Annotated in this window: 102 protein-coding genes, 1 other RNA gene and 1 pseudogene; 58 read left to right on the forward strand and 46 right to left on the reverse strand. The window is 62.6% G+C overall.

The annotated features are described in order from the left end of the window. Positions 1-35 precede the first annotated feature (35 nt). Positions 36-1,552, forward strand: a protein-coding gene (locus FLM52_00005; GenBank protein ID NVN54205.1) for an IS3 family transposase whose coding sequence is annotated in 2 segments (ribosomal slippage) — positions 36-462 and positions 462-1,552 — 1,518 coding nt in all. Because the reading frame shifts where the segments join, the coding sequence is not laid out codon by codon here. Between the two features lie 265 nt (positions 1,553-1,817). On the opposite strand, the gene FLM52_00010 is transcribed toward FLM52_00005, so the two are convergent. From FLM52_00010 to FLM52_00035, 6 genes are all read right to left on the reverse strand, one after another. After that, positions 1,818-2,306, reverse strand: coding sequence for a hypothetical protein (locus tag FLM52_00010; GenBank protein NVN54206.1), 489 nt, complete (start codon positions 2,304-2,306; stop codon positions 1,818-1,820). A gap of 356 nt (positions 2,307-2,662) precedes the next feature. Beyond that, on the reverse strand, positions 2,663-3,496 hold the full coding sequence (locus tag FLM52_00015; GenBank protein NVN54207.1) for a curli production assembly/transport protein CsgG: 834 nt from the start codon (positions 3,494-3,496) through the stop codon (positions 2,663-2,665). A gap of 27 nt (positions 3,497-3,523) precedes the next feature. Next, complete coding sequence (locus FLM52_00020) at positions 3,524-3,937, reverse strand: curli production assembly/transport protein CsgF (protein NVN54208.1); 414 nt, start codon at positions 3,935-3,937, stop codon at positions 3,524-3,526. A 76-nt stretch (positions 3,938-4,013) separates the two neighbouring features. Next, positions 4,014-4,517: a hypothetical protein gene (locus FLM52_00025; GenBank protein NVN54209.1), complete on the reverse strand. Its 504-nt coding sequence runs from the start codon at positions 4,515-4,517 to the stop codon at positions 4,014-4,016. 11 nt (positions 4,518-4,528) lie between these two features. Beyond that, the gene (locus FLM52_00030; GenBank protein ID NVN54210.1) at positions 4,529-5,212 is read right to left on the reverse strand and encodes a DNA-binding response regulator; all 684 of its coding nucleotides are present in this window, start codon (positions 5,210-5,212) and stop codon (positions 4,529-4,531) included. 582 nt (positions 5,213-5,794) lie between these two features. After that, positions 5,795-6,493 carry a DNA-binding response regulator gene (locus FLM52_00035; protein ID NVN54211.1) on the reverse strand — a complete coding sequence of 233 codons (699 nt, stop codon included), beginning with the start codon at positions 6,491-6,493 and terminating at the stop codon, positions 5,795-5,797. A 421-nt stretch (positions 6,494-6,914) separates the two neighbouring features. Between FLM52_00035 and rdgB the strand changes: the two genes are divergently transcribed. From rdgB to rlmJ, 4 genes are all read left to right on the forward strand, one after another. Further along, on the forward strand, positions 6,915-7,535 hold the full coding sequence (gene rdgB / locus FLM52_00040; GenBank protein ID NVN54212.1) for an RdgB/HAM1 family non-canonical purine NTP pyrophosphatase: 621 nt from the start codon (positions 6,915-6,917) through the stop codon (positions 7,533-7,535). Then, a complete protein-coding gene (gene hemW / locus FLM52_00045; GenBank protein NVN54213.1) occupies positions 7,535-8,734 on the forward strand; it encodes a radical SAM family heme chaperone HemW in 1,200 nt (399 codons plus the stop codon). The genes rdgB and hemW overlap by 1 nt, the downstream gene beginning before the upstream one ends. Positions 8,735-8,819: 85 nt before the next feature. Beyond that, a complete protein-coding gene (locus FLM52_00050) occupies positions 8,820-9,482 on the forward strand; it encodes an OmpA family protein (GenBank protein ID NVN54214.1) in 663 nt (220 codons plus the stop codon). 228 nt (positions 9,483-9,710) lie between these two features. Beyond that, a complete protein-coding gene (gene rlmJ / locus FLM52_00055) occupies positions 9,711-11,405 on the forward strand; it encodes a 23S rRNA (adenine(2030)-N(6))-methyltransferase RlmJ (protein NVN54215.1) in 1,695 nt (564 codons plus the stop codon). A gap of 114 nt (positions 11,406-11,519) precedes the next feature. On the opposite strand, the gene FLM52_00060 is transcribed toward rlmJ, so the two are convergent. From FLM52_00060 to rpmH, 6 genes are all read right to left on the reverse strand, one after another. Next, positions 11,520-13,289 (reverse strand): ATP-binding cassette domain-containing protein, encoded by a 1,770-nt coding sequence (locus FLM52_00060; GenBank protein NVN54216.1) that lies wholly within the window; start codon positions 13,287-13,289, stop codon positions 11,520-11,522. A 44-nt stretch (positions 13,290-13,333) separates the two neighbouring features. Continuing rightward, positions 13,334-15,229 carry an ATP-binding cassette domain-containing protein gene (locus FLM52_00065; GenBank protein NVN54217.1) on the reverse strand — a complete coding sequence of 632 codons (1,896 nt, stop codon included), beginning with the start codon at positions 15,227-15,229 and terminating at the stop codon, positions 13,334-13,336. A 137-nt stretch (positions 15,230-15,366) separates the two neighbouring features. Further along, complete coding sequence (gene mnmE / locus FLM52_00070) at positions 15,367-16,785, reverse strand: tRNA uridine-5-carboxymethylaminomethyl(34) synthesis GTPase MnmE (GenBank protein NVN54218.1); 1,419 nt, start codon at positions 16,783-16,785, stop codon at positions 15,367-15,369. Positions 16,786-16,995: 210 nt separating this feature from the next. Continuing rightward, complete coding sequence (gene yidC / locus FLM52_00075) at positions 16,996-18,660, reverse strand: membrane protein insertase YidC (protein NVN54219.1); 1,665 nt, start codon at positions 18,658-18,660, stop codon at positions 16,996-16,998. A gap of 119 nt (positions 18,661-18,779) precedes the next feature. Beyond that, positions 18,780-19,169: a ribonuclease P protein component gene (locus tag FLM52_00080; GenBank protein ID NVN54220.1), complete on the reverse strand. Its 390-nt coding sequence runs from the start codon at positions 19,167-19,169 to the stop codon at positions 18,780-18,782. An 11-nt stretch (positions 19,170-19,180) separates the two neighbouring features. Continuing rightward, positions 19,181-19,315, reverse strand: a complete 135-nt coding sequence (gene rpmH, locus FLM52_00085; protein ID NVN54221.1) for a 50S ribosomal protein L34 — start codon at positions 19,313-19,315, stop codon at positions 19,181-19,183. Between the two features lie 840 nt (positions 19,316-20,155). Between rpmH and dnaA the strand changes: the two genes are divergently transcribed. From dnaA to gyrB, 4 genes are all read left to right on the forward strand, one after another. Next, positions 20,156-21,643 (forward strand): chromosomal replication initiator protein DnaA, encoded by a 1,488-nt coding sequence (gene dnaA / locus FLM52_00090; protein NVN54222.1) that lies wholly within the window; start codon positions 20,156-20,158, stop codon positions 21,641-21,643. A gap of 145 nt (positions 21,644-21,788) precedes the next feature. Next, the gene (gene dnaN / locus FLM52_00095; GenBank protein ID NVN54223.1) at positions 21,789-22,892 is read left to right on the forward strand and encodes a DNA polymerase III subunit beta; all 1,104 of its coding nucleotides are present in this window, start codon (positions 21,789-21,791) and stop codon (positions 22,890-22,892) included. A 175-nt stretch (positions 22,893-23,067) separates the two neighbouring features. Beyond that, on the forward strand, positions 23,068-24,153 hold the full coding sequence (gene recF / locus FLM52_00100; GenBank protein NVN54224.1) for a DNA replication/repair protein RecF: 1,086 nt from the start codon (positions 23,068-23,070) through the stop codon (positions 24,151-24,153). A 19-nt stretch (positions 24,154-24,172) separates the two neighbouring features. Then, the gene (gene gyrB / locus FLM52_00105) at positions 24,173-26,590 is read left to right on the forward strand and encodes a DNA topoisomerase (ATP-hydrolyzing) subunit B (GenBank protein ID NVN54225.1); all 2,418 of its coding nucleotides are present in this window, start codon (positions 24,173-24,175) and stop codon (positions 26,588-26,590) included. A 146-nt stretch (positions 26,591-26,736) separates the two neighbouring features. On the opposite strand, the gene FLM52_00110 is transcribed toward gyrB, so the two are convergent. The 5 genes from FLM52_00110 to glyQ all read right to left on the reverse strand — a co-directional run bounded on the left by FLM52_00110 (position 26,737) and on the right by glyQ (position 32,476). Then, the gene (locus tag FLM52_00110; GenBank protein ID NVN54226.1) at positions 26,737-27,666 is read right to left on the reverse strand and encodes a lysophospholipase; all 930 of its coding nucleotides are present in this window, start codon (positions 27,664-27,666) and stop codon (positions 26,737-26,739) included. Between the two features lie 125 nt (positions 27,667-27,791). Continuing rightward, positions 27,792-28,304 carry an S-ribosylhomocysteine lyase gene (luxS, locus tag FLM52_00115; protein NVN54227.1) on the reverse strand — a complete coding sequence of 171 codons (513 nt, stop codon included), beginning with the start codon at positions 28,302-28,304 and terminating at the stop codon, positions 27,792-27,794. A 137-nt stretch (positions 28,305-28,441) separates the two neighbouring features. Next, positions 28,442-29,071 (reverse strand): D-glycero-beta-D-manno-heptose 1,7-bisphosphate 7-phosphatase, encoded by a 630-nt coding sequence (gene gmhB / locus FLM52_00120; protein NVN54228.1) that lies wholly within the window; start codon positions 29,069-29,071, stop codon positions 28,442-28,444. Between the two features lie 376 nt (positions 29,072-29,447). Continuing rightward, on the reverse strand, positions 29,448-31,517 hold the full coding sequence (locus tag FLM52_00125; protein ID NVN54229.1) for a glycine--tRNA ligase subunit beta: 2,070 nt from the start codon (positions 31,515-31,517) through the stop codon (positions 29,448-29,450). 2 nt (positions 31,518-31,519) lie between these two features. Next, positions 31,520-32,476, reverse strand: a complete 957-nt coding sequence (gene glyQ / locus FLM52_00130; GenBank protein ID NVN54230.1) for a glycine--tRNA ligase subunit alpha — start codon at positions 32,474-32,476, stop codon at positions 31,520-31,522. A gap of 169 nt (positions 32,477-32,645) precedes the next feature. Here glyQ and rfaD point away from each other — a divergent pair, with 169 nt between their 5' ends. From rfaD to FLM52_00145, 3 genes and pseudogenes are all read left to right on the forward strand, one after another. After that, the gene (gene rfaD, locus FLM52_00135) at positions 32,646-33,602 is read left to right on the forward strand and encodes an ADP-glyceromanno-heptose 6-epimerase (protein ID NVN54231.1); all 957 of its coding nucleotides are present in this window, start codon (positions 32,646-32,648) and stop codon (positions 33,600-33,602) included. Between the two features lie 103 nt (positions 33,603-33,705). Then, positions 33,706-34,725: a lipopolysaccharide heptosyltransferase II gene (gene waaF, locus FLM52_00140; protein NVN54232.1), complete on the forward strand. Its 1,020-nt coding sequence runs from the start codon at positions 33,706-33,708 to the stop codon at positions 34,723-34,725. A 29-nt stretch (positions 34,726-34,754) separates the two neighbouring features. Next, positions 34,755-35,561, forward strand: a pseudogene (locus FLM52_00145) (hypothetical protein). A gap of 235 nt (positions 35,562-35,796) precedes the next feature. On the opposite strand, the gene FLM52_00150 reads toward FLM52_00145, so the two are convergent. The 3 genes from FLM52_00150 to FLM52_00160 all read right to left on the reverse strand — a co-directional run bounded on the left by FLM52_00150 (position 35,797) and on the right by FLM52_00160 (position 38,726). Then, positions 35,797-36,894, reverse strand: a complete 1,098-nt coding sequence (locus FLM52_00150; GenBank protein NVN54233.1) for a glycosyltransferase family 4 protein — start codon at positions 36,892-36,894, stop codon at positions 35,797-35,799. Positions 36,895-36,932: 38 nt separating this feature from the next. After that, on the reverse strand, positions 36,933-37,778 hold the full coding sequence (locus FLM52_00155; protein ID NVN54234.1) for a glycosyltransferase family 2 protein: 846 nt from the start codon (positions 37,776-37,778) through the stop codon (positions 36,933-36,935). A 159-nt stretch (positions 37,779-37,937) separates the two neighbouring features. Beyond that, positions 37,938-38,726, reverse strand: coding sequence for a 3-deoxy-D-manno-octulosonic acid kinase (locus FLM52_00160; protein ID NVN54235.1), 789 nt, complete (start codon positions 38,724-38,726; stop codon positions 37,938-37,940). Between FLM52_00160 and FLM52_00165 the strand changes: the two genes are divergently transcribed. Genes FLM52_00165 through FLM52_00175 form a run of 3 tightly spaced genes read left to right on the forward strand, consistent with a single transcriptional unit; the run spans position 38,725 to position 42,643 of the window. After that, entirely contained in the window at positions 38,725-39,888 is a 1,164-nt protein-coding gene (locus tag FLM52_00165; protein ID NVN54236.1) for a glycosyltransferase family 9 protein, read from the forward strand. The genes FLM52_00160 and FLM52_00165 overlap by 2 nt on opposite strands. Next, entirely contained in the window at positions 39,888-41,318 is a 1,431-nt protein-coding gene (gene hldE, locus FLM52_00170; protein NVN54237.1) for a bifunctional D-glycero-beta-D-manno-heptose-7-phosphate kinase/D-glycero-beta-D-manno-heptose 1-phosphate adenylyltransferase HldE, read from the forward strand. The genes FLM52_00165 and hldE overlap by 1 nt, the downstream gene beginning before the upstream one ends. Before the next feature lie 2 nt (positions 41,319-41,320). Further along, the gene (locus FLM52_00175; protein ID NVN54238.1) at positions 41,321-42,643 is read left to right on the forward strand and encodes a 3-deoxy-D-manno-octulosonic acid transferase; all 1,323 of its coding nucleotides are present in this window, start codon (positions 41,321-41,323) and stop codon (positions 42,641-42,643) included. 149 nt (positions 42,644-42,792) lie between these two features. On the opposite strand, the gene FLM52_00180 is transcribed toward FLM52_00175, so the two are convergent. After that, positions 42,793-43,569, reverse strand: coding sequence for a DeoR/GlpR transcriptional regulator (locus FLM52_00180; GenBank protein ID NVN54239.1), 777 nt, complete (start codon positions 43,567-43,569; stop codon positions 42,793-42,795). A 318-nt stretch (positions 43,570-43,887) separates the two neighbouring features. Here FLM52_00180 and FLM52_00185 point away from each other — a divergent pair, with 318 nt between their 5' ends. Next, positions 43,888-45,156: a NupC/NupG family nucleoside CNT transporter gene (locus FLM52_00185; protein ID NVN54240.1), complete on the forward strand. Its 1,269-nt coding sequence runs from the start codon at positions 43,888-43,890 to the stop codon at positions 45,154-45,156. A gap of 348 nt (positions 45,157-45,504) precedes the next feature. Then, positions 45,505-46,359 carry a hypothetical protein gene (locus FLM52_00190; protein NVN54241.1) on the forward strand — a complete coding sequence of 285 codons (855 nt, stop codon included), beginning with the start codon at positions 45,505-45,507 and terminating at the stop codon, positions 46,357-46,359. A gap of 118 nt (positions 46,360-46,477) precedes the next feature. Here FLM52_00190 and FLM52_00195 read toward each other — a convergent pair whose 3' ends face one another. Next, entirely contained in the window at positions 46,478-47,203 is a 726-nt protein-coding gene (locus tag FLM52_00195) for a DUF3157 family protein (protein ID NVN54242.1), read from the reverse strand. Positions 47,204-47,212: 9 nt separating this feature from the next. Next, complete coding sequence (gene rpiA, locus FLM52_00200) at positions 47,213-47,884, reverse strand: ribose-5-phosphate isomerase RpiA (protein NVN54243.1); 672 nt, start codon at positions 47,882-47,884, stop codon at positions 47,213-47,215. 222 nt (positions 47,885-48,106) lie between these two features. Here rpiA and ilvA point away from each other — a divergent pair, with 222 nt between their 5' ends. Then, a complete protein-coding gene (gene ilvA / locus FLM52_00205; GenBank protein ID NVN54244.1) occupies positions 48,107-49,645 on the forward strand; it encodes a threonine ammonia-lyase, biosynthetic in 1,539 nt (512 codons plus the stop codon). Between the two features lie 768 nt (positions 49,646-50,413). On the opposite strand, the gene FLM52_00210 is transcribed toward ilvA, so the two are convergent. The 3 genes from FLM52_00210 to FLM52_00220 all read right to left on the reverse strand — a co-directional run bounded on the left by FLM52_00210 (position 50,414) and on the right by FLM52_00220 (position 51,786). Continuing rightward, complete coding sequence (locus FLM52_00210) at positions 50,414-51,130, reverse strand: 5-formyltetrahydrofolate cyclo-ligase (GenBank protein ID NVN54245.1); 717 nt, start codon at positions 51,128-51,130, stop codon at positions 50,414-50,416. A 22-nt stretch (positions 51,131-51,152) separates the two neighbouring features. After that, positions 51,153-51,335: non-coding RNA, 6S RNA (ssrS, locus tag FLM52_00215), on the reverse strand. Between the two features lie 73 nt (positions 51,336-51,408). Then, positions 51,409-51,786, reverse strand: a complete 378-nt coding sequence (locus FLM52_00220) for a cell division protein ZapA (GenBank protein ID NVN54246.1) — start codon at positions 51,784-51,786, stop codon at positions 51,409-51,411. A 259-nt stretch (positions 51,787-52,045) separates the two neighbouring features. Between FLM52_00220 and FLM52_00225 the strand changes: the two genes are divergently transcribed. The 4 genes from FLM52_00225 (at position 52,046) to FLM52_00240 (ending at position 56,935) form a co-directional block, all read left to right on the forward strand. Then, positions 52,046-52,687, forward strand: a complete 642-nt coding sequence (locus FLM52_00225) for a UPF0149 family protein (protein NVN54247.1) — start codon at positions 52,046-52,048, stop codon at positions 52,685-52,687. A 133-nt stretch (positions 52,688-52,820) separates the two neighbouring features. Then, positions 52,821-54,164, forward strand: a complete 1,344-nt coding sequence (pepP, locus tag FLM52_00230; GenBank protein ID NVN54248.1) for a Xaa-Pro aminopeptidase — start codon at positions 52,821-52,823, stop codon at positions 54,162-54,164. Between the two features lie 4 nt (positions 54,165-54,168). Beyond that, positions 54,169-55,431: a 2-octaprenyl-6-methoxyphenyl hydroxylase gene (ubiH, locus tag FLM52_00235; protein NVN54249.1), complete on the forward strand. Its 1,263-nt coding sequence runs from the start codon at positions 54,169-54,171 to the stop codon at positions 55,429-55,431. A gap of 178 nt (positions 55,432-55,609) precedes the next feature. Further along, entirely contained in the window at positions 55,610-56,935 is a 1,326-nt protein-coding gene (locus FLM52_00240) for a 2-octaprenyl-3-methyl-6-methoxy-1,4-benzoquinol hydroxylase (GenBank protein ID NVN54250.1), read from the forward strand. Positions 56,936-57,154: 219 nt separating this feature from the next. Here the strand turns inward: FLM52_00240 and FLM52_00245 are convergent, their stop codons facing one another. The 3 genes from FLM52_00245 to FLM52_00255 all read right to left on the reverse strand — a co-directional run bounded on the left by FLM52_00245 (position 57,155) and on the right by FLM52_00255 (position 61,638). Beyond that, the gene (locus FLM52_00245; GenBank protein ID NVN54251.1) at positions 57,155-58,537 is read right to left on the reverse strand and encodes a S41 family peptidase; all 1,383 of its coding nucleotides are present in this window, start codon (positions 58,535-58,537) and stop codon (positions 57,155-57,157) included. 250 nt (positions 58,538-58,787) lie between these two features. Then, entirely contained in the window at positions 58,788-60,110 is a 1,323-nt protein-coding gene (locus tag FLM52_00250) for a peptidoglycan DD-metalloendopeptidase family protein (GenBank protein NVN54252.1), read from the reverse strand. Then, positions 60,076-61,638, reverse strand: a complete 1,563-nt coding sequence (locus FLM52_00255) for a 2,3-bisphosphoglycerate-independent phosphoglycerate mutase (GenBank protein ID NVN54253.1) — start codon at positions 61,636-61,638, stop codon at positions 60,076-60,078. The genes FLM52_00250 and FLM52_00255 overlap by 35 nt, the downstream gene beginning before the upstream one ends. Before the next feature lie 437 nt (positions 61,639-62,075). On the opposite strand from FLM52_00255, the gene FLM52_00260 reads away from it, so the two are divergent. The 11 genes from FLM52_00260 (at position 62,076) to FLM52_00310 (ending at position 70,701) form a co-directional block, all read left to right on the forward strand. Next, positions 62,076-62,495, forward strand: coding sequence for a rhodanese-like domain-containing protein (locus FLM52_00260; GenBank protein ID NVN54254.1), 420 nt, complete (start codon positions 62,076-62,078; stop codon positions 62,493-62,495). Positions 62,496-62,621: 126 nt separating this feature from the next. Then, complete coding sequence (gene secB, locus FLM52_00265) at positions 62,622-63,125, forward strand: protein-export chaperone SecB (GenBank protein NVN54255.1); 504 nt, start codon at positions 62,622-62,624, stop codon at positions 63,123-63,125. Positions 63,126-63,290: 165 nt separating this feature from the next. Continuing rightward, positions 63,291-64,037, forward strand: a complete 747-nt coding sequence (locus FLM52_00270; protein ID NVN54256.1) for a 16S rRNA (uracil(1498)-N(3))-methyltransferase — start codon at positions 63,291-63,293, stop codon at positions 64,035-64,037. 212 nt (positions 64,038-64,249) lie between these two features. Beyond that, positions 64,250-65,221, forward strand: coding sequence for a glutathione synthase (gene gshB / locus FLM52_00275; GenBank protein NVN54257.1), 972 nt, complete (start codon positions 64,250-64,252; stop codon positions 65,219-65,221). Between the two features lie 107 nt (positions 65,222-65,328). Continuing rightward, positions 65,329-66,243, forward strand: coding sequence for an energy transducer TonB (locus tag FLM52_00280; protein NVN54258.1), 915 nt, complete (start codon positions 65,329-65,331; stop codon positions 66,241-66,243). A 15-nt stretch (positions 66,244-66,258) separates the two neighbouring features. Beyond that, positions 66,259-66,816, forward strand: a complete 558-nt coding sequence (locus FLM52_00285; protein NVN54259.1) for a YqgE/AlgH family protein — start codon at positions 66,259-66,261, stop codon at positions 66,814-66,816. Then, entirely contained in the window at positions 66,809-67,264 is a 456-nt protein-coding gene (gene ruvX / locus FLM52_00290) for a Holliday junction resolvase RuvX (GenBank protein NVN54260.1), read from the forward strand. The genes FLM52_00285 and ruvX overlap by 8 nt, the downstream gene beginning before the upstream one ends. 98 nt (positions 67,265-67,362) lie before the next feature. Then, positions 67,363-67,896, forward strand: coding sequence for a bifunctional pyr operon transcriptional regulator/uracil phosphoribosyltransferase PyrR (gene pyrR / locus FLM52_00295; protein ID NVN54261.1), 534 nt, complete (start codon positions 67,363-67,365; stop codon positions 67,894-67,896). Beyond that, positions 67,893-68,945: an aspartate carbamoyltransferase catalytic subunit gene (locus FLM52_00300; protein NVN54262.1), complete on the forward strand. Its 1,053-nt coding sequence runs from the start codon at positions 67,893-67,895 to the stop codon at positions 68,943-68,945. The genes pyrR and FLM52_00300 overlap by 4 nt, the downstream gene beginning before the upstream one ends. Further along, entirely contained in the window at positions 68,942-70,207 is a 1,266-nt protein-coding gene (locus FLM52_00305) for a dihydroorotase (GenBank protein NVN54263.1), read from the forward strand. Before FLM52_00300 ends, FLM52_00305 begins: the two co-directional genes overlap by 4 nt. 308 nt (positions 70,208-70,515) lie before the next feature. Further along, positions 70,516-70,701 carry a 4-oxalocrotonate tautomerase gene (locus tag FLM52_00310; GenBank protein NVN54264.1) on the forward strand — a complete coding sequence of 62 codons (186 nt, stop codon included), beginning with the start codon at positions 70,516-70,518 and terminating at the stop codon, positions 70,699-70,701. A gap of 290 nt (positions 70,702-70,991) precedes the next feature. Here the strand turns inward: FLM52_00310 and serA are convergent, their stop codons facing one another. Beyond that, positions 70,992-72,242 (reverse strand): phosphoglycerate dehydrogenase, encoded by a 1,251-nt coding sequence (gene serA / locus FLM52_00315; GenBank protein ID NVN54265.1) that lies wholly within the window; start codon positions 72,240-72,242, stop codon positions 70,992-70,994. Between the two features lie 321 nt (positions 72,243-72,563). On the opposite strand from serA, the gene xseB reads away from it, so the two are divergent. The 5 genes from xseB to FLM52_00340 all read left to right on the forward strand — a co-directional run bounded on the left by xseB (position 72,564) and on the right by FLM52_00340 (position 78,615). Beyond that, positions 72,564-72,848, forward strand: coding sequence for an exodeoxyribonuclease VII small subunit (gene xseB / locus FLM52_00320; GenBank protein NVN54266.1), 285 nt, complete (start codon positions 72,564-72,566; stop codon positions 72,846-72,848). Beyond that, positions 72,848-73,780: a geranyl transferase gene (locus FLM52_00325; GenBank protein NVN54267.1), complete on the forward strand. Its 933-nt coding sequence runs from the start codon at positions 72,848-72,850 to the stop codon at positions 73,778-73,780. The genes xseB and FLM52_00325 overlap by 1 nt, the downstream gene beginning before the upstream one ends. Before the next feature lie 12 nt (positions 73,781-73,792). After that, positions 73,793-75,715: a 1-deoxy-D-xylulose-5-phosphate synthase gene (locus tag FLM52_00330; GenBank protein ID NVN54268.1), complete on the forward strand. Its 1,923-nt coding sequence runs from the start codon at positions 73,793-73,795 to the stop codon at positions 75,713-75,715. A 238-nt stretch (positions 75,716-75,953) separates the two neighbouring features. Beyond that, a complete protein-coding gene (locus FLM52_00335; GenBank protein NVN54269.1) occupies positions 75,954-76,583 on the forward strand; it encodes a glutathione S-transferase family protein in 630 nt (209 codons plus the stop codon). Positions 76,584-77,313: 730 nt separating this feature from the next. Further along, positions 77,314-78,615 (forward strand): DUF4172 domain-containing protein, encoded by a 1,302-nt coding sequence (locus tag FLM52_00340; protein ID NVN54270.1) that lies wholly within the window; start codon positions 77,314-77,316, stop codon positions 78,613-78,615. Positions 78,616-78,788: 173 nt separating this feature from the next. Here FLM52_00340 and FLM52_00345 read toward each other — a convergent pair whose 3' ends face one another. Beyond that, positions 78,789-79,598 (reverse strand): hemolysin III family protein, encoded by an 810-nt coding sequence (locus FLM52_00345; protein NVN54271.1) that lies wholly within the window; start codon positions 79,596-79,598, stop codon positions 78,789-78,791. 134 nt (positions 79,599-79,732) lie between these two features. Next, entirely contained in the window at positions 79,733-80,368 is a 636-nt protein-coding gene (gene ribA, locus FLM52_00350; GenBank protein ID NVN54272.1) for a GTP cyclohydrolase II, read from the reverse strand. A 324-nt stretch (positions 80,369-80,692) separates the two neighbouring features. Here ribA and hemE point away from each other — a divergent pair, with 324 nt between their 5' ends. The 7 genes from hemE to FLM52_00385 all read left to right on the forward strand — a co-directional run bounded on the left by hemE (position 80,693) and on the right by FLM52_00385 (position 88,279). Further along, positions 80,693-81,790 carry a uroporphyrinogen decarboxylase gene (gene hemE, locus FLM52_00355; protein NVN54273.1) on the forward strand — a complete coding sequence of 366 codons (1,098 nt, stop codon included), beginning with the start codon at positions 80,693-80,695 and terminating at the stop codon, positions 81,788-81,790. A 79-nt stretch (positions 81,791-81,869) separates the two neighbouring features. Further along, entirely contained in the window at positions 81,870-82,256 is a 387-nt protein-coding gene (locus tag FLM52_00360; protein ID NVN54274.1) for a VanZ family protein, read from the forward strand. Between the two features lie 287 nt (positions 82,257-82,543). Continuing rightward, entirely contained in the window at positions 82,544-83,407 is an 864-nt protein-coding gene (gene speE, locus FLM52_00365; GenBank protein NVN54275.1) for a polyamine aminopropyltransferase, read from the forward strand. Between the two features lie 430 nt (positions 83,408-83,837). Continuing rightward, positions 83,838-84,863, forward strand: a complete 1,026-nt coding sequence (locus FLM52_00370) for an amino acid ABC transporter substrate-binding protein (GenBank protein ID NVN54276.1) — start codon at positions 83,838-83,840, stop codon at positions 84,861-84,863. 268 nt (positions 84,864-85,131) lie between these two features. Beyond that, positions 85,132-86,322: an amino acid ABC transporter permease gene (locus FLM52_00375; GenBank protein NVN54277.1), complete on the forward strand. Its 1,191-nt coding sequence runs from the start codon at positions 85,132-85,134 to the stop codon at positions 86,320-86,322. 10 nt (positions 86,323-86,332) lie between these two features. Continuing rightward, positions 86,333-87,472, forward strand: coding sequence for an amino acid ABC transporter permease (locus tag FLM52_00380; protein NVN54278.1), 1,140 nt, complete (start codon positions 86,333-86,335; stop codon positions 87,470-87,472). Positions 87,473-87,550: 78 nt separating this feature from the next. After that, on the forward strand, positions 87,551-88,279 hold the full coding sequence (locus FLM52_00385) for an amino acid ABC transporter ATP-binding protein (protein ID NVN54279.1): 729 nt from the start codon (positions 87,551-87,553) through the stop codon (positions 88,277-88,279). A gap of 144 nt (positions 88,280-88,423) precedes the next feature. Here FLM52_00385 and FLM52_00390 read toward each other — a convergent pair whose 3' ends face one another. After that, entirely contained in the window at positions 88,424-88,972 is a 549-nt protein-coding gene (locus FLM52_00390; GenBank protein ID NVN54280.1) for a hypothetical protein, read from the reverse strand. Then, on the reverse strand, positions 88,954-89,280 hold the full coding sequence (locus tag FLM52_00395; GenBank protein NVN54281.1) for a hypothetical protein: 327 nt from the start codon (positions 89,278-89,280) through the stop codon (positions 88,954-88,956). The genes FLM52_00390 and FLM52_00395 overlap by 19 nt, the downstream gene beginning before the upstream one ends. Before the next feature lie 31 nt (positions 89,281-89,311). Here FLM52_00395 and FLM52_00400 point away from each other — a divergent pair, with 31 nt between their 5' ends. Further along, complete coding sequence (locus FLM52_00400) at positions 89,312-89,740, forward strand: host attachment protein (GenBank protein ID NVN54282.1); 429 nt, start codon at positions 89,312-89,314, stop codon at positions 89,738-89,740. 176 nt (positions 89,741-89,916) lie between these two features. On the opposite strand, the gene FLM52_00405 is transcribed toward FLM52_00400, so the two are convergent. Next, positions 89,917-90,864 (reverse strand): LysR family transcriptional regulator, encoded by a 948-nt coding sequence (locus FLM52_00405; protein ID NVN54283.1) that lies wholly within the window; start codon positions 90,862-90,864, stop codon positions 89,917-89,919. 286 nt (positions 90,865-91,150) lie between these two features. Between FLM52_00405 and FLM52_00410 the strand changes: the two genes are divergently transcribed. Next, entirely contained in the window at positions 91,151-91,927 is a 777-nt protein-coding gene (locus FLM52_00410; protein ID NVN54284.1) for a ferredoxin--NADP reductase, read from the forward strand. Between the two features lie 145 nt (positions 91,928-92,072). Here FLM52_00410 and glnK read toward each other — a convergent pair whose 3' ends face one another. From glnK to FLM52_00425, 3 genes are all read right to left on the reverse strand, one after another. Continuing rightward, positions 92,073-92,411 carry a P-II family nitrogen regulator gene (gene glnK, locus FLM52_00415; protein NVN54285.1) on the reverse strand — a complete coding sequence of 113 codons (339 nt, stop codon included), beginning with the start codon at positions 92,409-92,411 and terminating at the stop codon, positions 92,073-92,075. Positions 92,412-92,560: 149 nt separating this feature from the next. Next, entirely contained in the window at positions 92,561-93,808 is a 1,248-nt protein-coding gene (locus FLM52_00420) for an ammonium transporter (protein ID NVN54286.1), read from the reverse strand. Positions 93,809-93,839: 31 nt separating this feature from the next. Next, positions 93,840-94,178 carry a P-II family nitrogen regulator gene (locus FLM52_00425; protein ID NVN54287.1) on the reverse strand — a complete coding sequence of 113 codons (339 nt, stop codon included), beginning with the start codon at positions 94,176-94,178 and terminating at the stop codon, positions 93,840-93,842. 437 nt (positions 94,179-94,615) lie between these two features. Between FLM52_00425 and FLM52_00430 the strand changes: the two genes are divergently transcribed. Next, the gene (locus FLM52_00430; GenBank protein NVN54288.1) at positions 94,616-94,990 is read left to right on the forward strand and encodes an accessory factor UbiK family protein; all 375 of its coding nucleotides are present in this window, start codon (positions 94,616-94,618) and stop codon (positions 94,988-94,990) included. A gap of 94 nt (positions 94,991-95,084) precedes the next feature. On the opposite strand, the gene FLM52_00435 is transcribed toward FLM52_00430, so the two are convergent. Continuing rightward, positions 95,085-95,354: a hypothetical protein gene (locus FLM52_00435; protein NVN54289.1), complete on the reverse strand. Its 270-nt coding sequence runs from the start codon at positions 95,352-95,354 to the stop codon at positions 95,085-95,087. Between the two features lie 1,183 nt (positions 95,355-96,537). Between FLM52_00435 and FLM52_00440 the strand changes: the two genes are divergently transcribed. After that, a complete protein-coding gene (locus FLM52_00440) occupies positions 96,538-97,224 on the forward strand; it encodes an ATP-binding protein (protein ID NVN54290.1) in 687 nt (228 codons plus the stop codon). Here FLM52_00440 and FLM52_00445 read toward each other — a convergent pair. Continuing rightward, entirely contained in the window at positions 97,205-97,960 is a 756-nt protein-coding gene (locus tag FLM52_00445) for a hypothetical protein (GenBank protein NVN54291.1), read from the reverse strand. The two genes, FLM52_00440 and FLM52_00445, sit on opposite strands and share 20 nt — an antisense overlap. Positions 97,961-99,327: 1,367 nt before the next feature. Between FLM52_00445 and FLM52_00450 the strand changes: the two genes are divergently transcribed. Further along, the gene (locus FLM52_00450) at positions 99,328-99,894 is read left to right on the forward strand and encodes a recombinase family protein (protein NVN54292.1); all 567 of its coding nucleotides are present in this window, start codon (positions 99,328-99,330) and stop codon (positions 99,892-99,894) included. Between the two features lie 227 nt (positions 99,895-100,121). Here the strand turns inward: FLM52_00450 and FLM52_00455 are convergent, their stop codons facing one another. Continuing rightward, positions 100,122-101,732, reverse strand: coding sequence for a recombinase family protein (locus FLM52_00455; protein ID NVN54293.1), 1,611 nt, complete (start codon positions 101,730-101,732; stop codon positions 100,122-100,124). A 27-nt stretch (positions 101,733-101,759) separates the two neighbouring features. On the opposite strand from FLM52_00455, the gene FLM52_00460 reads away from it, so the two are divergent. Next, positions 101,760-102,704, forward strand: coding sequence for a YifB family Mg chelatase-like AAA ATPase (locus FLM52_00460; protein NVN54294.1), 945 nt, complete (start codon positions 101,760-101,762; stop codon positions 102,702-102,704). Between the two features lie 34 nt (positions 102,705-102,738). Here FLM52_00460 and FLM52_00465 read toward each other — a convergent pair whose 3' ends face one another. Next, a complete protein-coding gene (locus FLM52_00465; protein NVN54295.1) occupies positions 102,739-103,797 on the reverse strand; it encodes a DUF4105 domain-containing protein in 1,059 nt (352 codons plus the stop codon). A gap of 24 nt (positions 103,798-103,821) precedes the next feature. Then, the gene (locus FLM52_00470; protein ID NVN54296.1) at positions 103,822-104,973 is read right to left on the reverse strand and encodes an aminotransferase class I/II-fold pyridoxal phosphate-dependent enzyme; all 1,152 of its coding nucleotides are present in this window, start codon (positions 104,971-104,973) and stop codon (positions 103,822-103,824) included. A gap of 43 nt (positions 104,974-105,016) precedes the next feature. Between FLM52_00470 and FLM52_00475 the strand changes: the two genes are divergently transcribed. After that, positions 105,017-105,208, forward strand: a complete 192-nt coding sequence (locus FLM52_00475; protein ID NVN54297.1) for a hypothetical protein — start codon at positions 105,017-105,019, stop codon at positions 105,206-105,208. On the opposite strand, the gene FLM52_00480 is transcribed toward FLM52_00475, so the two are convergent. Both FLM52_00480 and FLM52_00485 read right to left on the reverse strand, forming a co-directional pair. Continuing rightward, complete coding sequence (locus tag FLM52_00480) at positions 105,114-105,668, reverse strand: hypothetical protein (protein ID NVN54298.1); 555 nt, start codon at positions 105,666-105,668, stop codon at positions 105,114-105,116. The genes FLM52_00475 and FLM52_00480 overlap by 95 nt on opposite strands. Continuing rightward, positions 105,665-106,657, reverse strand: coding sequence for an alpha/beta hydrolase (locus FLM52_00485; protein NVN54299.1), 993 nt, complete (start codon positions 106,655-106,657; stop codon positions 105,665-105,667). Before FLM52_00485 ends, FLM52_00480 begins: the two co-directional genes overlap by 4 nt. Positions 106,658-107,042: 385 nt before the next feature. On the opposite strand from FLM52_00485, the gene FLM52_00490 reads away from it, so the two are divergent. Together FLM52_00490 and FLM52_00495 are read left to right on the forward strand one after the other, a co-directional pair. Further along, entirely contained in the window at positions 107,043-109,223 is a 2,181-nt protein-coding gene (locus tag FLM52_00490) for a malate synthase G (protein NVN54300.1), read from the forward strand. 197 nt (positions 109,224-109,420) lie between these two features. Then, on the forward strand, positions 109,421-109,837 hold the full coding sequence (locus FLM52_00495; protein ID NVN54301.1) for a PaaI family thioesterase: 417 nt from the start codon (positions 109,421-109,423) through the stop codon (positions 109,835-109,837). Positions 109,838-109,863: 26 nt separating this feature from the next. On the opposite strand, the gene FLM52_00500 is transcribed toward FLM52_00495, so the two are convergent. Beyond that, positions 109,864-110,283, reverse strand: coding sequence for a DUF423 domain-containing protein (locus FLM52_00500; protein NVN54302.1), 420 nt, complete (start codon positions 110,281-110,283; stop codon positions 109,864-109,866). A 99-nt stretch (positions 110,284-110,382) separates the two neighbouring features. Here FLM52_00500 and thiS point away from each other — a divergent pair, with 99 nt between their 5' ends. The 4 genes from thiS (at position 110,383) to FLM52_00520 (ending at position 113,433) form a co-directional block, all read left to right on the forward strand. Further along, positions 110,383-110,583 (forward strand): sulfur carrier protein ThiS, encoded by a 201-nt coding sequence (gene thiS, locus FLM52_00505; protein ID NVN54303.1) that lies wholly within the window; start codon positions 110,383-110,385, stop codon positions 110,581-110,583. A gap of 79 nt (positions 110,584-110,662) precedes the next feature. Continuing rightward, positions 110,663-111,496 carry a thiazole synthase gene (locus FLM52_00510; GenBank protein NVN54304.1) on the forward strand — a complete coding sequence of 278 codons (834 nt, stop codon included), beginning with the start codon at positions 110,663-110,665 and terminating at the stop codon, positions 111,494-111,496. A gap of 93 nt (positions 111,497-111,589) precedes the next feature. Further along, positions 111,590-112,396, forward strand: coding sequence for a tRNA (guanosine(46)-N7)-methyltransferase TrmB (gene trmB / locus FLM52_00515; protein ID NVN54305.1), 807 nt, complete (start codon positions 111,590-111,592; stop codon positions 112,394-112,396). A gap of 167 nt (positions 112,397-112,563) precedes the next feature. Continuing rightward, on the forward strand, positions 112,564-113,433 hold the full coding sequence (locus tag FLM52_00520; protein NVN54306.1) for a methyltransferase domain-containing protein: 870 nt from the start codon (positions 112,564-112,566) through the stop codon (positions 113,431-113,433). The last annotated feature ends 197 nt before the right edge of the window (positions 113,434-113,630 follow it).

A 113,630-nucleotide genomic window follows, 5' to 3' on the forward strand; every position in this document is an offset into this window, starting at 1 on the left:
ATTCCACAGAGCGTAAGGAAGCCATCCTCAAGAAGATGGCGCCGCCTATGAGCATGACCATCCCGGAATTGGCCGAACAGGAAGGCATCACTGCAACAACCCTCTACAATTGGCGGAAACAGGCCAGAGAGCGAGGACAAGTTTTGCCATCACGTTCCACCCAGCCCGACCAGTGGACCAGCCAGGAGAAGTTCCAGATCGTCCTGGAGACGGCCCCGATGAACGAGGCCGAACTCAGCGCCTATTGCCGCGAGCGTGGGCTCTACCCCGAGCAGGTGGAAGCCTGGCGGGATGCCTGCATGAACGCCAACGACGACGTGGCAGCGCAGGCCAAGCAACAACGCCAGGCTCGCAAGGCGGAGCAAAAGCGGCTCCGTAAGTTGGAGCGCGAGCTGCACCGCAAGGACAAGGCCCTCGCCGAGACGGCGGCCCTGTTGACCCTGTCAAAAAAAGCCGAGGCGATCTGGGGCACGACCCACGACGAGGACGACTGACCAGCCTCCCGGATCGCCAGCGCATCGTGACCCTGGTGCAAGACGCCCAGCGTGACGGGGCTCGGCTGGCCAAGGCCTGTCAGGTGATGGGCATCAGCGTGCGGACCTACTACCGCTGGGTCGCAGAAGGCGAAGTGACGGCGGACCGCCGTCCCGACGCCGATCGCCCGGAACCGGCCAACAAGCTATCTCCCGAGGAGCGAAAATCGATCGTGGCGTTGTGCAACGCTCCAGAGTACCGAAGCCGCCCTCCGGCCTTCATCGTGGCCGATCAGGCTGACAAGGGCCGCTATCTGGCCTCTGAGTCGACGATATACCGAGTGCTTCATGAATATGATCAGCAACATCACCGGGGTCGACAGCAGGCCCCTCAGCGTAAGCGCCCACCGACCACTCACCAGGCGACGGCGCCGAACCAGCTTTGGTGCTGGGACATTTCGTGGCTGCCCGGTCCCGCGCGCGGCACTTGGTGGTATCTGTACCTGATAATGGACGTCTTCAGCCGCAAGATCGTCGGGCACGAGATCTATGAAACAGAGACTGGCGAGCTGGCCGCTGAGTTGATCCAGAAAGCCTGCTGGCGAGAGCGCCTGACAGATCGTCATAAACCCTTGATTCTGCATTCAGATAACGGCAGCCCGATGAAGGCAGCGACCTTCCTGGAAAAGCTCTATGACCTGGGCATCACTCCCTCATACAGCCGACCGCGAGTCAGCAACGACAATGCCTTCGCCGAGTCGGCCTTCAAGACGCTGAAGTACCGGCCGGGCTTCCCCATCGACGGGTTCGCCACCCTGGCCGAGGCTCAGGACTGGGTTCAGCAATTTACCGAGTGGTACAACCATGAGCACCGGCACAGCGCCCTTCGCTACGTCACGCCGAGCCAGCGTCATGACGGCGAGGCCAAAGGCATTCTGACGCAGCGCCGAGAGGTCTTCGAGGCCGCGAAGCAGCGTCACCCGGAGCGATGGTCAGGCGACATCCGAAAACTCGACCTGCCGGAGATAGTGCATTTGAATCCGGAGCGGGATCCGATACCGCAGGCAGCAGGATTTTAAAAAGCCAGCACCACTTCATGTGCCAACTATGTTGACAGATTCCGTGCTACTGCTACTGCTACTGCTACTGCTACTGCTACTGCTCTTTTGTGCTCTTGCCAGAAGGTTGTGTTCGTCATGCAGGACTCTTGACTACATGTAAGTGAGAACCTCTCCTAGCCAGGCAGAATTCGTATTATCGATTCGACGAAAGCGAATATTAAGTTACCATCTTCACAAGACTTATTATCATATGACAATGTCATGTAAGTCATTGTAGTAAAGATCATTGTTGTATGACCTGGACACGCATATGGCCCCGTGAATATTGAGTGATACTTGCCGGTACCTGACTACTGGCCTGTTGTAGAAGCGTGGCGCTTCCCCCGATGCCTGTCTGCTGAATGCTGGCGCTTTGCCCAACGCCTTGCTGAATGATCAGCGCAGCATGATATTGGCCATGTTGAAGAATGCTGGCTTCATGCAGGGCACCCTCTTGCAGCGTGTATGCCGTGTTCCCATTGCCATACTGATCGACCTCTGCGTCATTCAGAGCACCGCTCTGGCGAATCAATGAGACATTGCTATTGCCATGCTGAGCGATCATCGCTGTGTTGTACGTGCCAGATTGCTCGATGACGGCCACTGAGTGGCTGCTTCCCAATTCGGAGGTGGTCGCCAGGTCATTGGCCAACACCCACAAGCTGAGTGTCAGTGATGAGAAGAAAAGGCAGGCCTGTAGCATTCTTCTTTGTTGATGCTTTGCCGTAGCCATGGCACGAGTCCATCCAGGTGACCGTCTAAGTGACCTAACTATTGTTCTTTATCGAGGCCACCACCATCAGTCCTTTTCGGGTTTATGAGGGCTAGAGATTGCTACTCATAATGTCTTGCCAAATAGCGGCGAGTAATGACAAAGAGTGGTCAGATTTTCAGCACCGTTCAGGGAGGTATTACTGTTGACGGTATTAGGCGCATGATATTTCATGATTTGTTGTTTTATTTATTTCTTATGTTTGTACCAATACGAAAAAAGGCAGCCACCTCTTGCGAGGTGACTGCCTTTTGAGGGAGAGAGAATCACTGCGAATACCACGATACTCTCTGCGGGGGCTTGAATGTGGGTTGGCTCTACAACATCGGAGTCGGGGCTTGCAGATAATCCATCAGCTCTGATGTCTGAAGGCTGCCCGGGTCCTGGAGAACCCAGAGCTGGCGTTCGACGCCTTGCGCAATCAAGTGAATCACGGCAGATTCGATGGCGGACATGACCGCCATCTGTACGGGTTCATTGCTGGTATACCCCGCCTCCATCTCCAGCAAGCGACTGAAATCGATGAAGCGATAGACGCCCGCCCTCAGCTCGCGTGAGTAGATCGTCTTGCTGGTATTGACGTTGGCGATGACCTGCCCCGTGGTGATATCGACAGCGCGCAGATTGACCGTCACCTGGTCCACCTGATACTGACCAGAGGCGCCGATGCCGAAGTATTCTGCGCCTGCGCCACCTGTTCTGACATTGGAGTCGAAGGCAATGATGCCACCCTCGAACAGCAGGTTGGCGGCTTGCAGCGCGGCAAGATCATTCTGGCCCGTGCGTTCCATGTTGGCGCGGATGATCTTGCGCTCTGTCAGCAGGTTCTGCAGTCCTACGCGCTCGAGGGGGATGAACCAGCCGGAGTCCGACAATGCGGCGCTCAGCATGGCGGCGCCGCCTTGGGTGACCGCCGTAGAGAAAGTACTGGCAGGGGCAGGCCGGTACTGGCCTGTCTGGTCACGGAAGTCATAGATGGCGACCGGAATACGTCCGGCAGGGGGCGGTAGACTGATCAGGTCCTGATAGGTGGCGGTTCTTGGCATCAAGGTGCTGGGCACCCCTTCAAGACCCTGGGTATTGGCAACCATCGGCGCACAGCCTGCAAGCGCCAGGCTGGCAGCGGCCAGCATGAGAGTGAGTATCTTCATTGGACGAAACCCTTCATCAGTAGCGGATCAGAATGAATTGCCTGATGTGCCGAGGTTGATGACGGTGGTTTCACCTGTGGCGCGGTCAAGCACCTGCATGGAGAAACCGCCATTGCCGTTGCTGACCACTTCAATGCGCAGCTGCGCACTGTCGATCACGCTGGAACGGCCGGGCTCCGTAGCTTCTACAGCGTCGGTGATGGCATCAGAGACCAGGCTATTGCGCAGGTCATTGATGAAGATTTCGGTATCGGAGAGGCTATCGAAAGAGTAGGCATCAGGGTCCTCGTGGGTGTCCTGGGCCTGGGCCTTGCCAAGCAGGTAGCTGCCATTGAGAGGGTTGCCACCAAAGCTCGGGTTGATGGGCTGATAGATGAGTTCACCGGCATATAGCGGCATCGCCGACAACAGCAACGACACCGCGAGTGTCTGATGCTTCATGATGTTCCCCTGTTCCCTTGCGTATTGTCAGGGTCTCCGTGTCCGGAGCCCATTTATTATGTCGGTCTTCGATACATCAGAATTCGTCACTGGCCATGTCCGGGTCATTGCGCAGGGCTTCCATGACCTTGCGACGCAGGAACTGGTCGGAGACGCTTGATACAGCGGCGCTGGCGTACATATCCACGTCATTCAGGCGCGGAGGGAGCGTCGCTTCATACAGAACGTTGTTGCCTTCGGTGATCCAGATGAGGCTGCCCCAGCGTGCAGAGGGGCGTTCATGGATACTGAGAGATGTGTTGCGGATGGCTGGACTGTCGAGGCGTTGCTGGCTGAACTGGCGGAAGAAGGTCTTGCCGATCATGGTCATGGTGCGATCGATCATCACCCCATTCAGACCGTCGGAGAGCGTGGGGCGCGCGCGCTGGATGGCGACCCCATCCTCTCCCTGACGGCGAGCCTGCTGCTCTTCACTGGCAACGGATACCTCGGGTCGCACCGCCTCCGGCGCGGATTGCGCGAAGGCGGGCGACAGACTGAAGCATGTCAGTCCCCAGGCGAGTACCTGGCGGCTTGTCATGCCCCGACCGTTCACGACATCTGTGCTCTGCGAGCGATGCGTGGGGTGCGCGAGACAGGCATGGCCAGGTTCTGACGTGCCCAGTTCATGGCCTGAATGCGGTTATGCACCTTGATCTTGCGGAAGATGTTGTAGAGATGTGACTTGACCGTGTGTTCACTGACGAACAGCTGGTCAGCAATCTCGGTATTCGAGGCGCCCGTGCCCAGCAAGCCGATGATTTCCACCTCACGCTGGGTCAGACCACAGACCGGGCGATAGGCGTTGAGCTGCTGACGGCGATAGAAATCCAGCAGGCGGGTCATCAGCGGTCGGGACATCCACATGTCGCCTTCCAGCAGTTTCGCGATGCCCTTGCTGATCAGTGAGAGGCTGTCCTGTCGGTAGAACACGCCTTGAAGATGGGTACTGACCAGCAGGCTGGCAGCTTCCTCTTCATCACTGATGTTGATAGCGGCCAGCTCTGTGCTGGCATCCTGGCTGGCATCTGCATCCCAGCGTTGCATCGTGCCTTCATCGACGTGGTCGGTGTCCAGCAGCACTATCGTTCTTTCTGCCTGCCCGGGTGTGTAATCCTCGTCGGGGCTTGCGGAAGCCACCTGACACTCAAGCTGCTGGCGAATGTACTCCATGAAAAGCGCTGACTGCGGATTGCAGTCAGTCACCAGCAGCACCATTGCGTTCCCTGTAATCATGGTGCGAGACCTCTGAGTTGTCGTACCGATTTTTCTTGGCGGAGCCATATCTGAAGTATGGTTGGGGTCATCCTGTGGGATGGGGAAGATGACGCGTTGGGCATTACGCGTTTGTCCCTATCCAAGGATTGCGCGATAAGGCAGATATGGCAACCACTTATAAATAATTTATAAGTTATGCAGGTAGCTTTTTCAGTCCTTTTGCGTTCGATGCACCAAAAAGAACTGGAAAAACAGTGCACAACCTTGGAAGACGACGAGGCAAGTGTAATATCCTCGCTGGTAAGTACAATAAAAACCAAACCTTTGCACTTTTTTACCAAGCTTTCCACAAATCAAAAGGTACCACATACCTAATGCCGAAATGCTTCTGTTCAGTGTTATTGCGTAACCTTGCTTGTCTTTTTGTATCCTCTCATTCAGTGAGTGTCAGGAATACGACGCAGCACTGCGTATGAGTCATTTCACGCTTGAAAAGTGAAGCGCTTACTACGCGTAGCCGGTTTGAGGCATGCTCTGTCACTGTGGTGATCTCACAGATCCACCTGCTGGAAGACATGCTCGTCCAGCGTCACCTGAGCCTCAGGATTCCGGCTCCGTCGTACGCTTGGGGATGTAAAAATTGAGGTGCTCGTGGGCCCATTGGATCGCTTGATGGCGGTTGTGGACTCTGATCTTGCGAAAGATGTTATATAAATGAGACTTCACGGTGTGTTGGCTCAACATCAATCTATGCGCGATATCTGCATTACTTTGCTGTGATGCAACGAGTGACAATATTTCCAGCTCCCGTTGTGTCAGTCCCATGACAGGCTGGAAGGCAATCTGTAGTTGTTGACGATAATGACGAATCAATGTCTGCATGGTGTTGCGAGTCAGCCAGTTTTCATTCTCGAGTATCTTGCCGATACCCTTGCTGATTTGTTCAAGGCTGTCGTGGCGATAGAAGATTCCGCTGAAGGGAATATTCAGAAGTAGTGAGATGGCATCGTCTTCATGCTCGACATTGAAGGCAGCGATCTTGTCGATATGGCTCCATCGCATCATCTGGGCCAGACTGCACTGGGTGCTGTCGATCAGCACCAGGCAGGGAGATGACGGCAGTGGGGCTTCATGGTGGCAGGCCTCGACGACACATTTCAGTGTCTCTTGCAGGTACTCGACGAACAGTTCGGTCTGCGGTGAAGGGCTTGTCACGAACAGGACTCTGGTAGCAGTCATGGGGCGCTCCTGTCGCAAGCGTTTTGGGGGCTCATCATCAGCAGGCTGAGGCGGAGACATGAATCCACGGTGATTCGATGGTTGTCTTGAAGTCTAGTCGAGTGACATCTGTGGGCTGGCGCTGCGCATAGTGCTAGATGGCATAACGAACATTTCTTTTAATTCCTACTTTAAAGCTATAAAAATCATCGAGTTACGCGATTCTTTCGGTTGATGCTTACTTCCTTGAGCCGCGAGGCACAGACAAATCCTGCACAGGCATTAGCCCGCGCTGGGGCAGATAGCCTGTATCGGCCTGTCAGTCATCAAGTTGAGCACATGAGTGACATCGGCCCATGACACCAAGAATCTCAGTCGTGCCTGTCGCAGACCCCTTGCGTGTACGCACCGGCCTCACGCGCTAGAATGGGGGGCTGCAAGCGCCTCGCCCGTGTGACTCACACGCGGCCGCATTCTCGTTGTTCCTATCCCGGAGATTCACATGTCCGCTTCTTCTCTCGTACTGGCCAGTGGCAATGCCGGCAAGCTACGTGAATTTTCCCACCTGCTCGCACCACTGGGGATCGAACCGATTCCTCAAGGGCAGCTGGGAGTGAGTGACGCCGAAGAGACAGGGCTGACCTTCGTCGAGAATGCGTTGATCAAGGCACGCCACGCCGCAGAGGTCACCGGCCTGCCGGCATTGGCAGATGATTCCGGGATCGAAGTCGATGCGCTGGGTGGGGAGCCGGGCATCTATTCCGCACGCTTTGCCGCGCGGCGTCAGCAAGGTAGTGGTGATGGTGACAACAACGCCGCCCTGTTGGCAGCACTTGAGGGCGTGCCTGAGCACGCGCGTACGGCGCGCTACTGGTGCGTGCTCGTCTATCTGCGCCATGCGACAGACCCGGTGCCGATCATCGTTCAGGCCAGTTGGGAAGGGCGTGTCCTTGACGCGCCACAAGGCGAGGGGGGCTTCGGTTATGACCCGCTTTTCTGGCTGCCGGAGCATGACATGACCGCCGCCGCCCTGGATGCCGAGACCAAGAACCGGCTCAGCCACCGGGGGCGTGCGATGCAGCAGTTGCTCGAGGCGCTTGCCGCGCAGAGCGGTCAAGCGTGATGTCCGCCGAGAACCTGCCGCCTCTGTCGCTCTATATTCACGTGCCGTGGTGCGTGCGCAAGTGCCCCTACTGTGACTTCAACTCCCACGGGGTCGGGCGTGATGCCGGCTTGCCTGAAGCGGAATACATCACGGCACTGCTGGCCGATCTCGATCAGGACCTGCAGTTGCTGCAGGGCCAGCCCGAGCGTGAATTGCACAGCATCTTCATCGGCGGCGGCACGCCGAGTCTGCTAAGCGGGGCGGCTTACCAGCGACTTTTCGATGGCCTGCGGGCGCGCATGACGTTCTCTGCCGACTGCGAGGTCACGCTGGAGGCCAACCCCGGCACGCTGGAGCAGGGCCGCTTTGCCGCCTATCGCGCCGCCGGTATCAATCGCTTGTCATTGGGCGTGCAGACCTTCCAGCCGGAGCAGCTCGAGGTGCTGGGGCGCATCCACTCGGCTGAAGAAGCCGGGCGCGCGGTGGCCAGCGCACGGGCGGCGGGCTTCGATAATTTCAATATTGATCTGATGCATGGCCTGCCGGGCCAGACATTGGAGACGGCGCTGGATGATATCCGGCGTGCGCTGGCACTCAAGCCGACCCATCTGTCCTGGTATCAATTGACGCTGGAGCCGAATACCGAGTTCTATTCGCGCCCGCCGGTACTGCCGGAAGATGATCTGCTGTGGGATATCCAGGATCACGGTCACGCCGAGCTGGAGGCTGCCGGTTTCCGTCGTTACGAGATTTCCGCCTATGCCCTTGAAGGGCGCAGCGCGCGTCATAACCTCAACTACTGGAAATTCGGTGATTACCTGGGTATCGGAGCGGGCGCGCATGGCAAGTTGACGTTGTTGAAGACCGACTCGGCTGGGAACTTGAACGGCGAGTTGCAACTCCAACGCCGTTGGAAAAGTCGTCAGCCTGAAGCGTACTTGCGCAGGATGCAGGACCCTCGCGGGTTCGTGGCGGGTCAGCAGGAAATTGACCGCGATGAGCTGGCGCTGGAGTTCATGATGAATGCACTGCGCTTGACCGGGGGTGTCAGCTTCGAAGATCTGCGTCGCACGACCGGGCTGGATCGCGAGGCATTGGAGCCGGGCCTGAGCCAGGCGCGCTCGCGCGGGCTCATCGTTGAGGATGACGTGCTGTTGCGCGCCACGCCCCAGGGCTTATTGTTCCTCAATGACCTGCTGGCCATGTTCGACACCTGATTGATCAGGCATTATCGGAGGCATGACGATTATTTGCGCTATTGTCGTCTTGCCTTTAATGAGTGTGTAGATAGGGAGCGTTACCATGAAGAAGTCTGTACTCCTGGCCCTGCCGTTGGCAGCCGCCGTCGCGATGGCGGGTTGTACCACGACCAACCCGTATACCAATGAGCAGCAGACCTCCAGTGCGGCGAAGGGCGCCGGCATCGGTGCGGTCGTCGGCGCAATCGCCGGGGCGACCAAGAGTGGTAACCATCGTCTCGACAAGGCGCTGATCGGCGCCGCTGCGGGTGCCGCCGCGGGCGGTGGTATCGGCTATTACATGGATGTTCAGGAAGCCAAGCTGCGCGATCAGCTTCAGGGCACCGGTGTCAGCGTGACGCGTGTCGGCGACCAGATCATCCTCAACATGCCGTCCAACGTCACCTTCGGCTCCGACTCCAGCACCCTGTCCGGCCAGATTCAGCCGGTCATGGATGGCGTCATCACCGTGCTCAAGGAATACGATGAGACGCGCGTCAACATCGCGGGCTATACCGATTCCACCGGTGCCAGCAACTACAACCAGAATCTGTCCGAGCTACGTGCCCAGGCCGTCGGCAACTATCTGGCCAGTGGTGGCATCGCCTTCAACCGTCTGAACATGCGCGGTTATGGTGAAGCCAGCCCGGTGGCATCCAACGACACCGCCTCCGGGCGCGCCCAGAACCGTCGCGTCGAGATCACGCTGACGCCGATGGAAAGCTGAGTACCCATCAGCTGCCATGGCGACATGATGGTGAATGACCACGAGGCCTGCGCATTTGCGTGGGCCTCGTTGCTTGGCAAGCACGGCTTTTGGGGTGACAAGTGATCATCTCTGCTATCCTTCAGCCCCTTCGGCGGCCTTGTCTGGTTTTTCTCTCGTCGCCGCCCCCCGATTTCTCTCTGCTGCCTCGCTGGATGTGGCAGATATCGCCGTATCAAGGAGGCGCTCTTGCTCGCCTATCAGCACGCCTATCACGCTGGCAATTTTGCCGATCTGCACAAGCACCTGCTCGCCACCACCCTGGCCGAGCAGCTATTACGTAAAGAGTCTCCCGTTACGTTTGTCGACACTCACGCCGGTCGTGGCTGGTATCCGCTGGCGGCCCGCGAGACGGAACAGCTGCGCGAATACGAGCAGGGCGTTCTGCCGTTGTGGCAGGTGCGTGACCGCTGGTTGACCGATGCGGGCGAGCCACGCTCATCGGCAGCGGACAAGCCTCTGGCGCGCTGGCTGGCGCGTCTGGCGGATATGCAGCCGGAGACGGGCAAGGGTAGTGCCGGCGAGTTGAGTGTCTATCCCGGTTCGCCCTGGTGGCTGAGCCAGTCGCTGCGTCGTGGCGATCGCCTGTTGGCCTATGAGCTGCATCCGGGCGAGATCTACCACTTCGATCAGGCGCCGGTGCAACGTGACAGCCTCGGCAAGGTCATGCGTCGTCAGCAGGATGGTCTGTCCGGTCTGTTGGCGGCCGTGCCGGTCACCACGCCGCGCGTCGCCGTACTGATCGACCCCAGCTATGAGCTGAAGAATGATTACCGTGATGTCGCCGAGGTCGTGGTCGAGACCCTGCGCAAGTCACGTCATGCCACCATCATGATCTGGTACCCGCTGCTGCCGGCGGGTCGTCAGCATGATCTGCTCGAGCGCCTCAAGAAGCATTCGCCGGCACCGATGTGGCGCAGTGAGCTGACGATCGATTCGCCGGAAGGCGAGCACGGCATGTACGGCTCCGGCATGCTGGTGATCAATCCGCCGTGGCAGTTCGACCGTCAGTTCTCCACCGCCATGCAGGAAGTGGTCGAGGTGCTCAAGGGCGCGCTGCCGGCTCCGCAGTCGGTTGCCGTCGAGCACAAGGGCCTGTGGTGGCTGTCGGAGGAGGTCGCACGCGAGCGCAGCGAGCCCAAGCCGATGTCGCGCGAGCGACTGCTGGCACTGCGCAAGCTCAATCAGAAGGTCAAGCGTGACAGTGATGTCGAGGTGACCCAGGCCAAGCCGAAGCGCGAGAAGCTCAAGCGTGGTGAAGGCTGGGCCAAGCCACGTGTTCGCAGCGGCGGTGCGACATCCAAGGCCAAGGGCAAGCGCCATTCCGCGACCGCCAAGCCCAAGACCAGCATCAAGGCCCAGATCAAGGATCAGGTGCATGGGCATTCCGCGCCGAGTGAGAAGCGCGTCAGCGAGAAGCCTGCCGAGCGCAAGACGACGGCCGCTGTCGAACCGACTCGTCCGCGTGGCAAGGGCGAGACGGCAGGCAAGGGAGCGGGCAAGGACTCTGCCAGCTGGAGCGACTGGTCCTCCAGCGTGCCGGGCAAGGGCCGCCGCGAAGGTTCCACGCGGGTCAGCATGCGCAGCACGCCGGCGATCGGTCGTGATGGTCAGGTCAACCCGAACAGCACGACCAAACTGCCCAGAAAGTACGCGGCCAAGCAGCGTCCCGAAGACAACAAGGATGTCGGCAAGCCGCTGGATGCGCGTGAAGCGCGTGCCCTGCGTGAGAAGCAGGAAAGCAATGCCATGAGAGGCAAGGCGGCCAAGGGCGGCGCCAGCAAGGAAAGCTCTGGCAAGTCAGCGCCTGGCAAGACCGCTTCTGGCAAGACAGCGCCTGGCAAGAAACAGAGCAACAAGCCACGCGGCCCTCGCAAGCCGTGATGGTTGAGGTGAACGCAGAACGCTGAGCGCCATATCATGAGCTCGGATTGCAAACGCCCCCATAGGCCATGCCTGTGGGGGCGTTTGCATTGTCGAGGATGTTGATCTGCCTGATCAGTGCGCGATGTCTTCTCGCCATAGCCGCCGATAGAGGCCGGATTCTGCCATCAGGGCATCATGGGTCCCCAGCTGGGTGATGCGGCCCTGTTCCAGCACCAGCAGGCGGTCCGCATCGCGTACCGTGGCAAGCCGGTGTGCCACCACGATCAAGGTCACTTCCCCGCGCAGTTCATGCAGTGCCTGCTGCAACAGGGCTTCGGTATGGCTATCGATGCTGGCGGTGGCCTCATCCAGCAACAGCACGCGTGGTGTCGTGACCAATGCGCGTCCGAGCGCCAGCAATTGGCGCTCACCCGTGGAGAGGCTGAGGCCGCGCTCGCCCAGCAAGGTGTCGAGCCCCAGCGGCAGACTATCGATCAGCGGTGCCAGGTGCGCCTTGTGCAGAATCCATGACAGTTTCTGCTGGCTGATCTCACGCCCCAGCAGCAGGTTGTCGCGCAGTGTCGTGGCGCGGATGAAGGGCTCCTGCGGGACGACGGCGATTGCGGTAGCGCGTTGTCGAGCCGACCACTTCATCAGCGGACGACCATCCAGCAGCAGCTGAGTCCCCGGGGCAGGGCGCTGCCCGCTGAGCAGGTCAAGCAGGGTGGACTTGCCGCTGCCCGTCGGGCCGACCACGCCGAGAAACTCACCGCTCTCGATGGCAAGCGTCAGGCCTTTGAGGGCCGAGCCCTCCGCACCCTGATGGCGGAACGTCAGCTGCTCGAGTTGATAGTGACCACTCGCTATCACGGTGTTGTCGGTGTGCCCACGCGTGGATTTCCTCGCAGCGCGCTTATCTGGCTCAGGCGTCTCGCGCGGCCGGTCCAGGACCTCTTCCAGCCGGCCTGTCGCCACCAGCGCCGACTGGAAGACTTGCAGTCGCTGTGTGATCTGGATCAGGGGCTCGCTGATGCGACCCAACCAGGCGATGAACGCGTAGAGCACTCCCAGTTCTGCACCGCCGCCCAGTTCGCGCAGCCCGAACACGGCGACCAGCGAGAGCGTGATCAGCATCGCCATCAGGTCGATGGCCGAACGCAACAGCAGCCCCGACACACGCACCGTGCGCATGCGCGCCTGATACTGGGAGACGTTGAGGTGATGGTAGCGCTGACTGAAGCGTTCGGTCTGGTTGCTTGCCTGCAGCACACTCATGCCGCCGATCGCCTCGGCGATTCTGGCATTCTGCAAGGCGCGCAGGCGGCGTACCTCGCGTGCAGCACGCCCGGAGAAGCGCTGATACAGCCAGATCATGCCGATGGAGAGCGGGACCAGCGCCGTCGCGATCATCGCCAGGGTGCCATCCATCAGGGCCATCGCCGACAGGATGCCGATCAACAGCACCACATTGCCGATCAGTGTCGCCAGCACCCCGATATACAGCTCCTTGAGCGACTCGGTGTCGTTGGTCACGCGGGCCACCAATTCACCGGCGGCGATATTGTCGAGGGTCGATAGTGGTTGATGCAGCAGGTGTGTGAAGACTCGCTCACGGATATCGCGCACGCTGGCGAGGGCCAGACGGGCAAAGCGCAGCTGCTGGAAATAGCGCCCGGCGGCGGCGCCCAGCTGGGTGATCACGTAGATGGCCACCAAGCCTGCCAGGGCCTCGGGGGCGAGGTTACCGGGGATCAGGTAATCATCCAGATAGCGTTGGGTCAGCCACGGGCCAAGCACATCCAGTACGGTCGCCGCGATCAGGATCAACAGCGCGCGCAGGACCTCTGCGCGGCGCCTGCCCAGCGGTTGCCAGAGCAATGCCAGCCGCCGTCGGCTGAGCAGGCGAGTGCCGCTGAGGGTGTCGTGTCGTGTCGCGGCATCCTGGCTCATGAGCGCTCCGCCTTGGCATCGTCTTCGCGGCTGACCTGCTGGGCCTGCCAGAGGCGCCAGTAGGCGCCTCGGGCGGCCAGCAGACTGGCGTGATCGCCCTGTTCCAGAATGCACCCGTCCTCGAGCACCAGAATCTGCTGGCAGGCCTGTACGGCAGACAGGCGATGGGAATTGATGATCAGCGTGTGCTTGAGGCCGTGGTGATCGGGCTGCTGCAGACGTGCCAGAGTCCTTAGCAGAGTGCGTTCGGTGACCTGGTCGACCGCCGACAGGGTGTCGTCCAGCAGCAGGATAGGCGCCTCGCTGAGCAGGCTGCGTGCCAATGCCAGTCGCTGACGCTGACCGCCGGAGAGTGTGATGCCTCGCTCACCCACCAGCGTTTCCAACCCTTGGGGGAGGCGGCGCAGATCCTCCTCGAAGGCTGCGGCGCGCAGCGCCTCACGAATTCGCTCGTTAGAGGCCTCGGGGCAGGCGAGAGCGACATTGTCGGCCACCGAGAGCGCAAACAGGAACGGGTCCTGGGGAACCAGTGAGAACTGCTGGCGCCAAACCGATAGTGTGTACTCACTTTCTTCTCTGCCGCCGAGCGTCAAGACCCCTTGCTCAGGCGTCAGAGGCCAGCTGCGCGACAGCAGACGCAGCAAGGTGGACTTGCCACTGCCGGTCGCGCCGACGATCCCCAGACTGCCCCCTGCCGCCACCTGAAGGGAGAGAGGGCCCAGAGCACGTTGCTGGCTGCCCGGGTAGTGGAATTCATTGATTTCAAGGCGTAGTGAATGGTCACTGACATTGTCCAGGGTGCCGCTGTCCTCAAGGGCTTCTGGTGCGGCGTGGAAGGTAGCCAGCCGCCGTGCGGCTGCCGCGCCGCGCTGCAGGATATTCAGGCACCAGCCAAGTGCGAACATTGGCCAGATCAACTGCGCCAGATAGAGCGTGAAGCTGGTCAGTTGGCCCAGGGTGATGGCGTCATCCAGATAGCGCCAGCTACCCACGCCCAGCGTCAGCAGCGTCGCTGCCGAGAGCGCAATGAACACCACCGGATCAAAGGCCGCCTCCAGCTTCTGGACGCGATAATCGACGGCTTCGGCGGCGGCGGCACGCTGCGAGAATCTTGCGCCTTCATCCTCCAGCAAGGCATGGCTTCTGAGCATGCGAATGCCGGCGAAGGCTTCCTGGGTCTGGTCATTCAGGTCCGAGAAGCGCTCCAGCGATTCGCGGAAACGCTCTCCGATCCGTCGCGAGATGCGTGCGAAGGCCCAGGCCATGAAGGGGAAGGGCAACAGCGCGAGCAGCGTCAGCGGCACATCGATGGCGATCAGCATGATGCCGAGCACCAGCACGAAGGTCATGGCGCCATCGACGCTGGACAGCACGCCTTCCGCGGCGGCCATCTCCACGGCATCGATGTCCTGACTGGCGTGCGCCATCAGGTCTCCGGTGCGATGGCGCTGGTAGAAGCCGGGGTCCAGGCGCGTCAGCTTGGCATGGAAGGCATCACGTTGCTCCGTCCCTAGCTGATAGGCGGTACCGAACAGCGTCACGCGCCAGGCATAGCGCAGTGCATAGAGCGCGAGCCCCGCGCCTATCAGCCACAACAGGCGGTTCAGCAAGGCGTCGTGGTCGAGGCTGCCGTCACGCAACGCGTCGATGGTGGCGCCGATCGCCCACGGCAACAGCAGATTCAGCCCCGCGACCCCGATCAGGAACGCGATGGCCAGCAGATAGCGGGGCCAATGGCGGGTGAAGAAGTCGAGCAGCAGGTGGCGCAACGGGGCCTCGGGGAGAGGCCCGGTAGTCAGCTCGGCGGCGGGGGCCGGCGGGGGAGAGGCGCTGGAGTCACGTGACTCGCGATGGGCATCCTGCGGTCTGTTCGATGTCGCGCGTCCCGCCATGTCGGCTCCCGGTCTGCCCCTGCCCACCTCCGCCACTCGGAGGGGGCGGCAGAGGCAGTATAACGAGAGGGAGGCAGCCAGACGCAAGCACTGTCGGCAAGAGAGCCCGCCTGCGGGCGGGAGTCAGCTCGGTGCGATCACTTGCCGATGCAGAAGCTGCCGAAGATTTCCCCCAGCAGGTCATCGGCGGAGAATTCGCCGGTGATCTCAGACAGCGCCATCTGGGCGGCGCGCAGGTCTTCGGCCAGCAGCTCCCCGGCACCGGCGCCATGCAGCTGGGCGTCGCCGTTATCGAGGGACTCGCCAGCGCGTTCCAGCGCATCCAGGTGGCGGCGGCGGGCGCTGAAGCGACCCTCTGCCGTGCCGGTGAAGCCCATGATGTCCTTGAGGTGATCACGCAGCGCATCGAGGCCCTGATTGTCGCGCGCCGAGATGCGCACCACGCTGGCCTGGTGGCGTGCCTGCTCGGCATCGCCATCCTGTGTTGCGGTGAGGGCGGTCAGCCCCGGCGTCTCGCCGCTGGTGTCGATCTTGTTGCGGACCAGCGTCAGGCGGGTTGGGTCCGGCAGGCGCGCGACGAACTCCGGCCATATCTCCATCGGGTCCGTCGCCGAGGTAGTCGCGGCATCGACCAGCAGCAGGACGCGGTCCGCCTTTTCGATCTCGTCCCAGGCGCGCTGCACGCCGATGCGCTCGACGGCGTCCGGCGTGTCGCGCAGCCCGGCGGTATCGATGATATGCAGCGGCATGCCATCGAGATGGATGTGCTCACGCAGCACGTCGCGGGTGGTGCCTTCGATGTCGGTGACGATGGCGGTGTCCTGCTCGGTCAACGCATTGAGCAGGCTCGACTTGCCGGCATTCGGGCGGCCGGCGATCACCACCGTCATGCCCTCGCGCATCAGAGCGCCCTGGTTGGCAGCGGCGCGCACGCCCACCAGCTCTGCCTTGACCTCATTGAGGCGCGCCGCGACATGGCCGTCGGCCAGGAAGTCGATTTCCTCTTCGGGGAAGTCGATGGCGGCCTCGACGTAGATGCGCAGCTCGATCAGACGCTGCACCAGCGCGCTGACGCGCGTCGAGAACTCGCCCTTGAGCGAGCGCAGCGCATTCTCGGCCGCCGCGCGTGAGCTGGCGTCGATCAGGTCGGCGATGGCTTCGGCCTGGGCGAGATCCAGCTTGTCGTTGAGGAAGGCGCGCTCGCTGAATTCACCGGGGCGTGCCAGGCGTGCGCCCAGCTGCACGCAGCGCTCCAGCAGCAGGTCCATGATCACCGGGCCGCCGTGCCCTTGCAGCTCCAGCACGTCCTCGCCGGTGAAGGAATTCGGGCCCTGGAAATAGAGCGCGATGCCTTCGTCGAGGGCGATGGGATTGCCCTGGGTATCCAGTCCCATAAAGGGGCCATAGTGGGCGCGGCGCGCCGGCGGGCATTGGCCCAGCATGGCCTGGGCGATGGCCTGACAGGCCGGACCGGAGACACGGATGATGCCGACGCCACCCCGGCCGGGCGGAGTGGCCAGGGCCGCGATGGAGTCAGGCTGGTAGGCGGTAGACATGCACAAACCTCGGGCGCGAAGCCGGAATGAAGATGAAGGAGATGGCCGCTATTGTCGCGGCTGGAGGCCTGTGACAGCAAGCGGGGGGATGGGAAAGGCGCCTTGCGGCGGGAGTATAGGCGCAGCCCCCGGAATCAGGGCCCTGAAACGCCACGACCCCCGCCGAGGCGAGGGTCGTGGGTGAGTCATGTCAGGCGAACCTGAAAGGCATCATGCGCCTTTCTTGGTTGGCTCGGCATTCTCGATCTGACGGGTGATGACGTACTGCTGGGCGATCGACAGCGTGTTGTTGACGATCCAGTACAGCACCAGACCCGCCGGGAACCACAGGAAGAAGAAGGTGAAGACGATCGGCAGCATCTTCATGATCTTCGCCTGGGTGGGGTCCGGAGGCGTCGGGTTCAGCTGCTGCTGGATGAACATCGTCAGGCCCATGATGATCGGCAGGATGAACAGCGGGTCCTTCACTGACAGATCCTGGATCCACAGCATGAACGGCGCGTGGCGCAGTTCGACGGATTCCATCAGCATCCAGTACAGGGCGATGAAGACCGGCATCTGGATCAAGATCGGCAGACAGCCCCCCAGCGGATTGATCTTCTCCGTCTGGTAGAACTTCATCATCTCCTGGGAGACCTTCTGGCGGTCGCTGCCGTACTTTTCCTTGATGCGCTGCATCTCGGGGCCCATCTTGCGCATCTTGGCCATCGAGCGGTACGCGGTCGCGGACAGCGGGAACAGCACGACCTTGACCAGAACGGTCAGCAGGATGATGGAGGCACCCCAGTTGCCGACCAGCGCGTGGATGTGCTCCAGCAGCCAGAACAGCGGGTTGGCCAGGAACCACAGCCAGCCGAAGTCGACAACCAGCTCCAGGTAGGGAGCGGTCGCTTCCAGCTGGTCCTGGTCCTTCGGGCCGACGAACAGGGTCGCGCCGAGCTCAGCCTGCTGACCCGCGGCGATCTGGGTCGTCGGGCTCGCGAAGGCGGCGACGTTGCGGTTCTGCTTGTCGACGGTGGTGTAGTAGAGGTTCTTCTGGTTGTCAGCCGGCACCCAGGCAGACACGAAGTAGTGCTGGATCATGGACACCCAGCCACCCTGGACGTCGACATTCTTGAAGCTGCCGTCCTGGATGTCTTCGAAATCGACCTTCTGGTAGTGGTTCTCTTCCGAAGAGAAGGCCGCACCCAAGTAGGAACTCATGCCCATGCCACTACCGCTGGTCGGGTCCGCGCTGTTGTCACGGGCCAGCTGACCGATGAAGCGAGCATTGACCGGCTGCTGGGACTGGTTGTCCAGCAGGTAGTCGACCTTGATCTGATAGCTGTCCTGGCTGACGGTGAAGCGCTTGATGACCGCAACGCCATTGATGTCGGTCTTCAGGTCCACTTGCAGGCTGTCGTCACCCTCGGCAAGGGTGTAGCTGTTGCTGTCGGCAGAGAAGGCGATACGGCCCTTGTGGCCATCCAGCTGCAGGCCGGACTTGGCCACGTAGCTGCGTGACTGATTGTCGGACAGCAGCACGAAGGGCGACTCGGAAGCGTTGTTCTGCTTGTGCTCGAGCAGCGCTGCATAGACCACGTCACCGCCCTGCGGATCGATACGCAGGTCCAGCACGTCAGTCTTGACTTCAATCAGGTTGTTGCTCGGCGTGCTTGCTGCGCTATCCGGCGTGGAGAGGCCGGTATCGCCATTGGCAGTCGTGCTGCTGCTTGGGGCTTCAAGGCCTTGCGCAGTGTCATTGGCGGCCTGAGAGGCAACCTGGGGAGCCTGTGTTTCCGCAGCCGGCTGGTCGTAGTCCTTGTTCCACTGGACCACCATCAGATAGGCGACAACCGCAAGCGGAATCACGAGGAGTAATCGTTTGACGTCCATGGTGTATACCCGTTGGAGGGTGAATCAATCTGGCGGGGAGTCAGATGAGTCCGGGTACGAACGGTAGGGCGTATAACGAAAAAAACGCCACATGCCGGACGCACCGGGCAGGTGTCACGTCAGGCAGGTGGCGTTGACTTGGCCGCTTTCTGGCGTCTGGCGTCCTTCTCCAGACGAGCCCACATGCCGTTCAGCTGGCGATGCAGGGTCTCGTTGTCCAGCTCGGTCACGCCTCGCTTGGCCAGTACGACGATGTCGACGGCCGGAAGGCGCTGCTGGCGGAGGCGAATGGATTCGCGCGTCAGACGTTTGAGGCGGTTGCGATCTACGGCACGGCGCACGTTCTTCTTGCTGAACACCAACCCCAGGCGGGCATGTCCCAGGTCATTCGGACACGCCAGAGCCAGAAGCCCCTTGCCGTGTACCTTGAGGGTGGTGTGATCGAAGACGTGCCGGTAATCCCCGGCAGTCAGCAAGCGAAGCTGCCGGGGAAATCCCTGACGGGACATCCGGGCCTCGATCAGGCGCTCAGACGCTTGCGGCCTTTCGCACGACGACGCTGGATGACCTCACGGCCACCTTTGGTCGCCATACGAGCACGGAAACCGTGTGTGCGCTTGCGCTTCAGGACGCTCGGCTGAAATGTGCGTTTCATAGCTGCTTCTTCCCACGTGGTTGTTTGGAAAAGGTCAACGAATGTTGCCCTGTATCCACATGAGGACAGGGCAGATTGGTCAGGGGCAGGGATTCTAGTGAATCTGCAAGTGGCTTGCAATGTCGCGTGGGAAGTTGTCCACAGCCCGTTCGCGGCATTTGACGACAGATATCGTCTACGCCGCCCGCCATATGGCGCTTCGTGTCTTACCTGGATCACGGGAAAGACAGGCCGTCAGGTGCAAAAAATCTCGCTCTGCCGTCGTTGGGCCATCAGGTGCCGCCGAATGGCCACCGGATCAGCGGACTGTCGACGCTGCATGCCTGCGCGGAATCTCTGTGCGGAATGTCTGGTCAGGTGGGCCGCCATGAGTGAACCGGCGTGATCGCTGATCCGGTGATGGGCGTGCCGAAAAGTTGCAGTGGATAACCTGAGCCTCTGCTCTCGATGACGGTTCTCGGTGTCTTACGCGAAGTCCTGCCAGTCTGGTCTTCTATCATCATTACAAAGAAGGTAGTTCTGAATAATCAATAACTATTAAGGAAGGCAGTCGCTGTGGATAACCTGTTTTTTCCTATCTTGCTCAATGGCATGTCGATAGGACAGCTCTGGCGATAAATGGTGGGCAACCTGCGTTCAGCCTGTGTATGGCTATGTGCATAACTGTCGTCTTGTCCACAGTCGCAATCTTGTACGCGGATGCTCCCCAGCCTGTCCCGATGCGGATGCTTGAAGAATACCGATGTTGTCCACAGTACTTTTTGCGGCAGATGTCGTGTGGATAACTCGTGGCTTGGCCTATACAATGGCCGCCCCTTTGACAACTGGATGTGAGGTCGCGTGTCGCTCGCACTTTGGCAACAATGTCTTGACGCCCTGCAAGACGAGCTGAATTCACAGCAGTTCAATACCTGGGTTCGTCCCCTGCAGGCCGAGGAAGGCGACAGCGGAGAGCTGTGCCTGCTCGCCCCCAACCGCTTCGTGCGTGATTGGGTCAATGACAAGTACCTCAAACGAATCCACGAGCTGCTGCGTGAGTTGGCACCGGGCAAGCCGCCCAAGGTCGAGCTGAGCGTCGGTAGCCGTCGGACCGTCTCGAACCCGCGTCCGGAAGGTGCGGCTGCGTCGCCGGTATCCGCCCAGGCGCCGGCGCCGGGTCAGATGCCGAGCCCGCGTGCCCCTTCCGTGCATACGCCACCGCGGGGCAATTTTGCGGAAGAGCGTGAGATGGCCGGCGATGGCGCCCAGGAACAGGCACCGCGTCGCAACACGCGCCAGGTGCAGGTAGAAGGTAGCCTCAAGCATTCCAGTGGCCTGAATCCGAACTTCACCTTCGAAACCTTTGTCGAAGGCAAGTCCAACCAGCTGGCTCGCGCGGCTTCGCGCCAGGTCTCCGAGAATCCCGGTGGCGCCTACAACCCGCTGTTCCTGTATGGCGGCGTGGGTCTGGGCAAGACTCACCTGATGCACGCGGTGGGCAATCATCTGGCCAAGCAGGGCGGCGAGAATGCCAAGGTGGTCTACCTGCACTCCGAGCGCTTCGTGGCGGACATGGTCAAGGCGCTGCAGCTCAATGCCATCAATGACTTCAAGCGTTTCTACCGTTCGGTGGATGCGCTGCTGATCGATGATATCCAGTTCTTCGCTGGCAAGGAGCGCTCCCAGGAGGAGTTCTTCCACACCTTCAATGCGTTGCTCGAGGGCGGGCAGCAGATGATCCTGACCTCGGACCGCTATCCGAAGGAGATCAATGGGGTCGAGGAGCGCCTCAAGTCGCGCTTCGGCTGGGGACTGACCGTCGCCATCGAGCCGCCGGAGCTCGAGACGCGCGTCGCGATCCTGATGAAGAAGGCCGATCAGGCCAAGGTCGATCTGCCTCACGATGCTGCCTTCTTCATCGCGCAGAAGATCCGCTCCAACGTGCGCGAGCTCGAGGGTGCCTTGAAGAAGGTCATCGCCGACTCCCACTTCATGGGGCGCGCGATCAATCAGGACTTCATCCGTGAATCCCTGAAGGACCTGCTGGCACTGCAGGACAAGCAGGTGGGGGTGGACAATATCCAGCGCACCGTGGCCGAGTACTACAAGATCAAGATTTCCGATCTTCACTCCAAGCGTCGCTCGCGCTCCGTCGCCCGACCGCGTCAGGTCGCGATGGCGCTCGCCAAGGAGCTGACCAACCACAGCCTGCCGGAAATCGGCGATGCCTTCGGTGGACGAGACCACACCACGGTGCTGCATGCCTGTCGCAAGGTGGCCTCGCTGCGAGAAGAGAACGCCGATATCCGCGAGGACTACAAGAATCTGCTGCGTCTGTTGACCAGCTGATCGAATTGCAGCGGCAGGTCGGGTTGGCGACAATCACGCTATCGACCTGCTGCGCTCCGGGCTTGCCTGTCGCGGCCCCGAATTCCTTTTGCGTGCGCGCTGCCTGTCAGCGAGCATTGCCCCGTTTCCAGAGAGTGGAGTCTCCATGAAATTTGCCATTTCGCGTGAAGCCCTGCTGCGCCCGCTGTCCCTGGTGGCGGGTGTCGTCGAGCGTCGCCAGACACTGCCGGTGCTGTCCAATGTGCTGCTTGAAGTGTCCGATCAGCAGCTGTCGCTGACCGGGACTGACCTTGAGGTCGAGCTGATCGGGCGCGTCGAGCCCAGCCGTGTCGACGAGCCGGGTTCCGCGACGGTACCGGCGCGCAAGCTGATGGATATCTGCAAGTCACTGCCCGAAGGCAGCGAGATCATTCTCGCGCTGGAAGAAGGCCGCGCCATTCTGCGCAGCGGCCGTTCACGCTTCACCCTGTCGACCTTGCCGGTGGCCGAGTTCCCGAACATCGATGATGGCCAGGGCGATATCACCGTCAGCCTGCCGCGCGGTACCCTCAAGCATCTGATCGACGCGACCTCCTTCGCGATGGCACAACAGGATGTGCGGTATTACCTCAACGGCATGCTGCTGGAACTGACCAGCAACCTGGTGCGTACCGTGGCGACCGATGGTCACCGCCTGGCCGTCTGCGAGCAGGCCGCTGACATCAGCGTGCCGGAAGCGCAGAAGCTGATCATCCCGCGCAAGGGTATTCTCGAGCTGACGCGCCTGCTCGACGGCAGCAACGAGCTGATGACATTGACGGTCAGCGGGACGCACGTGCGTGCCCAGACCGGCGACTTCACCTTCACCTCCAAGCTGGTGGACGGCAAGTTCCCGGATTACGAGCGCGTTGTCCCGCGTGGCGGTGACAAGGTCATCGTGGCTGAGCGTGCCGAGTTGCGTCAGGTACTGTCGCGTACCGCGATTCTCTCCAACGAGAAGTACCGTGGCGTGCGCCTCTATCTGGAGGCCGGCAACCTGCGTGTATTGGCCAACAACCCCGAGCAGGAAGAGGCCGAAGAGAATATCGCGCTCGATTACCAGGGTGCCGGCCTCGAGATCGGCTTCAATGTCGGGTATCTGATCGATGTGCTGGGAGTGCTGGATGCAGATCGCGTCCAGCTGACGCTGTCCGATGCCAACAGTTCGGCACTGCTCGAAGAGCCGGGTGGTGGCGATGCGCGTTACGTAGTGATGCCGATGCGACTGTAATATCGTAATTTCTATTTAAATCAGTATCTTGAATCGTAATTGCGCCGCAATTGACGCGCGCAATCGCAGAATGAGCCTCGACAACACCCGCCATTTTCACTTCTGAATGGCGGGTGTTGTCGTATTTGAGCCCCGAAGGCGGCCATGGCTCTTTTCTCTATCGAATGAGGCCGTCATGGCGCTTGAACGACTCCAATTCCAGAATCTGCGCAACCTGGCGACAGTCGATATGGCGCCGGGAAAAGGGGTGAATCTGGTCAGTGGTGCCAATGGCAGTGGCAAGTCGAGTCTGCTGGAAGGTATCCATGTGCTGGGGCTGGCGCGCTCTTTCCGCACGCACAAGCTCAAGCATGCCATTGCGCATGACACGGCAGGAATGACGCTGTTTGGCCGCCTGGCAGGCGATCCGCCGCGCCCCTTGGGGGTAAGACGTGATCAGGCCGCAGATGGGCTGGAGATGCGTCTGGATGGCGAGAGGGTCGAGCGAGTCGCCCAACTGGCTCAGGCCTTGCCGTTGCAGCTGATCAACCCTGATGCCTTCCGGTTGCTGGAGGGTTCGCCCTCTGCCCGACGTGAGTTCCTCGATTGGGGTGTGTTTCACGTGAAACACGACTTCTTCGACGTCTGGCGCCGCGTGCGTCGGGCGCTCAAACATCGGAACGCACTGCTCAGGCATGGTAAGATGGACGTTCAGGCACTTAACGTCTGGGATCGAGAGTTTGCTCACTGGAGCGAACGTCTTGATGCCCTGCGCATGGAATATATGCAGGCGCTGGCACCTCTGTTTCAAGCCACGCTTGCCGAGCTGATTGATTTGCCCGAGCTGACTCTGCGCTATCAGCGCGGTTGGGATGCCAAGCGCCCTCTGGGCGACGTGCTGGCAGCAGGGCGCGACAGTGATAGCCATATGGGCTTTACCCAGACTGGCCCACAACGCGCCGACTTGCGTATTCGCCTGGGGCGACGCCCTGCAGTCGAGGTGTTGTCTCGCGGCCAGCAGAAGCTGGTGGTCAGCGCTCTCAAGCTGGCTCAGGGTCGCTTGCTCGAAGAAATGAACGGACGTACCTGTGTCTACCTGATCGACGATCTGCCGGCGGAACTGGATGGCGAGCATCGCCGTCTGTTCTGTCAGCTGTTGGCAGGCCTCGAGTGCCAGGTCTTCGTGACCTGCGTCGAACCCGAAACATTGGATCGGGTATGGTTGCCGAACACTGATGTCAGGATGTTTCACGTGGAACACGGGCGACTGCACACGGAATGATTTCACGACGGAGAAGCCAATGAGCGAACAGGCTTACGACTCATCAAGCATCAAGGTCCTCAAGGGTCTGGATGCCGTACGCAAGCGCCCCGGCATGTATATCGGTGATACCGATGACGGCACGGGGCTGCATCATATGGTGTTCGAGCTGGTGGATAACTCCATCGACGAGGCGCTGGCCGGTCACTGTAGCGAAGTCCGGGTCGTTATCCATGCCGACGAGTCAGTTTCCGTCAGCGACAACGGTCGTGGTGTGCCGACCGAGATCCATGAAGAGGAAGGCGTCAGCGCAGCGGAAGTCATCATGACCGTGCTGCACGCCGGCGGTAAGTTCGATGACAACTCCTATAAGGTCTCCGGCGGTCTGCACGGGGTAGGGGTCTCGGTCGTCAACGCGCTATCCGAAGAGCTCAAGCTGACCATCTGGCGTCAGGGCAATGTCCACGAGCAGATCTATCACCATGGCGAGCCGCAGTCGCCGCTGGCCATCGTGGGCCAGACCGAGAAGACCGGCACCCTGGTGCGCTTCAAGCCTTCCCCACAGACCTTTGCCAATATCGAATTCCATTACGATATTCTGGCCAAGCGTCTGCGGGAGCTGTCCTTCCTGAACTCTGGTGTCGCCATCCGTCTGATCGATGAGCGCTCCGCAAAGGAAGAGCTGTTCCATTATGAGGGCGGCCTCAAAGCCTTCGTTGACCATATCAACACCAACAAGGCGCCCTTGAATCCGGTGTTCCATTTCGAGATGGAGCGCGAGGATGGCATAGCCGTCGAAGTGGCGATGCAATGGAATGAAGGCTTCGCCGAGAACATCTTCTGCTACACCAACAATATTCCCCAGCGCGATGGCGGCACGCACCTGGCCGGTTTCCGTGCAGCATTGACGCGCACGCTCAATAGCTATATCGAGGCGGAAGGCCTGCTCAAGAAATCCAAGGTCGGCACGACCGGGGATGATGCCCGTGAAGGTTTGACCGCGATCATCTCGGTCAAGGTGCCGGACCCGAAGTTCTCCTCCCAGACCAAGGACAAGCTGGTCTCTTCCGAGGTCAAGACGGCGGTGGAGCAGGAAATGGGGCGTCTGTTCTCGGATTATCTGATCGAGAAGCCCAACGAAGCCAAGGCCATCGTCAACAAGATGCTGGATGCGGCTCGCGCACGTGAAGCCGCGCGCAAGGCGCGTGATATGACGCGGCGCAAGGGCGCGCTGGATATCGCCGGTCTGCCGGGCAAGCTGGCCGACTGCCAGGAGAAGGACCCGAGCCTCTCGGAACTTTACCTGGTCGAGGGTGATTCCGCTGGTGGCTCCGCCAAGCAGGGGCGTGATCGTCGCACTCAGGCGATCCTGCCGCTGAAGGGCAAGATCCTCAACGTCGAGAAGGCGCGCTTCGACAAGATGCTGTCGTCCGCCGAGGTCGGCACACTGATCACCGCATTGGGTTGTGGTATCGGTCGCGAGGAGTTCAACCCCGACAAGCTGCGCTATCACTCTGTCATCATCATGACGGATGCCGACGTCGATGGTTCGCACATCCGTACCTTGCTGCTGACCTTCTTCTTCCGTCAGATGCCGGAGCTGATCGAGCGCGGTCATATCTTCATTGCCCAGCCACCGCTCTACAAGATCAAGCGTGGCAAGCATGAGCAGTATCTGAAGGACGAGCAGGCGCTGCAGGACTATCTGACCGCCACGGCGCTGGACGGCGGCAAGCTGCACGTCAACGCCGATGCCCCGGGTATCGCCGGCGCTCAGCTGGAAGCACTGGTCAACCAGTATCGTGGCGTGATGAAGCGCATCGATCGTCTGGCGCGTGTCTATCCATCTGCCGTTCTGCGCAAGATCGTGCACGCTCCGCATCTGGATGAGGCCGCTCTCACGGACAAGTCTCAGGTGCAAGGCTGGATCGACGGTCTCCAGAAGGAAATGGATGACCTGATTGCCTATGAGGGTGGCCCGCACTACAGCTTCACTCTCAGCCACGACAGCGAGCGCAATCTCTATCTCCCAGCAGTGACGCTGACGGCACATGGTGTCAGCAGCGATTACCTGTGGGATGTCGACTTCTTCAAGTCCGCCGACTACCGCGAGATGAGTGAGCTGGGCAACATGCTGGAAGGCCTGCTGGAGGCTGGCAGCTACGTCTCGCGCGGTGAGCGCAAGAAGGAAGTCGGCACCTTCTACGAAGCCCTCGACTGGCTGATGAAGGAAGCGGCACGTGGCTTCAGCATTCAGCGCTACAAGGGGCTGGGTGAGATGAACCCGGATCAGCTATGGGAAACCACCATGGATCCGGAGTCCCGTCGCATGCTGCGTGTGACCGTCGAGGATGCGATCGGTGCCGATCAGATGTTCAACACCCTGATGGGTGACGAAGTCGAACCGCGCCGTGACTTCATCGAGCGCTTCGCGCTGGTGGCCAATCTCGACGTCTGATGGCGTTGAGCTAGCGCTTGGCGGATGTCTTGCCAAGCCGGGCCAGAAAAACGGCCCCTGATCTTCGATCAGGGGCCGTTTTTGCATGTGCGTGTTACCGCAATCATTAACAAGGATGACAGTGCGGGACAGGGCTTGGCTCAGTCTCAGCCGGCGCGTTGCTCGTTCAGCCAGGCGGTGATTCGCTCTGCCGTGATAAAGGCTGTCGCAAGCCCCAGGTGATCGATCGTCTCGAGGATTTCCACCTGCGCCACGGAATGGTGGGGTTGCAGACATTGAGCAAGGCGCTCGGCATGAAACGCCTCGTCATGCTCGCCGATCAGCGCCAGCACTGGCAGCTGACGATGGGCGAGCGCCTTGAGGTCACTTTGGTAGTCGCGAGGATTGAGGCCCGTCATCAGGCGCCATGAGTAGGCGTCGGTGGTATGTGCATCGCGGTACTCTGGCGGGATATTGAAGCCAAGCACCTCAATATGATCCAGGCGATGGATGCCGAGCCGGTTCAGCAGCGCGCAGGCCAGCATCCGCGCGATGCGTGGCTGTGCCCAGCGCGAATCACGTCGCATGTTGGGCGCGAGATGATGCAGGTACGGCGCCAGCAATATCACGCCGTGCAACGGAATGTTGGCACGCTGGTGCTGACAGATAGCGGCCGAGAAGCGCAGTGCCAGGCCGCCCCCGGCAGAGTGGCCAGCGACAATGACTCCGGCATCGGCTGGTAGCTCAAGCGACAGGATCAGGTCCTCGAGATCTTCCTCGAGCTGGAGCAGGTGGTCGATGTCGCCACGTCGCTGCGGAGCTGGGCCGTGGCCGCGCAAGTCCGGCGTATGCACATGATGACCAGCCTCAGCCAGGCGCGTTGCCAGCGAAGCGAGATAACGGCTGTCAGCACTGGAGCCATGCAGCAGGATGAGGTGTGAGCGGCTCCCTGACATGCCTGTTGCGGGATAATGGCGACAGCCCAGGCGGCTGTCATCGCGGCAGTGGTAGGGGACGAGTTCATTCGGCGCTGACCACGCTTCCCTGTCTGCCAGGAAGGTCGTGAAATCAAAGGCATGGCGGCTGGAATCTGGCATTGGCTACACTCGCTCGGATGTCACGTCATGAAAAAAGCCCGCTATCTGATCCGGTCAGATAGCGGGCTTTTTCGTTCAAGTGCTCGGCGCACTCGACAGGCTGATCAAGCCCCGTGCCTCAAGGCTCAGTGCGCCTGATTGAGGAAGCCTTCATCCAGCTTCAGCTCGTCATTGCGGTTGACGCCGATATCGCGGGACAGGATGTTGCTGGCGATCTGCTTGGCTTCTTCCAGAGAGTGCATCTGTGCGGTGCCGCACTGATAGACGTTGAGCTCCGGAATCTCTTCCTGACGCGCCACGTTGAGCACGTCCTGCATGGCAGCAGACCAGGCAGCGGCAACGCGAGCTTCTTCCGGTTCACCGATCAGGCTCATGTAGAAACCGGTACGGCAACCCATCGGTGAGATATCGATGATCTCGACATCATCACCGTTGAGGTGCTCGCGCATGAAGCCGGCGAACAGGTGCTCGAGGGTGTGAATGCCCTTCTCGGAGAGAATCTCTTCATTCGGCACGCAGAAGCGCAGGTCGAAGACGGTGATGTTGTCGCCTTTCGGGGTGCCCATCTTCTTGGCCACGCGCACGGCGGGCGCCTTCATGATGGTGTGATCGACAGTGAAGCTATCCAGCAGTGGCATGTGAAGCCTCCAGCATGAGGAAGTTAGACAGGCAGGCAGTTGCCCGCCCGGATTCATGTCTGAAGGGTAGCATATCGCCGCTGTTGATTAGAGAGGCAAGCGCGCCGTGCGCAGGGTTCTCGCCGGGCAGGCGCGCCTCACAGATAGCTTTCGGCAGCGGCTTCACAGCTCACGCAGCGGCGCTGGGACTTTCCCGGCTCACCATCCGACATGGGGTGGTTGAGCTCACCATCGAGCAGGCGGTTGGTGAAGTCGGCCAGGTTGGCCACTACCAGCACGTCCTTGAGCCCCTCGCCATCTGCCAGCGTCTTCTGGCCCTTGCCGGTCATCACCAGCGCGGCGCGACAGCCGGCCTTCTGGCCCGCGATGAGGTCACGCAGGCTGTCGCCCAGCATCCAGGCTCCTTCAAAGTCGGGAATCTGCAGGGCATCCTGGATCTGGTGGAGCAGGCCGGGTTCGGGCTTGCGGCAATCGCAGCCGTCGTCCGGGCCATGTGGGCAGTACGCAATGTGAGCGATATCGCCACCGGCTTCCTTCACCAGCTGCATCATCTTGGTGTGCATCTGGTCGAGTTCGCGGTGGCCGAAATGGCCACGGGCGATGCCGGACTGATTGGTCGCCACGGCCACGGTGTAGCCAGCGCGGGTCAGACGGGCGATGGCCTGGATGGAAGTGGGGTATTCGATCCACTCCTCGGCATTCTTGACGAAGGCATCGGAGTCTTCATTGATGACACCATCACGGTCGAGCACGATCAGTTTTTGCATGGTCAACTCTTCACTTCAGGGCAGTCAGGGGCGTCAGCCGGGCTGCTTGTCAGGGGTCGCCGCTTTGCCTGGGAAATTGTGAGCTGAGTCACAAGATGACGCTCGCACATGGGGATGGGCAAATGGCGCCGAGTGCTCGAAGTGCATGGTGCGACAGGCTGCCGCGCTTTTCGAACACTGTTTCTATACTGGAATACTAGTGCGACCTAGGTAGGGGATCAAGGCAGAAATTGTGACATCGCTGCCGTGTTGCGTGAAATCCTGTCACGCAACACGGCATTTCAGGACCCCGGATACAAAAGAACCCCGCCGTGGCGGGGTTCTTTTGCAGAGGCTGCGATTCAACGATGTCAGGGACACCGTGGATCGGCAGATCTCATTGGGTCAGCAGACTGATGTCGGCCACACCCATGAACAGGCCTTGCAGACTCGCCAGCATCGCCAGACGATTGGCGCGCACGGCGGCATCGTCGGCGTTGACCATCACCTGATCGAAGAAGGCATCGACCGGCTCGCGCAGGCTGGCCAGTGCATCGAGGGCCTCCTGGTAGCGCGCCGCTTCGAACAGTGGTGCCACTTCCGCGCCACGTGCCGTCAGGGCGTCTGCCAATGCCTGCTCGGCCGGCTCGCTCAGCAGGCTCGCATCCACCTCGGTGCGACCATCGTGCTTGGCCTTGGCGAGGATGTTGGAGACACGCTTGTTGGCTGCCGCCAGAGCAGCGGCTTCCGGGCGTTCGCCGAAGGCGTGCACGGCACGCAGACGCCGTGCGAAGTCCAGCGGGTTGCTGATCTTCAGGGTACGCACGGCCAGGTACAGCTCGGCCCCCATACCTTCGTCGTTGGCCCAGGCGCGGAAGCGATCGAGCATGTACTCGAGCACGTCCTCGGCCAGTCCTTCGGCCTTGGGCAGATCACGATGCTGCTCGGCGCTGACGCTCAGCAGCTCGCGCAGGTCGAGGTCCAGCTCACCCTTGATCAGGATGTTGAGCACCCCGATGGTGGCGCGACGCAGCGCGAACGGGTCCTTGGCGCCGGTCGGACGCTGACCGATACCGAAGATGCCGGTCAGGGTGTCGAGACGGTCGGCCAGGGCAATCGCCATGCCGGCCTTGGTCGTGGGGATCGCATCACCGGCGAAGCGCGGCAGATACTGCTCTTCCAGCGCGAGAGCGACGGTGGCATCTTCGCCATCGTGACGGGCGTAGTAGTGGCCCATGATGCCCTGCAGTTCCGGGAACTCCAGCACCATCTCGGTGACCAGGTCGGTCTTGGCCAGCTGTGCAGCACGTGCGGCGTGGTCGACATCAGCGCCGATGCGTTCCGCGATGTGGCGTGCCACGGCTTCGCTGCGACGGGCCTTCTCGGCCATGCTGCCCAGCTTCTGCTGGAAGACGACGCTCTCGAGCTTCTCGCGACGCGATTCCAGCGTGCTGCGCAGGTCGGTCTCGTAGAAGAAGGCGGCATCGCCCAGACGCGGACGAATCACCTTCTCGTTACCGGAGATGACCTGTTGCGGGTCCTTGCTCTCGATATTGGAGATGGTGATGAAGGCCGGCTTGAGCTTGCCGTCGTTGTCCAGCAGGTGGAAGTACTTCTGATTGGCCTTCATGGAGGAGATCAGACACTCCGCCGGCACTTCCAGGAAGCGCTCGTCGAAGGTGCCCGTCAGTGCCACCGGCCATTCCACGAGGCCGTTGACCTCGTTGAGCAGGGCTTCCTCGATGACGGCGTTGGCACCATAGACTTCTGCCTCGGCCTGGACCTGTTCGCGGATACGCTCACGACGCACCTCACGGTTGGCCAGCACGCGGGCGCCTTCCAGCGCGTCGAGGTAGTCCTCGGCGTGCGCCAGCGTGATGGCCTGCGGCGCATGGAAGCGGTGACCGAAAGTGGTACGACCGGAGTCGAGGCCGAGCACGCTGGCCTCGATCACTTCGCTGCCGTAGAGCGCGACCAGCCAATGCACCGGACGCGAGAACTCGATGCGTGAGGCACCCCAGCGCATGTTCTTCGGCACCGGCAGGCGAGCCACGACCTGCTCCAGCATGGCCGGCAGCAGGGCGGAGAGGTGCTCGCCCGGCTGGGTGTGACGATAGCCGAGCCAAGTGCCCTTGTCGGTTTCCAGCTCGATCAGGTCACTGACTTCGACCCCGCAGGAGCGGGCGAAGCCCTGCACCGCGCGAGTCGGTTCGCCATCCTTGAAGGCGGCGGCCTTGGCCGGTCCGCGCTTCTCGATCTCGCGGTCCGGCTGGCGCTCGGCCAGGGATTCGATCATCACCGCCAGACGACGCGGTGTGGCGTAGGCACGTACCTGACCGAAGGCGACTTCGGCGTCGCGCAGGCCATCGGCGAGGCCGTTGGCGAGGCTGTCAGCGAGTGCGTCGATGGCGCCAGGCGGCAGTTCCTCGCAGCCCAGTTCGATCAGCAGGGTATTCACGGAGGCCATGCTTACGCGTCTCCCTCGGTAGTGGTGTCATCGGCGGCGAGCAGCTCATCACGCAGCGCCTGCGGGGCCAGCGGGAAGCCGGCGGCCTTGCGCGAATCGTAATAGGCGTGGGCCACATCACGGGCGAGAGTGCGCACGCGCAGGATGTAGCGCTGACGCTCGGTGACGGAGATGGCGTGGCGCGCATCCAGCAGGTTGAAGGTATGTGATGCCTTCAGTACCTGCTCGTAGGCCGGCAGCGGCAGGTTGGCGGTCAGCAGCTTCTGGCACTCGCTCTCGCAGTGATCGAAGGCAGCGAACAGCTCCGGCACGGCGGCGTGCTCGAAGTTGTAGGCCGACTGCTCCTTCTCGTTCTGCAGGAAGACGTCACCATAGGTCACGACGGAGCCGTCCGGCGCGGTGGTCCAGATCAGGTCGTAGACGCTGTCCACGTCCTGCAGGTACATCGCGATGCGCTCGAGGCCGTAGGTCAGCTCGCCGGTGACCGGGAAGCATTCGATGCCACCTGCCTGCTGGAAGTAGGTGAACTGGGTCACTTCCATGCCGTTGAGCCACATTTCCCAGCCGAGGCCCCAGGCGCCCAGCGTCGGAGATTCCCAGTTGTCCTCGACGAAACGGATGTCGTGGACCAGCGGGTCGATGCCCAGACGCTCCAGCGAGCCCAGATAGAGCTCCTGCAGGTTGGCCGGTGACGGCTTCATCACCACCTGGAACTGATAATAGTGCTGCAGGCGATTGGGGTTTTCGCCGTAGCGGCCGTCGGTGGGACGGCGGGAAGGCTGCACGTAGGCAGCGTTCCAGGTTTCAGGACCGATGGAGCGCAGGAAGGTCGCCGGGTGGAAAGTCCCCGCGCCAACCTCCATATCCAATGGTTGCAGGATGATGCAACCCTGTTCGGCCCAGTATTGCTGCAGGGCCAGAATCAGGCCCTGGAAGGTTTTCACGTCTGGCTGTGTCATTGGTGAAGCCCGTTGGCCCATGAATTCGAGAACTGCCGAGTATACAATCCCCGCTTATCGGGTTATAGGCCGCAGACGAAACCGAGTGCGTGCCATTTCCAAATTCTGATGTGTCGCGTTCCTGAACGCGCGCGTTGCCTACAAGCCTCTAGAGGCTCTGGGAGCTCAAATGATCGTCGTTACCGGAGGCGCCGGCTTCATCGGTGCCAATATCGTCAAGGCACTCAATGACCGCGGCCGTACCGATATCCTGGTGGTGGATGACCTGAGTGACGGCACCAAGTTCATCAATCTGGCGGACCTGACCATCGCCGATTACCTCGACAAGGACGACTTCCTGATTCGCGTCCAGTCGAGCCTGATGGGCGAGTATGCCGAGTTGCCGAAGATCGAGGCGATCTTCCACGAAGGCGCCTGCTCGGACACCACCGAGTGGGACGGCCAGTTCATGCTCGAGAACAACTTCGAGTACTCCAAGGTGCTGCTCAACTTCTGCGAAGCGAACCAGATTCCCTTCCTCTACGCGAGCTCCGCGGCGACCTACGGCGACAGCCAGGTCTTCAAGGAAACGCCGGAGTTCGAAGGTCCGCTCAACGTCTACGGCTACTCCAAGCTGCTGTTCGATCAGCACGTGCGCCAGCGCTGGGACAGCCTGACCACCCAGGTCGTCGGCTTCCGCTATTTCAATGTCTACGGCCCGCGTGAGCAGCACAAGGGCAAGATGGCCAGCGTTGCCTATCACCATCACACCCAGGTGAAGGCGGGCGAGAACCCCAAGCTGTTCGGCGCCTACGATGGCTTTGAAGCCGGCATGCAGAGCCGTGACTTCGTCTATGTCGGTGATGTGGTCGACGTGAACCTGTGGTTCCTCGATCACCCGGAAGCCTCCGGCATCTTCAATCTGGGCACCGGTCGCGCCGAGCCGTTCAAGGCGATCGCCGAGACCGTCATCGAGTACTACGAGAAGGGCGAGATCGAGTACATCGACTTCCCGGAAAACCTCAAGGGCCGCTACCAGAGCTTCACGCGTGCCGATATCGGCAAGCTGCGCAAGGCCGGCTGCAACGTCGAGTTCAAGACCGTTGCCCAGGGCACGCGCGCCTATCTCGAATGGCTGAATCGCTGAACTCGAGGGACTGCAGCGCCGAGCCTGAAGGTCTGCAGCGCAAGGGCGATGGGGCAGGGCAAGCGCACCCGCAAGGAGGATTGGCCGTGAAGAGGAGCAAGGCATGAGTGAGCGCATTCTGGTGGTCGGGCCCAGCTGGGTCGGCGACATGGTGATGGCGCAGAGCCTGTTCATGACGCTGAAGCAGCGCTCGCCCGGCTGCCGGATCAGTGTGCTGGCGCCCGCCTGGTCGCAGCCGATCATCGAGCGCATGCCCGAGGTCGAGGAGGCACTGGCGTTGCCGGCGGGGCATGGTGACTTCGCCCTCAAGGCGCGCTGGCAGCTCGGGCGTTCGCTGCGTGGACGCTTCGACCGCGCCATCGTGTTGCCGCGCTCGTGGAAGTCAGCGCTGGTACCGTTCTTCGCGCGCATTCCGGTGCGGGTCGGCTTCACCGGTGAGCAGCGCTACGGCCTGCTCACCGAGTGCCGCAGGCTCGACAAGTCGGTGCTCGATCAGACCGTCAAGCGCTTCACGTCACTGGGCCTGCCCGTTGAGGAGGCCAATCCGCCAGTGGGCATCCCGGAGCCCTGTCTCGTCACCGACAGCGCCAATCAGCAGCGTCTGCGCGATGAGCTGGGGCTGATGGCGCCGCCGGCCCCCATCATCGGCATGATGCCGGGGGCGGAGTACGGCCCGGCCAAGCAGTGGCCGCTGGCGCATTTTCGTGCGCTGGCCGAGTCCTTGATCCGACAGGGGACCGAGGTGCGTATCTTCGGTGGCCCCAAGGATGTCGCGGCGGGGGAGGAGATCGCCCAGGGACTGGCGGGTGTCCACAATCTGTGTGGCAAGACGCGGCTGGCGGATGCGGTGGACCTGATCGCTGAGTGTCGGGAAGTGGTCAGCAATGACTCCGGCCTGATGCATGTCGCGGCTGCGGTAGGTGCCCGTATCCAGGGTATCTACGGCTCCTCGTCACCGCATTACACGCCGCCGCTGACGGCCAATCGCGAGATCCACTGGCTGGCGCTGGACTGTTCGCCCTGCTTCAAGCGCGTCTGCCCGCTGGGGCATACCAATTGCCTGAATCATATTGCTCCCGAGCGACTGTTGACGGCGATCTCGCTGGATGAGGATGCGCGGTGAACCGGCCGAGTAACCGTACGACGGATGATCTGATCCACCCGCGCATGCGCGGGGCCATGCGGCGTGCCCAGCGAGTCGAGGCGCTGCGTGCCTGGTGCGAGCACCACCTGATACTGCCGTTCAGCCGTTGCTGGTTGATGCGCTGGAAGCGCCAGCGCGCACGTCATCAGCTCCTTGAGCGCCGTGGCCTGCCGCGCCATGCGCTGGAAGACGTGATGGGGCAGGAGGCGTTGACGCTCTGGATCAACCCGCGTGAGCTGGTACGCGACGTCAACTTCGGGCGCGACAAGCGCAAGCGTCCTTCCTCCAACGCCTTCATCTGGGATGGCGACTGGGACCTGCGACGCGGTGCTTTCCGCTTCGGTTCACGCTCGCGCCTGATGCGAGACCTGATCGAGCATGGCGATGACCTGACAGTGACCGAGCGCTATCAGCACCTGAAGGCCTTGCTGGATGCCGGCAAGCCCTGGTCGTCACCGCGTGATGGACTGTTGATGGACAGCGAAGAGCAGATTCTCGGCTATCTGCGCTGTTATCGCGGTTATCTGCAGGACATGGCCAGCAATGGCTTTCGTCAGGGGGTCACCAAGGACGAGATGGGCGTCGCAGTGACGCGTGAGGGTCGCCTGCTCAAGATCAACCGTGGCCTGCACCGGCTGGCCATGGCGCAACAGGTCGGGGTGCCCAGCGTGCCTGTCGTCATCAAGGCGGTGCATCGTGAGTTCTGGGACAGGGTGACCGCTGGTGTCGAAGGCGATGAGGCGCTTGAGAGGTTGCAGGCTGCGCTGCAAGAGTGTCGCCCCGAAAGCGAACCCGGCCCGCTGGACCCCAGGACCTACCCCGTATTGGGTGTGGACGAGGGCTGGCCGGATCTGCGCGGCCTGGAGGACGTTGATTCGCGCGCCTGAGCTTCTGACCTGCTGTCTGGAAAAACGAAAAAGCCCTGTTTCATTGTGATGTTTCACATGAAACAGGGCTTTTTTTCGTTCTTTAGCCGAGGGATAGGTGCCTGGATGATAGGTGCCTGGACGATAGGTGCTTGTGGGCCAGGTGTCTGAGGTGAAAAGCGGTCTAGCGTGCCAGCCGCTGATAAAGCCCCAGATAGGCCTCGCCCATGGCGCTGGGAGTGAAGCGTGCCAGATGCGCACGTGCCCCCGCGACCAGCCGCTCCCGACGTGGTGCATCAGCGACGAGTGCCACGATGGCGGCAGCCAGTGCCTGGGCATCGCCGCTGGGCACCAGCACGCCGGTGCTGTCGTCATGCACGATATCGGGGATGCCATCCACATCGCTTGCGATGATCGGGACGCCGTGATCCATCACGTCGAGCAGAATCGAGCCGAGACCCTCGTTGCGCGACGGGAAGGCGAACAGATCGAAGGCTTCCAGATAGTCGCCGACATTGGTGTGGAAGCCTTCCCAGAGCAGATTGTCGAGATCGGCACTTTCCGCCTTGAAGGCCGCTTCGTCCTCGCCGGCCCCCAGGCAGACGAACAGCAGCTGCGGGTGGCTGTCGCGCAGCCTGCGGGCCGCCTCGATCAGCACCCGCTGGCCCTTGTGGCGGTCCACCAGGGCGCCGACATGCCCGATGACAACACGATCTCCTGCGGGCGTATTGCCGAAGCGCTGGCGTAGCTCGGCCACGGCTTGCTTGTCGCTGGGCAGGTGGGCGAGGGTGCTGGGGATCAACGCCGTCTCACCCCATTGGCGCTCGCGCAGGTGAGATTCGATCACCGACGAAATCGCCACCCGGCAGGCGGCCGCGCGATAGGTCAGGCGATTGAAGGGCTTGTCCTTCACCGGCTGGGGCACCCGGCGTGTCAGCAGGTAGGGCGTGCCGGTGAGGCGCTGATGCAGCCATGCCCAGTGCACGGCCTTGGCTTCATGAGCATGCACGATGTCGGCGCGGGGCTGGCCGAGATGGCCCTTGAAACGTCCGCTGATCTCGATCACTTCCACCGTGACAGCCAGCTCGAGCGCCGCCAGTTCGCGGATCAAGGGCGACCCTTGCAGACACACCAGTGACTGGCGGATCGGCGCGCCGGCTTCGCCGTTCTCCCTCGGGCTTGCGCGTCGCGCCAGGTCTGCGATCAGGTTGAGTGTCTGGCGCTCACCGCCGCGAAAGCCACGTGCCAGATTGACGTGGCGTACATGAAGCGGGCGCGTCATACCTCGCGCGGCAGTCGGCTCACGGCTAGAGGTCATGGTCACCATACCTTGTTGAAATCTTCGGCCTCACGCACCTTGGCGTCGCGCTGGAATTCCAGCAGCTTGGCGTATTTCAGGTAGGCATTGACGCTGGCCGACAGCGCCACCGAGAAGCCATCGACGCCATCGCGGAAGCCGGCCTGGAAGACGAACTTGCGCATGAAGGCATTGCTAGCATGCAGGAAGGGCGTGAAGGCGTTGGCGCGTTTTCCCTTCTGATACATGATCTTGGCGGCGCGGTTCGAGAAACGGCCACTGGCCTTGACGAACAGCTCACCGAGATTGGCGAAGCTGTAATGCTCGAGATCGGCGTCCAGTTCACAGGGATGGTTGGACTGCACCGAGCTGTGCTGACGCGAATCGCGGAAGGCGAGTTTCTCGCGGTCATACAGGCGCAGGCAGTAATCGGGATACCAGCCGGCATGTCGCACCCAGCGCGAGCCGATGAAGTTGCGACGGCGCAGCGCGAAGCCGTCGTGGGGTGTGCTGTCGAGTGCCAGTTCGCGGATGGCGCTGACGGCACCGTCGGTCAGGCGCTCATCGGCATCCAGTGACAGCACCCAGCGGTGACTGGCATGGCTCGGCCCGACATTCTTCTGCGGCCCGTCGCCCAGGTAGGGTTGATCGATCACCACGGCACCCATGTTGCGCGCCAGTTCGCAGGTGGCATCGGTGGAGCCGGAATCGACCACGATCAGCTCCTCGCAGACCTGGCCCAGCGAGCGCAGGCAGTCCTCGATGTTGTGGGCTTCATTGAGGGTGATGACACAGCCGGTGATGGGCACCGCAGTGCGCAGCTTGCCATCGGGTGAAGGGGCGGCCGAGGCCTCGTCGCTCGTGTTCATGACGGTCTCTGTCTTGAGAGCGCCTGCAGCACGACGGGGTGTGGCAGGCGCCGATGGGACGCAGTGGCAGGCTCGCCTGGGCGAAGCGTCTGCCGACGATTCATGTCGCTATCGTACACTGCATGGGCGTCGATGCCTGCAGGGCGATACGCTGCAGGTTCAGGCGTGATAGGCGCTGCGAATACGGGCCAGGCACGCCGCGTGATGCGTCGGGGTGAAGCGGGCCAGTGAACGCCCCAGGCGGGAGAGATTGTTCTTGCGCCAGCGTGCGTCGGCAGGTGCCTCGGCATGCAGCTGGCAGCGATCGAGATCGATCACGTAGACGCGTTCGCTTTCGTCGACCAGCAGATTGCGTGCATTGAGATCGACATGCTCAAGCCCGGCATCATGCACGCCGCGGATGGCGTGGCCAGCCGTATCGAGCAGGCGGAGCACGGCCTCGGGCAGCTCGGCCCCGGCAGGCAGGCGCTGTGCTTCGAGGGCGATCAGGTCATCGGCGAAGGCGCGTGCGCCAGGAATCAGCACCGTGATCAGGGCGGCCTCGTAGGTCAGACCATGCCGCCACACGCAGGCACCGACGGGCTCTGGCACCGGCAGCCCCTGGCGATACAGACGCTCCGTCAGGCGCAGTTCGGCGAAGGCGCGGGTGCGCTCAAGGCCGGTATAGAGGTAGCGCTGACTGGCGAGCTTCGCGATCAGGCCGCCGCGACGATAGGGGCGCAGTGCCCAGCGGCAAGCCGGTGTCGCGTTGGTATTGGCGGGTTGCAGCTCGGCGGGCAAACGACAGACATCGAGGAACAGACTCGCCCCGCGCCCCGGCGCTTCGCCGGTCACGGCGTCGTGTTCACGCCAGAACGATGGCATGAACCAGTCCGGCGTCATTTGTGGCGCTGTTTCGCCATCATATAGAATGTGGGCATTCTCATTTCGGAAAACTGCCATCCGCATGAAGCATCCTCTCCCTGCCCAGCCCGCACATATCTGCGTGCTCCGGCTCTCCGCTCTCGGCGATGTCTGCAATCTTGTGCCAACGGTACGCGCCTTGCAGCGTCAGTGGCCTGAGGCCCGCATTACCTGGATCGTCGGCAAGGGGGAGCACAGTCTACTGTCCGGCCTGACCGGGGTCGAGTTCGTGGTCTACGACAAGTCCACCGGTCTTGCGGGCATGCGTGCCATCTGGCGACAGCTCAAGGACACGCACTTCGATGTGCTGCTGCACATGCAGCAGGCGCTGCGCGCCAGTGCGCTGTCGCTGGGCCTCAAGGCCAAGGTGCGCATCGGTTATGACCGTGCGCGTGCCAAGGACTGGCAGTACCTCTTTACCTCCCATCAGCTGGCCCCGCGAGAGCGCGCCCACGTGCTGGAGTCGTTCATGGACTTCGCGCGTACGTTGGGTGTCGAGGACTGCCGCCTCGACTGGCGTCTCGATGTGCCGCCCGAGGCCTACACCGAAGCCGCACGCGTCACTGGCGAGGCGCCGTATCTGATCATCAGTCCGTGTGCCAATCCGCGACTGCGCAACTTCCGCAACTGGTCGCCGGAAGGCTATGCGGCGGTCGTAGACCATGCCTGGCAGCAATATGGCATCCGCAGCGTGATGACCGGTGGCGGCAGCCCGCAGGAGCGTGAAATGGGCGCGCGCATCAAGGCGCTGGTCAGTGAGGGCGCGGTCATCGATGCCATCGGTGGTACCTCGCTCAAGGGCCTGCTGGCGATGATCGATCGCGCGGTGGCGGTGATCGCGCCGGACTCCGGCCCGGTGCACATGGGCAACGCGCTCGACACGCCGGTGATCGGCCTGTATGCCACCACCAACCCGGAGCGCGCCGCGCCTTACTGCTGGCAGCATCTGGTGGTCAATCGCTATCCGGACGCCGTGAAGACCTATCTTCACAAGCAGATGGACGAGATCAACTGGGGGCAGCGCGTGCGCCATCAGGACGCCATGAGCCTGATCCGCGCCGAGGATGTCATCGCGCGCCTCGCTGAGCTGCTGGCGGACACCGATGGCGTCATTCGCGGCCAGAGCTGCGAACGTCTGCCGGTCGCGGCTGTCTCCTCTACGGATACCGCTTCTTCCCAATCCCCCTATGCACGCGGAGACGCCTGATGAAGCTTGATCTGACTGCGCTTGAACAGGCTCGCCTGCTGGTCGTGGGTGATGTGATGCTCGACCGCTACTGGCACGGTGGCACCTCACGCATCTCGCCGGAAGCGCCGGTACCGGTGGTACGAGTCGGCGAGAGCGAAGACCGCCCCGGCGGTGCTGCCAACGTCGCGCTCAACATCGCCTCGCTCGGCGCACACGCCACCCTCGCCGGTGTCGTCGGTCAGGATGACAACGCCGCCATCCTTACCCGCGCATTGGAAAACGCCAATGTCATCACGCGCTTCCAGGCCAGTGAAAGCGTGCCGACCATCACCAAGCTGCGCGTGATGAGCCGCAATCAGCAGCTGCTGCGCCTCGATTTCGAGGAGCCGTTGCACGAGGTGGATACCAGCGCGCTGGTGAGCCAAGTCGAGGCCGAGCTGGGCGCCAGTGGCGTGATGATTCTCTCCGACTACGGCAAGGGCTCGCTGAATCAGGTCGAGGCGCTGATCGCCGCCGCGCGTGCGGCGGGCAAGCGTGTGCTGGTCGACCCCAAGGGCAGTGATTTCTCGCGCTATCGCGGCGCCAGCATCATCACCCCCAACCTGACCGAGTTCGAAACCATCGTCGGGCCGTGCCGCAGCGATGAGGAACTGGCCGAGAAGGGCGAGGCGCTGCGTGCCGAGCTCGAGCTGGAAGCCCTGCTGGTGACCCGCAGCGAAAAGGGCATGACCCTGATCCGCGAGGGCTATCAGCCGCTGCACCTGCCGACGCATGCGCGTGAGGTCTACGACGTCACCGGTGCCGGCGATACCGTGATCGGCGTGCTGGGTCTGGCGCTGGCGGCCGGTCACGCCTTCCCGGAAGCCGTGATGCTGGCCAACCTGGCCGCGGGTCTGGTGGTTGCCAAGCCGGGTACCGCGACCCTGTCGGTGGCGGAGCTCTACACCGCGCTGCACGGCGACAAGCTGGCGGAATTCGGCGTGATCCAGGAGGCGGCGCTCATCCCGGCAGTGAAGGCCGCCCAGGCACGCGGTGAGCGCGTGGTGATGACCAATGGCTGCTTCGACATCCTGCACGCCGGTCACGTGGCCTACCTGCAGGAAGCGGCACGCCATGGCGATCGCCTGATCGTGGCCGTCAACGACGACGACTCGGTGGCACGCCTCAAGGGGCCGACACGCCCGATCAATCCCGTGCTGCGTCGTATGCAGGTGCTGGCGGGCCTCGGTGCGGTCGCCTGGGTGGTGCCCTTCAGCGAAGACACCCCGGCACGCCTGATCGAGGCCGTACTGCCGGATGTACTGGTCAAGGGCGGCGACTATCGCCCTGAAGAGATTGCCGGGGGAGAGGCAGTGATCGCCAATGGCGGTGAAGTCCGCGTGCTCGGTTTCGAGGACGGCGTCTCCACCACCGCGATGATCGCCACCATTCTCGATCGCGAGGACTAGGCGTGAGCCTTGTCCGTGGCCTATACAGCACCGCGCTGACCCTGCTGTCGCCCCTCATCTGGCAGCGGGTCTGGCGCGAGCACGATGCCGAGCATCCGCGCCTGGAGCGGCTGGGCATCATCCCGCCCACACCGAATACCACGCCCGACAGTGAGCGCCCCATCTGGCTGCACGCCGCCTCGCTGGGCGAGGTGGTGATGGTGGCGAGTCTTGTCGAGGCGCTGCGTCAGCGCTACCCACGGCGCCCGCTGGTGCTGACGACCATGACGGCCACCGGCGCTGCGCAGGCCGCACGTCTGCTGCACACCCCGCAGGGCTCGTCGGAGCTTGCCCCGGCCCGACACCATTACCTGCCGCTGGATTTCCCGTTGAGCGCGCGGCGCTTCGTGCGCTGGCTGCGTCCGGCGCTGGCGATCATGGTGGAAACCGAACTGTGGCCCAACCTGATGGCCGCCTGCGCGCGGGATGACATTCCGCTATGCGTCATCAATGGCCGCCTGTCACCGCGCGCCTTCCAGCGCTATCGCAGGATCGGCGCCCTGATGCGCGATAGCCTCGCCCATGTCAGTGGCCTGTCGGCCAAGTCGCAGCAGGATCTGGAGCGTTTCATGGCGCTTGGCCTGCCGCCAGCGCGCGGCACGGCCGTCGGCTCGCTCAAGTTCGAACTGGAGATTGCTGAACAGGTCGTTGCCGACGGCCAGGCGCTGCGCCAGTCATTCACGCAGCGGCCGGTATGGATCGCCGCCTCGACGCATGACGGCGAGGACGGCCAGATACTCGCGGCGCATGCTGCGGTGCGTGACCAGCACCCTCAGGCCTTGCTGCTGTTGGTGCCGCGCCATCCGCAACGCTTCGAGGCAGTGGCCGTTCAGGCGGCGCAGTGGTGTCAGACGCGCGGCGAGAGCAGCTTGCGGCGCAGTGTCATGTCAGAGAGCGGCACCGATGTGGCTGATGCCGTATCGGTACTGGTCGGTGACAGTCTCGGGGAATTGCTGACGCTGTATGCGGCCAGTGATATCGCCTTCATCGGCGGCAGTCTGGTACCCATCGGCGGGCACAACCTGCTCGAGCCCGCTGCGTTGGGGCTGCCACTGCTGAGTGGCCCATCGCTGGACAACTTCAGCGAGATTGCCGAGGTGATGGCCGCGGAAGGCGCGCTCCAGGTCGTCACGGATGACGCGGCATTGGCCGCAGCGGTGAATGCGCTGTTCTCGGATCAGGCCGCGCAGCAGAAGGCAGGCCAGGCGGCCAGTCAGGTCGTGGCGCGCAATCGTGGCGCGCTGAGCGGCACCTTGGCGATGCTCGAGCACCACCTGCCGCTGTGACGTCCCCGCGCACGCAAAGTGTGCATTGACTGTCTGGTCAGACAGAAGGCGCCGCACAATCGTGCGGCGGTTATTCTATGTATCCAGGTGTTTGGCAGTGGTCTGGCGCTGCGAGTGGCCTGGCTCTTTCCTGCAAGACAATCAGCTGCTCAGCAGTCGACAAGCTCGGCCGTCACGCCCATTTCTGCCTCCAGCGCGCCCAGACAATCACGTGCGGCGGGGCTGGCATTGCTGATCACCACATCAAAGTCACTCAGTGGGGCGATGAAGGCGGGGCGCACCATCTCGAACTTGCGCGCATCGACGATCAGGAAGCGCTGCATCGCGCTTTCCAGAGCGGCCTGCTTGGCCGCGACCTCATGGAAATGGAAGCAGCTGACGCCTCGCTCGGCATGTACTCCGCCCGCCGAGAGAAAGGCCTTGTTGATGCCGAGACGGCGGATGGCCTCCGGCATGTCGGTGGCGGTGAATGACTGGGTGGCTGGGTGAAACAGCCCCCCCAGCATCACCAGCCGCACCCCGGGCAGATGGCCGACCGCATTGGCCACATTCAGGGCGCAGGTCACCAGAGTCAGCGTCTGCTGGCGGTCGATGGCGGCCGCCAGATGGACCAGCGTGGTGCCGCAATCCACGTACAGGGTATCGCCATCCTCGATATGACTGGCCAGTTGCTGGCACAGCGCTTGCTTGATCGGGGCGCTGGCGTCGATCTCGCGATCCAGGCGATAGACGCTGCCGGCGGAGGAATCGACCAGCAACAGGCGGCCACCCAGAATTTCCAGCAGTCCGTTGCTGTGCGCCACGTCGCGACGAATGGTCATCTCCGAGACGGCGCATAGCCGTGCGGCGTCGCTGAGTTGCAGAGGGCTGCCTTCGCGCAGAATGGCCTGCAGGCGGTCGAGTCGGGCGGCGCTGTGATTGTTCATGCGGCTTTGTCCTTTGGTGCCGGTTCCGATGAGGGAGCGTTGGCGAAAAACTGGGCTGAAGCGCCACGTCCCACGTCAGAAGCAGATGATAAACCACTGACACACAGGGAGAACCTCAAAAATGCCCCTGACATTGCCAGTCTGGCACTGGAAGACAAGTGGGCGTGAGGTAAAACGGACGTATTGACTATTTGGTCAGGTTGTGACTTTTTGAACATGGTGAGAATGCAGGATAACACTGCACGACGTTGAGAACGGGGCGTCGCAGCCTTGCACGCAGCACCCATAACAACCACAAGAACCCTCAGGATCTTCCCAATGAATCCCCTCATGAGTCTCGTCGGGATGGCTTCGCTCATCCTCATTGCCGTGGCGCTGTCGTCGAATCGACGCGCCATTCGCCTGCGCACCGTGGGTGGTGCCTTTGCCATCCAGCTGGCCATCGGCGCCTTCGTGCTCTACACCTCCTTCGGCCAGGGAGTGCTGGCCGGTGTCTCCGGTGCCGTCAGTCAGGTGGTCAACTATGCCGATCAGGGCATCAACTTCCTTTTTGGAAGCCTGGCCAATCCGGGAAGTGGCGTCGGTTTCATCTTCGCGGTCAAGGTGCTGCCGATCATCATCTTCTTCTCGTCGCTGATCGCGGTGCTCTACTACCTCGGCATCATGCAGTGGGTGATTCGCCTGCTGGGTGGCGGCCTGCAGCGTGTGCTGGGCACGTCGCGTACCGAGTCGCTCTCGGCCACGGCCAACATCTTCGTCGGTCAGACCGAGGCGCCGCTGGTGGTCAAGCCGTATCTGGCCAGCATGACGCGCTCCGAGCTGTTCGCGGTGATGTGCGGTGGCCTGGCCTCCGTCGCCGGTTCGGTGCTGGGCGGCTATGCGGCGCTGGGCATTCCGATGGAGTACCTGGTGGCGGCATCGTTCATGGCCGCGCCCGGCGGGCTGTTATTCGCCAAGCTGCTGTTCCCGGAGACGGAGAAGCCGGACGACTCGATCGCCGTCGCGGATGCCTCGCTCAAGGATGATGATGCGCCTTCCAATGTGCTGGACGCCGCGGCCTCCGGCGCATCCTCCGGCCTCAAGCTGGCGGCCAATGTCGGGGCGATGCTGCTGGCCTTCATCGCGCTGATCGGCCTGATCAACGGCATTCTCGGCGGCGTGGGCGGCTGGTTCGGCATGGACACGCTGAGTCTCGACATGATTCTCGGCTGGTTGTTCGCGCCGCTGGCCTTCCTGCTGGGCGTGCCGTGGAGCGAGGCGACCCTGGCGGGTTCCTTCATCGGCCAGAAGCTGGTGGTGAACGAGTTCGTCGCCTACATCAATCTGGCGCCCTACCTCAGCGGTGACAGCATCGTCGCGGCCACCGGTGCGGTAATGACGCCCTACACCATGGCAGTGCTGTCGTTCGCGCTGTGCGGCTTCGCCAATCTGTCGTCGATTGCCATTCTGCTGGGGGGGCTGGGCAGCCTTGCACCGACACGCCGTCATGAGATCGCAAGCCTGGGGCTCAAGGCGGTACTCGCCGGCACGCTGTCCAATCTGATGTCGGCGGCGATTGCCGGTTTCTTCCTGGCGCTGGCGGCCTGATGCATTCCTCGCTCTCCGCCCGGTCAGTCGACGGGAGCTATCCTGCCGGCATGCGTCGGGCGGCAAGCTAAAAAACATCGGGATGTCAGCTCGGGAAAGCCGGGGGTGACAAGGTGCCTGACGAGAGTGTGAAAAGGTTCACATTGTCGTCGATGGCACGTTGATCATCCCCGAAATGTCGCTCTGTCGTTTTTGCGAGGAAGTGCTAACATCGCCGCCTTTCCGGACTGGGCCCCAGCGAGTTTCACTCCCGCGCCTTCTTCGGACTTCATGGCGACAAGACCCGCTCAGCGGGCAAGACCACAAGAATTCGAACAGTCTCATCATTCAGGACAGGATCGTTACGCGATGACCATGCTCAAGACCCTCGCGGCCAGCACTCTGGCTGCCACCACGCTGCTGACCGCTGCCGCTCCGGCGCAGGCGACTGACTTCAATGGCGATATCCACGCCAATGATTACAAGTGGCTGACCTTCAACCTGATGCGCAGTGAAGACAACCGCCTGCCGTTCCGCAACAGCGAAGATACCTACCTGGAGATGGAGTTCGGCGGCCGCTCGGGCATCGTCGATCTCTACGGGTATGTCGACTTCTTCGATCTGCTGGACGACAGCTCGGATGACCTGAACGACGGCGACAACTTCTTCGCCAAGCTGGCGCCGCGCTTCTCGCTGGACGCCATGACCGGTTACGACCTGTCGTTCGGCCCGGTGGATGAGCTCTACATCGCCACTGTCACCAACATCGGTGACAATGGCGCATTCGGCGGTCTGTGGGAGCACTACGTTGGCCTGGGCAGCGATGTGCAGGTGCCGTGGTTCGGCAAGATGGGCTTCAACCTCTACGCGCGTTACGTGCGTGAGAACTACGGCGGTGAAGATGAGAGCAAGTGGGACGGCTACATGGCCTCCACCAACTGGTTCAAGCCGTTCGTCAACTTCGATGATGGCAGCTTCGTCGCCTATCAGGGCTATCTGGACTACAAGTTCGATGCCGATGAGGTGGGCAGCCAGGCGGGCCGCAGCGTCAACAGCATGGAGTGGTTCAACGGTATCTACTACCACACCCAGCGCTATGCGATCGGCTATGGTCTGAAGTACTACAACAACATGGCGTTCTTCACCGATGGCTCCACTGCCACCGGCGTTCGCCAAGACACCACCGGCTTCGGCAACTACTTCAGCATCAACTACAAGTTCTGATCACCGCATCGCTCTCGCTGGGCGACCGGCGCTAAAACAGAAACGGGAAGCCCTCAGGGCTTCCCGTTTTTCGTCTGGCTACTGTAGCGTCTGGCGCCTGAAAACCGGCATCTGGAGATCAGCGGAACTCCACCTCGGTGACTTCCACGCGCACCAGCTGACGTGACCACTCACCCTCCGGCAGCGAGACGCGTACCTCGCGGCTATCGCGTGTCTGGCCGGGGCGCAGGTAGGTCTGGGGCAGACGATATTCACCGACCCACAGTGGCACCTCACGCGTCGCGAGCAGATGGCCATCATCGGCATACAGGCGCAGTCTGGCCTGCACGCCGATGACACTCTGGCCGGCCGTGTTGTCGAGGCTGAACTGCAGAAGCGCCTCGTCATCCTCTTCGCTCACCGAGGACAGACGCGCGACCAGACCATCGCGGTGGCCTTCACTCAACAGGCGCGGATTGGCCAGCGCGCTGCGGTTGAGGCGTGACGCGCTGTCAGGTGCTGCGTTGCTGGCGCTGGCGGCGGCCGCTCCGGCTGATGGTGAGGCCGAGTCGCCAGCCGGAGCGACCGCCGCCGTCACCGGCACGGCCGTCGAGGTCGGCACCAGCGCGCTGCCAGCGCCAGCTTCCCTGGGCGGTTGTGTGGTCGGGGCGGACGCGGCCTGCACCTCATCCAGCTGATATTCCCAGCTGTGGTCCGGCTTGAGCAGGATCTTGACGCCACTGTCGAGCGTCACGGTGACTGGCTGGCTGATCGGCAGGCTATCGGCCAGTGCCAGCGGGCTTGCGCTGGCTGCCAGCAGCAGTGCGGTCGCCAGGCGCAGTCGTGGGCACAGATTCATCGTCATGCCAGCTCCTCAGGCAGTGATGCGTTCGACGCCACTTTCGCGTCCCACCAGCAGCACATCGGCACCGCGTGCCGCGAACAGACCGTTGGTGACGACACCGACGATGGCATTGATGCGCGCTTCCATGGCGATCGGGTCCTCGATCAGGAAGTTGTAGCAATCGAGGATGCGGTTGCCGTTGTCAGTCAGCACGCCATCGCGGTAGACCGGGTCGGCGCCCAGCTTGACCAGCTCACGCGCGACATAGGAGCGCGCCATCGGGATGACCTCCACCGGCAGCGGGAAGCCGCCGAGAATATCCACCTGCTTGGAGCCATCGGCGATGCACACGAAGCGCTCGGCGCAGGCCGCGACGATCTTCTCGCGGGTCAGCGCGGCGCCGCCGCCCTTGATCATCGCCAGGCGCGGGTCGATCTCGTCGGCACCATCCACGTAGACCGGCACGGTGCCGACATGGTTGAGTTCGAAGACGTCGATGCCATGGCCCTTGAGGCGCTCGGCAGTGGCTTCGGAGCTGGCGACGGCGCCGGCGAAGTCTTGGCGCACTTCCGCCAGCGCGTCGATGAACAGATTGGCCGTCGAGCCGGTGCCGACGCCGATGATGGTGTCGCGGCTCAGCAGTGGGCGAATTTCGTCAAGGGCGGCGCGGGCCACGGCCTGCTTCAGCTCATCCTGGGTCATGTGATACCTCGGGTCGGTGGGGCGGTGGTGAAAGTGGGCATTGGCGCGGTCTTCCTTGCGTGGCCAGCAGTTTACCGCCGACAGGCACTGGAAAACGGTTTGACGTGAAGCGCAACGCCGGAAAACGCCACATTATAACGGCAAACCCGGCGATGGCGCTGGACGCTCTCGCCAGCGGTCTGATAACAATGGGGGTTCGGTCGCGCTCATGCGGCCCGCGCTGTGACACATCAGGACATTCCTATAATGCTCGAACATTACATCAAGAAAATCCTGTCGGCTCGTGTCTACGAAGCCGCCCATGAAACTCCGCTCTCGCCGGCACCCTTGTTGTCGCGTCGTTTCGGCAATCACATCTTCATCAAGCGTGAAGACCTGCAGCCTGTCTATTCCTTCAAGATTCGCGGCGCCTACAACAAGATGGCCCAGCTGACGGATGAACAGAAGGCGTGTGGCGTGATTGCGGCCTCGGCCGGCAATCATGCGCAGGGTCTGGCGATGGCGGCCAAACTGATGGGCGTCAAGGCAGTGATCGTGATGCCGCGCATTACGCCGGAGATCAAGGTGCAGGCCGTGCGCGAGCGCGGCGCGCGGGTGATCCTCAAGGGCGATGCCTTCCCCGAGGCGCTGGCCCACGCGCGTACCCTGATGGATGAGCACGGCTATACCTTCATTCCGCCCTATGACGATCCGGATGTGATTGCCGGCCAGGGCACCGTCGGCATGGAAATCCTGCGCCAGCACCCCGGCAGGATCGATGCGATCTTCGTGCCGGTCGGCGGCGGTGGCCTGATCGCCGGTGTCGCGGCCTACGTGAAGTATCTGCGCCCCGAGATCCGGGTAATCGGAGTCGAGGCGGAAGATGCCGCCTGCCTCAAGGCCGCGATGGAAGCCGGCGAGCGTGTGGTGCTGGATCAGGTCGGGGTGTTCGCCGAGGGCGTGGCGGTCGCACAGATCGGCGCGGCACCGTTCGAGCTCATCCAGCACACCGTCGATGAGGTCATCACCGTCAATACCGACGAGATGTGTGCGGCAGTCAAGGACATCTTCGAGGATACGCGCGCCGTCTCCGAAACCAGTGGTGCACTGTCACTGGCGGGCCTCAAGAAATATGTTCAGCAGTCAGGCGCGGAAGGGGAGACGCTGGTGTGCATCAACTCCGGCGCCAACACCAACTTCGATCGCCTGCAGCACATTGCCGAGCGCACCGAGCTGGGCGAGCAGCGTGAGGCGATTCTGGCCGTGACGCTGCCGGAGCGCCCGGGGGCCTACAAGCAGTTCTGCAAGGTGATCGGCAAGCGCATGGTCACCGAGTTCAACTATCGCTATGCCAACCCGGAGGAAGCGCATGTCTTCGTCGGCGTGCAGGTCAAGCCGGGCGGTGAAGACCGCGCCGCTGTGGTCGAGAAGCTGCGTGAGGCGGGCTATGCGGTGGAAGACCTGACCGACAACGAACTGGCCAAGCTGCACACGCGTCATCTGGTCGGTGGGCGCACGACCAGCGATCTCGAGGAAGAGGTCTATCGTTTCGAGTTTCCGGAGCGTCCCGGCGCCCTGATGAATTTCCTCACCCACCTGCCGGCGGACTGGAACATCTCGCTGTTCCACTACCGTAACCACGGCGCGTCGCATGGGCGGGTGTTGATCGGCATGCAGATCCCCAATGGCGACCGCGCGCGGGTCGAGGAATATTTCAATGAGATCGGCTATCGCTTCTGGAAAGAGAGCGACAATCCCGCCTATCGTCTGTTTCTGTCCTGAGCGAGGCAAGCGATGGGGCGATGATGGCTATATGAGTCATTGGCGTTGAAGGTGGTGAGCTGAGGCGCAACTCATCATGCTTCATTGGTCACATTCGTGGAAAGAAAAGCCCCGGCCTTCGCATGGAAGGTCGGGGCTTTTTCATGCGTATCCGGCGGGCAAGCCGCAGGAAATTCCACATTTCATGCCAAGCGCGAAAAAGAACGGTGTTTCTGACTGAAGCTCTGGTCGGCAGGGGTGACCAGACATCAAAAGCTGCGTGGAAAAGCGTCCATTCAAACGATTGCATGGTGATTGTCATACAGAAGTCAGATGCCTATCATCTGGCCACTGTCAGGAAGACAGTCATCGACAACCGTCACGCGAAAGCCACTGACGATATAAGAAGAAGCCCGCTCTCATGAAACGTAAGCCCGATCTGGTCATGGCCCTGGTATTCATCTTCGGGATTGGTGTAGTGGCAACCGGCTACGCCCAGACCGTAATGGGTTCCTGAATCCTGCGCTACTGCCCTCACCGGCGGTAGCGGTGCTGCTGGCGTCAGTCTCTCTGGCGCCACGCACCCATGCCATGACCCTCCTGCCAGGCTTTCCAGCGTTTCTGCTCCCAGCTTTCCAACTTTTCTGCTCCCGGCTCCTCCTCAGCTTGACGCCTCGTCTGGCTTCGCTGTGCTGCTGCTTCGCCTCCTCACAGATAGCCTCTTTCTGCCTGCCTTCACCTTCGACATCTCGCGGTCGTGCCATCGATCTCGTCATAAAGCCCAGCGCCTCATTCGGCACGGGCAGGGCGCACGACTTCGCGATCACTGACGATGGCGTCCAGCGGGACATCCCAGGGCTGTACCGGCAGGGCGGGGACCTTCTGACAGTGGTGGGCGAGACCGATCAGCAGCGGCCGTGGACCGGGGCGGCGGGTAAAGGCGAAGCTGCGGTCGTAAAAGCCTCCGCCCATACCGATGCGAGCCCCACGCCCATCGAAGCCGACCAACGGCATCAAGACAACATCCAGCGCCCAGGCAGGCAGGCGCCGCGCCCTGGAAGCCCCATGACGGGTGTCCGGTTCGGCGATGCCGAAGCGGTTGCTGACCAGGGGTGTCTGATCGTCGTAGCGCACGAACCATAGCGAATTGGCCGCGAACGGACGCAGTACCGGCAGATAGACCTTCGCCCCTCGTCGCTGTAGCCAATCGCACAGACGCGTGGCATCGATCTCGCCATCGTAGGGCAGATACAGGGCGATGTGGCGGGCGCGCAACAGTTCCGGCAGCCGTTTCAGCTGACGCAGGAGCGCATCTTCGGCTTGCAGGCGAATGGCAGGGGGTAGCTGACGGCGGCGTTGGCGCAGCAGACGGCGAAGCGCACGACGGTCGGCCTGAGGGTGATCAAGCTCGCTGGGCAGCGCCCAGAGCGTGGTATCGAGTGCTGCAGAAGGGAGTGGCGAGCGTGGGCTCGCGGGTGCGGCATAGACCGCGGGGGGCTTGTGCATGCCTGACAATCTCCGTCAGACAGGGTTCTCCAAGGTGCCGGTGTTACCGGGGGCCCTTGAACCCAGCGGTTCAAGGTGGGTAGTCCCGCGCAGCGCATCAGGCGTTCCGACGCACGGACATGCACACAGCACTGCGCAGTGGACTCCCTGGGAATAGCTTATAAGCTCGAGGGACATCGGCAACTGTCGTACACCCCAGAGAACTCATTCAGTCTACCAAACCCCGCCTGCCTGCCCAAGGGCTAATCCTGTCGGGAACAATCTGTTGCCTGAATGTATCAGTTGTTTGATTCTGAAGCGTTTTTACGCTCAGCGGCGCGCGCCTTCGCCTGATCGGCATAGTCGGCTGGCAGCTGACTGAGCGCGGCATCCAGTTGACGGTCCAGCGCGGTGAGGCGAGTCTCGAAGTCGCGCTGCAGGGCGCGCTCGCTGTCACGGCTGTTGATCAGCTCATGCGAGATATTGAGCGCGGCCATCAGGGCGACCTTGTCGGCGCTGATGGTGTTGCCGCGCTGCTGGATGCCTTGCATGGCGAGATCCAGATAAGCCGCCGCACGGGTCAGGCCATCTTCCTCGCCGGGCTGACAGCTGACGGTATAGCTGCGGCCGAGCAGGCTGATCTCGGTGGTATTGCGTGGGGTGGCGGAATCGCTCATGTAGATCCTCTCGGGCCTTGTCCGGCGTCATCCAGATTGATGCCGACGTCCTGCTGTCAGTGCGTCACCGTCGCAGTCAGGACGGCAAGCCAGAAGGAGGGCCAGTGCGGTAAGATGGGGCATTCTCGAGCCACTATAGAGAGCCGCTTCTGGAGGGTCAACGCGCCGCGCGGCGCGGCTGCCTTGTGTTGCAGCACATCCTTCAGATGCCATTCTCCCGCTACAGAACCACTTCTCACTGACTCAATGGGGCCGCATCATGGCGATCATCAACGATACCTTCGACTTCTCGCTCGTCGCTGACCACTTCCTGGCTCACGGCAGCCTCAACAATCCCTCCTTTCTCGACGGTCAGCTGGTGGCCGCACTGGCGCTGGATGACATCAGTGCCGAGGATTGGCTGGCGCGCGTCTGCGCCTCGCTGGGGGTCGAGCAACCGGCCACGCGTGAAGCAGGTGAAGTCTTCCTTACCTGGCGCACGCGCAATCAGGAGCGTCTGGCCGCCAGCGAGATGAGCTTCGAGCCGCTGCTGCCGGATGACATGTTCTCGCTGGCCGAACGCGGTCAGAGCCTGCGCGAATGGACGCTGGGCTTCCAGGAAGAACTGGCCGGTGCCGATGACGATGTCCGCAGTGGCTGGAGTCAGGCGCTCAAGGATGCGCTGAGCGATGTCGAAGCCATCTCGAGCGGCCTCGCCAACGCCGAAGACCTCGACGACGACAACACCGAGGACGAGGCCGACCTGTTCGCGCTGGCTGACCATGTGCGCATGGCGGCCTTGCTGCTTTACACCGAGCAGCACCCGGGCAACCCGGACGTCGAGAAGCCCAGCGATGACCAGCTGCCGGAAGGCGGTCTCGAGGGCAGCCTCGGCGTCAGCTCACGTACCGATACCCACTGAATCGATGGTCACCCACCGCTTGCGCCGCGTCTGGCGCAGGCTGGTACAAGAGGGCGGGTGACCCCATCTACAGCATCACGCCTGTTTGTCACTCGAACGCGCCATGCCCGGCGGGTTCTCGACGGAGATTGCCATGACTGCCCCAGCCATCCTGCCCGCACCTGCTGCCCTGACGGCAGAGGATTTTCGTGCACGCCGCCAGCGCCTGATCGCGCAGCTGCCGCAGGGGGCTGCCGCACTGGTGGTCTCGTCGGGCCTGGCCCAGCGCAACCGCGACAGTGAATACAGCTTCCGTCAGAACAGCGACTTCCACTATCTGACCGGCTGGCCGGAACCCGAGGCCGCCTTGCTGTTGCTGCCCGGGCGCGCCGAAGGCGAGAGCGTGCTGTTCTGTCAGGAGAAGGATCCGCTGGCCGAAGCCTGGACCGGCATCCGCATCGGTGCCGAGGGTGCCGTCGCCACGGCAGGCTTCGATCAGGCCTTCACCAATGAGGCACGTGATGAGGTGATGGCCGGCCTGCTGGATGGCCGCGAGCGTCTCTATGTACTGTTCGAGAATGATGAAGCTCTGGCGCTGGCTCAAGCGCTGCGCGATGAGCTGGCCGCCGCGGTGCGTCGCGGAGCACGACCGCCGGCCGCCTTCGAGGATCTCGCGCCGCTGCTGCATGAGCAGCGCTTGATCAAGGATGAGCGTGAACTGGCACTGATGCGCCACGCCGCCGAGATTTCCGCGCGCGCGCATGTGCGTGCGATGCAGATCAGCCGTCCCGGCCTGCACGAGTATCATCTGCAGGCCGAGATCGAGCATGAATTCCAGTGGCAGGGCGCGCCGGCCCCGGCCTACACCAGCATCGTCGGGGCGGGTGTGAATGCCTGTGTGCTGCACTACATCGAGAATCGCGCGCCGCTGGAGAATGGTCAGCTGGTGCTGATCGATGCCGGCGCCGAGTACGCCCTGTATGCCGGCGACATCACGCGTACCTTCCCGGTCAATGGCCGCTTCAGTGAGCCGCAGCGCCGTCTGTACGAGATCGTGCTCAAGGCGCAGGAGCGCGCGGTGGCCGCCGTGGTGACGGGTGCAACGTTGGTGGGCATTCACCAACAGGTGGTGCATGACCTGACCACGGGGCTGGTCGAGCTGGGCCTGTTGCAGGGCGAGGTCGAGGAATTGATCGAGAGCGATGCCTACCGTCGCTTCTATCTGCACTCCACCTCGCATTGGCTGGGGCTGGATGTGCACGATGTTGGCAGCTATCGCGAAGCGGGTGAGCCGCGTCCGCTGGTGCCGGGCATGGTGCTGACCATCGAACCGGGTCTCTACATTCCGCAGGACGCCGACATTCCTGCCGAATATCGCGGCATCGGCATTCGCATCGAGGACGACGTCGCGGTGACTGCCGCGGGCCACGAGGTGTTGAGTCATGGCGTGCCCAAGTCCGTCGAGGCCATCGAGGCGCTGATGCGCGCGGAGGCCTGACGCCATGAGCGAGCCTGAAGCCATGAGCGGGCGTGATGCCGAACACTTCGACATCGTGATCATCGGCGGCGGTCTGGTGGGCGCCAGCCTGGCCTGTGCGCTGGCGCCGCTGATGACGCGTGTGGCCGACGAGAAGGGCCGTGAGGCCGCAGCGTTGCGTGTCGCCGTGATCGAGGCCAATGAGCTGCCCGCGGCGACGGCAGACGCCCGGCGCTTCCAGCCCAGTTTCGATGCACGTGCCAGCGCCATCGCGGCGGGCTCACGCCAGCGGTTCACCGCCTTCGGGGTCTGGGAGGCGATGTGCGAGCACGCCACGCCGATTCGCACCATCCATGTCAGTGAGCGCGGCCACCTGGGCGCGACACGCATGCGAGCCTCCGAACTCGAGGTAGCCGCGCTCGGCCACGTGATTCCCAATGCCTGGATGGGGCAGGTGCTGCATCGCCAGCTGGCCGAGCTGCCGCTGGCCTGGTATTGCCCGGCGCGCGTGGCAGAAATCGCTGTCACGGCACAAGGCCATCGCCTCACGCTCGAGGATGGTCGTCTGATCGAGGCTGAGCTGACCGTGCTGGCGGATGGCGGTCGTTCCGGGCTCAAGGAGCGCCTCGGCATCCACAGTGCGGCGCAGGACTATGAGCAGCATGCCTTGATCGCCACGGTGGAGATGAGCCAGCCTCACCTGGGGGTCGCCTACGAGCGCTTTACCAGTGAAGGCCCGATGGCCCTGCTGCCGCTGGCCGGCAAGCGCATGGAGCTGGTCTGGACGCGCTCCCCCGCTGACACGGAAAGCCTGATGGCGCTGCCCGACAGCGACTTCCTGCAGGCGCTGCAATGGGCCTTCGGGGAGCGGGCCGGGCGTTTTCGGCGCGTCGGCCGGCGTCACGCCTATCCGCTGTCGTTGGTGCGGGCGAGTGAAGGGACGCGGCCCGGACTTGCCGTGCTCGGTAATGCTGCCCACGCCCTGCACCCGGTGGCAGGGCAGGGCTTCAATCTGGCGCTGCGCGGCGTGACGGATCTCGTCGCGGCCATCGAGGCGGGCCTGACGCGTGGCGAGTCGCCGGGGGCTACCAGCGTGCTGAGTGACTTCGAGGAGCGGCGCGGCGCGGATCGCGACAATGTGGTGCTGTTCAGCGATGGTCTGATCCGCCTGTTCGGGGTCGAGAATCGCTGGTTGGGGCATGCACGGGCAGCGGGCCTGATCGGACTCAATCTGGTCTCGCCGCTCAAGCGGCTGTTGGCCAGACGCTCGATGGGCATTGAGCGCTGAGGTTGGTAAGCGCTCGTTGACTTGGCTCGAGGACAGAGCCTCGCAGACAGGGCGTCACTGACAGAACCTCACTGACAGCGCCTTGGTGTCGAGTCACGTGACAGGGCTTCGAAATCAGGGCACGAGAAAGAACTTCGAGACAGAACTTCGAGACAGAACTTCGAGACAGGGAGCAGGCATGAAGGACGGTCGATCAGCAGGTAGCGCACATGACGCCGATGTCGCCATCGTCGGTGCCGGTATCGTCGGTGCCACCCTGGCGCTGCTGCTGGGGCAGGCGGGACTGCGAGTCATGCTGGTCGAGGGGCGTGAGTCCGCGACCCGCTGGCAGCCAGATAGCGTCCCCGAGCCACGGGTGAGCGCATTGACGCCGGTCTCTCAGCAGCTGTTGAGCGGCCTGGGTGTGTGGCCGACGATCGCCGCCAGTCGCCTGATGCCCTATACCGGCATGCAGGTGTGGGACGCGGAGGGCAATGGCGAGATCCAGTTCAGCGCCGAGGACAGTGGCGTGCCGGTGCTGGGGCACATCGTCGAGAACCGGGTCACGCTCGCTGCGCTGGAGCAGGCCATCGATACCTGCCCGGCGATCACGCGCTGCTTCGGGGCGCGTGTGGCAGGCATGTCACTGCCACGCTCTGGGGTTACGTCGGTAGTGAATGCTTACCAACTCGATGCGGCGGAAGCGACCAGCCTGACGCTGACCGACGGCCGGACAGTCACTGCGGCGCTGGTGGTCGCGGCGGATGGTGCGCGCTCACGGCTGCGTGAGCTGGCCGGGATCGCCACGCGGGAACACGACACCGGCCAGGTCGCGCTGGTGGCCACGGTGCGCACCGAACTCGCGCATCAGGCCGTAGCGCGTCAGCGCTTCCTGCCGACCGGGCCGCTGGCCTTCCTGCCGCTGGCCGTCAATGACGCCCTGGCTCAGCCGGCTGAGGGAGCCTCGGCCGCAGAGCGGCATTGCTCCATCGTGTGGTCGACCACACCCGAAGAGGCCGAGCGGCTGCTGGCACTGTCACCGGCGGCATTCTGTCGTGAGCTGGAAGACGCCTTTGAAGGTCAGCTGGGCGCCATCGAATGGGCGAGCGAGCGCTTCAGTTTCCCGCTGCATCAGCGCCACGCCGAAGACTATGTGCTGCCGGGGCTGGCGCTGGTGGGGGATGCTGCGCATGCCATTCACCCGCTGGCGGGGCAGGGCGTCAATCTGGGACTGATGGATGTGGCGGTGCTGGCAGATGAGCTGCTGACAGGACATCGCCGCGGGGTGGCGCTTGGCGACGAGCGCTGGCTGGCGCGCTATCGCCGCCGGCGTCGCAGCGACAATGCCATGATGCTCAAGATGATGGATGGCTTCCGGCTGTTGTTCGGCAGCCGTCAGCCGGGCGTGCGGCTGCTGCGCAACTTCGGGCTTGGTTTCGTCGACGGCCAGGGCGAGCTGAAGCGCATCCTGATGCGTCAGGCGATGGGGCAGCGGGGTGAGTTGCCCGCCAGCTGCAAGCCGTAACAAGAGTGAAGGTGTTTTAATTCCTGCGCCATCGGGTATGTGAGCGCCTACTATCATCGCTTGGGAACAGGTGGTCACAGGATGGCCGATCGCTGCCACACATGCCGCTATATGCCTCTATACAAGTGCGCATGTCATGCCCCCTGCAACGACAAGGCCCCGCCATCTGGCGGGGCCTTGTCGTTGTGGCCTGATGATCTGCCGATCATGGCGTGATGCTTACTCGTCGCTTGTGGACACGGTGGCCTTGAGCGCCGCGCTGCGTCCCAGCACGTTCATGCCCTTGAGCAGATTGAGCGCCTCACCCAGCTGATAGTCACTTTCTGCCACTACCGGGCTGTCGGGTGCCTTGCTGCCGGAGGACTCGCTGGCGGCGTTGGCATTGTCGAGGCGCCCCTCGAGGTCAGCCTCACGCACGCTGAAGTCACGGCGCGTGTCGCGCTCGAGACGGCCGCGCACGACCTCGACATCCGGGCGGATGCCCTCTGCCTGGATCGAGCGACCGCTGGGCGTGAAGTAGAGCGCAGTGGTCAGCTTGAGCCCATCGCCATTGCCCAGCGGCATCACCGTCTGGACCGAGCCCTTGCCGAAGCTGTCGGTGCCCATGATGATGGCGCGGTGTTGGTCCTGCAGTGCGCCGGACACGATTTCCGCGGCCGAGGCCGTGCCGCCATTGATCAGTACCACCAGCGGGGTGTCGCCCGCTGGGGTATCGGGCTTGGCCGAGAAGGACAGTTCGCTGTCGGGCAGGCGGCCTTCGGTATAGACGATGCGGCCGCTGGACAGGAACAGGTCACTGATCTCGACCGCCGCGGAGAGTAGCCCACCGGGGTTGTTGCGCAGATCCAGCACCAGCCCCTTGAGCGGCTCACCATCGTTGTCTTCCTGCAGTCTGGCCAGCGCCGTGTGGGCCTCGTCACCGGTCGCGCTCTGGAACTGGCTGATGCGCAGATAGCCATAGCCCGGATCCAACAGGCGCTGACTGACGCTGCTGCTCTTGATGATGGCGCGTTCCAGCACCACTTCGCGCGGCATGTCGGCGCCCTCGGACAGAATCAGCAGCCGAATGCGAGAGCCTGCCTCACCGCGCATCAACTTGACCGACTCCGACATCGACAGGCCATCCAGCGGCGCATTGTCGATCTTGAGGATGACGTCTCGCGGCTGCAGGCCCGCGCGCGCCGCCGGGGTGTCATCGATGGGGGCGATGACGGTCAGCTGGCCATCGTCGCCGGTGCCGACCTCGATACCGATGCCGCCAAACTCGCCGTCGGTATTCTCGCGCAGGTCCTGCCAGTCTTCCTGATCCAGATAGGCGGAGTGCGGGTCCAGCCCTTCGAGCATGCCGCGCATGGCATTCTTGAGCAGCGTGCGGTCATCGACCTGATCGACGTAGGTGCGCTTGATGCGCTCGAAGACCTCGGCGAAGGTGCGCAGCTCATCCAGCGGCAGGTCCGTGCCCTGACGGGCATCCTGAGCGCTGTCGTAGGGAGTGACATCTTCTGCACTGGCCGGCAGTCCGCCACCCAGCAGGGCAAGGCTCAGCGGCACGCTGACCGCCAGCTGACGCAGGCGGCGCGGGGCAGGACGGAACGGCGACATTGCAGACATGCGATTTCCTTCTCGACGGATACTGACACGACAGGTACGGACTCGACTGGTACCGAAATGCGCTGAGCGCCGGGGCCGGATGTCGAGGCATGGCATGGGGAACACCGCCCAGCATGCTCGCAGTCACAGGCTACTGCGAGCATATCCCGCGCGAGTGCCTGGCGACTAGCCCGCTGGCTAGCGGTGGCGTTCAGCGCTGACTGACAATCAGGCGATGCGCGAGGTGCCGCTGCCAGGCACTTCAGCGGCGCGCGAGCCAGCGACTCGGGTCTGTCGGCTGACCGCTGCGGCGCACTTCGAAATAGAGCGCCGGGCCATCGCGCCCGCCGCTGCTGCCGACGCTGCCCAGTTGCTGGCCACGTGACAGGCTATCACCCGGGCCCACGCTGAAGCTTGCCAGGTGGGCGTAGAGCGTCAGCACGTTGTCGCCATGATCGAGTATCAGCAGGTTGCCATAGCCGCGCATCCAGTCCGCGAAGACCACGCGACCGGCGTGCGGCGCCGTGACGGCGGTGCCCTGCGTCGCGCGAATCAGCACGCCATCACGGTTGACGCCCTCGCCACGCCCATAGGCGGAGATCACCTTGCCTGGCGCCGGCCAGTCCATCTTGCCCATTGCACGCGTGATGCGGGTCTTGGGCGGCGGTGCGCTCTTGATCGACTTGAGGCGCTTCTCAAGGGTTTGGATCAGCTGATTGGCATGCGCGCGGTCCTGGTCCAGTTCGGCGATCTTCGCCTCATGGCTGGCATAGCGCGCATCCAGCTTGCGCAGCAGGGCGGCGCGTTCATTCTGTTGCGCGATCAGCTGACTGGCCTGCCGCTTGAGTCCTGCCTGTACGTCATCCAGGCGCGTCTGGCGGGCCAGCAGCTGCGCGCGGGTGTCGGCCAGTGACTGGTTCAGCTCGGCCAGGCGCTCCAGCGCCGCACTCCGTGATTCGCTCAGGTGGTTCAGATAGACCTGCAGGCGCTCAAGGCGTGCGGGGTCATCCTGGTTGAGCAGCAATTTCAGCTCAGGCTGACGACCGAGGCGATAGAGGGCGGCCATCTCTTCGGCGACCGCCGCCTTCTGGGCCGTCTGCTGCTGACTGAGGGCTTCACGCTTGCGCGTCAGCGCCACCAGCTGCTGCTGGATGTCATCGCGCTCATCCTCGAGCTTGCCGGTCTGCTGGCGCGTGGCGTTGAGCTGGCGCTCGATCTTCTCCAGCCCGTTGCGGGTGTCACTGCGCCGCGCTGCCGTGGCCTTGAGCTCGCCCTGCATCGCCTGGATCTCGCGCTTGAGGCGCTTGAGGTCCGCCTCGGAGGCCTGCTTCTTCTGGGTCAGGGTGGCGGTGTCGTCAGCGGCCAGCGCAGTGGCGGACGTTACGGGGGCGAGTGCCAGCGGGGCGAGACTCAGCAGCCAGGCAGACAGCACAACGCCGGAGACTCGGCTCCGGCGCTTTGAGATTCGGGGGCGGTCGCCCTGCCCGAGCGATTTGCTCGGGCAGGGCGAGAGGCATGACGCACCGAAGGGCGCGCCATGCAGCCTGCTATCAGGCCTCGGCATAATCGACCAGCACCTTGCCATCCATCTCTTCCGGCACCGACTGACCCATCATGGTCAGCAGGGTCGGGGCGAGATCGCACAGACGCCCGTCGGCGGCCAGCTTGGCATCGCGCTGCGTCACGTAGATCAGCGGCACCTCGAAAGTGGTGTGCGCGGTCTGCGGGTTGCCGGTTTCCGGGTGCACCATCTGCTCGGCGTTGCCGTGGTCGGCGGTGATCAGGCATTCGCCCCCGACCTTCTCCAGCGCCTCGACCACGCGCGCCACGCACTTGTCGAGGAACTCGACGGCCTGGACGGCAGCGTCGAACTTGCCGGTGTGGCCGACCATGTCGCCGTTGGCGTAGTTGCAGACGATGAGGTCGTAGCTGCCGGACTCGATGGCTTCCACCAGCTTGTCAGTGACTTCGCCGGCGCTCATTTCCGGCTTCTCGTCGTAGGTCTTCACGTCCTGCGGGGACGGCACGAGGATGCGCGTCTCGCCGGGATATTCCTCTTCGCGGCCACCGGAGAAGAAGAAGGTGACGTGCGCATACTTCTCGGTCTCGGCGATGCGCAGCTGGGTCAGGCCACGGTCGGACACGACCTCCCCCAGGGTATTGTGCAGCTCGGTCGGCGGGAAGGCTGCCGGCGCCGGGATGTCGGCGGCGTACTGGGTCATCATCACCAGGCCGTCGTGGGCCAGCTTGGGCGGCGTGCGCTCGAAGCCTGCGAAGTCCGGCTCGACGAAGGCGCGGGTCAGCTCGCGGGCACGGTCGGCGCGGAAGTTCATGAAGATGGCCGCATCGCCTTCCTGCATGGCGACGGAATCGCCGATACGGGTGGCGGTCACGAATTCATCGGTCTCGTCGCGCTCGTAGGCGGCAGCCAGACCGGCGACCCCGGTGGCGGCTTCATGCTCGGCTTCGCCGTTGGCGATCAGGCGGTAGGCCTGCTCGACGCGGTCCCAGCGGTTGTCGCGGTCCAGTGCGAAGTAGCGACCGACCAGCGTGGCGACACGGCCGTCTTCCAGGCCCAGACCCGCGAGGTGTTCATCGGCACGCACGATGGAGGCCTCGGCGCTCTTGGGCGCGGTGTCACGGCCATCGGTGATGGCGTGGATATAGATGCGCGTGGCGCCCCGCTCGGCGGCCAGGTCGGCCATGGCCAGGGTGTGGTCTTCGTGGGAGTGGACGCCACCCGGTGACAGCAGGCCGATCAGGTGCACGGCACGCCCGGCCTTGACGGCGGCATCGATGGGCGCGGTCAGGACGTCATTGTCCTTGAGGGCATTCTCACGCACCGCCTTGGTGATGCGCGTGAAGTCCTGATAGACGATGCGTCCGGCACCGAGGTTCATGTGGCCGACTTCGGAGTTGCCCATCTGGCCGTCCGGCAGGCCGACGAAGCCACCATCGGTGTGAATCAGTTCGCTGGGATATTCACGACGCAGGCGGTCCATCACCGGCGTGTCGGCAGCGAGGATGGCGTTGTCCTTCTCCTCTTCGCTGTGACCGTAGCCGTCCAGAATGATTAGGGCGACGGGACGCGGACCTTGTGCTTGAGCTGCCATGACTTCCTCGCTGTGATGACGAATGATCTGGGGTGAGCAGGGGCCGGGATACCAGGATGATGCTCGGCGGGTGACACATCATGCAGCTGTCATGTCCTGTGGCCATGCTGTGGCGCATCCGCGAGGCGGAGACGACATGACATGTAGTGATAAAACTACCTGCTCGTTCTGCCCTCTATTAGAGGGGTGGTAAGGTGCCGAGTGCAAGTGTCGCAAGTGTATCGCCGGGATTGGGTCGCGCTATCGGTGGATCGCTCCGGCCTGACTGAGCTGACAGCAGCCGGCGCATCGCCCGGCTACGCCTTTTTGATGCCATGCAGCGGCATTCATGCTTGGGCCTGTCATGTATAATGCTGGCTCCGTTACCTCAGGTAGCGGTCTATTTCCTTTGCCGCGTACGCGTCGGCATGCACGTCACAGCGGAGTTAGCCCGTCTCATGATCGAACAGCTGCTTCAGTTCGCGCAGAATCATCCCTTGCTGGTCGGCGCCTTCATTGCCCTGCTGGTCGCCCTCATCGTCATGGAAACCATGCGTGGCAACCACGGTGTCAGCGTCAGCGAGGCCACGCGACTGGTCAATCGCGAAGAGGGTGTCTTCATCGACATCCGCGACAGCAAGGAATTCAAGGCCGGTCATATCGCCGGTGCCGTCAATGTTCCCAGCAGTCAGCTGTCCAGCGAGACCACTCCGCTGGCCAAGTACAAGGAACGCCCGGTGATCATCGTCTGCAAGCACGGCCAGACGGCGGGACCGCTGGTGGCTCGCCTCGAGAAGGATGGCTTCAAGCAGGCCGTCAAGCTCAAGGGCGGCATGGGCCAGTGGGAAGCCGACAGCCTGCCGGTCGTGACTCGCTGAGTCGCAGGCTCGCTCGCCGAGTGTCTGCCAGCTGTCATTGCCTCCGCTGGCTGGGCAAGTTTGCGGGCCTGCTGGAAGCCGGCTCGCAACCAGGAATAAATCTCCGAACCCTCAAGGATATGTCTCATGGCTGAAGAACAGAACGCACAGGCTGCAGCAGGTGCAGAACAGGCTCAGGAACAGCTCCAGTTTGCCCTGCAGCGCATCTACGTGAAGGACGTGTCCTTCGAAGCCCCGAATTCTCCGGCGGTCTTCTCCCAGCCGTTCCAGCCGAAGGTCGCGCTGGAGCTGGACACCGAGCATCAGCAGGTCGGTGAAGAGCTGTTTGAAGTCGCCATCAAGGTCACCGCTCAGGTCACCAACGGCGAAGACAAGACCACTGCCTTCCTGGCGGAAGTCGAGCAGGCTGGTTTGTTCCGTATCGCTGGCCTGTCTGCCGAGCAGCTGGACCACACCCTGGGCGCCTTCTGCCCGAACGTGCTGTTCCCGTATGCCCGCGAAGCCATCGACAACCTGGTCAACCGCGGTAGCTTCCCTCCGCTGATGCTGGCGCCGGTCAACTTCGAGGCCATGTACGCGCAGCGCAAGCAGCGTGAAGCCCAGGGCGCCGCCGAGGCGACCGCTCACTGATCCGTGAGCCGGCCTTGATTGGCCACATGACAGGTACGACCAGCGACGGGCCCCAGTGGCCCGTCGCTGCGTTTCTGGGCGACAATGGCCGCCGCCTTGCCTGCGATGCTGCATCGACTCATCGCGGCCCACTTTCACTGCTTCTTAGTCCGCGAGACCCCGTCCATGGCCATTCGTCTGCACTGCCCCGATCTTGATCTCAATGTCAGCGCCGGGGTGTCCTTCGCGCTCCCCGAGGGGCCTGCACGCCACCTCGGGCTGGTGCTGCGCGCCAAGGTCGGCAGTGAGGCGCAGCTGTTCGATGGCCGTGGGCAGGAGGTGCGCGTGGTGCTGGAGGAGGTGACCCGCAAGGGCGTCAGCGTGCAGGTGATCGAGGCGGTGCCCAATGATCGCGAGGCACCGCTGGCGGTGCATCTGGGACAGGCGATCTCCAAGGGCGATCGCATGGATTACGCCATCCAGAAGGCCTGTGAGATGGGCGTAGCTGCCATCACGCCACTCTATACCGCGCGTGGCGACGTCAAGCTCAAGGGCGAGCGCGCCGACAAGAAGCTGGCGCACTGGCAGGGCGTGGCGGCCAGCGCCTGCGAACAGTGCGGAAGAAGTGTCGTGCCGGTCGTGCATGCCCCGGTGGCGATGACGCAGTGGCTGGCCGAGCGTGATGAGCCGCTGCGCCTGATTCTGCAGCCGGGCGGTGCCGAGGCGCTGAACGTGGCCGAGGCCGAGGGCGGCGTGGCCCGCGCCAGCCTGCTGATCGGACCGGAAGGCGGCTTCACGCAGGAGGAGGTGGCAGAAGCGGCCGCCGCCGGTTGTGAGGTGCTTGGCCTGGGGCCGCGTACCCTGCGCACCGAGACGGCACCGGTGGTGGCACTGACCTTGCTGCAGCAGCGATTTGGTGACCTGCCGCGCTGATCTTCCATCATCTGGCGCCCGGGCGGAATTGTTGATCTGCCGGCAACACAGCGTGAGCCGGCAAGGGCGTTTCGCCAGTGGTGAGCAGCACGGCGCTGCTGCATACTTGTCCCATCGCTCCCGCGCCATGGTGTCATGTCGCGACGGGAGTCTCCGTTATCCCCGCTGCCGGCCGCGTGCCGGGCTGGCAGTGTCGTCACAAGGTTGACTCAATGACTGCTCGCAAGCTCAAGATCGGCGTGGTGATGGACCCGATGTCCAGCGTCGCCTACAAGAAGGACACCACTCTGGCCATGTTGTGGGCCGCCAGCCAGCGTGGCTGGTCGCTGCACTATCTCGAGCAGGAAGATCTCTATCTCGAGAATGGTCGCGCCATGGGCCGGATGCGTGATCTGGAGGTCTACCACGACCCGGACAACTTCCATCAGCTGGGCGAGGTCGTCGCGACTCCGCTGGCCGAGCTTGACGTGATCCTGATGCGCAAGGATCCGCCCGTCGACGAACACTTCCTGAATGCCGTTCACCTGCTGGGCTTTGCCGAGCGGGAAGGCGTGCTGGTGGTCAATCCGACGGCCGCGCTGCAGACCTGCAACGAGAAGCTCTTCGCTCAGCAGTTCCCGCAGTGCATCCCGCCGACCACCGTGTCGGCCAACGACAAGGTGCTGCGTGCCTTCCATGCCGAGCATGGCAACGTGATCTTCAAGCCGCTGGATGGCATGGGTGGCAGCGGCATCTTCCACGTCGCCGAAGATGGCCGCAATCTCGGCTCGGTGATCGAGCAGCTGACGCTGCAGGGCACCCGTCAGATCATGGCCCAGCGTTATGTGCCGGAAATCAGCGCCGGCGATACGCGCATTCTGCTGGTGGATGGCGAACCGGTTCCGTTCGGCTTGGCGCGCATTCCGAGCGCCGGCGAGACGCGCGGCAACCTGGCGGCTGGCGGACGTGGTGAATCGCGTGAGCTGACTGACCGCGATTACTGGCTGATCGAGCAGGTCAAGCCGGTAGTGAAATCATTGGGTCTGATGTTCGTCGGCCTGGACGTGATCGGCGACTACATCACCGAGATCAACGTCACCAGCCCGACCTGCGTGCGCGAGATCGATACCCAGCGCGGCACTGATATCGCCGGTCTGTTGATGGATGCCATCGAAGCGCGTCTGGCGGCTCAGCCCTCCGCCTGAGCAACATCGCGGTGAGGCCGGCGTCAGTGGCTGACCCGCAATGGATTCGCAGTAAACGGCAGGGAAGCCGAAGCTGCCAATGAGGTTCCGTGGACAGGGAGTGGGGTATGGCAGCACCCGTCGAGTGGTGGGCAGGCAATCATGGCGTCACCGACCCGATCACCTATGTTCCGGTGACGCGGGGGCATCGCCGTGTGGTGGCATGGAGCGCGGCACTGGCTGTTCATGCCGTCATCGGCTGGTGGTTGCTGGGTAGCGGCCTGCTGACGCCGCCCGAGGTGCCGCCGATGCCCAAGCCGGTGATGCTCGATGTGACGCTGGTCAGTCAGGCCAGCGCCACTGCCGTCGACTCGCAGGTGGTGGCCGAGCAGGACCAGCAGGCCAGTGGCAGCGGGCGCGAGGCGGCGGTGCAGGCCGGGCCAACCAATCAGGTGCCCCCGCAGCCGGGCGAGCAGAGTGCGTCCGAGGCCAGCGAGCCGGCCGTGGCGCAAGCCCAGGCTCCGGCCACGCAGGCGCTGGTACTGCCGGAGCGCATCCCCGAGGTCATCGCGACCCAGCAGGCGTCGTCACAGCAGGTGGCGCGTTCCGAACTGCTGCCGGATACGCCGGACAACGAACAGCAGGCCAGCGAGCAGGACGTCCAGCGAGTCCAGGCCTCCGGCCAGTCACGTGAGGTGGTGGGCGACACCGCCTCACGGAAGGCGGCGCGTGCCTCGGCCCGCGCGCGCTATATCAACGACTGGACCGGCACGGTGCAAACGTTCGGCAACCAGCACTATCCGGCGCCTGCTCATCTGAGCGGCGAGCTGCGGATTCGCGCCGTCGTGCTGCCCAGCGGTCAGCTTGAGTTCGCGGAAGTGTTACAATCCTCGGGACATGCTGAACTCGACCAGGCGGCTCTGGATACGGTCTACGGCGCGGCTCCTTATGCGCCCTTTGATGAAAGTCTCAAGGGCATGAGCCAGCTGACCATCACCCGCATCTGGCGATTCGGCCCCGGCAACGATTCTGGCGCGCCCTGACGCCTCGGGAGGACCATGCAAAGTCTGCGAGACTATTTCCTGCTGGCGATGCCGCATCTCGATGATGACAATTTTTCCGGCTCGCTCAGTTACCTCTGTGATCATGATGACAAGGGCACCCTTGGTGTCATCGTCAACAAGCCGATCAAGCTGACCATGCGCGGTCTGTTCGAGCAGCTCGAGATTGCTGCCGACAGTTGTGAGCGCCTCGATGAGGTGGTCTATTACGGCGGCCCCGTCCACAAGGACCGCGGCTTCATCCTCCATCGCGGCAAGGCCAGCGAGTGGGATTCCAGCCTGCAGGTCACCGACGAGCTGGCGCTGACCACCTCGTTGGACATCCTGAAGGCGATCGCCGGCAACGAAGGCCCTGATGATTTCATGGTCTGCCTCGGCTGCGCTGGCTGGGAGCCGGACCAGCTCACCAACGAGCTGAAGGAGAACAGCTGGCTGATCGTCGAAGGCGACAGCGGCATCCTCTTCGATGCCGACAGTGAGTCCCGTCTCGAAGCGGCTGCCAGCAAGCTGGGCGTCGACATGAATCTGATGTCGCGGGAGATCGGGCATGGCTGAGCGGCAAGTCAGCCGTACGGCGCTGGCGTTCGACTTCGGCACGCGCCGTATCGGTGTCGCGGTGGGCACCGAGATGCTCGGCACCGCGACGCCTCTGGTACCGCTGCATGTGCGGGACGGCATTCCGGACTGGAATGTCGTCAATCGCCTGATCGAGGAATGGCAGCCCGACCTGTTCGTGGTCGGCCTGCCCCTTGAGCTGGATGGCAGCGAGACACTGATGTGCAGCCGAGCCCGCAAGTTCGGCAAGCGCCTGTATGGCCGCTACGGCAAGCCGCTGGAAATGTGGGACGAGCGTGGCTCCACCAAGGCGGCCAAGGGCTTGGCGCGCGAGCGCGGCCACCGCGGCAATTATCGCGATGATGGCGTGGACGGCCTCGCCGCTCAGCTGATTCTCGAGAGCTGGTTTGCAAGCCAGCGAGGCGAGGGCGACCTTGTCGGTTACTGAATACTCCACCCGCTTCCTTTCCGGAAGCGGGTTTTTTTTGTCTGTTTGCCGCCATCCGGCAGGGAAGATAGGAAGCGATATCCATGCAAGAGTCTGAGATGCACGAAGAACATGAAACGCTGCCAGAGGTCGAGGCATTGCTCGAGGCCATGACCGAAGAGCTCGAATTGCTGTTCGAGCGCCGTGAACTCGATCGTGAACGTCTGATTCCGGTCGGCATTCATACCGGCGGTGTCTGGGTCGCCCAGGCACTGCGAAAGCGGCTGGGGCTTGAGGAGCCCCTCGCGACACTGGATATCGGTTTCTGGCGCGACGACTTCGGCCACAAGGGCCTGCCGGATGGTGGCCAAGGGTCACAGCTGCCGGATATCGAGAACCGCGATCTGCTGCTGGTGGACGATGTGCTGATGAGCGGGCGTACCGTGCGCGCGGCGCTCAATGAGCTGTTCGACTATGGCCGTCCGCGCCGCGTGCTGCTGGCCTGCCTCGTAGAGCTGCCGGGGCGTGAGCTGCCGGTGCAGCCGGACGCTCTGGGTGCCAACCTGGCGCTGGCGCCAGGCAAGCGCATCAAGCTGGAAGGCCCCGACAACCTGCGTCTGACACTGGTCGATACCGGCGAGGTGACGGCATGAACCTGTTTGATCTCTCGCAGGCCAGCGCGGACGTGCGGGCTGCCTCGCCGGCACAGGTCCAGCTGGATGAGCAGGGTAGACTGCGTCACTTTCTGGATATCGAAGGCCTGCCGCGCAGCGTGCTGACCGAGATTCTCGACACCGCCGATCACTTCCGTGGCATCGGCGATGCCGAGGTCAAGAAGGTGCCGTTGCTGCGCGGGCGCACGGTGGCCAACCTGTTCTTCGAAAACTCGACCCGCACGCGTGCCACCTTCGAGCTGGCCGCCAAGCGTCTGTCGGCGGATGTGCTCAATCTGGACATCAAGACCTCATCGGCCGCCAAGGGCGAGTCGCTGATGGACACCCTGGTCAATCTCGAGGCCATGCAGGCGGATGCCTTCGTGGTGCGTCATGGCGACTCCGGTGCGGCGCATTTCATCGCCAGCCAGATCACGCCGCATGTGGCGATCATCAATGCCGGCGACGGTCGTCACGCGCACCCGACTCAGGCGATGCTCGACATGCTGACCATTCGCCGCCACAAGGGCGAGTTCGCCCATCTGCGCGTCGCGATCGTCGGTGACATCCTGCATTCACGCGTCGCTCGCTCGCAGATTCAGGCGCTCAATACGCTGGGCGCAGCGGAGGTGCGGGTGGTCGCGCCGCAGACGCTGCTGCCCATCGGGGTCGAGACGCTGGGCTGTCAGGTCTTCACTGAGCTGGCAGCAGGGCTGAAGGATGTCGATGTCGTCATCATGCTGCGCCTGCAGAAGGAGCGCATGGATGGCGCGCTGCTGCCCTCGGAATCGGAATACTACCGCCGCTATGGCCTGACCCGCGAAAGCCTGGCACACGCGCACCCTGACGCCGTGGTGATGCATCCGGGGCCGATCAACCGGGGTGTCGAGATCGAATCCGCCGTCGCGGATGGCCCGCGCTCGCTGATACTCGATCAGGTCACCAACGGTATCGCGGTGCGCATGGCGGTGCTGTCGATGGCGGTCTCCGGACAGATGAAGGCGCGCGCCGAGCGCAGGGGTGAACGTTCACGAGGAGCTGGCGCATGAAACGCAGCCTGATCAATGCACGGGTGATCGACCCGACCAACGGCCGCGATGGCCAGTACGACCTCCATCTGGACGGCGGTCGCCTGATCGCGATCGGCGAAGCGCCGGCGGGTTTCAGTGCCGAGCAGCGCGATGACCTGGCGGGCAAGCTGGTCACGCCGGCCTTCATCGATCTTGGCGCACACCTGCGCGACCCGGGCCCGCGCTACAAGGGCAGCCTGGTCAGTGAGTCGGCTGCCGCACTGGCAGGTGGCTACGCGACCATCCTGCCGCGCCCCGATACCAGCCCGGTGCTCGACAGCGCCTCGCATATTCGTACTCTGCTGGACCGCGCGCGTGATGTGGCGGGGGTGCGTCTTGCACCCTTGGGGGCACTGACGCAGGGGCTGGAAGGTGAGCTGCTTGCCAATATGGCCGCGCTCAAATCCGCAGGCTGTGTGGCACTGACCAACCTTCGCCAGCCGATACGCGATCTCGGTGTACTGCGGCGTTGTCTGGAATACGCGCGGACCTTTGATATCACCGTCGTGTTCCAGGCCCAGGAGGCCGCCTTGGCCGGGCAGGGCTGCGCCCATGAGGGTGCCATTGCCTCACGTCTCGGGCTGGCCGGCATTTCGGAATCCGCCGAGACGGTCGCCCTGACCCAGTGGCTGCTGTTGATCGAGCAGACCGGCGTGCGGGCGCATGTGTCACTGCTCTCCAGTGCACGAGCCGTGGAGCTGGTACGTGATGCCAAGGCTAGAGGACTGGATATCAGCGCGGATGTGTCGATGGCGCAATTGCACTGGACCGATGAGCAACTGGAAGGCTTCAATGCCAACTTCCATCTGGAGCCGCCACTGCGCAGCGCGGCAGACCGGGATGCACTGCGGGCCGGTGTGGTCGATGGCACCATCGACGCCATCGTCAGTGATCATCTGCCCCATGAAGCCGCTGCCAAGAGCGCGCCCTTTGCAGTGTCCGAGCCCGGTATGACCAGCCTGGAAACCATGCTGCCGCTGGGACTGGCGCTCGTGAAGGCCGAGCTGCTCAGCCTGCCTCGCCTGATCGAGACATTGACGTTCAGTGCCAGACGCTTCGGACTCAAGGGCGGCATGCTGGCAGTAGGTGAGTACTGTGATCTGGCAGTAATCGATATGGCGCATGAGTGGCGTATCTCAAGCGAGACGCTGGTCAGTGCCGGCCATAACACGCCGCTGCTTGGCATGCTGTTGAATGGTCGCGTTGAAGAGGTGCTACTGGGCGATACCTGCTACGCCTAAGCCGTGTTTCACGTGGAACATTCTGCCTGAGATATTCAACTTAAACGCGCCAACGCACTGATAACTGGGTGGTTTTTGAATGGCGTGTGTAGGGACTGGCTGTTCTATCGTAAAGCAGCCAATCTCTTTACCTGCCTATGCCGCAGAGTTGCATTACTGGGTAGCGCTTATTGTTGCCGGTAGAGGTTTCACGTGGAACATCTGCCGTAACGCCATAACTTGTCTGTTCCAATAGCGATCAAGGCGGCTGATCAGCAGGTTGATCTGGCACACGGGAAAAGAGATATAAACAACAAGGAGAGACAACCATGCCGATGATTCGTGCGGAGCTTCTGACTGGCAAGACACAGGAACAGAAGCGGGAGCTGGTGGAGGCGTTGACTCGCGAGACTGCTCGCGTGCTGGGTGTGCGTGAGCAGTCCGTCTGGGTAGTGCTGCAGGAAGTGGAGCCGGAAAACTGGGCCGTCGCTGGTACGCCATTGTCGGAGCGCTGAGAAACGCGCTGTCAGCTGGGCGCTCGATCTCAACTTGCTGATTCACAGTATGTTTTATAGGGACATGAGATGTTCCACGTGAAACACGCCCTTGGTCTTGGTCGACAGTGCCAGAGTATGGGAAGTCGGCTGAGGGATGGCAGAGGCATGAAAGGAGAGGAGTGGGAAGCAAGACACGCGACGAGCAATACGCCTGATAATCCGCAACAAAAAAACGCCGCAGCCATTTCTGGCTGCGGCGTTTTCATTTGCCTGCCCTCTGCTCCACGGCCATGAAGCAGAGCTCGGACTCAGTTCTCGAAATCAGCTTCCGAGTAGAGAGTCCGGATACGCAGGGTATGGTCAACGGTCTTGAGCGCTTCGAGCGCTTTCTTGCCATAGGCCTTGTCGACATCGATGACCACATAGCCGACCGTGTTGTTGGTCTGCAGGTACTGGCCAGAGATGTTGATGCCTTCCTCGGACAGCACCTGGTTGATGTGTGACAGCACGCCCGGGACGTTGTCGTGGATATGCAGCAGACGGTGCTTTTCGGGGTGTGCCGGCAGGGCGACTTCCGGGAAGTTGACCGAGCCGATGGTGGTGCCGTTGTCGGAGTAGGTCACCAGCTTCTCGGCGACTTCGACACCGATGTTCTCCTGGGCTTCCATGGTGGAGCCACCGACGTGCGGCGTCAGGATGACATTGTCGAACTCGCGCAGCGGAGACACGAACTCTTCGCCGTTGCCTTTCGGCTCTACCGGGAAGACATCGATGGCGGCGCCCAGCAGCTTGCCGCTGGAAAGGGCTTCGGCCAGGTCTTCGATGACGACGGTGGTGCCGCGTGCCGCATTGATGAAGACGCTGTTCTGCTTCATCAGCGCGAACTGCTGCTTGCCCATCATCCACTTGGTGGAGGGGATTTCCGGCACATGCAGGGTGACGATGTCAGCGCGCGCCAGCAGCTCTTCCAGGCTTGCCACCTGACGGGCATTGCCCATGCCGAGCTTGGTGACGGCATCGTAGTAGATGACGTCCAGGCCCAGGGATTCGCTGAGCACGGACAGCTGGGAACCGATGCTGCCGTAGCCCACGATGCCCAGCGTCTTGCCGCGGACTTCATGGCTGTTCTTGGCGGATTTCATCCACTGGCCACGATGTGCCTTGGCGCTTTTCTCCGGCACGCCGCGCATCAGCATGATGGCTTCAGCCAGTACCAGCTCGGCAACCGAGCGAGTGTTGGAGTAGGGCGCGTTGAACACGGGGATACCGCGCTTCAGTGCGGCTTCCAGGTCGACCTGGTTGGTGCCGATACAGAAGCAGCCGATGGCGGTGAGCTTCTCGGCAGCGGAGATCACGCGCTCGTTGAGCTGAGTGCGGGAACGAATGCCGATGAAGTGCACATCGCGGATCTTCTCGATCAGTTCTTCCTCGGCCAGCGAGGTCTGAAGCAGTTCGATATTGGTGTAACCCGCGTTGAGGAAACTATCCACGGCGGATTGGTGGACACCCTCGAGCAATAGAATCTTGATCTTGCTCTTGTCCAGGGACGTCTTGGCCATTGTCGGATCAACCCTCTCGCCGGTCATGCCGGCGTTTCTGTTCGTTTGGTCTTTTTCATGACCTGCTGGCGTGTCACACCTCAAGAAAATGCCAGAGAAACAGCGGGGCGTGCTGTCAACAGGGGAGCAAAGAATATCACAGCCGGCGGGGCCTCCGGATGAAATGTCCGCGTGCCGGGCATGAAAAATTCACAGCACAGCCGTTTGATGTGACTCTTCCACCGTGCGCAGGGGGTGGGCAGCGTCGTGAAGCCCTTCGGGTTATACTGGCGCTCCACACAGAGACACCGGGCCCGCCCGGTCGGATGAGCGAGAGCACCCATGGCCGAAAAGGAAGTGCCACAGGATTTCGCCGCCACCCTGGCCCGTCTTGAAGGGTTGGTGACGCGGCTCGAGGCTGGCGACATGTCGCTGGAAGCGTCACTGGGCGCTTTTGAAGAGGGCGTGAGCCTGGCGCGCGAGGCGCAGCAGCGACTCGATAGCGCCGAGTTGCGCCTGCAGGCATTGGTGGAAGGCCCGGAAGGTGCGCTGACGCCCACGGCGTTTACGGCGCCCGATGCCGCAGGCAGCATGGCGGGTGAAGCGGACGAGGAGAAGGACTGGTGATGTCAGGTGGATTGAATACGCAAGTCACGCCGACTGCATCGCAGGCCAGCGAGCTGATCCGTTCTGGACAGGCGCGCAGTGAGGCCGTGCTTGAGGCGTTGTTGACTCCCGGCAGTGCGGCGGTGAGTGAGCGTCTCGAGGACGCCATGCGCTACAGCGTGCTGGGTGGCGGCAAGCGTCTGCGCCCCGTGCTGCTGTATGCGGTGGGTCGTGCCCTGGGTTGCGATGAAGAGGCTGCTGACAGCGCTGCGCTGGACGCGGCGGCAGCGGCGCTCGAATTGGTGCATGCCTATTCGCTGGTCCACGATGACCTGCCGGCCATGGACGATGACGACCTGCGGCGTGGCCGTCCCACCGTGCATCGCGCCTTTGATGAGGCGACCGCCATTCTCGCGGGCGATGCCCTATTGACGCTCTCCTTCGAAGTGATGGCGACGACTGGCCATGTACGCACCCCTGCCCTGGTGCGTACCCTGGCCGAGGCCTCCGGGCGGCGCGGCATGGTGGCCGGTCAGGCGCTGGATCTCGAGGCGGTCGGGCAATTCCGCGAGGTAGAGGCGCTGTCACGCATGCATGCCTACAAGACCGGCGCGCTGATTCGCGCCGCGGTCCGGCTGGGCGGATTGGTGGCAGTCGACGAGCAGGATTCGCGTCTTGCTGCCCTGGAGCGCTACGCTTCGGCTATCGGCCTGGCCTTCCAGATCCAGGATGACATCCTGGACGTGACGGGCGACACCGCAACGCTTGGCAAGACGGCCGGTGCTGACGCTGCGCGCGACAAGCCGACCTACCCCTCGCTGCTTGGACTCGAAGGTGCTCAAGAGCGAGCAGGTCAGCTACTGCAAGAGGCCCTGGATGCCCTGGCACCGTTGGGAGAGGCCGCAGAGCCACTCGCGGTGCTGGCGCGCTATATGATCGAGCGAGACCACTGATTCCTGACGCCTATGAAGCTGTTTGACGAGATACCTCAGGCGCGCCCCGCGACGCCACTGCTCGATGCGGTCGAGACACCTCAAGCGCTGCGCGCCATGAGCGCGGCACAGCTGCGCCAATTGGCTGACGAACTGCGCGCCTACCTGTTGTACAGCGTCGGCTGTACCGGCGGGCACTTCGGTGCCGGGCTCGGTGTGGTCGAGCTGACCGTGGCCCTCCATCATGCGCTGGAAACGCCCCATGACCGTCTGGTGTGGGATGTGGGTCATCAGGCCTATCCGCACAAGATTCTGACCGGCCGTCGTGAAGCCATGTACAGCATGCGCCAGTACAATGGCCTGTCTGCCTTCCCCAAGCGGGCCGAGAGCGAGTTCGACACCTTCGGGGTGGGCCATTCCAGCACCTCGATCAGTGCGGCGCTGGGCATGGCGCTCGGCGCCCGCACGGCGGGTGAGTCACGGCGTGCCTGTGCGGTGATCGGCGATGGTGCCCTGACGGCTGGCATGGCGTTCGAGGCGCTGGCGCATGCCGGGCATGTGAAGGCCAATATGCTGGTCGTGCTCAACGACAATGAGATGTCGATCTCCGAGAACGTCGGCGGCCTGGCAAGTTACCTGGCACGTATTCTGGCCAGCAAGCCGTATACCCAGATGCGTGCCAACGGCAAGCGACTGCTGTCGCCCTTGCCGGGCGCGCTGGAGCTTGCCAAGCGTACCGAAGAGCACATGAAGGGCTTCATCAGCCCGGCGACGCTGTTCGAGGAGATGGGTTTCAACTACATCGGCCCCATCGACGGCCATGATCTGCCGGCGCTGGTGCAGACGTTGCGCAACATGCGTGATCTGGATGGCCCGCAGTTCCTGCATGTGGTGACGCGCAAGGGCAAGGGCTTCCTGCCGGCGGAGCGTGACCCGATCGGCTATCACGCCATTACCAAGCTCGAGAAGGCCGCGCCTCAGGCCGCCGAGCAGGCGCCTGCCGTCACCGACGCGCCGGCTCCCAAGCCGCAGAAATACTGCAGTGTCTTCGGCAACTGGCTGTGTGATGCCGCTAGCGCTGATGCGCGCGTCATCGGCATCACGCCGGCCATGCGGGAAGGCTCGGATCTGGTGCGCTTCTCGAAGGAATATCCTGATCGCTACTACGATGTCGCCATCGCGGAGCAGCACGCGGTGACAGTGGCAGCGGGCATGGCCTGTGAGGGCATGAAGCCGGTGGTGGCGATCTATTCCACCTTCCTGCAGCGTGGCTATGATCAGCTGATCCACGATGTCGCGGTGCAGAAACTGGACGTGACCTTTGCCATCGATCGTGCCGGTCTGGTCGGCGAGGACGGCCCGACGCATCACGGCAGCCTGGACATGTCCTTCCTGCGCTGCGTGCCGGAGCTGGTGCTGATGGCGCCGGCCGATGAAGCCGAGTGCCGTGGCATGCTGAGCGCGGCACTGGCGCATCCCGGGCCGGCCGCGGTGCGCTATCCGCGCGGTACCGGGCCGGGGGTGGCCACCGATGCCGACCTGACGCCAATGGCCATCGGTCAGGGGGAATACCGTCGTCGTATCAGCGGCAGCCCCGAGGTGCGTGTCGCCATCGTCGCCGTGGGCAGCATGAATACGCCGGTGGCCGAGGTCGCCGAGGCGCTGGACGCGACCCACTTCAACCTGCGCTCCATCAAGCCGCTGGATCGCGAGGCATTGCTCGAGATCGCCGCGGAGCATGACCTGGTGGTGACGGTGGAAGAAAACGCCATCGCGGGTGGCGCGGGAGCCGGCGTGGCCGAGCTTTACCTGAACGCGGGACTGGCTCAGTCAATGCTGCTGCTGGGGCTGCCGGATGGCTTCGTCGAGCATGGCAAGCCGGTCGAGCTGCTGCGTGATTGCGGTCTGGATGCCGCCGGCATCCGCGCCAGTATCGAGGCTCGCCTCGCCAGCTGACCCTGGCGGCATGCCATACCGAAACGCCTGTGGATGACTCGAGAGTTCGAGTTGTCCACAGGCGTTTTTCGTTGCATGACTGCCTGCGCCGAGACGGCGAAGGATGCATGGCATCTCCGCGACTTCCCGCCCATGCTGGATGACCATCAAGCCTCTGCTCAAGCAGCCAGGGCCTGGCCGGCGCGAAAGCCGCCACCTGCGCCAGTCACCACCGCAACGCCACGGAGTGCGCCCGACCATGTTGACTCTCTACAGCTATCCAAATTCCCGCTCGCTGCGGGTCGCCTGGACACTAGAGGAACTGGGGCTCGAATACCGGATTCATGGTCTGGATCTGAAGGCCGGTGAGGGGTACAGCCCTGAATACCTGGCCATTCATCCCGATGGCAAGGCGCCAGCCCTGGTGGATGGTGAGCTGGTCCTGTTCGAGTCCAGTGCCATCTGCCGCTACCTGGCGGCGCGAGAAGGGCGACTGCTGCCACAATCGCTGGCTGGACAGGCACAGATGGATCAATGGCTCAGTTTCCTCACCACCGAGCTTGAGCAGCCGCTGTGGACATTGGCCAAGCACACCTTCGCGCTGCCGGAGGACCAGCGCTGTGATGCCATCAAGCAGACAGCCCAATGGGAATTCCAGCGTGCTCTCAAGACACTCCAGCGCCGCTTCGGTGGTCAGGGTTGGCTGGTGGCCGATGAATTCAGTGTCGCCGATATCTTCCTCGCCCAGACCCTCAGCTGGGCGCAGATGGCCGGGCAACCTCTGCCGGCCGTGCTTGAGCAGTGGGGCGAAGAGGTGCGGGCGCGTCCGGCCTGCGAGCGGGCCCGTCAGCGAGAGCAACAGGCCGCCGAGGAGCGTCAGCAGCACTGAGCCCTGTTGCCAGAACTGATGTCGAAAGCCGTCGTCGAGCGCCGCAACAGGCCAAGCTGACGGGCTGATCTTTCCTGCATGTTCTGCAATGAAGTCATGAGAGCGCTCTGAGAGCGCGTACACGCCACGAGGCGCCATCCTGATATCAGGGTGGCGCCTTTTGCATTTTTGAGCCTCAGAAGACGCTTGCAGGGCGCCTGACGAGGTTGAGAGGTCGCCTTGCGCGTTCAGCGGCGTCAATCGTCGGGGGCGCGCCCCAAGCCGTTTGGTGACGGCTGGCTCAGGGCGGCTCGAGGCAGTCAGTTCGAGCCAAGTCAGTTCGAGACAGGTCAGTTCGAGACAGGTCAGTTCGAAACGGTGCGGTGCGCCAGGGCGGCGCGAGGCAGGCCATCGATCGAGGATGGGTTTCAGCCATCAGGCGCTGAATGATGCGCTGTTGAGTCTTTTGCGTATCTATTGATGATTCGATAATTGATCTATTTTGTCATGATGGTCAAATGTTGGTCTTCATGAGGGCGTAGGTAGCACTCATGCGATGTGAGCAGCGACATATCCGATAAAAATCATGGGGTTGAGAGGTTTATTAGATTTTTATGACATGCAATCGATCAATTTGAGAGCGGTGATCGCATATTGTCTATTTTTCGTATCATTTTTTGATTCGGTATATGGTTTATTGCGGATCTTTTTGCTAAGATGTTGATGAAAACCTCAATGGGGATAACAACTTATGTGGATCTGGCAGCAGCCTGACTGGCCACGGGGGCAGTTGGAGGTCATGCCCTTGATGGGGCAGTTGGCGGCGACCCAGGCGGTGATGTCGCCGCTGGTCGCTCAGGGGCAGAATCTCTATCCCCGACAACGCCTGCGTCTCGAGGCGACGCTCCTCAGTGAAGAGATGGAAGCCAGTGCCCAGCTGTCCGGTGTGGTGCTCGGGCGGGCGGCGTTACGTGACGCGCTGTATCAGGCGCTGGGGCTGGAGTCCGGCCATCAGGAGTCACCGCGCGGGCCGGCGCCTGGTGTCGACGTCTTCGTGGATGTGACGCTGGAAGTCGTGCGCACGGCATTCCAGCCGCTGACCCGCCAACAGGTGCTCGAGTGGCATCGGCGTCTGGGGCCTTTCCTGCCGCGCAGCAGTGGTCAGCCACTCGGTGCATGGCGTGAGGCGCGCTACGAAGCGGTCAGCGGTCGTTACGGTCTCAAGCGCTTGCGCTATCGCGCCCCGGCGGAGAACCCCGATGCGCTGGACCGGGAGCTGGATGTCTTCTGGCAGCGTCTGGCGACGGAAGAACCGGATGTGGATAACTCAGGGGTGTTGAATGCCCTGCAGCTGCATGCGCACTGGCAGGCGCTCGCACCGCTGGCCTTGGGCAACGGCTTGATCGGGCGCTTGCTGCTGATGCGCTGGCTGACACGAATCGATGCCCTGGCCGCGTTGCAGCAGCAGGGCGAGTTTGTCGGCAAGGTCGCCGAGCGCTGGGAGCCGGAAGCGCTGGAGCAACTCTGCTGGCGCCGCCAGGCGCTGTTCTCGGTGGTGCTCGAGCATCAGGATGAATTGCGCGAGCTGGAGCAGCGTTATCTCGGCAAGCCTCAGACCTCGGCCAGCGGCCATCCGCTACCGCCGCAGCTGGACCGCGCGCTCAATGGTGAAGTGGAGGATGCAGCGCCCGGTGACATGAATGTCTGGGCCGAGTGGTGGCTTTTGCGTCTGCGCGACGCCGGTCGTCGGACGGCCTTCCATTACCAGCGCGTCCAGCGTGCCGAGCGACTGTGGCTGGAGCACGCGCGTACACCGCTGAATGCCCGCCAGCGCGAGCTGGTGCTGACATTGCTGGAGCGAGACGACGAAGAGGGCGTGGGGCGCGCCGAATACCGTGCCCTGGTCGATACCTCCGACCCTACCGCCGCCCGTGATCTCGCCGACCTGACCGCCAAGCAGGTACTGGAAAGCTACGGTGTCGGGCGCGGCACCCGTTATCGCTTGCCGGTCTTTGCCCCTCAGGGAGACAGCCCTGTGAGAGACGAGCCCTGAAGCGTCAAAAAAATCGCGAGAAAAAAGCGGGAAGGGTCATGACGACCCTTCCCGCTTTTTTGAGGTGGTTTGCCGGTGTTCTCAGTTCCTTGTTCTCAGTGCCGTGTTCTCAAACCTGTGCTTTCAAGCCGGTGTGCTCAAGAGCGCCGGCCAGCGTGGCTGCCCCGATCACGTCATACGGAATACGGCAGCACTGCGGTGTAGATGGCGAAGAAGTGGCAGGTACTGCCACCAAGCACGAACAGGTGCCATATGGCGTGGTGATAGCGCAGGCGCGTCATCAGAAAGAAGATCACGCCTAGGGTATAGGTGATGCCGCCGGCGACCAGCAGGATGAGCCCCGTCTCGGAGAGCTTCTCGACCAGCATCGGCGAGGCGAACACGATCAACCAGCCCATCAGCAGATAGACGCTCACGCGCAGGGCGCTGAAGCGTTCAGGCCAGCGCAGCTTGAGAAAGATGCCGCCCAGCGCGAGCGACCAGATGATGGCGAACAGCGTCCAGCCGGTCGGGCCGCGAAGATTGACCAGCAGGAAGGGCGTATAGGTGCCGGCGATCAGTAGATAGATGGCGCAGTGATCCAGCAGCTGGAAGGCATATTTCAGGCGTGGATGACGGATACCGTGATAGAGCGTCGAGGCCGCATACAGCACCACCAGGGTCAGGCCGTAGAGGCTGACGCTGACGATCTTCCAGGGGTCGACTTCGGCGGCGAGGCTGGCCATCACGATCAGCACGATCATGCCGACGAGGCCCATGACGGCGCCGATGCCGTGGCTGGTGCTGTGCAGCCATTCCTCCAGCCGGGTATAGAGATCAGGTGTCGCGGTGGTGTCGCGTGAATCTGCGTCATCGGCAGGCGATGCGCTGGAAGAGGGTGATGCCGGAGGAGGTGTCGAGGCGGGCCGTGTTGACGAAGGCTGTGATGACTGAGGTTGCGATGAAGAAGGCTGTGATGATGCAGCCGTTGAGTCTTTGCGCATGGCGATGTCTCCGGCGCGGGTTCGACTCCAGCCTACTCTCTGGCGGGTGACGTCGTCATGTCACGCTCGCTGTGCCAGCCGGTCAATCTGCCTACAAAGAAAGGGGGAACCCACCAGGCTCCCCCTGCGCGCGGCTACTCGCTGCGTTCGATATCGACGTCGCTTGCCTGGGTGAAATCATCCAGTGCCATCATGTGGCCCAGCTTGCCCGCCTTGGTCGAGAGGTAGTGCTCGTTGTGCGGGTTCAGGCCGGTGGTGATCGGCTGGCGCTCACTGATGGTGACACCATCACGGGTCAGGGCATCGACCTTGCGCGGGTTGTTGGTCATCAGCTTGAGAGCGCTGACGCCGAGATGCTCCAGCATCGGCACACAGATATCGTAGCGGCGCATGTCAGCCCCGAAGCCGAGGCGCTCATTGGCTTCGACGGTATCGGCGCCGCCATCCTGCAGCTCATAGGCGCGAATCTTGTTGAGCAGACCGATGCCGCGGCCTTCCTGACGCAGATAGAGCAGCACGCCGCGGCCTTCGGCGGCAATGCGTTTGAGCGCTTCCTGCAGCTGATAGCCGCAGTCACAGCGCATCGAGATGAGGGCGTCGCCGGTCAGGCACTCGGAATGCACGCGGCCCAGTACCGGCGCGCCGTCATCGATGTCGCCCAGGGTCAGGGCGATGTGGTCCTTGCCGGTGGTCTCATCCTCGAAACCGTGCATGGTGAAGGTCGCCCAGGGCGTTGGCAGCCGCGAGGCGGCGATGAATCGAATGGTCACTGTTCACCTCGAACGCCCGGACAATCGCCGGGCTGAAAAAGCGCGGGCATGCGGTGGTCCGGCAATGTCTCGATGAGTCGCTCGAGATACCGGCGGCCAGCATGCAGTCATGTGGCGAGTTTACCAGTCTGTGGCCGATGACTCATCGCTCTGTATGGAAAAGCGTTGTTGCCGCCACCACCACAATGGTCGGATGACGCCAGCAAAGGGACTACAAAGGTGGGGCGATTTGCCAATGCATTTGTTGCATCACCACGATGGGCGGGATTTTTCTCAGGCTCTGATAGAATGCCGAGACATTCCCCGAGCTGATGTGTGATTCCGATGACCTTGAAGAATGATCGCTTCCTGCGCGCGCTGGCCCGTCAGCCGGTCGACCGTACTCCCGTCTGGATGATGCGCCAGGCTGGCCGCTATCTGCCGGAATATCGCGAAGTCCGTGGTCAGGCCGGTGGCTTCATGGACCTGTGCATGGACACCGCGCGTGCCTGCGAGGTGACGCTGCAGCCGCTGGAGCGCTTCCCGCTGGATGCCGCCATCCTGTTCTCCGACATCCTGACCATCCCGGATGCCATGGGGCTGGGCCTTTACTTCGAGACCGGCGAAGGCCCGAAATTCCGCAAGACAGTGCGGACTGCCGAGGAAATCGCGGCGCTGAGCGTGCCGAATGTCGAGCGTGATCTCGATTACGTCATGCGTGCCGTGTCTACCATCCGTCGTGAGCTGAACGGCCGCGTGCCGCTGATCGGTTTCTCCGGCAGCCCGTGGACACTGGCCACCTATATGGTCGAGGGCGGTTCCAGCAAGGACTTCCGTCACGTGAAAGGCCTGATGTATTCCAATCCGGAAGCCATGCATCAGCTGCTCGACACCCTGGCGCAGGCCGTTACCGACTACCTGAATGCCCAGATTGCTGCGGGTGCACAGGCGGTGCAGATCTTCGATACCTGGGGCGGTACCCTGTCCACGCCGGCCTATCTCGAGTTCTCGCTGCGCTACATGGAACAGATCGTCGCCGGCCTCAAGCCGGACAGCGAAGGCAACCGTGTGCCAGTGATCCTGTTCACCAAGAATGGTGGCCAATGGCTCGAGCACATCGCCGCCACCGGCTGTGATGCCGTCGGCCTCGACTGGACCACCGAGATGTCCAATGCGCGTGAGCGTGTCGGCCATCGTGTGGCCCTGCAGGGCAACCTGGATCCGAATGCACTGTTCGGCACGCCAGCCGCCATTCGTGCCGAAGTCGGGCGTATCCTCGACAGCTACGGCCAGGGCCCGGGCCACATCTTCAACCTCGGTCACGGCATCAGCCAGTTCACCGACCCGGGTAACGTCAATGCCCTGATGGATGCGCTGCACGAGCTGAGCCCGGCCTACCATCAGGATGACGCCGCCAATGCGACACCGGTCGCCCGCGGCTGATGGGGGAGTCCTGCATGGTCTTTTCTGCTGTCATCCCTGTGGCTGCCTGTAGAAGGTGGCAAGCAGCAGGGCAGCCAGCATGACGCCGGCCGAGCAGCGTCTCACCCCACGCCGCGGTTGGGCCTTCGTGGCGCTGCTGTGCCTGTTGCTGATCCTTTTCGGCACGCTCTCCCCGGGCGTGCCACATCCGGAGCAGACCTTCCCCTGGGACAAGCTGCAGCATTTCTCCGCCTTCGCGTTGCTGGCGCTGACCACACGGCTGGCGGGCTTGACCAGCTTGATCATCCTGCCGCTCCTGCTGCTGCTGGGCGTCGCCATCGAATGTCTGCAGCTGGCGATTCCCTATCGCGGCGCTGAGGTGCTGGATGCCCTGGCGGACCTCGCCGGCATCCTCATCGGGCTGGGAGTGTTTCAGTGCGTCAGGCTGATTCTCCATCTGGTCCGCCTCGGGCCGGCTTCTCGCTGAGCCTCTCCTCCGGGCCGAGTGTCATCGCTACGCGGCCTGTCTGAAATTGTCATGCATCAACACTTTCCACTCCGCCCGTCTTTGGCTATGGTGCAGCGCCTGCGCCATGTTGGCGCTTGCCCGGCATGTCGCGTATCACGACATCACGCCGCATGGTCGTCATGCGGGCCGTGAACTGCCGGCCTGACGCTGGCGCAGTGCTGATTGGCGCAATTTCCGATGGCCATCGTGCCGTCTCTATCCATACCTTGATATCCCGTCTGTGATATCCAATGCGAGGGTCCCCCATGACCGAACGTCTCGATGGCTCCTGGTTTACCGAAATCTTCGATCGCCACGGCAGCGCCTTCTCGCTCAAGGTCAGCCACAAGCTGCATGACGAGCAGACTCCTTATCAGCACCTCGAAGTCTATGCCACCGAGACCTACGGCAACCTGATGGTGCTGGACGGCTGCGTGATGCTGACTGACCGTGACAACTTCCTCTATCACGAGATGATGTCGCATCCGGCGCTGTTCGCTCATGCAGACCCCAAGCGTGTCGTCATCATCGGCGGTGGCGATTGCGGCACCCTGCGTGAGGTGCTCAAGCACCCGGGCGTGGAGAAGGTCACCCAGATCGATATCGATCCGGCGGTCACGCGTGCCTCCGAGCAATTCTTCCCGGCGCTGGTCGAGTCCAATCACGACCCGCGCGCCGAGCTGCTGTTCGAGGATGGCGTCAAGTGGGTCGATAACTGCCCGGACGAGAGCATCGATGTGCTGATCGTCGACTCCACCGATCCGGTCGGCCCGGCGGAAGGTCTGTTCAAGACAGACTTCCTCAAGCGCTGCCATCGTATCCTCAAGCAGGGCGGCCTGATGGTGCAGCAGAGCGAGTCCCCGCTCTATCACACCGATTCCATCATCAAGGACCTGCGCAATGACATGGGCGAAGCGGGCTTTGATAGCGTCGCGACCCTGCCCTTCCCGCAGCCGGTGTATCCGTCCGGCTGGTGGAGCTGCACCCTGGCGGGCAAGGGCTGTGACGTGAAGTCCTTCCGCGAGGAAGATGCCGCTGCCGCCACCTTCGCGCGTGACTTCTATACCGTCGAAGGCCATCGCGCCGCCCTGGTGCTACCGCCCTTCATGCAGCGCCTGCTGGAGAAGTGATCCGCATGCATCTTGCGGTGGCAAGCAAGCCCCATCAGGCACGAAAACGTGCCTGATGGGATGAACAAGCGTTGAGTCAGTCAGACCGAGACATTGGTCGCAATCTGCCACTCGCGCCACATCGCTGCACCGCCAACGGCCGTTTCGCAATGAAACGGCCGTTTTTATTTTGCACCGATATGAGGCGAACTGGTCTTGTCAGGCGCCTAACTGCGCGGCAATCGCGCGGAATGATCCGCCGCCCCACCTCGAGGCTTTGGCCTATATCACTGGGTTTTAGCGCTTTTTTCAGCGTTGAACGCAGCGGATCACGCGATAGGCGGAAATTGGAACGCGGCTTGCTATTGTCGATAGGTGCCATGCAATGCATTGCACCACTTCTGACTCGAGGCTGATCGAGCGGACTCCAGACTTTCGCGAGGGAATCACGATGCATAACAACAAGAAGCCACTGCTGATCGCTAGCGCCGCTGTCCTGGCCGCCTCCATGGCGACAGGCGCCAGTGCTGCGACCCTGGATAGCGTCAAGGAAAAGGGCTTTGTCCAGTGTGGCGTCAGCACCGGCTTGCCGGGCTTCTCGGCACCGGATGACGCCGGCAACTGGCAGGGCATCGACGTTGATGTCTGCCGCGGCGTTGCAGCGGCCGTACTGGGCGATGCCAGCAAGGTGCGCTATGTACCGCTGACGGCCAAGGAGCGTTTCACCGCGCTGCAGTCCGGCGAGATTGATGTCCTGTCCCGCAACACCACCTGGACGGCGACCCGTGACACCTCACTGGGCCTCAATTTCGCTGGCGTGAACTATTACGACGGCCAGGGCTTCATGGTCAGCAAGGACCTGGGCGTCTCCAGTGCCAAGGAGCTGGACGGGGCAGCCGTCTGCATCCAGTCCGGTACCACCACCGAGCTGAACCTGGCGGACTACTTCCGCCTCAATGACATGTCCTTCGAACCGGTCGTCTTCGATACCTCCGATCAGACCGTCAAGGGCTTCGAGGCTGGCCGCTGTGATGTCCTGACCTCCGACCAGTCCCAGCTCTACGCGCTGCGTATCAAGCTCTCCGATCCGGCGTCCGCGATGGTGCTGCCGGAAGTCATCTCCAAGGAACCGCTGGGCCCCGTCGTCCGTCAGGGCGATGACCAGTGGTTCAACATCGTCAAATGGACCCTGTTCGCGCAGATCAATGCCGAGGAGATGGGGCTGACCTCCGACAACATCGAAGAGAAGAAGGCAGATACCAACCCGAACGTCGCGCGTCTGGTCGGTGCCGATGGCAACTATGGCGAAGCCATGGGGCTGCCGGCTGACTGGGCCTATCAGGTCATCAAGCAGGTCGGTAACTACGGCCAGATGTTCGAGCGCAATGTGGGTACCGGCTCTGCACTGGGTATCGAGCGTGGCTTGAACGCACTGTGGACCGATGGCGGCGTCCAGTACGCCCCGCCGGTTCGCTGATGCGCGGGCTCGCCCTGTACTGCGGGTGGGCCTTGCCCGTCATGACAGGCTGAGCAAGGACGCTGGCCAGGGGAAGTGAGCGTCTTGCTCCACTTCCTCTGGCCAGCGTCATGTGGGGCCCGGTAGCAAGAATTTCCACATGAGGCCCAGCCTGTGAGGCCCAGCCTGTTCCTCGTGACCCATTCATCGAGTGCCGAGAGATAACTGACCTGCCGTTCGATAGGACGGCAGGCGGAAGTCGCATAGCTTTCCGGCGGAGATTGCCTGTATGACACAACCTGCTTCTCGCCCGCCGGCCACGGTCAAGCCGCCATTCTGGCGTGACCCGGCCAAGCGGGCACTGATCTTCCAGCTATTGATGCTGGCAGGCGTGTTCGGTGTGTTGGCGATCATCGTCAGCAATACCCTGACCAACCTCGAAAGCCGTGGCATCACCACCGGCTTTGCCTTTCTGGACAACACCGCAGGCTTTGGCATCCTGCAGAGCCTGATCGACTATTCCGAGCAATCCACCTATGGCGATACCTTCATCGTCGGCCTGCTCAATACCTTGTTGATATCCGCACTGGGTGTCATTGCCGCGACCGTGATCGGCTTCATCATGGGGGTCGCGCGTCTGTCCCCCAACTGGCTGATCTCGCGACTGGCGGCGGTCTATATCGAAGTCTTCCGCAACATCCCGCTGCTGCTGCAGATCTTCTTCTGGTATTTCGCCGTTTTGAGAACCCTGCCGAGTCCGCGTGGCTCGCTGTCGCTGGGCGAGGCGTTCTTCCTCAACGTGCGCGGTCTGTTCGTGCCGGCCCCCATCACCTCCAGCGGTTTCTCGGCGGTGATTGCGGTGCTAGTGCTGGCCGTCGTCGCCAGCGGCATCTTCAGCTACTGGAACCGCCAGCGTCAGGCACGTACCGGTCAGCGCCTGCCGGCGGTCTGGATCTCGCTCGCTCTGATCATCGTGGCGCCGCTGCTGGCCTACTTCGCGATGGGCATGCCGCTGAGCTGGGAGCTGCCGGAACTCAAGGGTTTCAACTTCCGTGGCGGTATCACGGTCGTCCCCGAGTTCCTTGCCCTGTGGGTCGCGCTGTCGGTCTATACCGCAGCCTTCATCGCCGAGATCGTGCGTTCCGGCATCGAAGCGGTACCGCACGGCCAGACCGAAGCGTCACGGGCGCTGTCGCTGTCCGGTGGCATGACACTGCGTCTGGTGGTGGTGCCGCAGGCGCTGCGCGTCATCATCCCGCCGCTGACCAGCCAGTACCTGAACCTGATCAAGAACTCGTCGCTGGCCACGGCCATCGGCTACCCCGATCTGGTCTCGGTCTTCGCGGGTACCACGCTCAACCAGACCGGTCAGGCCATCGAGGTGATCGCCATGACGATGCTGGTCTATCTGACCATCAGTCTGCTGGTCTCCATGTTCATGAACTGGTTCAACGCCCGCATGGCGTTGGTCGAGCGCTGAGGGTCTGCCCATGTCGATTGAAAAGACGTCGATTGAAAAGACCCTGTCACGGGTCACCGAGAAGATGATCGATTCCCGTCCGGCGCCGAGCGACAGCATCGGCGCGGTGGCCTGGCTGAGAGCCAATCTGTTCGCCGGACCGATCAATACGCTGTTCACGCTGTTCGCGCTGTATCTGGTCTACCTGCTGGTGGTGCCCAGCCTGCAGTGGGCGCTGATCGATGCCAGCTGGAGCGGTACCTCACGAGAGGACTGCACGGGGGAGGGCGCCTGCTGGGTGTTCATCAGTGCGCGCCTCGATCAGTTCATCTACGGCTTCTACCCGAGTGAGGAAACCTGGCGGGTCGATATCGTCTTTGCCGTCTTTGCGGCGTTGATCGCCTGGCAGGCGATTCCGAAGCTGCCGGCCAAGGGCTGGGTCGCCATCGTCAGCCTGGCGGTGTTCCCCTTCATTGCCTACTTCCTGCTGCATGGCGGCAGCTTCGGCCTCGAGATCGTCGGCACCCACGAGTGGGGCGGTCTGATGCTGACGCTGGTGCTGGCGGTGGTGGGTATCGTGGCGGCACTGCCACTGGGGATCCTGCTGGCGCTGGGGCGTCGCTCCGAAATGCCGATCGTGAAGAGCATCTGTGTGGTGTTCATCGAGTTCTGGCGCGGTGTGCCGCTCATCACGGTGCTGTTTATGGCCTCGGTGATGCTGCCGCTGTTCGTGCCCGGTGAGGTCAATCTCGACAAGCTGGTGCGTGCGCTGATCGGCATCACCCTGTTCCAGAGTGCCTACATGGCGGAAGTGGTGCGTGGTGGCCTGCAGGCGATCCCGAAGGGACAGACCGAGGCCGGCATGGCGCTGGGGCTGGGCTACTGGCGCAACATGGGGCTGATCGTGCTGCCCCAGGCGCTCAAGCTGATGATTCCCGGCATCGTGAATACCTTCATTGCCCTGTTCAAGGACACCTCGCTGGTACTGATCATCGGGCTCTTCGATCTGCTCGCCATCGTGCAGGCCGGTCTCGCCGACCCCAAATGGCTGGGCTACTCCATCGAGGGCTATGCCTTCGTGGCGCTGGTCTTCTGGGTCTTCTGCTTCAGCATGTCGCGCTACAGCCAGTATCTCGAGCGCCTGCTGCATACCGGTCACAAGAAGCGCTGATCACGGCGCCAAGGAATCTTCATCATGACAACGACAACATCCACCTCGCAGGGCAACACCGGCGCCGATGAGCGCCCGATGATCGAGCTCAAGGGCCTCAACAAGTGGTACGGCGACTTCCACGTGCTGCGCGACATCAACCTGAGCGTGCGCAAGGGCGAACGTATCGTCATCTGTGGCCCGTCCGGCTCCGGCAAGTCGACGATGATCCGCTGCATCAATCATCTCGAGGAGCATCAGGAAGGCGATATCGTGGTCAACGGCATGCCGCTGACCCAGGATATCAAGCAGATCGAGGCGATCCGTCGCAACGTCGGCATGGTATTCCAGCACTTCAACCTGTTCCCGCATCTGACGGTGCTGGAGAACTGCTGTCTGGCGCCGATCTGGGTGCAGAAGCGGCCGCGCAAGGAGGCGGAAGCCGAGGCCATGAAGTATCTGGAGCGCGTGCGTATCGCCGATCAGGCCCACAAGTTCCCCGGTCAGCTGTCCGGTGGTCAGCAGCAGCGTGTCGCGATCGCCCGCTCGCTGTGTCTGAGCCCGGAGGTGATGCTGTTCGATGAGCCGACCTCGGCGCTGGACCCGGAGATGATCAAGGAAGTGCTGGATGTCATGGTCGAACTGGCCGATGAAGGCATGACCATGCTGTGCGTGACCCACGAGATGGGCTTCGCCAAGACCGTCGCCGACCGCGTCATCTTCATGGATCAGGGCCAGATCATCGAAGAGAACGCGCCGGAGCCGTTCTTCAACAATCCGCAGTCCGAACGGACCCAGCTGTTCCTCAGCCAGATTCTGGGGCATTGAGGCCACGGGCTGATCGGATGCTGTAAGCCGTCAAAAGACAACGCCCCGCGTGATGGAAATCACGCGGGGCGTTGTCGTGTGTGAGTCGCAAGTCAGTCAGTGGGCACTCACTATCAACACATTCCTCTGAGTAAAGAGGCTCGCCTAGAGGCTGGGCTCGGTGCGGCGTACTTCGCTGCTGCGGGTGTCTGGCAGCTCTTCATCGCTGCCCAGACTTGGCTCCTGCGGCTTGGCAACGGCCTTGGGCGATGCAGCGGCAGGCGCATCGGCGGGTGTCTTTATCGCCGTTGCGGCAGCGGGCACTTCTTCGCCTTCGCGCGGCCAGGTGACGCTGCGTGGCTTGCCGACCCAGCTGTCGTCATTGTCGTGCACCGCCGGGCGGCGCGAGATGGAGCGCGTCACCAGCGCCGCGGCATCCAGGGTGTGATTGGTCCCGCGAATGCTCAGCAGGTGATGCGGCGCCATCAGCAACTCGAACAGCAGGCGCGTCATCACGAAGGCCAGCAGGAAGCCACCGACACCCTGCGCCAGTACCGGCCACTGCGCGACCAGCGAATTGTCAGGCCCGATGGGCGTCAATTGCTGCAGCGTCCAGCCGCAGGCAGCCGCCAGCAACCCCAGCTGCAGCATCAGGTGAGCGGTGACCAGCACGCGCCGGGGCAGCGGGCGGCGCATCAGGAGCAGATTGCGCATCGAAACTTCTCCGAAAAAGACCACAGGATGAGGGGAGCGGTGGCAGAAGGGCAGGTGGCACCCCGCGTTGCGCGGATGTTAGCACGCACTTCGCCATCGACGTCATGTCCGGGGGTCGCGACACCCGTGTCGGGAATGGCAACAGCCATGCCGAGGTGGTCGAGCGTTTCGTCGTCTTGCCTTGCAGGTGTCGTGCAGGTGCCCTGCTGGCGGAGGAATCGGCGCGAAATGAACGGCGAGGGTTGAATTTCGCCACGCCGCCTGCATGTCTTGCGATGTACGCCGAGATGATCGTCATTCTTGATCAACGACGCCTCACCAGAGACAGGGAGTGTGTAAATGGTTACTTACATCGTTGCTGCCGATGCCGCACGTGCACGTATCTTTGCCCGTGCTGCCGGCAAGGTCACCGAAGTGGAAAGCCTCGTACATCCTGAAAGCCGCCAGCATACCGGTGACCTGAGAACCGGTGGCAAGGGGGAATCCAGCGGCGGGCACGGCAGTCTGCATCAGACTGGCGATGATGGCGCGACCTCTGACAAGCATCAGGACTTCTTCGCCAAGGAAGTAGCGCAATACCTCAAGCAGACGGCCAATGACGGCAAGTTCGATCAGCTGATCATCGCCGCCGCGCCCAAGTTCCTGGGGGCGCTGCGCGACAAGCTCGACAAGCCGGTCGCCAAGCTGGTGACGGAAACCGTCGACAAGGACCTCTCCCACGAGAGCGCTGATGAGATCAAGGCACGTTTCACTGGCCTGACTCACTGATCACCCCTCCTTCGCCTAGAGATCAGGACGCCGCCATCGGAAACGCTGGCGGCGTTTGTGTGTGAGCGGTCACTATCTCCTTGAGGCTCATGTCGTGCCGGCTGGTGTCTCAAGGCTATAGTGGCTTGATGCTCTGTGGCGTCAGTCTCGGTTGCAGAAGGCTGGGCATGTGCGAATCACGGCACCTGCGGCAGGATGATCTCGTCACTGCGTGAGGCGCTGCCGCTCAGGTTGCGGCAACTGGCGACGAATTCGCGCATCGCCTGGGTGATGAAGCGATCACGATGGTGGACGAAGCGATAGGCGCGCGTCAGCTCCAGCCATGGAGTGGGCAGCTCGACGAGACTGCCGCGCCGAAAGGCATCTCTCAGTGCGAGGCGTGAGATGCAGCCGATGCCGAGTCCCGCTTCCACGGCACGCTTGATGGCTTCGGTGTGTTCCAGCTCCAGCATGATGTCGAGGCGCTGTGAGACGCTGGTCGAAGGCCCGTCCAGATGTGGGCGCAATGCCTGCTCGAAGGTGCCGCGTGTGCCGGAGCCACGCTCGCGCATGATCCAGCGAGCCGCCAGCAGGCGCTCAAGCGTGACCTCACCCTGTGCCAGCGGGTGTGACGGCGCACAGAAGATGCTCAGCCGATCACTGACCCAGTGGGTTGCCTCCAGCAGCGGATGCTCCACCTCGCCTTCCACCAGGCCGATGTCGAGTTCGAAGTGCACCAGCTTTTCGATCAGCTGATGGGTGTTGTGCACGTGCAGCTCGACGCGGCTGGCGGGGTGATGGTGCAGAAAGTCACCGATGATCTGGGGTGCCAGATAGTTGCCGATGGTCAGCGTCGCGCCGATCTCCAGCGAGCCGGTGGCGTCCTGCTGACCGAGCAGCTGCTCCAGCTCCTCGGCCTGGCCCAGCAGCGCGATCGCCTTGGGCAGCAGCTCACGCCCGAGGCCATTGAGCCGCAGACGCTTGCCATGGCGATCGAACAGCCGGCAATCGAACTGACGCTCCAGCTCGGCCAGTGCCGTGCTGGCCGCTGATTGCGACATGGCCAGACTGTCGGCGGCCAGTGAGACATTGTCATGCCGCGCGACCGCCACGAAGACGGCCAGCTGGCGAAGGCTGTAGCGCATTCGACCTCCCGGGGCATGCAGTGAAGGGGCAGAGATGAGGAGGCGAAAGTGAACGCAACGCAGGATTCGCCGTCAGAGCGGGCGGACCCTGCACGATCGAGGTTGAAATGCGATTCATTCGCAACCAATATTGGTAAACTAGATAACCTATATCCAGATAAACCATTTAACGCATAACCCTGCAGTGACTACAATCGCTGCATAGTTCATTGGGTCATAAGCTGTTATTTGTTTATGCCAATAGAGAATATCGAATTCGAGGGGCCACGCCCCGGGAGGCCATCAGGTGAGCAGTCTGACCACAACCGAAGTCATCGACGTCCATCACTGGAACGATTCGCTGTTCAGCTTCCGCACTCAGCGTGAAGACAGCCTGCGCTTCAAGAACGGCCAGTTCGTGATGATCGGCCTGGAAGTCGAAGGCAAGCCGCTGATGCGCGCCTACTCGATCGCCAGCCCGAACTACGAGGAGCACCTCGAGTTCTTCTCCATCAAGGTGCAGGACGGCCCGTTGACCTCACGCCTGCAGCACCTGCAGCCGGGCGATCAGATCATGGTATCCCGCAAGCCGACAGGCACGTTGGTTCTGGACGACCTGCTGCCGGGCGAGAATCTTTACCTGTTCTCCACCGGCACTGGTCTGGCGCCGTTCCTGAGCGTCATCCAGGACCCGGAAACCTATGAGCGCTATGACAAGATCATCCTGATGCACGGCGTGCGCCATGTCTCCGAGTTGGCCTATGCCGACATGATCGCGGAAGAGCTGCCCAAGCACGAGTATCTGGGCGAAGAGATCGCCGAGAAGCTGATCTACTACCCGACCGTGACGCGCGAGGAGTTCCGCAACCAGGGCCGCATCACGGACCTGGTCGAGAACGGCAAGCTGTTCGAGGACATCGGCCTGCCGCCGCTGGACCCGAAGCGTGACCGCGCCATGATCTGCGGCAGCCCGGCGATGCTCGACGACATAAGCGCGATGCTGGATGCGCGCGGCTTCGCCATCTCGCCGAAGATGGGCGTGCCGGGTGACTACGTGATCGAGCGTGCCTTTGTTGAAAAATGATCAGGTCGAGAAGTGATTCGCGAAGATCACTTATGAGCGACAAGTGCTGAAACAAAAAACCGCAGGCCGATGGCCTGCGGTTTTTTTGTGTGCTCATGTCACCCGTCGGGGCAGCACGTCAGTGCCAAAGGCTTGCGCCAGAGGCTCAGACGGCGTCCTTGCCGGTCTCGCCGGTACGGATGCGAATGACCTGCTCCAGCGGCGAGACGAAGATCTTGCCGTCGCCGATCTTGCCGGTGTTGGCGACATTGGTGATCGCCTCGATCACGGAATCGATCATGGCGTCATCCACCGCGACTTCCAGCTTCACCTTGGGAAGGAAGTCGACCACGTACTCGGCACCCCGATACAGCTCGGTGTGGCCCTTCTGGCGGCCGAATCCCTTGACCTCGGTCACGGTGATACCCTGCACGCCAATCTCCGACAGGGATTCGCGCACGTCGTCGAGCTTGAATGGCTTGATGATGGCAGTGACCAGTTTCATCGTGTCTCTCCTTGGGTGATGGTGCGGGTAACGAGGTCTGCTCGTCACGCCGGTCTCTGACTCAAGCATACACCGCTTATCCAGTCAGGAAAAAAGACTCCCGCCAGGTGGCGGGAGTCTTGAGGCTGCAGATGCTGTCACGTCCAGGCTTACTTGCGGCTGGAGGTGAATTCCGGGTAGGCCTCCATGCCACATTCGGCCAGATCCACACCTTCGTACTCTTCTTCCTCGCTGACGCGGATCCCCATGATCGCCTTGATGATCAGCCACACCACGAGGCTTGCGATGAACACCCAGGCGAAGATGGAGGCGGCGCCCAGCAGCTGTGCGGAGAAGGTGGCATCGTCATTGGTCAGCGGCACGGCCAGCAGACCCCAGAGACCGACCACACCGTGCACGGAGATGGCGCCGACCGGATCATCGATCTTCAGCTTGTCGAGACCGACGATGGAGAACACGACCAGCAGACCGCCGACAGCGCCGATCAGGGTGGCAGCACCGACGCTCGGTGCCAGCGGGCCAGCGGTGATGGCGACCAGGCCAGCCAGCGCGCCGTTGAGGGCCATTGTCAGGTCAGCCTTGCGGAACCACAGGCGGGCGAGGATCAGCGCGGCGATGACACCACCACAGGCAGCGGCATTGGTGTTGACGAAGACCTGAGCGACCGCGTTGGCCTCATCGATGTTGGACAGCACCAGCTCGGAGCCGCCGTTGAAGCCCAACCATCCCAGCCACAGGATGAAGGTACCCAGCGTGGCCAGCGGCAGGTTGGCGCCCGGGATGGCATTGATCTCGCCGTTCTTGCCGTACTTGCCCTTGCGAGCACCCAGCAGCAGCACGCCTGCCAGGGCGGCGGAAGCGCCGGCCATGTGCACGATACCGGAACCGGCGAAGTCGCTGAAGCCCGCTGCGCTCAGGAAGCCGCCACCCCAGGTCCAGTAACCCTGCACCGGATAGATGACGCCGGTCATGACCACGGCGAAGGCCAGGAAGGCCCACAGCTTCATGCGCTCGGCGACCGCACCGGAGACGATGGACATGGCGGTCGCCACGAACACCACTTGGAAGAAGAAGTCGGAACGCGCGCTATAGTAGATGTCGCCACCGGAAGCGAGCGCTTCCTCAGCGGTATTCTCGGCACCGATCAGGAAGCCCAGGCTCGGCAGGAAGCCGCCTTCGGCGCTCGAGTACATGATGTGGTAACCGACGACCATGTACATGGTGCAGGCGATGGCGAACAGCGCCACGTTCTTGGTCAGGATCTCGGTGGTGTTCTTGGCGCGGACCAGACCGGCCTCGAGCATGGCAAAGCCGGCTGCCATCCATAGTACCAGGGCGCCACACACCAGGAAGTAGAAGGTATCAAGTGCGTACTTGACCTCGATGATCTCGTTCATGCGGGGTTCTCCTTGTTATTGTGCGCGGGGCTCAGACAGCGTCGGCGCCGCGTTCACCGGTGCGGATACGGATGACATCGTCCAGCGGGGTGACGAACAGCTTGCCGTCGCCGATCTTGCCGCTGTTGGCCGCCTGGGTGATGGCGTCCAGTACCGATTCCACACTGCTGTCATCGACAGCCACTTCAATCTTGACCTTGGGAAGGAAGTCGACGACGTACTCGGCACCGCGATACAGCTCGGTGTGCCCCTTCTGACGTCCGAAGCCCTTCACTTCGGTGACGGTAATCCCCTGCACGCCGTTGTCGGCCAGTGCTTCTCGCACGTCGTCCAACTTGAAGGGTTTGATGATGGCGGTGATCAGTTTCATGTGCTGCCCCCGTTCGCTACCGGAATGATCATTCTTGTTAAGCATGGCCAGTCAGATGAGCTGGCGGCCTGTTCCTGACAAGTGCATCGCACGAGATGTGCCATGCGGCTGAAAATCCTTGTAACTCATCTGGTTATCGCAGAATGGCTGACAGTCTTTCGGCCTGTGCAAAGATGGCTGAATCCGAAGGTCATCTGGCATGCACCGTAATGGTGCTGTTTCTGCGCCTTTGGGTGTGGGGGCAAGTGCTAATGTGGTGCAGGTGTGTGCCTGTCGATGAGGATTGTCTGGTGCAGGATGATGCGGGGCATGCACCCGACTCCAGGGTTGCGTATCCTTGCAGCAGGACACGACGGCCCCATGTACAGGGGTGTCATCATTTTCTGACCGGTAGCCCGTTTGAGGTGGCTGCCGGCCCGCAACGGCTGAGGTGCAGCATGTTCAAGAATGACGTCATCGGGCGTATGGCCCAGCAGATCGGTGAGCGCCTGCAGGATGCCTCGCATGGCCCGGAAGAGCTGCAGAAGTCCGTGCAAGGGGTGATGCGCGGTGCCTTCGACCGCATGGAACTGGTCTCGCGTGAAGACTTCGACATCATGATGGATGTGCTGACGCGTACGCGCAGCCGCGTCGAGTCGCTGGAAAAGCAGGTCATTGCCCTCGAGGCACTGCTGGAGAAGCAGGGGCTGGTAGCGGGCAATGCACCGGCTGCCGAGCCCGCCACGCCAGTGGATGACAAGGGGGAGGCCGCGGTGGCGAAGCGTGAAGCCGCCAGTCATGCCGCGGAAATCGAGCGCCAGCGCGACGCCTGATCCTGTCAGGTGACGGCTGAACCAAAACCGCCACGCCCTTTCGGGGCGTGGCGGTTTTTTGCGTCATGGGCGCCGCTGATTCTCAGGGGCGGCCTCAGGCAGTCTGGGGCCGAGTGCCCAGCATCCAACGAACCAGACCTACCACTGAGGCGATGATCCAGAAGATCTCGATCACGAAGCTGGCGAGGTTGAAATTGATGCACAGGCTGATCAACAGCAGGATCGCCCCGCTCAGATTCATCAGGTTGTAGGTCAGGCTGCGGGCATCGAGTCTGCCGAGCTGCAGCAGGAAGAAGGCGCCGACGACCAGAGTGGTGCCTAGCATGCCGATCACATCCGCCAGGGATGCCAGCGGGGCAAGCATGTCTTGCATGGGTATTGCTCCTGAAACAAGCCGAAGTCGTCCTGAATGGCTGGCCCTTTCCGTGGGTTGGACGATTCTCTGCCGCGCAGCGGCGGCGTTCCGTGAGACAGCTTGGCGGTCCTCCCGGCAAGGCCGGGACAACCGATCAAATATACAGCAGTCGCCGTCCGGCGGCACTCTTGTGGCTCTCTCGAGGACGCTATTGCCCCTGTATGAGCACTTTCTTGGTGCAGCCAGGTCTCGAGTCGGGCTTACACTATGCCCATGTGGCGACTGGTGGTGCTGAAATGCGCCAAAAAAGGCGCTTTTGCATGGAAGCTGCTGCCAAAGCCGCTACTTTTAACTCGCCGAGAGCGTTTGTCGGCAATGCTGGCAGCGTAAGCGTCATGCCGGCGAGAGACCCGTATCGTCAGCCCCGGGCGTGTCGCGACGCGTGAAGCTGAAATGGCAGTCGCAGTCGCAGCCGCAGGGCGCCAGATGCCCTCAATTACCAGGCAGCAATAAGCCGTCACTCAGCGCCAGGTCCTCAGGCGCCAATCCTTGGGTATCAACGACCCGATGCTCGTGCAAATTCCTCGAACGCAGCGCATGCGCCTTCTCTGATTCCTCTCCGCCAGGCGCGCCTCATGAGCTCCTCTGGCTCAATCTGATCTCTGACATGGCTTTCATCGCTCGACTGAGTCGAGTGTCCAAGCACCCTGCCTGCGCTTATAAAGTTTAATTTCTGTTGGTTGGTGCTCGTGAGTTGAGAGCGGGCTGCGGGTGTTCTGGCCTGACGTTGGCTGCTTGATCATCGATGGTGTCGGGTGCCTTGAATGCTGAAGTTTTGAGCGCTCAAAAAATGTCCACATTCGATGATTATGTAATGTTATCCACATCCTGTTTTCGTGTTACGTATCCAGTAATTGCTTGAGGATGGGGCGTAATGAAAGTTACGAAATGGCGGCGAATATTATCGCCTGAATACGTACTTCCAGGCGGCGCATGACCATGTCGTGGTGGTATGCGAAGCATTGCGGCAATCGTCGAGTGACCAAGCGTTGAGGCGCTCGCCTTCTGGAAAGTATGAGGTTTGCCATGCTGGGAGGGTTGGCAGCGGTGTATGCCTTCGTGCTCATGGCAGGCCAGGGCCTGCTCCGATTGCGCCGTGCAACTGAGAGGCGGCATCACGCAGGGAAGACTCATGTCACTGGCAATGTTGCGCACGCGCGCGTCACTTGGTCTCGAAGCACCGGAAGTTCAGGTGGAGGTACACCTTTCCAACGGCTTGCCGGGGCTGTCCATCGTCGGCTTGCCGGAAGCGGCGGTGAAGGAGAGTCGTGAGCGGGTGCGCAGTGCGCTGCTCAATGCCGGCTTCGAGTTTCCGGCACGGCGCATCACCCTCAATCTGGCGCCAGCGGACCTCCCCAAGGAAGGCGGACGCTTCGATCTGCCCATCGCGCTGGGGATTCTGGTCGCCTCCGGGCAGATACCCGAAGAGGCCGTGGCAGCGATGGAGTGCCTCGGCGAGCTGGCGCTGGATGGCAGCATCCGTGCCGTCACTGGCGTGCTGCCAGCCGCACTCTGCTGTCGCAAGGCGGGGCGGACGCTGGTGGTGCCGCGCGGCAATGCCGATGAGGCGGCACTCGCCGAGGAGCTGGAGGTACTGGCGGTGGGGCATCTGCTGGAGTTGGTGGCTCACCTGCTGGGGCGCGAGCGCCTCACGCCGCATGTGTGTTCGATCATTACCCAGGCGCGCCTGCCGGAGCCTGACCTGAGCGAGGTGCGTGGCCAGCATCAGGCACGCAGGGCATTGGAGATCGCCGCGGCCGGCGGCCACAATCTGCTAGCGTTATGTTCTTGGAGACCTATTATCTTGGTTGAGCCTTAACCCTATAGATCCAGTCTTCATCTGTTATGGGCTTGCCCTCGAAAGGCCCGAAGGATTGAGCCATCCATGCCATTGCGGGGACGCAGTTACCGTTACTGTAGAGGGTTGAAGAGTCGTGGTTGTACATTGTTCCGGCAACTGAGTACCAAAGTGTGATCTCGCAATCGAGATTGCTACCCCAAGCTGCGGCGACGCTGAGGAAACCTAGATTGAACTCCTTGTCTTCGCCGGTACTCCGCCACTTGGAGCGGTTCGGCGTAAGAGAGTCATAATCGATTGCGATGGTCTCGCGGGTGGATCCGATTGGAAGAAAAACTGGTTCAGCCAACTCAAAGAAAGCATATGAGCTATGAGTGGTGTCGTTATCCTCGAGCGTTATTTTCAGATCAACCGCTGAGAGTGCAGTGGGTGCATTACCGTAGTTGTAGGTTGTGAAGTGGAACCCTTCCTTATCGTACCCACCTATATAAGCGCCTACCTTAGGAGCTGCTGGCGGCGGGTTGTTGGCCTTCCATGCAACCCAGAATGAGCCTGAAGATATGAGAATCGACATAGCTGAGACTGCCACGGATGGATGAGCCAAGAGCCAATGTCTCTTCCTCTGGGGCTGCTGGCAGCTTGCGCAGATCAAGGCTCTTGGCTGGATCTCTTCTTTGCACCACTTACACTCGCTGCGCTGGCTAGGCCGCTTCGGCTTGCTGTTGAACTCCTTCAGCCGCTTGAGCTTCTCTTCCATGAGCTTCTTCTTCCCTTGGCGATTCAATGAGCAGCCTTGTTGTCAGGCTGTCTGGTCTGCTGTCCGCTGAGAGCTTCTGTGCGCCTCTCTGAGCTTCACTATGCCATGGCTGGTGTGATTGGGCAGGTAAGGATGATCAGCTCTCACAGCTTCACATAGCGCCACACAGTGGCTGTCGATTCGTGCCCATTCATGGAGAAGAACGCTTTGCTTCTCCAACTGTGCCCCTCTGTGAGCCTCCCTGTGTGCCCCTCTGTGAGCTAGCTATGGACGATACCACCCCTATGCATATCCACTCCTGAGCCAACGCTGAGACCGCCTATGAGACCACCTCTGAGACGCCCGTGAGACGCCCGTGAGACGTGAGCTAGCGATTAGTGCCCATTCATGGGGGAAACAGAAAGCCCCCCTGTTTGCCTATCTATAGGAACAGCTATGAGTCCCTCTACTAGTCCCTCTGTTAGTTCACCTCTTAGCTGTCTCTTAGTGCCTCTGTGGGATGTATCACCCTCCATGTATATACCTCTCATGAGCCTCCCTCAGTGAGTCCAACAGTGAGCGCTTCGCTTGGCTGACACTCGGCCCAGAGAGAAAGGCTCCATCGAGGGAAGGTGGTATTGGATGATCCCACCACTCACCGGCAACGCACCGACAGCACAGCGACAGCCAACAGCCTCGGCTCAAGACGGCCTTGAAGGCTCACCACTCGCGCTCTCTCGCACAATCGGCAAGGCGAAGGCCCAGGATCTCTCATGGATTTCACACAGCGACGCCTCTCAGCCCCAGCTGGCGGGCATCTCAGCGCAGCAGCTCGGAGAAACTGATGGTCTTCCGCCCTTTTATCAGCGCAGCAGCACCAGCAGGACAACACATCGAACATCTCTAGGTCGGATGCTTACGGACTCACTCACCGTTGGCACCGGCCTATTTTTTTGGCGCACATCTCTGAGCCGATATCTATGGGGGTGAACGCACACAGCTACCCCGTTAGCCCCCTGTTCGTTCGTCGTTAGCCACCCACCCATGGCCTGACACTGTGCTTGTTCATCGCCAGCCTCGCTGCTCCTCTCACTGACAATCATGCAAATATGCACAATAGCCGCCAGCCAGCCTCGCTGCACCTCTCCTAAAAGAACAAAAGCCTTCGATAGTCACCAGCCAGCCAAGCCGAGAGCCTCGCTACTCCTCACCGTCTTCCCTCTGTCCGTCACGTCCGCCAGCCCTGCCGCCAGCTTAGATCACAAGGTACACCCTGAGAGCCACGCTAGGGAGTTACCATCATCATGGATCAATAGTGTTTGACATACCAATGAGCCACCCATAGTATTGAGCCATAGATTGTGATCCACCAAGGAAGGTAACCAACCATGGCAGCAACCATCGCCTACCTGCGCGTTAGCACTGACGACCAGACCACAGCCACACAGCGAGCCACCATCGAGGAGAAGCACAAGATCGATACGTGGTTCACCGATGAGGCAACCTCGGGAGCGATCAAGGCAGAGCAACGTGAAGGGCTGAGCAAGCTCCTCCAGTACGTGCGCAAGGGTGACACCGTCGTGGTCTATGCGATTGATCGCCTTGGCCGTAACACCATCGACGTGCTGGAGACAGTCGAAGCGCTGGCCGCGAAGGAAGTCGCTGTGATCTCGATTCGTGAAGGCTTCGATCTCTCAACGCCCATGGGGAAGATGATGCTGACAATGCTCGCCGGTATGGCTGAGCTGGAGAGGAGCAACATCAAGGCGAGGCAGATGGCAGGGATCGAACGGGCGAAGGCAGAGGGCCGAGCGCTGGGCAGAGAGAAGACCATCGATGACGCTCAGGTGGCTCAGTGGCGTAGTGAGAACAGCGCAAGCATCAAGGCCACAGCAGAGCACTTCGACATCTCAACGGCATCAGTGAAGCGTGCCTGTAGGACAGCGAAGGGCTGAGCAGTAGGGCAGCTGTAGAACGGCAGTAGTAGGGCTATCCGCTTAACATCCTGGCCATCCTTGTGACGACTCGCAGGGATGGCTTTTTGCATCAGGGAACAGCAGTGGGTAGATGTATTTTTGTGATCCCCCACCTCAGAGACAGCGCCTATAGATATACATGCCCCTCAGTGGATCACACAGGCTTTGTGAGGGGCTGTACGTACGTCGATGAGTGTATGTTCGTCTTAGGCTAGGTGGCTCTCATGTGGCTCCTGTGAGGCTTCTCTAGGGTCTACCCATTCTTCTTCGAGGAAGGTGTAAGTGATCAGGGTTTCCTCACCGCCTTGCTGCCAGTGAAACTCCAGTAGCCCTGTAGTGAAGTCGACGACCACCTTGGAGAAGCACCCACGCATGAGCGTGTTGATCTGCTCCTTGTCCTCCCAGTTCTCCTGTACCGCTGCCACTAGCTTCTGTGCTCGTCTCTGAGCCACGTCATTGTTGAAGCTGATCCTTTGTTGACCCATCTGATCGATCTCTTCCTTGAGGGCTTCCTGTTGCTCCTGTAGGACAGTGAGTCGCTCACCGATGGCAGGGTGCTTGCTTGGATCAAGACCATTCTCGATAGAGGTTACGATGTTGTGAATCAGTCCCTCGACACCTTCGAGCTGCCCAATGAGGTCATCGAAGCGCTCATCGAAGTCGTCATCACCAACAGGGCACTGAGCAGCGATGTAGGAGATGTTTTCTTGGATGAATGGCTCGACCATGTCCACTCTCACAGCGTTGTAGACGCAGCCAGCTCCTTGCTTGGCTCGGTGGCAGACGAGGTAGACCCATCCCTTGGCCTTGTTCTTGGTGACCCTGATCATCCTGCTATCACACAGAGGGCAGACAGCTAGGCCACCAACGATGTTCTGTACTGGTGACGATGAATGTCGTCCTCTCCTCGGGGAAGCACTGGCCTTGAGAGCTTGGACAGCCTCGAAGGTCTCCCTGTCGATCACCGCTGGGTAGTAGCCCTCGATTGGCTCACAGGCCTCCCTGTGCTCCTTCCTGTCGGCACGGCTGGTGAAGGGAGTGAGTGTTCCGTAGGTGGCAGTGTTGGTGAGGATCTTGCTCACGTAGCTGGTGTGCCACAGCTTCCCTCTACCGAAGATCGGAGCGCCTTCCCTGTTGAGCCTCGCAGCGATGGACTGCTTGCCTGTGCCTTCCAGTGTCCACTTGAAGATGTTCCTGACCACCTCGCCACGCTCAGGGATGATGTCGAAGCCCACACCGTCATCTGATGGCTTGAGCCACTGAGGAGCGCGAGAGGTGAGGCGTACAGGCTTCCCCTCAGCGATCATCTTCCTCTTGCTCTCCCACACAGAGCGAAGCCGCTTGGCCTTGGTGGCTGACTCCTCGTTGGCTCTCTGGAAGGTGAGCACAGCCATCATGAAGGTCATTGGGTCTTGCTCTAGGGTCTCGGCGCTGTAGACCCTCCCATCGAACAAGGTCACGACGTTGATACCCATCTCGCAGATGCTGCTCAGGACGCTGGCGGCTCTGTGGGCTGACTGTCGGGAGATCCTGTCGAGTGACTCCACTAGCAGGTAGGAGCCTTCAGCGATGATCTCGTCCTCCACGGCACGGAGGAAGATCCCTAGTGCGCCTGTCTGTCTGTTCTTGCCTTGGTAAGCGGAGATACCTAGATCGTGGAAGCTGTGATCGTCCAGTGTGAGGCCGAGCTTCTGGGCGTAGTCCTTGGCTAGCTTGGTCTGTCTTCGGAAGCTGTCACCCTTCATCTGCTCTGGTGTGGAGAAGCGAAGGTAGCTGTAAGCCTTGATGGCTGGGGCTTTGGGCTGCTCGGTGGTCATGACTCAGCTCTGTTACTGCGTGTGTTGATGGCGGCAGCCTACATTGTAGGTCTTCACGGCCACAACCTGCTGTTCGCTGGTCCGCCGGGCACCGGCAAGACGATGCTGGCCAGTCGCCTGTCCGGCATCTTGCCGCCACTGGGCGAAGGTGAGGCGCTGGAAGTCGCGGCGGTGCGCTCGGTATGTGGTCTGCCGATCATGGAGCGCTGGGGGCAGCGGCCATTCCGCGCCCCGCACCACACGGCCAGTGGGGTCGCGCTGGTGGGCGGTGGCTCCAAGCCGCGCCCGGGCGAGGTGTCGCTGGCGCATCATGGCGTGCTGTTTCTGGATGAGCTGGCGGAGTTCGACCGTGGCGTGCTGGAAGTGATGCGCGAGCCGCTGGAGAGTGGCCGTATCCTGATCTCGCGCGCCAGCCATCAACGCCGTTTCCCGGCGCGCTTCCAGCTGGTCGCGGCGATGAATCCCTGCCCCTGCGGCTACCTCGGTGACAGTCGCCGCAATTGCAGCTGCACCCCGGCGCAGATCCAGCGCTATCAGGCGCGTCTGTCCGGCCCGTTGCTGGACCGCATCGACCTGCAGGTCGAGGTGCCGGGCCTGCCCGCCGAGGAGCTGACGTCCGCCACTCCCGGCGAGGCCTCGGCCGGCGTGCGCGAACGAGTGCTGGCCGCTCGCGCGCGCCAATTGGCACGCGGCGGCCTGAATGCCCATCTGGATTCCCACGCGCTGGAAACCGCCTGTCAGCTGGAAGACGGCGAGCGCCAGTGGCTGGCCGGCGTACTGTCACGCCTCAATCTCTCGGCGCGAGCCTATCACCGGGTGCTGCGTGTCGCACTGACACTGAGTGATCTGATCGACCAGGACGGTGTGCAGCGGCCGCAGCTGATGGAGGCCATCGGCTATCGCCAGCTGGACCGCATGATGGGCAGGGACCCGGCTCGCCCGGGCGCCGGTGCCCAGCAGCGCAGCGCTTGACGTTGGCGGGTCAGGACCTCAGCCCTGCGCGGGCTCAGTATGAGGGGCTGTCCGCGCCGGGAATGCCTGCACGAATCAGGCGTGAGAAGTCGCCGTCCGGATGCTCATCGGCGGCGATGGCGGCGGGATTGATCAGGCTGCTGGCCTTGAGTTTCGCGAAGGGCGCAGCGTCACTCAGGGCGCCTTGGTCTGCAACGTATTCCGGCAGATAGCCGGAGAGCAGCAAGCGGTAGTCCAGCGGCAGGCCGTCGGTCAGGCGAGTCATCATCGCGTAGACGAGGGTGGTGCAGTTGCTGGTGGCGGTGTTGTAGAAGCGTGGTTGAGTGCGCAATGTCTCGGCTTCGTCGACGTAGGCCAGCAATAGCTCGCGGATCATCTCGCGCGGCATCTGCACCCGATAGAGGTGTACCTGCTCGCCGCGCACATTGCTGCGCACGCGGATGATGTCGCGTTCGTCGGCGGCGATCACCGCCAGTTCGTACTGCTTGAACATGCCGCCGAGGGTCGAGAACTGCTCGGCACGTTCCTTGCGGATCTCCACCGAGAAGGCCAGATAGCGGCCATCGGCAAAGCCGAAGCTGACCAGCGTGTGGGCGATCTGCGGGCCCATCCAGTGACTGGTCAGCAGGTCCACCGAGGTCAGCTCCTCCAGCGGATAGTCGCGGCTTTCCCAGCGCGGCGTGTAATCCTCGGCACTGTGCCACACGAAGTTGCGTACCTGCTCGAGATGCAGCACTTCACCTTGGGTGGCAGCCTCGTCCCGTGCTGGCGTGACTACCTTCCCCTCGACCAGATGCGCCACCTCCGGCGCCCAGTCGCGGTCCGCTCGAGGCGTGATGCTGGCCCACCAGGCAAGGCTTGCGACCAGCAGCATCAGGTAGCTGCCCATCAGCCGCCAGCGAATTGCGCTGGCCTGTGGCCACCACAGGGCAATCACGCACACGAGGCCCAGCACCGCTGCGAGAGCAGCCACGGTGGTGCGCAGCCCTTCCGGCCCCGGCAGGCGGAACCACAGTGCGGGCACCAGCCAGAGGCTCGCACCCATCACGGCGAGGCTGCTCAAGGCGCGGGCCGCGAGGCTGACCAGCGTCATCGCGAAGCCCTCACGATAAATCGTTCATGAACGGCGCTCTTCGGCGATGGCCTGCTCGAGACGCGCCAGACGGCCCGGCACCAGACTGTCTTCGAGTGTCGAGATGCGCAGGATATGGCCAAGCGAAGGATGCGGGGAGCGAGTGATCAGCACGCCCTGAGCCATCAATTGCTGCTGCACCTGCGCTGCCAGTTCGGCGCTCTTGAGGCGCACGCAGAGGAAGTTGGTCGCGCTGGGCAGCACTTCCGCGCCCAGCGAGCGCAGATGCTCGGCGAGACGATCGCGACAGTCGATCACGCCGGCGACATGCGCTGCCGCCTCTTCAGGGTGCGCCAGCAGCAGCTCACCTGCGGCCATTGCCGGGGCGCTGACCGCGAAGTGAATTCGCACCTTGGTCAGCATGACGACATCGTCAGGCTCGGCGATCATGAAGCCGAGACGCAGGCCCGCCAGCCCATAGGCCTTGGAGAAGGTGCGCAGGCGGAAGGTGCGTGCCATGGGCGCATGGTCGGCGTGGGCGGCGTCCGGGCGGAAGTCGTGATAGGCCTCGTCCAGCAGCAGGCTGCAGCTCTCCGGCAGGGCGTCGCGCAGGGCGCGCACATCGGCGTCAGAATGCAGGTGGCCGCTGGGGTTATCGGGGTTGGCGAGATAGACGACGCGGGCATCATGCTGCCTTGCCGCGGCGAGCAGTGCCGCGAGGTCCGGTGCCAGTCGCGACGATGAGGCATCATCGGCCGTGGCGAAGCGCTCGCTGTAGGGCACCTCGATGACCTCGGCGCCTAGCCCGCGGGCGAAGTACGCCAGGGTCGGATAGGTGCCGGCGCTGGTGATCACGCGCTCGCCCGCACAGACGGTGGCGCGCATCACCAGTGCCAGCAGGCTGTCGGCACCGGCATCGACCAGCAGATTCTCGTACGCGACTCCCAGACGCTCAGCCAGTTGCTGGCGCAGTTGCCAGGCATCGGCGTCGGCATAGCTGCGGCTCAGGTCGGCCAGGGCAGTACCCAGCGCGCCGCCCAGCGTGTGGTGCGGCATGTCGAGGCCTTCGTTGGAGCCATATTGATACGGCAGCGCGTGTCCCAGTCTGCGTTCCAGCGCCTTGATGCCGGGGAACGGGTTATGCGGCCCATCCTGATAGAGGTGGGCAAGAAAGCGACGGGGACTGGCGGTGGTCATGTTGGCTCCGGAAAAGCAGAAAACGATAAAGGGTGTATCAGAGGTGGCGGGGACCTCGGCGCAGCCGGGCGCAAGACTCAGGGCTCAGGGCTCAGGGCTCAGGGCTCAGGGCTCAGGGCTCAGGGCTCAGGGCTCAGGGCTCAGGGCTCAGGGCTCAAGACCTGGAGATCAGGGCGCGGGGGATTGCGCGCCAGCGACTCGAGGGCCGCCTGGTCGAAGGCACCGCTCAGGGTGAAGGTACGCGTCTCATTGCGCTCGGCACTGGCGCTGCGGACCAGCGTCATCTGCAGCTGGTACGGCTGCAGCGTGCGGTCCGACAGGGTCAGTGCGACGCCACTAGCCTCGAGGGTGGTCTCGAGACGCCACTGACGGCTATCGACGGCGGGGCGGTCAGTGCTCCAGTTGAGCACCTGAGGCCCGTTCTTGAGCGCCAGCAGCGCGCGGGTCAGCGCCTCGTTCAGCGCGCCCGGGTTGGCCTGCAGCGTGGCATCCACCTCGGGCGGCGCGAGCAGCAATACCTGTTGCTCAAGCGGGGGTGTCCAGCGCTGCTCGGCGATCAGGCGCGCCGCGCTCTGGCCGAGACCATAGATGGGGTCACGTTCGGCACGCGGCACCTGGTCCAGGCTCATGCAGCCCGCCAGCGTGGAGAGTAGCAGGGTCGCGGCCAGCATGGGCAGGCGATGCAGGGCCCTCATGCCGTGCGCCCTTGCTGCGGCAGGTCTGACGGGCGCTGCGACAGGGCATCGAGAAAGGCGTCCAGCTCGGCAAACAGCTCCTGGCGAATCGGCTCGGCTTCATTGACCAGATGGTGCTGGGCCTCGGGATGGCGGTAGATGCGCGCATTGGGGAACTTGCTCGCCAGTACGCCGAGATTCCACTGCCAATCGACGGTGGTGTCCTGCTCGCCCTGCAGGATCAGGGTCGGCAGTGAGCAGGGAGGCAGGGCGCGCAGCCGGGGAATCCACTCCCGCATCGCCGTCACCCACTTCACCGCAAGGCGATCGGCCTGCAGCGGATCATTGGTGCTGAGAAACTCGTAGAAGGCCACATCATTGGTATTCGCGCGGTACTTGCGCGGAATGGAATCGATGAAGGGGCGCGCCATGCTGTGCAGCCAGCGTGACTGCGACCAGCCCCACGGCCGTACCAGCGGTGCGAGCAGGGCGATACCCTGCCAGCGCGATTCATCGCCACGCATCAGGGCGTCGGTGGCCAGCACCGAGCCGCCGGTGCTCTGGCCGATGCCGAACCACGGGTGCGGCGCCAGGCTGTGGTCTTCCAGGTAATCCTGGAAGGCCTGCAGGCAGCCGACATAGTCGCCGAAGTCATCGATGGAGGCGGGCTCGCCGGATGACAGGCCATGCCCTGGCAGGTCCCACAAGGCGACCTGCCAGCCGTTGCGCAGCAGGTGCGCCAGCAGATGGCGATAGAGGGCGAGGTGATCGAAGTAGCCGTGGACCACGAAGACGGTGCCGCGCGGCTTGCGCGGTGTCCATAGCTGGGCCCACAGGCGAAAGCCCCCGGCCTCCAGGTGGCCGGCATGCACGGCGATGTCCTCGCTGCGCAGCGCATCGAGACCATAATGGCCCAGGTAACGCTCCAATGGACTGGACGTCTGGCCCGGCAGCATGTCAGGCAGGCGGATAAAGGGGCCGTGGTCGAGCAGTTCACTGAAATCGGGCATGGTCATCTCCATAATGCTGCCATGCTAGCGGCTGGCGCGGCTGCGAGCTACACAAAGAACAGTGTTTCTTCACTGTTTTCCCCGCCTGTCGCCGAGCAACAACAGCGACGCGGAATCAACGCTGGGCGGGTAATCGGGCTCCATGAGCTTGTTCATTGGTCATAGCCATCCTTTCGCCGGCCTCGCCATCGGGTATGGTGATGGGATTCGTCCCCGTTCGGCAGGTGGCGCCTGCCTCCTGTCCGGCAGTCGATGGCGTCAATCCAAACGTCATCGGCCGCGCCAGCTCAGCAGCGCGCGACGAGAGTCTTCATCAACATGACTGCCTGCAGTCTTGTCAGCCGTTGAGGGTTTCCAGCGATTCGTTTTCAGGGAGAGCAGACGCATGACCGACCGTATTCAACTTCAACGCCTGGCCATCGATGCCAGCCTGCACCGCTTCATCGAGCAGGAAGCGCTGCCGGGCACAGGCATCGCGCCGGAGGCCTTCTGGGCCGGTGTCGATTCACTGCTGCATGAGCTTGCGCCGCGCAACCGCGAACTGCTGGCGACCCGCGAGCAGCTGCAGAGCGAGATCGACGTCTGGCACCGCGAGCATCCGGGCAAGGTAGACCTCGAGGCCTACAAGGCGTTTCTGCACAGGATCGGCTATCTGCTGCCGGAGCCGAACACGGTCGAAGCCAGCACTGCCTTCGTGGATAGCGAGATCTGCCAGCAGGCCGGCCCGCAGCTGGTGGTGCCGGTGATGAATGCCCGCTACGCCCTGAATGCCGCCAATGCGCGCTGGGGCTCCCTCTATGATGCGCTCTACGGCACCGACGCGATCAGCGAGGAAGATGGCGCCGAGCGTGGCAAGGACTACAACCCGGCGCGCGGGGCCAAGGTCGTCGCCTATGCGCGCCAGGTGCTGGATACCATCGCGCCGCTGGCCGGCGGCAGCCACCACGACAGCGAAGGCTACACGATTCGTGATGGTCATCTGCTGGTGCGTGCCGGAGGGCGTGACCTCAGCCTCAAGTCGCCGGAACGCTTCCTCGGCTATCGCGGCGACGAAAGCGCGCCGAGCGCGATCATCTTCGCCCACAACGGCCTGCACGCCGAGCTTGTGATCGATGCCGAGCACCCCATCGGCAAGACCGACCCCGCCAACGTCAGTGATCTGATCATGGAGGCTGCGCTCTCCACCATCATGGACTGCGAGGACTCGGTAGCCGCCGTCGATGCCGAAGACAAGGTGACGGTCTATCGCAACTGGCTGGGCCTGATGAAGGGCGACCTGACCGAGACCCTGGAGAAGAATGGTCGCAGCATGACGCGCAAGCTGAATGCGGACCGCGAATACACCGGTGCCGATGGCACCACGCGTGTGCTGCATGGTCGCTCGCTGATGCTGATACGCAACGTCGGTCATCTGATGACCAACCCGGCCATCCTGCTCGAGGACGGCAGCGAAGCGCCGGAAGGCATCATGGATGCCATCTTCACCAGCCTGATCGCGCTGCACGACCTCAAGGGCGACAAGCAGGCGCGTGGTGGCATCTGCAACACGCGTACCGGCTCCGTCTACATCGTCAAGCCCAAGATGCACGGCCCCGAGGAAGTCGCCTTCGCCGATGAGCTGTTCGCGCGGGTCGAGCAGCTGCTGGGGCTGCCGGACTCCACGCTCAAGATGGGCATCATGGATGAGGAGCGTCGCACCACCGTCAACCTCAAGGCCTGCATTGCCGCGGCCAGCTCCCGCGTGGCCTTCATCAACACCGGCTTCCTGGACCGCACCGGCGACGAGATGCATACCTCGATGGAAGCCGGCCCGATGCTGCGCAAGGGTGACATGAAGGGCGCCGCCTGGATTCAGGCCTATGAGAAATGGAACGTGGATATCGGTCTCGAGTGCGGCCTGCGCGGCCGTGCCCAGATCGGCAAGGGCATGTGGGCCATGCCCGACCTGATGGCCGCGATGCTCGAGCAGAAGATCGGCCATCCGCGTGCCGGCGCCAACACCGCCTGGGTACCGTCGCCGACCGCCGCCGTGCTGCATGCGCTGCACTATCACCAGGTCTCGGTGAAGGACGTGCAGCATGATCTGCTCAGCCGTCCGCGGGCCAGCCTCGATGATCTGCTGACCATCCCGCTGGCGCTCGATCCCCAGTGGAGTGCCGAGGAGATCCAGGCCGAGCTGGACAACAATGCCCAGGGGATTCTCGGCTATGTGGTGCGCTGGATCGATCACGGCACCGGCTGCTCCAAGGTGCCGGACATCCACGATGTCGGCCTGATGGAAGACCGCGCCACGCTGCGCATCTCCAGCCAGCACATCGCCAACTGGCTGCATCACGGCATCGTCGACAGTGCCCAGGTGCAGGACACGCTGGAGCGCATGGCCGGCGTGGTGGACCGTCAGAATGCCGCGGACCCCAGCTATCAGGCGATGACGGATGACCTCGAGGGCTCCATCGCCTTCCAGGCCGCCTGCGAGCTGGTCTTCCAGGGGCGCGTGCAGCCGAGTGGCTACACCGAGCCGGTCCTGCACCGCCGTCGTCTCGAGAAAAAGCAGCAGGCGCGCTGATCGCAGGGCGGCTGGCTTGAGGAAACACTGAACACGACAACGGCGACCCTGGGTCGCCGTTGTCGTCTGTCGCCGAGCAGGAGTTGCTCGGCGACTATTTTGCCAGGCGCATGTTTCCCGAGACCGCATTTGCCGCTAGCCTTGCCCCAGAAACCGCGTAACCGCGCGATCGGACCCAGTGTGTCGAGGAGAATGTCATGCCCGTGATGAGCGCCGCCGCCATCGAGGATTTCCTCGATGAAGTCTTCCCCCAGCGTCTGGGGACCATCGAGGCCGTCGGCGATCGCTGGGCGACCATGGGGTTGGCCATCGAGGACGAGCACCTGCGTCCCGGCAGCTGCGTGTCCGGGCCGACGATGATGGCGCTGGCGGATGTCTGCCTGTATGTCGCGATTCTCGGCGAGATCGGCCCGGAGCCGATGGCCGTCACCAGTGACCTCAGTATCCACTTCCTGCGCCGTGCGCGCGGCGACCGCGACCTGATGGCCACCGCGCGCATCCGCAAGCTGGGCCGGCGACTGGCTGTCGGCGAGATCGAGCTTTTCAGCCACGGTGACACCGACCCGGTCGCCATCGTGACCGCGACCTATACCTTGCCGGACAGCGATGACTGACCTCGGCAGCGTCACGGGGAAGCGCGCTACAGCTTGTTGATGTCCTTCTCCTCGCTGCCGCGCTGACGCCAGCCGGTGACGGCCAGGCTCAGCCAGCCGGCGATCAGCAGCAGGCCGCCGATGGGCGTGATGATGCCCAGCTGGGTGCGCGCCGTGGTCGCCAGGGCATACAGCGACCCCGAGAACATCAGGATGCCGGCGGCCCACAGCCCCAGCGTCAGCATCTGGCCGCGCAGCGGCTGCACCGAGCGCCAGGCGAGTACCCCGACCGCCGCCAGCACGTGCCACATCTGATAGCGGACGCCGGTCTCGAACACGCGCAGCATGTCCGCGCTCAGGGTGCCGCGCAGGCCATGGCTGGCGAAGGCACCCAGTGCGACGGTGGACATGCCGGCCAGTCCCATGGCCAGCCACCAGTGGCGGGAGTGGGAGTCGTTGTGACGCATAGACATTAATTCCTTGAGGGCAGATGGCGCGGCACGATGTGCCTACGCCTGTCCACGTAAAGCCGCTACAATAGCGGCCTCTTTTCGCGGGAGGACAGCATGCAGATACAGCTCAACGGTGAAGACCACGTGGTGGCGGACGACACGACGATTGCCGCCCTGGTCGAGAGTCTCGGTCTCCAGGGCCGCCGGCTGGCAGTGGAACGCAATGAAGACATCGTGCCACGTAGCGCGCACGCCGACACCCGTCTGCATGCCGGTGACCGCATCGAGATCGTCCATGCCATCGGTGGTGGCTGATCCGTCCTGTTTCCAGGATTGACACTTTTCACTACTCGCTCGCGCTCAGCGCGTTCACGTCCAGCTCGATGAGGTCATCATGACAGACAGTTCTGCCCCGACATTGAACACCCCCGTCACCCAGGTCGCCGGCGACAGCCCGTTGATCGTCGCCGGTCGCGAGTTCTCCTCGCGCCTGCTGGTCGGTACCGGCAAGTACAAGGACATGGACGAGACACGTTCCGCCATCGAGACCTCCGGCGCGGAAGTGGTCACCTTTGCGGTCCGCCGTACCAACCTGGGCCAGAACGCTGACGAGCCGAACCTGCTCGACGTGCTGTCACCGGATCGCTATACCTTCCTGCCCAACACCGCCGGCTGCTACAACGCGCGTGACGCGGTGCGTACCTGCAAGCTGGCCCGTGAACTGCTGGATGGCCACAACCTGGTCAAGCTGGAAGTGCTGGGCGATCAGGACACCCTGTATCCCAATATCGTCGAGACGCTCAAGGCCGCTGAAGCGCTGGTCGCCGATGGCTTCGACGTGATGGTGTATACCTCCGACGACCCCATCGTCGCGCGCCAGCTCGAGGAAATCGGCTGCTGCGCCATCATGCCGCTGGGCTCGCTGATCGGCTCCGGCCTCGGCATTCTCAACCCGCACACCCTATCGCTGATCATCGAGCGCGCCAATGTGCCGGTGCTGGTCGATGCCGGTCTGGGTACGGCGTCAGAAGCCGCCTTCGCCATGGAGCTGGGCTGTGATGGCGTGCTGATGAACAGCGCCATCGCCCACGCGCGCCAGCCGCTGTTGATGGCAGATGCCATGCGTCAGGCCGTGATTTCCGGCCGTGGTGCCTTCCTGGCCGGCCGCATGCCGACTCGCCTGACGGCACGTGCTTCTTCACCGGGCGCTGGCCTGATCACCGGCTGAGCCCTGAAACATTCGAATCCGATGCTCGCGCATCGTTCATGCAAAGACCAAGACGACCCCATGACTGACGAGACTTCCAAGCCGCAGGACGACATGTCCACTTCTGCTCCCGCTGACGATGCGCAGCAAGAGAGTGTGCAGAACGAGAGCGCGCAGCCCGAGGGCGTGCAGACCGAAAGCGCGCCAGCGTCCCCTTCCGTTGCCGATGAAGCCGTCGCCCGCAAGCGTGGCATCAAGAGCTACGTGATTCGTGGTGGCCGCATGACCCAGGCCCAGACCCGCGGGCTCGAAGAGGTCTTTCCGCGCCTTGGCCTGCGTCACGAGCAGGGCGAGCTGGATCTCGAAGCGCTGTTCGGGCGTCGGGCGCCGCTGGTGATCGAAGTCGGCTTCGGCATGGGCAAGTCACTGTGTGAACAGGCGCAGGCCAACCCTGACACCGACTTCATCGGCATCGAAGTGCACGCGCCGGGCGTCGGCAAGCTGCTGGATGATGTCGACAAGCTGGGCCTGACCAACCTGCGTGTCTATCGTCACGACGCGCTGGAAGTGCTGGCGGATTGCGTGCCGGCCGGTTGCGCCGACACCTTCCAGCTGTTCTTCCCGGACCCGTGGCCGAAGAAGAAGCATCACAAGCGTCGTATCGTTCAGCCGGCCTTCGTCGAGCTGGTGCGTCGTGTGCTCAAGCCGGGCGGCCACTTCCACATGGCCACCGACTGGGCCAACTACGCCGAAGCGATGGCGGAAGAGATGGCCGAAGCGCCGGGCTTTGCCAACACCGCTCCGGCGGAAACCGCACCCTATGTGCCGCGTCCGGACTTCCGTCCGCTGACCAAGTTCGAACAGCGCGGCGAGCGTCTCGGCCACGGCGTGTGGGACCTGATCTTCGTCAAGCAGGACTGATCAGCGCCTCGTGCGCAGTGGCGGCGTCATCCTGACGCTGCATCGCGGCCGCCTTCGGGTGGCCGCTTGCGTGTGAGGCCCACCGCTTTTTCCCTTCTCTTCCCACTTCGTCCCGAGAGTTGCTGACCATGACGACGCCTACCGCTGACTCGGCTGATCGCCCGACCATGACCCCGCTGACGGCCCTCACCTGTCCGCTGGATGCCCAGCCGCTGGTACGTGATGGCCAGAGCTGGTGCTGTGCCGACGGGCATCGCTTCGATATCGCACGCCAGGGGCATGTCAATCTGCTGCCGGTGCAGCGCAAACGCAGCCTGGACCCCGGCGACAGCAAGGCGATGGTCAGTGCCCGCCAGCGCCTGTTCGCCCTCGGCGGCTATCAGCCGCTGGCGGCGGCCCTGGCCCGTCGTGTGCTGGCATTGGCTGCGGCCCAGACGTCGCTGGCCGTGCTGGATGCCGGTTGCGGCGAAGGCTTCTATCTGCGTCAGCTGGCGTGCGCTGCCGGTGAGCGGGATTTCTCGCTGACGGCGGCGGGGGTGGATATCTCCAAACATGCGGTGCTGGCCGCGGCGAAGCAATCACGTGATGCCGCTTGGCTGGTGGGCACCAACGCCGCCCTGCCGCTGGAGGATGCCTGTGTGGATGTCGTCATCTGCGCCTTCGGCTTCCCTGTCTGGCAGGAATTCGCGCGTGTCCTCAAGCCCGGTGGCCACGTCGTGCTGCTGGAGGCGGGGGCCGAGCACCTGCTGGCGTTGCGCAGGATTCTCTACCGCGAGCTGAAGCCCGCGCGTGGCGAGGCCGGACTGAGCGCTGCCGAGTCCGCGGGCTTCGCCATCAGCGGCGAGGTCGAGCATCTGCATGCGGGGCTGTCATTGACCAGCAATGAGCAGATTCGGGACCTGCTGACCATGACCCCGCATCTGTATCGCGCCGAGCGTGATGGCCTGGCACGTGCGGAAGCCATGACGGCGTTGGAGGTCGAATTGCATGCGGAGCTGAGGGTGTTCTCGCTAGAGGATGTACAAGATAAAACTTAAATAGAAATTCTTCGCATTTGCCTTGCAAAAGCAAATGAGAATGATTATCTTGTATGTGCGGTGTCCGGGCAGACATCGCAGGGCGCAAGCCCAGCCGTAGCGGCGGAGTCAGGCCCCCGCTACGGTGTTTCTCCTCATCAAGCTAGTCACGGTCTTGGGCATCCTCATCTGGGGATGCCCTTTTTGTTGTGCGCTGC

This window comes from bacterium Scap17 (assembly GCA_013376735.1).
In the GTDB taxonomy this organism is placed as follows: Bacteria; Pseudomonadota; Gammaproteobacteria; order Pseudomonadales; family Halomonadaceae; genus Cobetia.

Excerpts from the sequence above, each read along its gene's own strand:
- luxS (NVN54227.1), bottom strand. The coding sequence starts at position 28,304 with ATGCCACTGCTGGATAGCTTCACTGTCGATCACACCATCATGAAGGCG.
- FLM52_00360 (NVN54274.1), top strand. The coding sequence starts at position 81,870 with ATGACGCCGGCCGAGCAGCGTCTCACCCCACGCCGCGGTTGGGCCTTC.
- FLM52_00280 (NVN54258.1), top strand. The coding sequence starts at position 65,329 with ATGGCAGCACCCGTCGAGTGGTGGGCAGGCAATCATGGCGTCACCGAC.
- rpmH (NVN54221.1), bottom strand. The coding sequence starts at position 19,315 with ATGAAACGCACATTTCAGCCGAGCGTCCTGAAGCGCAAGCGCACACAC.
- FLM52_00030 (NVN54210.1), bottom strand. The coding sequence starts at position 5,212 with ATGATTACAGGGAACGCAATGGTGCTGCTGGTGACTGACTGCAATCCG.
- FLM52_00195 (NVN54242.1), bottom strand. The coding sequence starts at position 47,203 with ATGACGATGAATCTGTGCCCACGACTGCGCCTGGCGACCGCACTGCTG.
- hldE (NVN54237.1), top strand. The coding sequence starts at position 39,888 with ATGAAGCTTGATCTGACTGCGCTTGAACAGGCTCGCCTGCTGGTCGTG.
- FLM52_00420 (NVN54286.1), bottom strand. The coding sequence starts at position 93,808 with ATGAACGAGATCATCGAGGTCAAGTACGCACTTGATACCTTCTACTTC.
- FLM52_00240 (NVN54250.1), top strand. The coding sequence starts at position 55,610 with ATGAAGGACGGTCGATCAGCAGGTAGCGCACATGACGCCGATGTCGCC.
- FLM52_00160 (NVN54235.1), bottom strand. The coding sequence starts at position 38,726 with ATGCGGATGGCAGTTTTCCGAAATGAGAATGCCCACATTCTATATGAT.
- pepP (NVN54248.1), top strand. The coding sequence starts at position 52,821 with ATGACTGCCCCAGCCATCCTGCCCGCACCTGCTGCCCTGACGGCAGAG.
- FLM52_00450 (NVN54292.1), top strand. The coding sequence starts at position 99,328 with ATGGCAGCAACCATCGCCTACCTGCGCGTTAGCACTGACGACCAGACC.
- FLM52_00300 (NVN54262.1), top strand. The coding sequence starts at position 67,893 with ATGAACCTGTTTGATCTCTCGCAGGCCAGCGCGGACGTGCGGGCTGCC.
- pyrR (NVN54261.1), top strand. The coding sequence starts at position 67,363 with ATGCACGAAGAACATGAAACGCTGCCAGAGGTCGAGGCATTGCTCGAG.
- secB (NVN54255.1), top strand. The coding sequence starts at position 62,622 with ATGGCTGAAGAACAGAACGCACAGGCTGCAGCAGGTGCAGAACAGGCT.
- yidC (NVN54219.1), bottom strand. The coding sequence starts at position 18,660 with ATGGACGTCAAACGATTACTCCTCGTGATTCCGCTTGCGGTTGTCGCC.
- FLM52_00080 (NVN54220.1), bottom strand. The coding sequence starts at position 19,169 with ATGTCCCGTCAGGGATTTCCCCGGCAGCTTCGCTTGCTGACTGCCGGG.
- FLM52_00325 (NVN54267.1), top strand. The coding sequence starts at position 72,848 with ATGTCAGGTGGATTGAATACGCAAGTCACGCCGACTGCATCGCAGGCC.
- FLM52_00445 (NVN54291.1), bottom strand. The coding sequence starts at position 97,960 with ATGGAAGAGAAGCTCAAGCGGCTGAAGGAGTTCAACAGCAAGCCGAAG.
- FLM52_00455 (NVN54293.1), bottom strand. The coding sequence starts at position 101,732 with ATGACCACCGAGCAGCCCAAAGCCCCAGCCATCAAGGCTTACAGCTAC.
- FLM52_00255 (NVN54253.1), bottom strand. The coding sequence starts at position 61,638 with ATGGCAGCTCAAGCACAAGGTCCGCGTCCCGTCGCCCTAATCATTCTG.
- FLM52_00260 (NVN54254.1), top strand. The coding sequence starts at position 62,076 with ATGATCGAACAGCTGCTTCAGTTCGCGCAGAATCATCCCTTGCTGGTC.
- FLM52_00015 (NVN54207.1), bottom strand. The coding sequence starts at position 3,496 with ATGAAGATACTCACTCTCATGCTGGCCGCTGCCAGCCTGGCGCTTGCA.
- FLM52_00245 (NVN54251.1), bottom strand. The coding sequence starts at position 58,537 with ATGTCGCCGTTCCGTCCTGCCCCGCGCCGCCTGCGTCAGCTGGCGGTC.
- FLM52_00480 (NVN54298.1), bottom strand. The coding sequence starts at position 105,668 with ATGAGGGCCCTGCATCGCCTGCCCATGCTGGCCGCGACCCTGCTACTC.
- ubiH (NVN54249.1), top strand. The coding sequence starts at position 54,169 with ATGAGCGAGCCTGAAGCCATGAGCGGGCGTGATGCCGAACACTTCGAC.
- FLM52_00390 (NVN54280.1), bottom strand. The coding sequence starts at position 88,972 with ATGCGCAATCTGCTCCTGATGCGCCGCCCGCTGCCCCGGCGCGTGCTG.
- thiS (NVN54303.1), top strand. The coding sequence starts at position 110,383 with ATGCAGATACAGCTCAACGGTGAAGACCACGTGGTGGCGGACGACACG.
- xseB (NVN54266.1), top strand. The coding sequence starts at position 72,564 with ATGGCCGAAAAGGAAGTGCCACAGGATTTCGCCGCCACCCTGGCCCGT.
- trmB (NVN54305.1), top strand. The coding sequence starts at position 111,590 with ATGTCCACTTCTGCTCCCGCTGACGATGCGCAGCAAGAGAGTGTGCAG.
- FLM52_00430 (NVN54288.1), top strand. The coding sequence starts at position 94,616 with ATGTTCAAGAATGACGTCATCGGGCGTATGGCCCAGCAGATCGGTGAG.
- FLM52_00065 (NVN54217.1), bottom strand. The coding sequence starts at position 15,229 with ATGGCGGGACGCGCGACATCGAACAGACCGCAGGATGCCCATCGCGAG.
- FLM52_00270 (NVN54256.1), top strand. The coding sequence starts at position 63,291 with ATGGCCATTCGTCTGCACTGCCCCGATCTTGATCTCAATGTCAGCGCC.
- FLM52_00340 (NVN54270.1), top strand. The coding sequence starts at position 77,314 with ATGTGGATCTGGCAGCAGCCTGACTGGCCACGGGGGCAGTTGGAGGTC.
- speE (NVN54275.1), top strand. The coding sequence starts at position 82,544 with ATGACCGAACGTCTCGATGGCTCCTGGTTTACCGAAATCTTCGATCGC.
- FLM52_00370 (NVN54276.1), top strand. The coding sequence starts at position 83,838 with ATGCATAACAACAAGAAGCCACTGCTGATCGCTAGCGCCGCTGTCCTG.
- waaF (NVN54232.1), top strand. The coding sequence starts at position 33,706 with ATGAGTGAGCGCATTCTGGTGGTCGGGCCCAGCTGGGTCGGCGACATG.
- FLM52_00025 (NVN54209.1), bottom strand. The coding sequence starts at position 4,517 with ATGACAAGCCGCCAGGTACTCGCCTGGGGACTGACATGCTTCAGTCTG.
- FLM52_00225 (NVN54247.1), top strand. The coding sequence starts at position 52,046 with ATGGCGATCATCAACGATACCTTCGACTTCTCGCTCGTCGCTGACCAC.
- FLM52_00330 (NVN54268.1), top strand. The coding sequence starts at position 73,793 with ATGAAGCTGTTTGACGAGATACCTCAGGCGCGCCCCGCGACGCCACTG.
- FLM52_00165 (NVN54236.1), top strand. The coding sequence starts at position 38,725 with ATGAAGCATCCTCTCCCTGCCCAGCCCGCACATATCTGCGTGCTCCGG.
- FLM52_00155 (NVN54234.1), bottom strand. The coding sequence starts at position 37,778 with ATGAACACGAGCGACGAGGCCTCGGCCGCCCCTTCACCCGATGGCAAG.
- recF (NVN54224.1), top strand. The coding sequence starts at position 23,068 with ATGGCGCTTGAACGACTCCAATTCCAGAATCTGCGCAACCTGGCGACA.
- FLM52_00400 (NVN54282.1), top strand. The coding sequence starts at position 89,312 with ATGGTTACTTACATCGTTGCTGCCGATGCCGCACGTGCACGTATCTTT.
- FLM52_00180 (NVN54239.1), bottom strand. The coding sequence starts at position 43,569 with ATGAACAATCACAGCGCCGCCCGACTCGACCGCCTGCAGGCCATTCTG.
- FLM52_00510 (NVN54304.1), top strand. The coding sequence starts at position 110,663 with ATGACAGACAGTTCTGCCCCGACATTGAACACCCCCGTCACCCAGGTC.
- FLM52_00125 (NVN54229.1), bottom strand. The coding sequence starts at position 31,517 with ATGGCCTCCGTGAATACCCTGCTGATCGAACTGGGCTGCGAGGAACTG.
- FLM52_00520 (NVN54306.1), top strand. The coding sequence starts at position 112,564 with ATGACCCCGCTGACGGCCCTCACCTGTCCGCTGGATGCCCAGCCGCTG.
- FLM52_00035 (NVN54211.1), bottom strand. The coding sequence starts at position 6,493 with ATGTCTCCGCCTCAGCCTGCTGATGATGAGCCCCCAAAACGCTTGCGA.
- FLM52_00425 (NVN54287.1), bottom strand. The coding sequence starts at position 94,178 with ATGAAACTGATCACCGCCATCATCAAACCCTTCAAGTTGGACGACGTG.
- FLM52_00375 (NVN54277.1), top strand. The coding sequence starts at position 85,132 with ATGACACAACCTGCTTCTCGCCCGCCGGCCACGGTCAAGCCGCCATTC.
- FLM52_00220 (NVN54246.1), bottom strand. The coding sequence starts at position 51,786 with ATGAGCGATTCCGCCACCCCACGCAATACCACCGAGATCAGCCTGCTC.
- hemW (NVN54213.1), top strand. The coding sequence starts at position 7,535 with ATGTCCGCCGAGAACCTGCCGCCTCTGTCGCTCTATATTCACGTGCCG.
- FLM52_00110 (NVN54226.1), bottom strand. The coding sequence starts at position 27,666 with ATGCCAGATTCCAGCCGCCATGCCTTTGATTTCACGACCTTCCTGGCA.
- FLM52_00285 (NVN54259.1), top strand. The coding sequence starts at position 66,259 with ATGCAAAGTCTGCGAGACTATTTCCTGCTGGCGATGCCGCATCTCGAT.
- FLM52_00250 (NVN54252.1), bottom strand. The coding sequence starts at position 60,110 with ATGGCAAGGTGCTGGTCGATTATGCCGAGGCCTGATAGCAGGCTGCAT.
- hemE (NVN54273.1), top strand. The coding sequence starts at position 80,693 with ATGACCTTGAAGAATGATCGCTTCCTGCGCGCGCTGGCCCGTCAGCCG.
- FLM52_00500 (NVN54302.1), bottom strand. The coding sequence starts at position 110,283 with ATGCGTCACAACGACTCCCACTCCCGCCACTGGTGGCTGGCCATGGGA.
- FLM52_00485 (NVN54299.1), bottom strand. The coding sequence starts at position 106,657 with ATGCCCGATTTCAGTGAACTGCTCGACCACGGCCCCTTTATCCGCCTG.
- FLM52_00470 (NVN54296.1), bottom strand. The coding sequence starts at position 104,973 with ATGACCACCGCCAGTCCCCGTCGCTTTCTTGCCCACCTCTATCAGGAT.
- FLM52_00010 (NVN54206.1), bottom strand. The coding sequence starts at position 2,306 with ATGGCTACGGCAAAGCATCAACAAAGAAGAATGCTACAGGCCTGCCTT.
- FLM52_00305 (NVN54263.1), top strand. The coding sequence starts at position 68,942 with ATGAAACGCAGCCTGATCAATGCACGGGTGATCGACCCGACCAACGGC.
- glnK (NVN54285.1), bottom strand. The coding sequence starts at position 92,411 with ATGAAACTGGTCACTGCCATCATCAAGCCATTCAAGCTCGACGACGTG.
- rpiA (NVN54243.1), bottom strand. The coding sequence starts at position 47,884 with ATGACCCAGGATGAGCTGAAGCAGGCCGTGGCCCGCGCCGCCCTTGAC.
- dnaN (NVN54223.1), top strand. The coding sequence starts at position 21,789 with ATGAAATTTGCCATTTCGCGTGAAGCCCTGCTGCGCCCGCTGTCCCTG.
- mnmE (NVN54218.1), bottom strand. The coding sequence starts at position 16,785 with ATGTCTACCGCCTACCAGCCTGACTCCATCGCGGCCCTGGCCACTCCG.
- rdgB (NVN54212.1), top strand. The coding sequence starts at position 6,915 with ATGTCCGCTTCTTCTCTCGTACTGGCCAGTGGCAATGCCGGCAAGCTA.
- gyrB (NVN54225.1), top strand. The coding sequence starts at position 24,173 with ATGAGCGAACAGGCTTACGACTCATCAAGCATCAAGGTCCTCAAGGGT.
- FLM52_00020 (NVN54208.1), bottom strand. The coding sequence starts at position 3,937 with ATGAAGCATCAGACACTCGCGGTGTCGTTGCTGTTGTCGGCGATGCCG.
- FLM52_00310 (NVN54264.1), top strand. The coding sequence starts at position 70,516 with ATGCCGATGATTCGTGCGGAGCTTCTGACTGGCAAGACACAGGAACAG.
- FLM52_00150 (NVN54233.1), bottom strand. The coding sequence starts at position 36,894 with ATGACGCGCCCGCTTCATGTACGCCACGTCAATCTGGCACGTGGCTTT.
- serA (NVN54265.1), bottom strand. The coding sequence starts at position 72,242 with ATGGCCAAGACGTCCCTGGACAAGAGCAAGATCAAGATTCTATTGCTC.
- FLM52_00190 (NVN54241.1), top strand. The coding sequence starts at position 45,505 with ATGACCATGCTCAAGACCCTCGCGGCCAGCACTCTGGCTGCCACCACG.
- FLM52_00185 (NVN54240.1), top strand. The coding sequence starts at position 43,888 with ATGAATCCCCTCATGAGTCTCGTCGGGATGGCTTCGCTCATCCTCATT.
- FLM52_00380 (NVN54278.1), top strand. The coding sequence starts at position 86,333 with ATGTCGATTGAAAAGACGTCGATTGAAAAGACCCTGTCACGGGTCACC.
- glyQ (NVN54230.1), bottom strand. The coding sequence starts at position 32,476 with ATGACACAGCCAGACGTGAAAACCTTCCAGGGCCTGATTCTGGCCCTG.
- ruvX (NVN54260.1), top strand. The coding sequence starts at position 66,809 with ATGGCTGAGCGGCAAGTCAGCCGTACGGCGCTGGCGTTCGACTTCGGC.
- FLM52_00345 (NVN54271.1), bottom strand. The coding sequence starts at position 79,598 with ATGCGCAAAGACTCAACGGCTGCATCATCACAGCCTTCTTCATCGCAA.
- rfaD (NVN54231.1), top strand. The coding sequence starts at position 32,646 with ATGATCGTCGTTACCGGAGGCGCCGGCTTCATCGGTGCCAATATCGTC.
- FLM52_00440 (NVN54290.1), top strand. The coding sequence starts at position 96,538 with ATGTCACTGGCAATGTTGCGCACGCGCGCGTCACTTGGTCTCGAAGCA.
- FLM52_00435 (NVN54289.1), bottom strand. The coding sequence starts at position 95,354 with ATGCTTGCCCCGCTGGCATCCCTGGCGGATGTGATCGGCATGCTAGGC.
- FLM52_00335 (NVN54269.1), top strand. The coding sequence starts at position 75,954 with ATGTTGACTCTCTACAGCTATCCAAATTCCCGCTCGCTGCGGGTCGCC.
- FLM52_00460 (NVN54294.1), top strand. The coding sequence starts at position 101,760 with ATGGCGGCAGCCTACATTGTAGGTCTTCACGGCCACAACCTGCTGTTC.
- FLM52_00050 (NVN54214.1), top strand. The coding sequence starts at position 8,820 with ATGAAGAAGTCTGTACTCCTGGCCCTGCCGTTGGCAGCCGCCGTCGCG.
- gshB (NVN54257.1), top strand. The coding sequence starts at position 64,250 with ATGACTGCTCGCAAGCTCAAGATCGGCGTGGTGATGGACCCGATGTCC.
- FLM52_00490 (NVN54300.1), top strand. The coding sequence starts at position 107,043 with ATGACCGACCGTATTCAACTTCAACGCCTGGCCATCGATGCCAGCCTG.
- FLM52_00210 (NVN54245.1), bottom strand. The coding sequence starts at position 51,130 with ATGCACAAGCCCCCCGCGGTCTATGCCGCACCCGCGAGCCCACGCTCG.
- FLM52_00385 (NVN54279.1), top strand. The coding sequence starts at position 87,551 with ATGATCGAGCTCAAGGGCCTCAACAAGTGGTACGGCGACTTCCACGTG.
- gmhB (NVN54228.1), bottom strand. The coding sequence starts at position 29,071 with ATGCAAAAACTGATCGTGCTCGACCGTGATGGTGTCATCAATGAAGAC.
- FLM52_00405 (NVN54283.1), bottom strand. The coding sequence starts at position 90,864 with ATGCGCTACAGCCTTCGCCAGCTGGCCGTCTTCGTGGCGGTCGCGCGG.
- FLM52_00495 (NVN54301.1), top strand. The coding sequence starts at position 109,421 with ATGCCCGTGATGAGCGCCGCCGCCATCGAGGATTTCCTCGATGAAGTC.
- FLM52_00465 (NVN54295.1), bottom strand. The coding sequence starts at position 103,797 with ATGACGCTGGTCAGCCTCGCGGCCCGCGCCTTGAGCAGCCTCGCCGTG.